Here is a 115343-nt window from a genome sequence, read left to right as displayed (position 1 = left end):
ATTTAAATCGTCCAATTTGCATTTCAGTGACTAATGTGTGGAAAATGGATTCAGTAGGATAATTTATTTCTTACAGACAATCCACTGATTTAACTGAAATGCATTCTGAATCAATCTGTTGAACTTTTTCTTCAAAGGCATCTTATAATGAATAAGATTACTGAATTTTTCTCCCAGATTATGGGTATAGTGATCCTCTATCTTCAGCTCTTTCTCTTCACAAATGCTGCGAAGTAATTTCTTCGGGAATATAAAGGTATGCTCAAGCCCATCTATCACGTCAGGAACATTCATTTTAAGCATTTTAGACCATCGATGAAAGCGATATAGATAACTCGATATATTAGGTGTCCCAATCGCAATATATCCTCCAGGTTTTACTATCCTCTTCATCTCTGCTATATAGGCTTTTGGATCCAGCACGTGCTCAATCACATGAGAGATGTGGATAAAGTCAAAATGATTGTCAGGGTATTTTGCCTCCCAAATATCTCCTTGAAATGTCTCTACAGGAAAATGACACTTTACGAATTCCAGTGCTCCGGTGTCAAATTCGGTCGCATATAATTCACAGTTCAATTGATTTGCATAAGCCAGCCCCAAACCAAGTCCACATCCAATGTCCAAAAACTTGGATCCACATTCAAGTCTGGCCAGAAATTTAGCTTCTTTCTTTATTTCAATTTCTTTCAAATTGGATATTCTTTGAAAGTGACTTTTTATTAGATTTTTATAGTCAAACGCCTCATAATGATCTTTGTCATAATAGTTGATGTAGTATTCTGCTAGTTCCTTACTATCTGCCATAGGATTGGCAAATACCAACTTGCAATTCAGACATTCTACCCTGGAAATATGAGGGCCTTTTCGTTGAGTGTCAATAGCAAATCCCTTTAAGCGTTCGGAACCACAGATCGGACACTTTCTGTATAAAATCATACAACTAAATTACTATTTTATTGCTATAACTTTCTACCTGTATTCTGGAATATTCCCTTACGCTTATCCCTACCATCCACCAAGATACCCAAGAGACGTAAGTATAGATTTCCACATTTGCAGTAAATAAGGGTAGCAATAATCCAGCTTTCAATGTGCCTGCCACAAAAGCCAGTCGAGCTAAATTCAGATTTTCGGAATTTTTAAAGACGTAAATTGAGGTCCAAATAGCTGAGAATAGAGTTGCTATGTAAAGTAACATACCAGCCCAGCCTAGTTGTACCCCATAAATCAAAAATTGATTTTCTCCACCAACACGAAGCTCTTCATTCACACTACCAAAGTTCCCGCTCATAGCCAGTCCAATTCCAAGCGGTTTTGTAATCATGGATTCCAATGCCAAAGCCCATTCTACCACATGCCCTATACTTGAAGTGTCGGACATAGTAAGCGTATCTACTACATAGTAATAGAAATCCTCCGTCGCAAAAAAGATTACATAGCACGCAAAAATAATTAAAGTAAGGAATCCAAAGCCAATCAGCTTATAAAGCTTAAAAACTAAGGCAATAAAAAATATCATCAGGAAAAATGCTGCAAATGATGCTCTGGAAGATGCAAAAACAAGGCTTCCAATACAGCAAAGCATCACCAATAAGTATTTCCATTGATGAGACCTTTCAGAGGTCAAAAACCAAATCAATCCTGCTGCAAAACCCATTAATACTGAACTCGCCAACTCTAGTGGGTCAGAGAAGAAACTTCCCAGGCGCTTCATCGCATTAGTTGTTTCGAAGGTCCAGGTCAGGTTATAATTTCCTTCCGGCTCAATATCATTAATTACTTCATTAAATAGGGCATAGCCAGTGAATTGTTGTAAATGGGCATTGAGAAAGAAGTTCTCTACCAAATTCACTAAGAATGCGCCAATGGCTATTACAAATATGATTTGAAACAATCGCAGCAATTCAAAATCTTCAAATCTGGTGTTGCGTCCAAGTAGATAAACCAGACTGGGAATTAATATGCTTTTAAAGTATAGTGCTTTATTAATAAAACCTGCTTGACCTATGGGTAGAAAAAGAAATAAGATAGCCAAACTGACAAAGGCAAGCATAAACCAATCAGTGGATTGTAATCTAAAGGGATATTCAACAGGTTTCCTTTGGTAAATAACAAATACTAACCCGGAGATAAGAACTATAAATTCCTTGCTCATCTGGAAAAAACTGACAAGCAGTGGAGATCCTGTGGCTAAAAAAACTACACTTAAAGAAGTAATATAAAAAGGTAAATAGGCTGCTAGGAAGAAAATGAAATAAGTCCATTTACCCTTGAAAACCATTTGCTGTACTGTCCACAGAAAACCTGTAGCAACCGCAAATGTGATTAGTAAGAAGAATATCACCTCCATAATTCTGCTTTTTGAAGGGGGAGTGCCCATCCATCTTTGATTCCATTCCGAACTGCTTTAAGCTTTTGAAATCTTCCCCTGATACTAAAATAGCCCATCCAAAGCAAAAATCTGGCAAGATGATAAGATGCAGCGAGGACGACTGAAGCACCTTTCGACTGTTTTCTTATCAGGAAGAATTGATTGCGGACATGGTAATAAAATACACTTGCACTCAAAGTGCCCTCAGCATGTTTTTTCTTAGAAGATGCACCTGCTTCATGGTAGATCACAGCATCAGTTGCCAATTCTATAGTGTAGCCTTCTGACTTAAAGCGTAGCGACCATTCCACATCTTCAAAGTAAGCAAAATATGCTTCATTAAGTAAGCCTGTTTTCAAGAGAGCATTTCTTGAGATAAGCATACAGCAGCCAGTTGCCCATCCCAGCTCTTTATCCTTTACTGGATATTCCTCTTTGCTCTTGCGGTCTCCCATAGTGATGGACCTACAGAATAACTGATTCCACTTTCCCCCAGCACTCCATATTTTATTTTGATCATGAAGGAAGTAAATGAGTGGCTGGACAACGCCGAGGGTAGGGTTAGCTTTAAATTTATTAATCATATGACCCAAAAAACCGGGCTCGACTACCGTGTCATTGTTTAACAACATCACATGGGAATACCCATCCTCCAAAGCTCGCCTGATTCCAGTATTGTTGCCTCCGGCAAAACCTAAATTGGAGCTGTTTCCTATTAATATTATTTCTGGAAATTCAGCTTTCAGTTTTTGTCCTTCCTGATTATTCGAATTATTATCTGCTACAATGATTTTAAAATCCGGGAATTCTACCTTTCTAAGTGACCTTAGGCATTCTGCGGTAAAAGCATACCCGTTCCAATTCACCAGGATAATTGCTACAGACGGATCAGGAGTAAAAGCCATTGAAAAGTTTACGATTACGGGTGCGTAATAGTACCATGCAGATAATATAGGCAACGATTTCTGTAGACAAAATACCAAAACAAAGTCCAATCCCTCCAAAATAGTAAGTCAAAATTGACGCTACAATTATCATGTATAGACACATCATCCAACTAGCTTTAAAGAGTAATTGCTTTAAATCCGCCACTAACATCATGGTAATGTTAGGTATGTTTAAACAGGAAAGAAACAAAAGAGGTGATAGAAGTTGAAGGTATAGGACCGATTCACTTAATTCTGATCGCGATAGAACAAGTATAATCCAAGGTGCAGAAAGATAGGCTAGGGTGGCTATCACTGCACCAAATAATAATACTCTTTTGTACACCAATCCTAAAAATCGGTAAAATGATTTCTCATCCTTCTTATAAAGTTTGGATGCATTGGGGAATATTGCTTGAATAATCATTGATGGAAAAAGACGTAAGACCATCACCACGCGCTCTGCCAGGCTATACATACCCAAGGTTTCGGCTCCTGCAAAAAAACTGAATATTATCAACCCACCATTTACAGAAATATATCCAGTTAGATTACTGAAAAAGAACAGAACGTTCTCCTTCAAACTAGCCCAGATCGCAGATAACTGCGGTCTGTAGAATCGGATTTCCAACAAAGTATGTATGTAGGCAAGCAAGAATAAATTGATCAACAGCCCAGAGAAACCCATCATAAAATTTACCCACTTACTTAGCCCTGGACTATGGATAAATAGAACTATACCCATTAAGAAAAGTAACTTGCTAAAAATATTAGCGATGCTTACCAGCTTCATTTTTTCCATTCCCTGAAAAAACCATAGGGGTAAGGTGGCTTCAGAAAATAGAAGCAAAACAGAGTATACCAAAATAAGCTGATATTCTTTAAAAAGATCGAATCCAAAAACCCCTAACAGGATCAATAGCGTAGCAAATGCAGCCAGTAGAATTTTTGCGGAAAAGATATTTGAAAGAAGGTGGGAGAGCGCTGTCTTATCATTTTGATTGACTGCGACTTCCCGAGGAGCACTCAGATTGTAGCCAAACCCTACTAATATGTTCAAAAGTACGATGACCGATAGAGAAAGATTTACTAAGCCAAATTGATCGACGCCAATACCCTGAATCAATAAGGGCATGGATATAATTGAAATCAAGACATTGGATGACTGAATAATTGCCAGAAACAAAAAATTCTGAATCGATTTATTCTTGATGATATCGCCAATAGGTATAAAGCCTAATTTTTCTAGCATGCTAGCTTAAAGTTTAGCTTTTCTGCACATGCTTATGAAATAAACGTCGGAAATAAAGCCAAATGATAGCAAATATTCCCAGAATCGCACATCCATAGACCATTCCTTTTACCAAACGTATCTCTGATCTTTCTAAAGGAAATCTTGGGGAATCGATAATTTGAATGAGTGGTGAATTATTCCGATGGTTGACTTTAGCGATTTCCAGGTTTTTGACCACTTCTTCATATACAGCACCTGTAGCCTGCACATCTATCTGCCGCTTTTTGGTCTCTATCGTTGCTGACAAAAGTAGCGGGTTGGCATTTGGCACCCGGTCTGTAGCTGATGCAAAGGCTCCGATGCTCTCATCCAAAATTTTACGTACGCTATCTGCTTGGGACTGGAGAATTTCCAGGTTTTCACTTGTCTTTTTAGTCTTGGTTTCTCTATAGAATTCATTGACATTTTCCACCAGTCGCTCATTAAAAGCCTTCGCGTAAGCCTCATCTTTTGAAGAAACGCTGACTTGAATAATTGTCAGTTTCCGGTCTGGTTTTGCTACGGAGAGTTGATTTTCGCGTACAAGTTTCGCCACTTCCTGGACTACAGAATCCTGGGATACAGTAAACTGATCTCTTGGAATAGAGAAGTCCATTGCAGGGATGTCTACCTTGGAAGCCCACTTTTTATCAATCTTTTCAAATGTGATAAACCTATCAATCAGCAGTTGGTTCTCGTCAAATGGGCTTAATAAAGCTTCGTCCAGCATCCGCTCCGAGCGGTAAAGCTCCATAATATTGTCACCTTGGAAAAGTCCACTGGTTCCACTCATGGAGCCTAGGTTTACACCCATAAGTGAAGCTAATCCTGACATCTGTCCTATGCCTCCGGAATCCCCATCTTCCAGCACAAAGGAAGTAGTGGCTATAAATACAGGTTTCTTAAAAATAGAAACCAATGCTCCTAATCCTATCCCAAGTATGCCTGCTAGTATTAGAATTTTCCATTGGGAAAGAAAATAAGCAGACCAGCCCGAGAAATTTTGAACAACCTCTTTGAAGGTAAATTGATTATCTGAAAAATGGTTAGATCCAGCCATTACTGCCAGTTAATTTGTGAAATGACTAATCCTAGCGTAGCCAATCCGGTGGTAATTCCAACGATCTCCCCTAATCTTAGCGGAACTTTTGGACCTTTCGTAGGCACAATGACTTCAGCGCCAGGTTCTACAGGTGGATAATTTCTGATTCCAAGAAATCCTTTAGTACGTTTTACTGCACCGTTGGCATAGACTACATAGGTTTGCTTTCTATTCGCACGACGTTCAAATCCCCCAGAGGCATTTATGTAATGTTTTAAACTTCGTCCAGATTCATGTCTGAGAGTGGTTGGATAAACTACGTCTCCTCGCATTCTCACTGTTTGAAATAATTTGGGAACTGAAAGAATATCACCTTCTTCCAAAAGAATATCATTTTCAGAGTCAGGATTTTTAAGGATTTCTTCCAAGTTTATCGCCACCGCTTCAGTTTCTTTTAGCTTTACCGCGAAACCTGGCGTTTCGGAAGCGATTTGATCCAAAGATTCTTTTTTAGTTTGCGCTAGCTGATTATCCACGGGAGAAGCAGCCTTAGGTGAGTCATTCAATAAGCGCTGTAACAACTCTGCCTGAGCTTCGGAGTTGCTGGGATCTTCGGCTAGTTTCATCTGTAGACCTTCCAGATTACGCTGACGACGGATTTGCTCAGATTCAGTATTAAAAAATTCAGTTCTGCGGATCAATGTTGCCCCTTTTGCATAAGCAAATTGATTCAGACCTCCAGCCCTCTTGATTAGGTCGGAGATTCTATCACCACTGCTTTGAATAGCAAATATTCCTGGAGAATTCACCTGCCCTTCCACAGCTACCAATCTTTGCATCGTAAAACTGGCTCTTTTTCTTACAATTACCTGATCAAATGGTTCAAGTGAAGGAGAGCTTGGATTATATCCTAAGTCCGGATTTACCTGAGCGGGAATTATATCTGCTAGGGTTCCCAAGTCTGAATCTTCCAATCTTCTGGCAATTTCTATATCCTGAGAATTCGCAGATTCCTGAAATCCACCAGCCATCACAATCAAATCTTCCACCTTCATGTCTGAGGAATAGGGATAAACTCCGGGTTTTTTCACTTCTCCGAGTATCTGCACGTACTGCTCATTATTAATGTCATAAATACTGGCAATGCGAACTACATCTTCACGCTGGAGTGGTACATCAGGCACAGTTCCATCAATTACGCCACGGAGATTCACCTGAATCATTTCTGTGCTTAGGTCCTGTTTGGTCCGTAAAATGCTGGCTTGGGTAGTGTAAGCATCACCGCGAAGTCCCTCGGCATTCTTGACCAATTCGGATAGGGTGAGACCTTCAGTCAAAGCAAATGTACCCTCCCGATACACGGCTCCTTTGATTTGCACCCGATTGGAATAGCGCTCAAGAATTTTTTGTACAGTAATCTCATCTCCTCCTTTGAGGATAAACATGTCAAACTGACTATGGTAAACGTCAGAAACCGAACGCTGATTTCCTGTGATTCTTGAAATTGCCACTCGATCTTTAAATGCCTGATCGGTAAAGCCTCCAGCATAGTTCAAGAGGTCAGAAAAATTGTCCTCTTCCACAACTTCAAATTTCATAGGTCGCTTTACTTCTCCCTGTAGTTTCACATGAGCAACATAAGGAGGTACCAAAATGACATCCTGATCCTGGAGTTTCAGATCTAGCTGTGCAGTGCCATTTATTAAGAGGTCATAAACATCGATTTCTGAGATCTGCTTATTATTTCTTACCAGCTTGATTTTTCGCAACGAACCATTTTCATTAGGACCACCTGCGGCATACAGGGCATTGAATACGGTTGAGAATGCACTTAGAGTAAATGTACCTGGAAGGCGGACTTCGCCTAAAATGTTAACTTGTATGGAGCCAACATTCCCTAAAGTTATTTGAAGAAAGGTATTTGGGTTGCTTCCGAGCAGACCAGGGTAATATTTTCCAATCCTATTTTTTAAGATGCCTGACGCTTCTTCTATTGATTTTCCTGACACGAAAACAGGACCTATATTGTCCAGTAACACGAAACCGTCGGGATTTACTGTAGCCTCATAGTACTGTTCTGATTGGCCATAAATATCTACATATATTAAATCCCCAGAGCTGAGAATGTAGCTTTTTGGGGTAGCCTGATTTAAGCTCGGCTCAAAACTAAGTCGTCTACTGGCTTGATAAAAAAGGGATGAACCGAAAATTTCATTCCCATCCGGCTTAGCAGGTGGGGTGTCAGAGAACTGATATATTCCAAGGGCTATCTTATCCAAATCTACCTGCTCCCTAGCATCCCGCTTAGAAAGTTTGGTGCTTCGCCCTGTCTCTGTTTTGTCCTCCTCGATTCTCTTTCTCATCTTGGATACTTCGCTAAGAGGCATTCCCTGTAGCTCAAGAGCCTTAAGAAACTCAGCATTAGTCAGGCCTGCTTCATGGGCCCTATCCAGCAGATCCTGGACTTGTTCATCCGATAGTTCATCAACTTTTATCTTATCAGCCTCATTCATTTCCTGTGCAGATGCTTGAGGCAGACTTAGCCCTAAATAAGCTAAAACCATGAAAAAGTAAGAGAATCGTTTAATTGAAATCATATAGAAAAGGTAGTCCCAGGTGAATCAAGAACAAATATGGAGATTAAAAATCCATGAATTTCTTAATTCTACCAAATATAGTTCCAAAATCCTAAGTTCTCAATCAGGTATGTCTTCACTCACTCTGTGCAATTCCTGCATATATCGATCTTTGAGCGGTCTGTGAGCAGTTGCTTTCTGAAGTGTTGATAGGGCTGTGATGACCAAATGGACGCCATAGATTGTACTCCTAATTGTCCCATTACATATTTGGCGTCTTTATCAAAACAACAGGGAACGATCTTTCCATCCCAAGTGGAAATAGCTCCTTGCCACATTCGCCAGCATTTATTTTCCATTTTCTTCTTGAGCTTCCATTTTCCGTTTCCAACCGGAACATACCGGGAATATCCCTGATCAGAAGGGATCAAATCAGATCCATTTTCAAAGTTGTAAATCTGAGTGCTCTTCAGCTGCAGCTCATCAACTTGCATTTCTCTTGCCCATTGCTTCAGTTTTGGTAGCTGATGTTCATTTTGTCCGGTGACCAAAAACTGCAATACTATCCTTGGAAAGTCTTGATTGGATTTCTTTCGCTCAGATGTAAGTAGTTTTATTCCTTGCTGTACTTTTTCGAGTTGACCACCTATCCGGTATTTTTCATAAACTTCCTGAGTGATCCCGTCCATAGAAATGATCAGTTGCTTGAGTCCGCTGGATAAGATATCACTTACTTGTTTTTCCTGTAAATAATGAGCATTGGTTGAGGTAGAGGTGAATATCCTTTTAAAATTAGCATAAGAGACCATTTCTTGAAATCTGGGATTTAGAAAAGGCTCTCCTTGAAAATATAAATGCAACCAAGTGAGGTGCCGATGTGTCTGATCTATAGTTTGCTTAAAAAGTTGCTCCTGAAGCATACCGGTAGGGCGGGAGAATGAGCGCAAACCTGAGGGACACTCCGGGCATCGTAGATTACAACTGGTGGTTGGCTCAATGGATAGAGTAGTAGGCTTTCCCCAAATAATAGTTTTACCTAATAGTCTGGAGATTTGAAATGAAACTGCGAGCAAGCCATAATTATAGATTTTCTGAAAAGTCAGGAGTCTTAGGAATGCTACGGCCGTAATTAGATTAGTTTTCACAAAGCAAGTAAGTTTTAAAAATGTGAAAATTTGACCACGGTTAATTTATAACTTCCAATACTGAAACAGGTTTTGCCTTGTTTTTTAAAGTAATCTCACCCAATTTTTTGAAATTAAATAATTGGGTAATCCCAGATGCACATTTTTCAAGCATCAAAATTTGTCCAGGACTGGCGGCACTTTGAAGTCTGGATGCCACATTTACCGCATCTCCGATTACTGTATAATCAAGTCTTTTCAAAGATTGGGAGCCTATATTTCCTGACACCATTTCACCGGAGTTTAGTCCGATAGATACTTTTGGGCTAAAGTTGGATTTTTTGGAATAGACAGGCAAGGCATTCATTTTATCCCGAATTGCCAGACAAGCACGCACTGCCCTTTCGACCTGATCAGGACCTTTGAAGACAGCCATCACAGCATCCCCGATAAATTTGTCCACCGCTCCTTTTTCGTCGATAATCTCCCGGACCATAAGGTCAAAATATTCATTTAGCAGCGGGACTACTACATTAGGCTCTTCATTTTCAGAGATCTTTGTAAATCCGACTAGGTCCACAAAAGCCACTGTGGCTTCCACCGTCTCATTTTCCATCAAAGAATTCTCTGATTCTTTTCCCACCATAAAGTTGAGAACGGTTTCATCCACATACATTTTCAGGATGTTATTTTCCCTCATCGCAATAAGAGTCGACTTAATCTGATTGATATGCTGAAGCGTTTTTTCTATAGTGATTTCCAAATCCTGAAAATCTACAGGCTTGGTAATAAAATCAAATGCGCCCCGATTCATCGCCGTTCTGATGTTTTCCAAGTCGCCGTAAGCAGAAATGATCACGGCCTTTAGTAAAGGGTTTTGCTCCTTCACTTTAGTCAATAGTGTGAGACCGTCCATTTCTGGCATATTGATATCACTCAGGATCATGTCTATATCAGGATTTGCATGCAGGATTTCCAATGCTTCGCGCCCATTCAGGGCGAAAACAAAATCATACTCCCCAGCCCGAATCTTACGCCTGAACTTCTGCGTGATAAGGGTTTCCAAATCCGCCTCGTCATCCACTACAAGTATCTTAGCCATAGCTCAAAGATCTACTATTGATTGATTATTCTTCCGATTTCTTTCCTAAGGGAATCAAAATCTATCGGTTTTGTGAAAAATTCTTTTGCACCCGAATCCATCGCTTTCTTGTAATTTTCGGTGTCACCATATGCTGAAATCATACTAACACTGATTAATGGGTACTGGCTTTTAACTTTCTCTAAAAGTTCCAAACCCGTCATTCCAGGCATATTAATATCCGAAAAAACGTACACTACTTCCGGTGGATTCTTACTGTCAAGTACTTTGAGTGCATCGTCTCCTGAAAATGCAAATACGAGCTCCAGAAGACCGCTTCTTACTTCCTTTCTGAACTTCTGGCGGAAAAGTAACTCTACATCTCGCTCGTCATCGACGATTAATATCTTAGTCATTGTGTTGGTGATATGGATGGTAACGTAATTTCAAATCTTGTAAACTCTCCCTCTTTGGAAAAGATTGCTAAAGAGCCTTGATGCGCCTTAAGTATATCAGAAGAAATGGAAAGGCCGAGTCCGGTACCTTCTTTTGCCTTTTTTGTGGTAAAAAAGGGCTCTAAAACTTTATTTAATAAAGGTTCTGGTATACCCAGTCCATTGTCTTCAATCTCTATAAAGATAATGTTCTCTTCTTTTCTGGTTTTCACAGAAAGATTAGGCTGGTAATGCAGCTGTTCATCTTCCGAAAGTGATTCAAACTTACTTCGCATTGCGTCGAACGCATTGTTGCATAAGTTTACAATCACTCTGCTGAAATCTTCAGGAATGATGGAAGCCAATCCTATCTCAGCATCTAAGTCCCAATCAAAACTTACATTGATGGGTTTTTTTCCTGCCCGCATTCCATGAAATGCCAAATTAACAAATTCCTTAAGCAAGCTATTTAAGTTAGTCGGCTGGAATTCTCCCTGCCCACCTCTCGAATGCATCAGCATGGACTTTACTATTCCATCCGCCCGCTTTCCATGTTGTAGAATTTTCTGAAGATTTGCCGTAATATCCTTCAGTAAGGAGTCTATTTCAGACAATGTTTCATTATGCTCAATTTTTTTAAGCTCCTCTACTATTTCTTCCACATACTCAATGCTCAGCTCCGAGAAATTATTGATAAAATTGATAGGGTTCTTAATCTCATGAGCTATGCCGGCAGCTAGCTGACCGAGACTTGCTAGCTTTTCTTGTAAAAGTAACTGCTCCTGGAGCTGCTGATAATCCTTTCTAACTTTCTCAAGTTCTAAGGTCTTTTCTGCAAGTATACTCCTAAGCTCATCTTCCATATCCATAGTAATCGGCGTCTATCAGTGAACGAATTCAAAATTCTGGGCCTTCCCCTTAGAGTTTTACCAAACTTTTATTTCAGCCTAAAATATAATTCATATGACTCTCAGGAAGGAATGAAAATTATAAATTCTGTCCAGGATTCCTCTCCATTTTTAAGGTTTCCCTGTTGACTTTTAACCGTCAAATTTCCCCCGTGTAGTTTCACTATATCATAGCTCAGCGACAATCCTAAGCCAGTTCCTAGTCCGGTTGGTTTAGTGGTAAAAAATGGCTGGAAAATCTTCTCCTTTAGGGCATCTGGCATCCCCGTCCCATTATCCTTCACATGTATTTCAATTCCTGTTTTGCTTCTACTTGTACTAATCCAAACAGTAGGTTTATATCTTGACAGCAGTTCAGGATCACCAATTTCTTCCAATTGCTTTTTCTTTTCAGAAACAGCATAAAAGGCATTATTGACCAAATTCAGTATCACTCTGCCTATCTCTTGGGATACCACATTTACAACGCCTACAGCCTTATCAAAATCAGTTTGCATGCTGGCATTAAATGACTTGTCCTTGGCTCTCAGTCCATGGTATGAAAGGCGGAGATATTCACCAGCGAGGTCATTAATGTGCGTAGGTTCTTTCACTCCGCTACTGCTGCGGCTATGCTGAAGCATACCTTTTACTATGGCATCAGCTCGCTTACCGTGATGAATTATTTTTTCTTCATTTCCTTCGATATCACTGACGATCAATCTGATTTCATCCAGATCTCCTTTTTCCAGTTCTATCTTCAATTCCTCCAAGAGTTCTTTGTTCAACTCAGAAAAATTGGTCACAAAATTCAAAGGGTTTTGAATTTCATGGGCTATTCCTGCAGTCAACTCTCCCAATGAGGCCATTTTCTCGGATTGGATTAGCTGTGATTGCGTTGCCTTGAGTTCATCGAGTGTTTTCTCCAATGCTTCTTTTTGGGCAGTGATTTCTGCTGTACGTTCTGCAACTTGGACTTCCAATGCGTCTTTTAACTTTTGGGAATTCTTAAATTCTATTTCCCTCTGAACGGCCTTGATACGCTCTACCTCTAGGGCTTTTCTTTGCTTTCTACTTATGATAAACTGAGCCACTAGCCAGATCCAAGCAAATACGGCAGCAGTATCAAATAAGCTTTCCCAGTTATCATAAAACTCCGGAGCGACTAATTTGCTCAGATCCTTTAGCACATTGACCAGCACCACTGGAAAAAATGCATATACAAAAGGCTTTAGTGGCTCAAATACTTTCCTATTGTAAGCTGCAAAAACTAGGTACAGGTTAATGCAATGTGCTACCCAGCGCATGATTAACTCTGTGCTGTCAAAAACTACCTGAATTACCAAAAACCCACAAGCCGCTATAAGTGCTTTAAGAAATAGGTCTTGCCATTCCGGGAAAAGCTCCTTTGTCTGGGCATGCGTTTGAAGAAACCTAAATGCAATAATCAGAAGTATAAAATCCATATAGACGGGGCTTGTATCAAAAATAGAGATTAAGCTGCAGGCAAAATATAAACAGTAGGCAAAATAAGGATTATTTCAGTTTGTGAATTCTCACAGCTAGTAGTAGCAATATCTTTTAGGCAATAATCCCTACGAAAACTTTAACCGTACTGATGCGAAGTTCATAAGGTCCCAATGCTATTTAAAGAAAAAGGGAAAATTTTTCCTTGAGTTAATTTCCAGAAGTTTTCCCTTTTGAAAGAAGTTTGATCACGAAGTAAATCAAAGTAAGCACAGCCATGAAAATTGAAATTCCAGTCTTCTCATATCCGGTAAGATTGGAGAGAAAGAAAAGAATAATTCCGGCAGATAGAATTGGAACCAGATATCCGAAAGGGATTTTGAAATTTCCAGAATCTGAATATTCCATTTTCCGGAGTTTGATAACTGATAGGGATACTCCGAAATAAACCAGGAGCATGCTTGCTGAAGCGATGACTGCCAGCTGCCGAAAACCACCCACTGCAGCCAGCGTAAACCCAATTCCTGCATAGAGCAAAATTGACAAATAAGGAGTTTTAAACTTAGGATGGATAGTGGCTAATTTGTCCAAAGGAATTACCCGGTCACTTGCCAAGCCAAAAAGAACTCTTGGCAGATTTAATATTTCCCCGCTCAACATTCCAAACATCGAAACTCCAGCAGTGATCAATAAAAGTGTGTAGCCTATCGGGCCAAAAACAACATTGGCAACGGATGCCAACGGAGCTTCATTGAACCCTGGCAGTTGATCTCCCAGCACTCCTTGGGCAACGGTCTGAATGAGTACGTAAAGGATCAGAACGAATGTTATTCCTATGAAAATAGCTTTAGGAACAGTCTTCTGTGGGTTTTTGATTTCTCCTCCCACAGTCAAACCTGCATCTCCACCTTGAAAGGCAAAAAACAAAATCAGGGAAGCCGCACCGAAATTTTCGAATGAAGGAGCTGTTTCTATGGATAGATTAATTAGCGATACATCTTTCCAACCAAACAAAATCAAGAGTAGGATGGGCGTTAATTTGGCCACGGTGTTGATCTTCACTAAGCCAATTCCTTGCTTTACTCCAATTACATTTAGGTAAGCCAAGCCTCCAAAAATCATGAATAAGAGTAATACCCGGATGATTTGATTTGTGAAAACTGGAAAAGCTAAACCTATCAATTCTACCAATGCATTGGCTACTGCGGCGTCTGAAAAAGCGCTCCCCATCACCATAAATACCGCTGCCAAAAAGCCTGTATATGGTCCGAAGGCTGTTTCCACATAGGCATAAGCTCCCCCTGAGCGGGTCACTTTACTTCCTGCCTCGGCAAAACATAGCATTACCAAAGCAATTAGAAACCCACAAAACAGATAAACAAAGATTCCCGAGGAGCCCATGATTTCTGCTACGATAGCCGGCAAAACGAAAATTCCTGCCCCGACAATTATATTTACAATATTGGCTGAGAGACCCCAAACATCTATTTCTCTTTGTAAATCTGGTTTATTTTCCATAATCAATAGCCTCTGGCTCCTCCATCTTCACTTGATGAGTCCGATGCTCCTGTATATAATTTGGTTGAGGCATCGTAGGTAATTCCCATCAGGACGCCAATATTAGTTGTAGCTCGGAGCGTGTGCCCCATTTTCTCAAGCGCATCTCTTGTATCCGGAGAAAGTAAATTCCGCTCATACAAAATCTGATCTGGAAGCCACTGGTGATGGATTTTCATCGCCTCGATAGCCCGATCAATTCTCATATCGTAAGCTAGCACATTCAGAACCGTCTGAAAAACAGTGTTGATAATCGTTCTTCCTCCTGGGCTACCAATCACTAAGTAAGGTTTTCCATCCTTTGCCACAATCGTGGGAGTCATACTCGACAACATTCTTTTTTCAGGTGCTACCAAATTGGGATCAGACCCGATTTGTCCAGTAGTAGTCGTCACTCCAGGTACAGGGTTAAAGTCTCCCATTTCATTGTTGAAAATGAAACCAAGTTTGGAAGAACCCATTTTTACGCCATAAGAATTTTCTAAGGTATAAGTCATTGAAATGGCACTGCCATCTTTGTCCACCACAGAAAAATGCGTGGTATTATCTCCACCATAAGGATGTCCAAACTGAGCTGGATCTGAGATCGAAGCTTTGGACATATCGAGATTTTCGAATCGCTTTTTTGCAAATTCCTTTGAAAGCAATTTATCCAAGGGCATATCCAAATTGAAATCTGGATCACCTAGAAATTCAGCGCGGTCGGCAAAGGCTCTTCTCATTGCTTCTGCAACCAAATGAACATAAGCTGTAGAGTTGAACTCCACCTCTGAGATGTTTGCTTGCTCCATGAGGTTCATCATTTCTATCAAAGCAACTCCTCCAGAACTTGGTGGAGGCATGGAGTAAATGTCGTAGCCGTTGAAAGTCCCTTTGATAGGTTCACGCTCCACGGCTTCATATTTTTCCAAATCTTCCTTTGTGATAATCCCCCCATTTGCCTTCATGTAGTCTTCAATTTCCTGAGCGACTTCACCTTTGTAAAAGCCATCTCGGCCATGCTTCTGAATAGCTTTTAAAGTTTTTGCCAAAGCAGGTTGCTTCCAGGTTTCTCCAGGCTTAACGATTTCCCCATTTTTATTACGGAAATAGTCCTTCATAATATCTTCAGAAGGATCTCGATCTGACATTCTTACTGCCGCATTGTATAAACCCCATGGCATGGTAAATCCTTTCTTGGCTAAATCCACCGAAGGTTTTACCAAATCAGCCCAAGGTAATTTTCCATATTTTTGATGAGCTTGATACAGGCCAGCGACTGTCCCAGGAACTCCTACAGCCAATAAACCTTGGTGGTTGGAGTTATTTTTGATCTTTCCATTTTCATCCAAAAACATGGTTGGACTTGCAGCCAAAGGCGCTTTTTCACGAAAATCAAATGTGGTTACCTCGCCTTCAGAATTTAAATAAACAATAAACCCACCACCGCCGATATTTCCAGCTTCGGGATGTGTCACTTCCAAAGCGAAGGCGGTAGCGACTGCAGCGTCGATGGCATTGCCCCCTTTTTTCAAAATTTCAACTCCTACTTGTGAGGCAATTACATTGTCGGAAACGACCATTCCATTTTCAGCATAAGTCTGAGCCCGGGTGGTACTAATGAAAAATAGAAGGAGTAATGAGTAGCACAATGCTACATTTCGGATGAAGCTTGTTTTCATAGGTTTAAAGGTTTGAAGTGGTGGTTTGAGTAAAAATAAGGGAAAATACCACATCAATACTAAGAGTTCTGATAAGTGGAAAGAAGGAAACTATTTGTATCAGACCCGTTTCTTATTCATTCCCAGACGCTGATTTACGGTAAATCGAAGGATATCACGATTGTAATATCCTCCCGTTTGACGTTGATTGATCCACTTTTGGTACGTTGCTTCCATATTTATAGCCGATGAAAGATTTATACCCAGCCCGGCAATCAGTCGATTTTGGTCGAAGGCATAAATCACTTTTTTGCCAGCCTGAAGCATTATTTCATCTCCAACAACCAATCGTAATGACTTCTCCTCATTTATTTTCCAGATTGGATAGGATGCCAATATTCGATATCGAATTCTAAATCCTCCAAAAAAATAGCCATCTGCTAATTCTGTTTCATCTAAGTTTAGATTATGGAAATAGCGGGCCTCTGCTCTGTATCTATGGTCAAACGTTAGTTTTCCTAGCTTTTGCTTATATGCCAATTCTATGTGCGGTCTCAGCTCAGGCTCCACCAAATCCAATCCAGAATTCGGATTATTAGGACTTTGAAAAAAAGCCGCAAAACCAGCAGATGCTTCCCAACCACTTTCGCCCAATTTTCTGTGAAGGTGGCTTCTTAGAGACCATTGATGCTGCGCAAAAGGGTGAACGAAATGTCGCTCCTGAATCTCCGCTACCACAAACCAATTTTCATCCAATGGTACTGTAAGGAAATATCCATACCAAATGAATTGTTGAGGAGTAACATCCTTTTGGGCTAAAACTAATTTTGGCCAAAAACTTAATAATATGAAAATAGCGGCGAAGGTAAATGCTTTCACGTAGGCTGATTAAGCTGCAATTTTAGGTGAAATAGATCAGAAATAAGTAAATAGTAAAGACTAATACATCGTGTTGCCGTTGGCAGAAGTTTCAGGAATCTGTTGGATGGCATCCCAATGTTCGACGATTTTACCAGCCTCGTCAAATCTGAAAAAGTCCATGGTCACATACTGATCATTTTCAGGCCAAATTTGATGTGTATGTAATGCGACTAAATCGCCTTCAGCTATTGCTCTGACGAATTCGATTGACTTGTCTGGATATTCTCTTTGCATTCCCTCGAAGTATGCGATGAACTCTTCTTTTCCATCACCCACTGCAGGATTGTGTTGAATGTACTCGGCGCCTGCGAATAACTCTACAGCTTTACGTGGATTACCTTCATAGGCAGTCTTATAAAAATCGATTGCGTTCTCTTTATTTTTAGAGGAGTTCATTGTTAAGTTAATTTTCACCGGTCATCCGGCACACTATATCCTACTTTTTCAATCAAACTTCATTTTCTGAATTCTAATCGCATTCAAAATTGCCAATAATGCCACTCCCACATCTGCAAAAACAGCGGCCCACATGGTAGCCATTCCTATGGCCCCGAGAATCAGCACGATAACTTTGATCCCAAAAGCGAATCCTATATTCTGCCAGACAATTCTCTTGGTTTTTTTCCCAATAGAAATTGCCATTGGAATTTTGCTCGGCTTATCATCCTGAATCACCACATCCGCAGTCTCAATTGTAGCATCGCTTCCCAAGCCTCCCATCGCTATTCCTACATCAGAAATGGCAACAACGGGAGCATCATTTACTCCATCTCCAATGAATGCAACAGTTCCTTTTTGAGCTTTGATCTCTTTGACTTTGTCTACTTTATCTTCAGGAAGTAAATCTCCAAATGAATTTGGGATGCCTAATTTGTCTGCGACAAACTTGACCACATTGCTTTTATCCCCACTAAGCATCGTGATTCCGACTCCCATAGATTTCAGTTGAGTTATCGTGTGCTGAGCATCGGCCTTTATACTATCTGCTATGGTCAAATAGCCAGCAAATTTTACATCATAGGCAATTGCCACCAAGGTGTAAACTATACCGGAAGGATGGATGGTATAAGGAATAGAATATTTATCCATCAATTTGAAATTCCCGACTAGTAATTCCTTGCCTTCTACCTGAGCTTTCAACCCATGTCCAGCAATCTCTTCTACATTTTCCAAAATAATGCTGGAATCAATCTCGCCTACGTGTTTTTTAATGGCTGTAGCAATTGGGTGGGTGCTTTTGCCTTCCAAGGCATTGGCAAAATCAAGAATTCTAGAATCAAGGAAATCAGGCTGAAGATGGACTTCTTGCACATCAAAAACACCTTCAGTCATCGTTCCGGTTTTGTCCATCACTACCTGACTGATCTGAGCAATGCTGTCCAGAAAATTACTCCCTTTGAACAGAATGCCATTTTTACTCGCAGCACCGATTCCTCCAAAGTATCCTAGGGGAATACTGATTACTAATCCACAAGGGCAGGAAATTACCAAGAAAATCAGTGCACGATAGAGCCAATCACTGAATTCATAATTGTCCACAAATAGGAAGGGAAGAAAGCAAATTCCAATCGCCAGAAAAACTACAATTGGAGTATAGATTTTGGCGAATTTTCGGATGAAAAGTTCAGTAGGAGCTTTTTGGGCAGTTGCATTTTGCACCAATTCCAGGATTCTCGAAAGCTTGCTATCGGTGTACGCTGTAGTCACTTTGACCTGCGAAACAGTATTCAAATTAACCATCCCGGCTAAGACTTCGGCTCCTTTTTCTTTGGAGGTAGGAATGCTCTCTCCAGTCAAAGCAGAGGTATTAAATGAGGCTTTCTCAGACAGTAGCTCTCCGTCCAAGCCAAGTTTTTCTCCAGCTTTCAATTGGATGATATCGCCAATCTTGGCATTGGCAGCTTTGATTGTTTTGGTAGAATTCCCTTCCAAAATCGTCACCTCATCCGGTCGCTGATCAAGTAGCGTTTTGATGTTGGTCTTTGCCCGGGTGACTGCCATGGCCTGAAATACTTCCCCAACAGAATAAAATAGCATTACCGCCACACCTTCGGGGTATTCTCCTATTGCGAATGCACCTACTGTTGCAATACCCATCAGCAGGAATTCAGAGAAAATATCACCTTTCAGAATACTTCCCCAGGCTTCTTTCAATACTGGTAAACCAACAGGTAAATAGGCTACTAAATACCAACCAAACCGTACCCATCCTTGGAACCAATCCTGTGGAAAAACATAGTCAAAACCTAGACCTAGCATCATGACCACGAAAGAAAAAATCGCAGGGGCAAAGAATCTCAGCATGCTCTCTCCCGCAGGCGCAGAGTGATCGTGATCATGCCCATCATCTTGGGAATGCTCATGATTTACCTGTTCATCCACGGCGCAGCAATCTTTGTGAGTTGCTTCCAAATGGTTTTTCTGATCAATACTCCCCATGTTTTTGGTTTAATTTTCTTTCATCAGCTTCATCACCTGATCGATTGGTAATTGCTCCACGCGATGTCCGTCCTTTCCTTCCATTGTTTCAGCAGCAAATAAGGAGTTTATAATCGCCTCTTCTGTAGCTTCGATCACTGCCATAAATAAGGAACTCATATCGTCATTTCGAATGAATTCGGCATTTTCCAACGTTCCCGATTTAGCTGAATATGGAATCCGAAGTCCCTCAGCGGTGCTAAAAGCTACCACATAATCTCCAGATCCATTGGAAGCGATTCCTCCGGTTTTAGCCAAGCCCATCATGGAACGTTTTGCCATTCGTTCCAAATTTCTATCTAATACAGGAGCGTCAGTAGCCACAACTATCATGCAGCTTCCATCCGATTTTTCCATCGCGTCCCGAAACGGATACTTACCCATTTTTTCGCCGACGGCAACTCCATCTATTTGCAGGTTTCCTCCAAAATTGGTTTGGACTAAAATGCCGACAGTATAGCCCCCTAGGCTTTCAGGTAGTTTTCTCGAGGCAGTTCCAATTCCCCCTTTCCACCCAAAGCAAACATTACCTGTACCAGCCCCCACATTTCCTTCTTCGACTTTGCCAGATTGAGCAGATTTGATAGTTTGGATGACTTCTTCAGGAGAAATATGCATTCCACGAATATCATTCAGGTAGCCATCATTTGTTTCGCCGACGACAGCATTCACCGATTGGGCATTTTCATTTTGCTCCAGAGAATATCGAACTGTTCCCTCGATTCCAGCGGCCACACTTAGTGTGTTTGTGAGAATAATAGGAGTCTCAATATTCCCAAGTTCCTGTACCTGGGTCACTCCAGCAAGCTTGCCAAATCCATTTCCCACGTAAATAGCCGCGGGGACTTTTTGCTGAAAAATATTACCGCTGTGGGGTAAAATAGCAGTAACTCCTGTTCGAATATTGTCGCCTTTATTTTTGGTGAAATGCCCTACTTTTACACCCGGCACGTCGGTGATGGCATTCAATGCACCAGTTGGAAGTACTCCAAATATGATCCCTTTTTCGCGTGGTCTCTCTTGGGAAAAAGCAATAGAAGTCGATAAAAAGAAAAGGACAAATAAGGTTTTGAGGTGTTGCATAGCTAGTGGTTTCCCGAATTTAAACTTTATGTCTTCACCAAAAAATTACCATGGCTATCAATCTGGCTAAAACAGCGATTTATAGCGTATTCTCATTATTTGAGAATATTATTAAACCTATTTCTTTACAAAAATGGGATTGGTCCGAGCATCTTATAAATTAGCATTCCGCTCAGAGGATAGTTGAGAGTTAGACTTCGACATCGCTTATTCTGACTTATAATGTGATCTCAAATTCACTAGTATTGCATCAATTTAGTTTAAAGTTACACTTTATTATAGTGCTCTCCGCGTAAATCTCAGTATTCCTCTGCGGTTAAAAAAAGAATAAAAATGCTGAAAAAAGAACGATACGAAGCCATCATCAATCACTTCCGTGAGAATATGCCCATTGCTGAAACTGAACTTCAGTATGAAAATCCTTTTCAGCTTTTATGTGCTGTAGTTCTTTCTGCTCAATGCACTGATAAGCGGATTAATATGGTGACGCCGGCCTTATTTGAGAAATTCCCAGGGCCGGAGTTTTTGGCAGCTTCCAATTTTGATGAGCTTTTTCCTTACATCAAGACGGTGTCTTACCCGAATAATAAAACCAAGCATTTGTTGGGTTTGGGGAAAATGTTGATGGAGGATTTTGGAGGTGAGGTTCCTTCCACCGTACCGGAGTTGATCAAGTTACCTGGAGTGGGTCGGAAGACGGCCAACGTGATCACTTCAGTTGTTTGGAATCAGCCAAATATGGCTGTGGATACACACGTTTTCCGAGTTTCAAAAAGGCTCGGCTTAGTCTCCCAAACTGCCAAAACTCCATTGGAAGTGGAGAAGCAACTTATCCGGCACATTCCTAAAGAATATGTACATATCGCACATCACTGGCTGATTTTGCATGGTCGATACATTTGTCTGGCGCGTCGTCCAAAGTGTGAAGAATGCACTTTGACTCATTTATGCAGGTATTTTGAGAAAACTCACATGAAGCTCAGTAAGGTAGAAATAGAAAATTAATGTGTGGGATTCATCTGATTTGGGGTAAGGGAGGAAGTGAGGAGTCGATTAATGGCATGCTTCAGCAAAGCCTTCACCGTGGACCTGATCAGCAAGGAAGTTTTAGTCCTTGGCCGGGACTTTGGCTTGGAGTGAATCGGCTGAAAATTCTACACACAGGAGCGGAAGCTGATCAACCTTTTTGGTCTCCTGATGGACGTTTTCTACTGATTTGGAATGGAGAACTCTATAATTATCAGGAAATCCGTAATCTGCTCATCCAGATGGGAATTACTTTTATCACTCATTCAGATACCGAAGTTGTGTTGCATACAATCCGGGTTTTTGCTGAAAAAGGTCTGGAGAAACTCCATGGCATGTTTGCATTGATTTATGTGGATTTGACTGAGAGATCTGTCCTTATCGCACGAGATAAAAATGGGGAAAAGCCTCTTTATTATGCTCAAAATCCAGATACCCTGATTGTTTCCTCCGAATGCCAAAGCATACTAACGTTAAAGAATTCGGAATTTGAAACGAGACAGTTAGCTCCTTATTTCTTCCTGAGGGCACCTCTCCCTGGAAATACATTTTTTAAGGGTATTAATGAATGGAAGCCAAATCAGTATAGCAAGCTTTTGAGTCATTCTGCTTTTCATTGGAATACTATTCCAGATGAGAAAAAAATTGACAACAAATCTACTTATGAAGCTTTCCAAGAGACGCTTACTGACGCAGTTTTGAATCAATTCCATGCTGATGTTCCTGTTGGAATTCAGCTAAGTGGAGGGGCAGATAGCTCTTTATTGTATGCGCTTTGGTATAAGGAAACCGGATTGCCTTTGCCTTCTTATACAATCCAGGTGGAACAGACATATCGAAAGAAATATGCTGATGCCGACTTTGCAAGACGCTTTGTAAAGCAATTCCCTTCTAATCATAAGCTGGTGGAAATTGATCAAAAGATCTTTTGGGAAAATTGGGAGGATTATCTGAAAAGTGTAGATCAGCCAATTGGAGATTCAGCTGGTTTTTTAAATTGGATGATAGGAAAGGAAGCGAAGAAGTCGGTGAAAGTATTGATTTCAGGGGGAGGTGCAGATGAGCTTTGGGGAGGATATCAGCGGCATAGGGCGTTTGATATTTACCAGAAGAGGAAAGAATTGCTGTTAAGATTTAAGGGGATTTTTGGAAAAATCCCTCTAGGAAGAAGCTACCAAAAATTCATATCAGCAATCGATCCAAGTCCACAGAAGACCTTTCTCAATTTCTCAGGTTTAGAAAATATTCCTGAAGAATTAGGAGAGGATTACGATAGGATTTTTGACAAAAATCTCCCTCTTTATCCTCAAATGCTAGATTTTGACAGACAAGTCTATTTAGTGCAGGATGTGCTGAAGATTCAGGATAATGCCTTGATGGCACATAGTATCGAAGGAAGATCTCCTTATTTGGATGCTTCCATGATAGCACTGTGGAGAAACGTAAGTGATGAGAAATTACTTAAAGGGAAGCCTTGGATTCGACAGTTTCTGAATGAGTTGGATTTATCATGGATTTCTGAGCGAAAGAAAATGGGCTTTGGATTGCCTTTGAAAGAGTGGTTTGCAGAAAATGGAGAGTTTGCAAAACGGGTTTTCGATTCCATCAAGTCCTTCGAAAAAACTCATGGCCAGGATTTTCCAGAAAGAATGAGAGCACTGGCTGCCAAACCTGAGCTTGGAACTAAAGCTCATTTTTTAACGCTTTATAATCTGTTTCTTCTCGCAGAATGGGTGAAATTGCATAAGCTATGAGGATAATCTACATCCATCAATATTTCAAAACTCCAGCTGAAGGTGGCGCTGTGCGCTCTTATCATTTGGCTAAAGGATTGGTGGATGCAGGTCATGAGGTAGAAATGATTGCTGGGGGTTGTAATTCTGGCTATGATCAGCGATGGATTGAGGGAATTAAGGTGCACTATTTGCCAGTTACGTACGAACAGAAATTTGGATTTTTTAGGCGTGTTTGGGCTTTCTCAAGCTATGTGCGCCAAGCTAAAAAACTGATAAAGAAACTACCTAGACCGGACCTTCTATATGTTACTTCTACTCCGCTTACAACAGGATTGCTTGGGCTTTGGGCAAAAAAGAGCTTGGCGATTCCATATATTTTTGAAGTTCGTGATCTCTGGCCACAGGCACCGATTGAAGTTGGAGCGATTAAAAATTCATTGTTGAAGAGCAGTTTGAAAAGACTGGAGAAAAAGATTTACCAGCGTGCCATGAGTTTGGTGGCACTTTCTCCGGGAATTGCAGACCATTTGCGGAAAGTCACTCCAAGCCAGAAAATTCACTTAATCTCAAACTTCTCGGATTTGGAGATGTTTTTTCCAATGAAAAAAAATCAAGCTCTACTTCAAAAATACAAACTGACCAATACGCTAACCATTGCCTATACTGGAGCTTTGGGTCAGGTTAATGCGGTGAACGAGCTTTTAGATTTGGCAAAAAAGGCACAGGATAATGGAAAGAATTGGCAGTTTCTAATAATGGGGCAAGGAAGCCATGATCCTCAGCTCAGACAAATAGCAATTCAGAAGTCACTTGCCAATGTTCATTTTATTCCATTTGGGTCAAAAGAAAAAGTAAACGAAGTGTTAAGTCTCGCTGATTTTGCCTGGATTTCTTTTGCACATTTGCCAGTATTGAAAACCAACAGCCCTAATAAATTTTTTGATGCTTTAGCTGCGGGGAAACCAATTTTGGTAAATCACAAAGGCTGGGTTTACGATTTGGTGAAAACCCATCAGCTTGGGATTTCTTGCCTTCCTTCTAAAATTGATTCAGCTTTTGCGAAGCTGGAAGTATTAGAAAATTATCCGGAAAAATTGATAAAAATGGGTGTAAACTCCCGATTGTTGGCCGAGCAGTACTTTACCAAAGCACAGGCAGTTTCTCATTTGATACAGGTGATATCACCCGGAAAGAATCAATTAAATTCTCAAAATGAATTCATTATTTTGACAGGATGACAAAACTTTTTGGAATTGGATTGGTTAAGACTATTCAAAAGTAAAAAATCAGTAAAGCATGATTTAAATCTTTCTCAAATCATGCTAAAATTCATTTGAAACTAGGATTTGTAACTGGTCTTTTTAGTAAAAGAACGATATCAATAGATTAAAATAGTACCATAGTAATAGTATAGGGTTTATTGAAAAAGCGAGTCTAATTCTAGACTCGCTTTTTATTTTATAGGGATATAGAAGCTTTATTCATTTGGCTTTCTTGGTCTGTATCCAGATTCTCTAAAAATTTTCTCTGCATCTGGTTCTGCCATCAATACATCCAAGGGTACATCTTGATTGAACTGATAATCATCTACAATATTCCATCCCAACCATCTTCCCAATCTTCCAGGAGCTTTCGTGCTGATAGCATCTGTGAACGGAGCTTCCCCTACATATTTTCTGATTTCAAAAGGATTTGTCTCGTATAACAATTCATTTTCCACGAAGTGTGACCATATCAACTCCTCGTTTTCAAAACTTTCACGAATCGCTTCTGGTGTATAGCCAATAATATATTGGTCTGAGATACACGGCATAATGGCTTTGGTGAAATGGTAGGATTTTCCATAATAGATCATCTCTGCGAGTAATCGGCTGTCCTGTGGATTTGTCTCATTGAATCTTGCAGAAATCGCCATTACTATCATAGCAACTATGTAAGGCCGATCATAACGCACAGCCATGTATCTTGGCAATTCTGGCTGGAAAGTATGTGTGGGGGGCAGGAAATAATCCAAGCCAATTACGATTAAGTCGTCAGTGACAATTAGGTCAGAATTGAATCCTGAAACGAAAGTATACACTTTCGGCACCTTAAATTGTGGGAAATAGTATTTGATAGCTTTAAAGGCATTTTCCAGATCTTTTTCTACATCGGAGAAATCATTGAATGCTACTTCCACAGAGTCGAAAAGCACCCTCATCGATGAATCTTGATGGATTGCCAATAATTCAAAAGCTAGACTATCACTGCTTCCATATAGATCCATCTGAAGATATTCCTTTGTAAATTCTGGATTTTCTTCAAACAGAAATTTGAACTCTTCAATTGATTCTGCACCAAAAAAGTCCTGTTCCAATCTCTTTATTTTGACCGTGAGATTCTGATCAAGGATTTCCGGAGATAGTTCGCAACTTTCATTTTTTTTGCCGCAGGCGAATGCCAAAATCAGCAGAAAAGGAAGGTATAGAAATCGAGAGCTGGAAATTCGCATGAATGATTTTTTTTCAAAATTAGCAATTGAAACGGTAACAGACTCAACGAAATACTTTTCTGGCTATTATTCCCTGACTGCTTTCAGAATTAAGTTATAGACATCTGTAGGCTGAATGGTTTGGGAATTCAGCAAATTTTTGTCCTGGGAAACTAGCAAAGGCTTATCTGCATCTTCTTCGCTCAATCTACCATGGGCACCTTTCACCAAAGTTGCATCCAAGGGAATCACATCCATCAAATATCGGAACCCAAGCTTTTTTTTCAGGACTTTTGATCCTACAGTAAGCATAGGGATTTTTATATCTGGATTCAAAATCAACTCCACTGGATCATAACCTGGTTTTTTGTGAATATCCACACAGCGGGCATAGTCCGGAGCCTTCGCATCGTCCAACCAAAAATAATAGGTAAACCAAGATTCTTTATCGGCCATCACCACCAAATCCCCGGAGCGCTCGTGGTCTATGTAATGCTGCTTTTTCCCATCTTCATCCAGCACCAATTCTACTCCTGGAATTTCTTCCAGCAGCTTTTTCACTTGCGGCAATAAGCTGAGATCATTTACGTGCACATGGGCCACCTGATGATCAGCCACGGCAAAAACTTTGGAAGTTCCTGCATCTAATGTCTCTAATCCCTGCTCATCTTTTACCTGAATCCATCCCTGCTTCCTAAAAATTCTATTTAAATGAACAGGTTTGCTCACTGTGGTAATCGCATATTCTGAAAGCAAAATCACCTGAGTTCCTTGCTTTTCGAAGTAGGTGATCAGGTCCTCACAAAGCTCATCGACTTCCTTTAAGTACTTCCCGATCTTGTCAAAATCAATCCCATATTTCTGAAGGGAATAATCCAAATGCGGAATATAGATCAGGTTTAAAGTTGGGTTGTGCCATTCATCTACCTTCTTAGAAGCTTCAGAAATCCATTTACTGGAGGCAATATTGGCATTAGGTCCCCAAAAAGAGAATAGGGGAAATTGTCCCAATTCTTTCTGAAGCCGATCGCGCAATTCCATTGGCTGGGAATGACAATCCGGCTCTTTTCTTCCATCCGCGAGGTAAAGCGGCCTTGGAGTCACAGCGTAGTCCACACTGGAGTACATATTATACCACCAAAACATATTGGCAACTGTGAAGTCTGGGTTCTCTTTTTTTAGAACCTCCCAGATTTTTGGTGATTGAACCAATTTATTAGACTGACGCCAAAATTTGATTTCGCACTCGTCTTGAAAGTACCACCCGTTACCTACAATTCCATTCTCATTTGGCATTTTGCCAGTAAGATAAACGGATTGAGCAGAGCAAGTAACGGCTGGCAAAACTGGCTCAACCACTGCTCGTTTACCTTTTTCAATCCACTTTTTTAAAAATGGTGTATGCTCCCCAATAACCCGAGGGGAAAGTGCTACTATATCTAAGACGACTGTCTTCTTCATTTTAATTCAGTTTTTCGATTACCCAAGCGAGCTCTCTTGAGATTGATTCTCCTAAGCTTAGGCGTGTATCCTCTGGCAAAACTTCCCAAGTATAAGTTTCTACCTCCAAGTGATTTGTTAGAGAAGGATCTTTTAAAATTTCATTGAGTACAATTGAAATTTGATCCTGTGTGGAGGCTAGAGCTCCATAATTATCTAAAAAGACGGGAACGTGAAAATGGATTCTCCATTCTTCTTCATTTGTATTATCTAATATTTTCAGTGCTTCAGGTAGATCTGAATAGGACTGCAAACTGCCGTCTTTCTTCCTTGCTACTACTTGATGTAGATAAGTAGATTCCTCAAATGGTAATAGCTTGACCTTGACCAAATCTCTTGCCTGCGGTTCTTCAGGTATTAAAGCTTCTAAAGCGGCTGAAATTTGAATCTTACCGATCTTGATTCCGGCTTTTTCAAATTTGGAAAAAGTATCAGCAGGCTTTTCATATACTATGGCGAAGTGACAGACGTCGTAGCAGACCTGAATGTGGTCTTTCAAAACTTCTTCAGCTTTTTCTTCTGAAATATTCAATTTCTCAGCAAGCCAAGGCTTCCCAATTGGTAGCAACCAATCCGAAAATAGCCAAACCATCTCATCTGAATTCTCTAAAATTCCATCGGGTTCCGGCTCAATATCCAAATGAAGAGACTTTCCTGTTAGATTTTTGATATCAATCAATTCTGCGACAACTTCCAGTAAATGCTGGGTAGCTGTTTCCATTCCAGCCTTCAATGCTGATTCTGACTTGAACCAATGTCTATAGGAAATAGGGGAAGTGGAGATACCTCCATCCATTCCGTCGGGCAATAGCTCTGCTAAAATTTTGAATGATCTTATGGTATAATCTCTTCGATCTGTTGTAGTCCAATCAGGAAAATGAACTTGGTCTTTTACGGTAGTTCTGTGAAAATCTCCGTATGGAAAGCCATTTAAAGTGAAAACATAAGCATTTTCACTTTTCAGCCAATTCTTGAACTCTGTGAGTTGCTTAGCTTTTTCAAGAACAAGACTTGCTTCGTGAGAAAGTCGTAAACCTATTCCAAATGGTTGATCTACATTTAATCGATCTTTTACCTCAGAAATATATTTCTTCAGGTTTTCAAATGTAGCCTCCCAGCTTTCTCCGGGGTGAATATTGCTGCAATATGTGAGGTGAAACCCTTTGACTTCCATGAATAAAGATGATTTTGTATAGAGTTAATTGGTGACCAAATTTTGTGTTTGATTATAGCTCTTGAGTAAATCTATGGCTTGGTAGATTAGATCGTGATCCATTTCATGTACTTCTTCGCCTTTACCCAATGCTTTTAAAAGCATGATTGTGAGTTGGCCGCCTAGATGCTCCTGAAATTCCTGTAAACCTTTGATTAGATTTTCTCCGCCTAATTCCGGAGCAAAAAGCTCGAATCCCAAGGTCTTAAATACTGTGATAATACGGGAAAGATCATCTTCCGAAATCCAACCTTTCAAGTGAGAATAGGTAGAATCCAAGGCAATTCCGATTGCCACTGCTTCACCATGACGAATTCTAAAATCAGTCAAATGCTCTAGCTTGTGAGCTGCCCAATGTCCAAAATCCAATGGACGGGATGAGCCAAACTCAAAAGGATCTTTTCCGGAAATGTGATCCAAATGCATCTGAGCGCACCGAATGATCAGCTCCTTCATAGGCTCCATTTCCCTTGAAGCAAGAGCTGATGAATTATCTTCAATCCAGTTGAAAAAGCTCAAATCCTTGATCAAAGCTACTTTGATGGCTTCAGAAATTCCGGATCTCCAGTCTCTATCGTCGAGCGTTTTTAGGAAATTGAAGTCGTTTAGAACTGCGTAAGGAGGAGTAAATGTCCCTAGATAATTCTTTTTGCCAAATAGATTTACGGAGTTTTTCACACCAACTGCAGAGTCATTCTGCGAAAGAACTGTAGTAGGAATCCGGATCAGGCGAATACCCCGATGTGAAATAGCAGCAGCAAAACCAACCATATCTATCACAGCTCCGCCCCCGATTACGGCAATGTAAGAATGCCTATCAATCCCGTATACGTGAGTAGCTTCGACGATTTCTTTATAATATGCCTCGTCATTTTTAGCTGCCTCTCCGCCAGAAACCACTATGGGCTCTCCGGCAATTGTGAAGAATTCTGAATAAACATGCGCGTAAGCCTTTAGCTGAGATAGCAATTGTGGATGAGCCTGACTCACACCTTCGTCTACTACGAAAAGAACCTTGGCATGTCGCCCGTTCGCAAGTAATTCGGTGAATAGCTTATTATCTAAGGAGAAAATATCCTCTGAAAAACAGACTTGATATTTAAAGGGTACTGAAAATGACTGTTCTATAATCGTATTCATAATCAACAGGGTATGGGCTTAGGCTGTTTGTTGGAATAATACAATTCCGAGCCTTTTTTAGTTCTTTGTCAGGTAACTGCGAATTTTTTGGCTAGCCAAAGGGAAATTGGCAGCAACAATAATACAATTATTCCAATCTGCCATCCTGCGAAAGCAGCAGCAAGAGATGCATTTACAATAATTAAGGAAATAACGGCAGCTTTTACGGATTTGCCTATGAGTTTTGGGTTTTGGCTACGGATAGCTTTGATCAAAGGCGGGAAAATCATATAGCTAAGCAGCGCTAAGAAAGGGAATACTTCCCAAGGTGCAGTTCCGTGGACAAAGGGCATTGCTCCAATAACCAAGATCACAACGATGTACATGGTCAGCCCTCCGTACAACGCATTCCTGTTTTTTCCATGAACTTCACCACGGCTGATCATGGTAATCGCGGCTACAAATATTAGTGGGATCAGACCTAAAGGCCAAAAAGTAGATAATAATTCAGGAGCAATACTGACACCCAAAAGCAAGTTGCCAGTGCGGCAAAGTCCCATATTTATTGGACCCAGGAGATTTTGATGCTTTCCCCAGTAATCGTATAATACAGCTAAGACTGCAACGGTCAAGGCTATTCCCGCAGATACCAAGTTTACTTGTGCTGCGGCTAAAACTCCTATAACAAGTAATATAAATGACATCCATGCAGCGGAGGATTTACTTACTCTTCCACTTGGAATAGGTCTTTCCGGCCTTTCTATGGCATCCAGCTCAGCATCGAAAACGTCATTGAAAGCGACTCCTCCTCCATATAACCCAATGGTACTTATTGAGAGCCAAATAAGATTTAGAAGTATTTCTTGTGAAACTGAATTCTCACCCACAGTAATATATGCCCAGGCCCCAGCTACAGCTACGCCCGCCCAAATATCAGCGATGGCAGTAACTACGTTTGCAGGACGGGTGAGTTGGAGGTAAGCAAAAAGGCGGGAAGAACCCATAATTAATTCTCTACAAAATCAGATGAACCTTCTACTCTTGGCGTTTGTCCACCACGAAGAACGGAATTGCCACTCATTTTTTTGGTTTGATCTAGTGGGGCAGCGTTCAGCCAGTCTTGCTCATCCATTTGTCCACTTTGACCAAAAGCAGTCAAAGCATTTTGATAAGTAACCATCTTGATATGCTCTTCTGGGATACCAGATTTGCGCATCAGATCAGCAGTTTTTGGCACAGCCAAAGGATCTGAAATCCCCCAATCTGCGGCTGAATTGACGATTATTCGCTCAGGACCATATTGCTTCACAATTTCAACCATACGCTCGGAACCCATTTTAGTATGTGGATAAATGGTAAATCCTGCATAATAGCCCCGATCCAAAACTTCCTTTACCGTCTCCTCATTGTTATGATCCACAAGTACCATTTTAGGGTCTAATCCATGCTCTTCGGATACATCCATACTGCGAATTGTACCCTTTCTTTTATCTCGGTGCGGAGTGTGGATAAGTACAGGTAGGTCTACTTCTTTTGCCAGTTCCAACTGAAGTCTATAGAACTTATCCTCAGCTTCTGTCTGGTCATCATATCCGATTTCCCCGATTGCAACCACACCTTCTTTTCCCACATATAGCGGAAGTAATTCCATCACCTGCTCCGCTAGCGGTTCGTTATTTGCCTCCTTAGAGTTCAATCCCATCGTGCAGTAATGCACAATACCGAATTGACTGGCTCGAAAACGCTCCCAGCCTACGAGTGTGCTGAAATAATCTTTGAAACTCCCAACTTCCGTTCTTGGCTGCCCTAACCAGAATGCTGGCTCGATGACTGCAACTATCCCAGCTTTCTGCATGGCTTCATAGTCATCGGTTGTACGGGATACGACGTGGATATGTGGGTCTATATACATGGTGATCGAATTTAAATTAGCGGATTGTAAAATTAGTGATTATACCCGAGTTAGCTGAAACTCCGAGCCGATGCTTTCCCAAGCAAGAGCTTCCATATCGAGCGTAGCAACTTGATCCGGGTAAGATTCTAGCAGTTCTCCTGCCTTTTCGTAAGCAGATTCCCTAAGTGTTAAAAGAGCAGCTTTCACTTGAAGACCATCTCCGGTTGCCAAAGTTTTCTTCAGATCCTCTAAATACATTTCATTGACAAAGGGAGCGACCAGTCTCCATATTTCTGGCATCACATCTCTGCCTGCTGCCCAGCGCTCATGAGCAAAATCCCTGGCAATCGCCGCCAAGGCTAGGTTTCTTCGCTCCTCTAATCCTTGAATTCTATATAGTGGGCGCTGCATGAAAATTGCTTTTAGTACCATTTGATTCCAATTGGCTTCGGGGAAATATTTCGCCGGAAAAGGATTATTCAATGCAATTGCATCAAATACCAAAGAGATATTTGTTCGCAAACCATCAATAGCTCTAGGAATTAAATCTTCCTGAAAAGGCATAAGCGGTAAAGCTGCGTAAAGTGCCTGGTGCTCGTACATATCTGCCGTTTCAAAAAGCTGGTTTATCGCAGCAAACCAAGCGTCTTTCTCCTGTGGATAACTTAGCATCAATACCGTTCTCGCGGTCTGCAACTCATCCCAATGTTCAGGCTGAAAGCCCACTACCAGATCATTTGCATGTGCTACGGAAGCAGATGAAAGCTTGAGTTTATCTTTTTTGAAGAATCGGGAAGCTTGGCTGAAAGAGAGAAAAAACTTGGAAGGACTTCCTTCAGAAGTTATTTTGTCTACTTGGTTATTTAGCCAATCTAATCCTTTCTTACTGGGTGATGATTCAAGCAATTGGGTTAGAAAGCTTGTTAATTGATTTTTCATAATCGAGTTGCCGTTTAGGGCCTTGCGTCAACTTTGCTTTATTCGTTAAAATTCGCTGAAATCTACCAGAATATCCAGTTACATAATGCTCAACGGTAGGAAAAAGTGCCTGATATGACGAAAATCACTTTTCTTTAAAATGACTATTAGAAATTCTGATTTGAATTAATTATTTAAGACTTTTGGGAGGATAAGCTAATTATAGACTTGTTAACGCATCCATTCCCTTGATGATAAATCGTGTATGAATAAATTGGTATGAGCGTAAGTTCCTTTTTTATTGGCCTCTGTGGTCTTGGGTGGATCATAGCATATATTGAGGCACTACGAATTGGATTTCGGGATAAATCTTATGGGATTCCCTTTATCACCCTCGCACTTAATTTTACTTGGGAGATTTATTATACCTATCAAGGTTACCTGGTTTTTGGCTCCCACGTATCCACTTATGTTAATTGCTTTTGGGTGCTTCTTGATACAGGCATATTATACACTTACCTAAAGTATGGCTATGCCGAGGTAAGCGTAAGTAAAACCGTCTTTTTTGCTCAGGCAATTGCGTTTCTTGTAGTGTGTTTTATCATTCAACACTTTGCATTCCTTTACCTTGGAATAGTTAATGGAGCTCTTTATGTAGGTTACTTCATTAACTTTCTAATGTCATTCCTATTTGTGCGAATGTATTTCCGTCGAATGGATTTAAAAGGTCAATCCTTACTTATTGCCATCCCAAAGTGTATCGGTACATTTTCAACTACCATTCTGTTTGGTATAATAGGATCTAAAACTGCAGGGGGAGTGCATGAACTAATTCTCTATATGGGATTACTGATTTTTTTTACAGACCTGACTTACATTTACTTAGTTAGCAAAAAAATAAAGAGTCTGAAGGCCGCAAGTTTGGGAGGTCAAATGGCGCAGAATCATTAAGTGCAAAAACCTATCAGCCCCCGATAGCAATCATACTTCTGTTATCAGAATGAAGTGCTGGGTCAGATAATTTCTCCATACTGTCCATGCCGGCACGGACGTCCTTTTTATTGAGAATAGATTCCAAAATCAGTTTTTCCACATTTTCACCAGCACGCATAGCAGCAAGCAGGTCAGTTTCTTGGTTGGAAAAAAGACAGTTTTTAATGCGGCCATTTGCTGTTAAGCGAATCCTGTTGCAGGTACCGCAGAAGGGATTGGTCACCGAAGAAATAATTCCAAAGTCGCCTTTATATCCTTGAATTTTAAATTTTCTGGCTGTGAAATTAGCTTCGTTGGGAAGAGATAAAATTCTATCTGCTCCGTAATAAGCGCCGAGTTGATCCAGCACTTCTTTCTCAGAAACCATCTTAGACCTGTCCCAGCTATTCCCATCAAAAGGCATAAATTCTATAAAGCGAACTGAAACCTTGTAATCCTTCGTCATATTTACCAAATCCACTAGCTCATCGTCATTGACTCCTTTGATTAGAACAGCGTTGATCTTTAGATCGAAATCATTGTCATGCAATAATTCAAAATTGTCAAGAGTTTTCTGAAAACCAGTTCTTCTTGTCAGCTCCTGAAAGCGGGCCTCTTTCAATGTGTCCAGGCTGAAATTGATTTTTTTGATTCCAAGTCTTTGGAAGTTATCCACATGTCTGTCAACTAGTAAGCCATTGGTAGTGAGGGAAATTTCCACTGGCATTTTTGAAAGGCCTTCGAGAATTACGCCTATATCCTTTCGAAGAAGAGGTTCTCCACCAGTGAGACGAATTTTATTCACTCCCAATCCCACAAAGATCCTGGCAAACTCCAAAATTTCTTCGGCATTCATGAGATGAGCTTTTGGACTCAATGGGATTCCTTCGGCGGGCATACAGTAGCTGCAGCGCAGATTGCACTTCTCGATAAGCGATATCCTCAAGTAATTGTGGACTCGCCCAAATCGATCTTTTAGTTCCTGTATATTACCCGAATGGGTCATGATTTGCTCCTTTTAATATTTTAAATACATGTAGCACATGTGGGAAAATCGCATCCATCGATTCCTTTGCTCCATTAGTTGATCCGGGCAAAGCCAAGACTATACTGTCACCAATAGTTCCTGCTATGGATCTTGAAAGCATTGCAAATGGCATAATCTTCTGTCCATAACTGCGAATGGCTTCTTCCACACCCGGAATTCTACGTTCCAATATCGGCTCCAAGGCTTCGGGTGTGACGTCTCTTTTGGAGAGTCCAGTTCCACCTGTGAAAATCACCAATTGGTTACTTTCTGTAAGCTCAAAAGTTCTCGCTCTAATCAGCTCCAATTCATCAGGAATCACCTCATACGAAGTCACGTTTACCCCATGTGTTTTCAACTTATCCACAACCACTTTTCCAGCTTTATCTTCTTTGATTCCTTTAGAAACAGAATCTGAACAAACAACCACCGCCGCCGAAATGAGTTTGGGGTTTTTGTCTTTGAAACTTGATTTTCCACCAGTCTTCTCTACCAACCCGATCTCGCGGATAACAATTCCCTTATCGATCGGCTTCAGCATATCGTACATCGTCAAAGCAATCACAGAAGCTCCATGCATGGCTTCCACTTCCACTCCGGTTTTATACACAGTCTTCACAGTGATGTAAATCCGGATTTCAAGCCCTTTAATCTCATATTCCACCGCTGTATACTCCACAGGTAGCGGATGACAATCAGGAATAGTGATATGGGTATTTTTCACTGCGAAAAGTCCCGCCACTTTCGCCATTTCAAACACATTGCCTTTTGGTACTCTATTTTCTACTACCGCAGCAATGGTCTCTTCCGAACTCACATGTACTATAGCCTGAGCTTTTGCAGTACGAAGCGTGGTTACTTTATGTGTGATATCTACCATTTCTAATTTTAATCTCTACTAGTATCAAGTAAGAATTTCCTTCGACTTCGCTCAGGATGACACTAGATCTGTTTACTACCAATCTATCCAATCCCTTTTCAGAATTTGGACTTTAGCTGTTTAAATTTTTCAGCTATTTACCTTCCACTGATGATCGGCATTATCAAGAATCTCCTTGCCGAAGATTGGAACATGCTCTTTCACTTGATTCACGAGCCATTCTGTGGCTTCATAGACCTGCTTCCTTCTCGGTGAGGAGACGAACACGAAAATGCAAATTTCTCCTACGTCCACTTTACCCAGACTATGGTAAATGTGTAGGCATGTCAAATTGAATTTCTCGAAAGCCGCTTCTCGGATTTCATGAAGCTTTTCATTTGCCATTTCCTCATATGCGGTATATTCTATAGCTACCACTTTATTATCACCGACTTCATCTGCGCGAACCTGACCCAAGAAAATATTATGGGCACCAATACTATGCTTGCCTTGGTGCTTCGCAATAGAATCTGCTATAAATTCAGGGGAAATGGCTCCCTCAAGAAATACTTTTTTCATGTGTTTTTCAATTATCCTATCAGCCTAAAACGCAGTAGCAATTGCAAAATATTTAAAATGACGCCTTTTCTGCCTTTCGTCTGCGGTATTCATCCAGCAAATCCTTCGCCCCTCCGCGAATTAACTTTAACTTCCCAAATCCCTTTTGCGATAGCAAGTCAGCTGCTTTTCTACTCCTAACTCCAGATTGGCAGAAGATTCGAAATTCCGCACTTCTATCCAAGCTTTCCAATTCCTTTTCCAAAATGGAAAGCGGTAAGTGTTTGACATTATCTAGAATTACCTGGGGCATTTCCCCTTGCTCACGAACATCGAGTAAAACTGCTTTCCCTAATAATGCTTCCTCAGCTGAAATCATTTCAAATGATTCAGAAATATGAGGCTTTTTTGGCTTGGAGACATTACCAAATTCAAATACTTGCTGTGTATTGTTCAGCAAATTGTAAATGAGAAGTTTGCCGGAAAGCACCTCTCCAATTCCCAAAATGATTTTCATGGCTTCATTTGCCTGGAGCATTCCAATCAAACCAACCGTCGTACCTAAAACTCCTGCCTCTGCACAATTCTGTACAGATTTATTTTCCTCCGGAAAAATATCTCTATAACTCGGCCCACCTTCGAAATTGAAAACGGAAACCTGTCCTTGAAATTGATGGATGGAACCATATACGAAAGGTTTTTCACAGGCAATGCAAGTGTCGTCGATGACGTATCGAATAAACAAGTTATCCGTCGCATCGATGACCAGATCAAATCCAGAAAAGATTTCAGCAGCATTTTTGGCAGTCAAAAACTCCTCATAAACTAGAACTTCCAGGCCTGGATTTTTTTTAATAACAGCATCTGCCGCCTCTTTAACTTTGTAAAGACCGATTTGCTCAGCAGCGTATAAGACTTGCCGATGCAGGTTTGACTCTTCAATTCTATCTCCATCGATAATTCCGATCTTGCCTATTCCAGAGGCAGCGAGATAAGGTAAAGCGGCACAACCCAATCCTCCAGCTCCTACCATAAGCACACTACTGGATTTTAACTTTTGCTGCCCGGAAATTCCGATTCCCGGAAGGATCATCTGTCTCTGGAATCTCTCCATCTTAACCTCCTGCAAATGGTGGAAGAAGTGCAACTTCATCTGTATCCGAAATAATCAGTGCCTGATCCTTCGATACAATTTTACGATTAATAGCTATCTGGAACTGGAATTTTCTAATGTCGTACTTGGAATCCAGCAAATTCAATAGCCCCTCCAAACTCATAGACTTCTGGTCTATCGTTTCAGAGTCACCTTGTGCCGCCTCCGCTATATTTCCAAAATAATTTACTGTAATCATATCTTCAAGTTAATACAGATCGCTGGGATTAATTACTAAAGGGCAAGGTATTAAGGTTTTGAAAAATAAATTCATCCTCCAGAACCCAATCTTCTTGCAGTTGTTTTTTCACCCGGGCTAGATGAACCACTTCGCCGATTACGATCACTGCGGGGGCTTTTATACCTTGATTCTGGCTGATTTCCAATATGTTTTGAATGGTGCCCACCACTTCCTTTTGGGCTATTTTTGTTCCATCCTGGATTATTGCGACAGGCAAATCAGCTTTACCCAAACCCGTGTAAATGGCAACGATCTCGGCAAGCTTGCTCATACCCATCAGTACTACGACTGTCGCAGATGATTGTGCTGCTAGAAGAAGATCTTTAGATAGCTCTCTATCGCTTGTGGTGCCCGTGATCACCCAAAAACTTTCTGCCACACCCCGGCTGGTTACAGGTATCCCCACCGAAGCAGGTACTGCCACACTGGAAGAAATACCTGGGATGACTTCGACTTCTATACCTTTTTCCAAAGCATAAATTTCTTCCTCTTTTCCTCTCCCAAAAACAAATGGATCGCCTCCTTTTACACGTACTACATGACCAAATTCCATGGAATAATCAACAATCAGCTCATTGATCTCGTCTTGTGTATGGCTGTGATTCCCTTTTCTTTTCCCTACAAAAACCAGCAAAGCTCGATTGGCATGCGCTAGAATTTCCTCATTCACAAGAGAATCATAGAGTACCACATCTGCATCTTTCAACGCATTTATGCCTTTCAATGTCAGCAACTCAGGGTCGCCCGGACCGGCGCCAAGGAGCGTGAGTTTCGGTGATTTTCCTGTGAGTGTGTTCATTGGTCTAGCAGGTTGAGTGAGAGTAATTCGGCTTTACTGTTTATGTTCTGAACATGGGCCTTTTCGTCGGAATTGATGACGATTTTCTGATGTGAGATCAAATTTACAAGTGAGCAAAGTTTCAATTTGTCAGCTGAAATAGCATCAGAGAAGGTTTTTGAGGCAGTTTTTTTATAAACACCAATTAAAGGATAATCATTCTTTCCATCGCTTAGAAACGTGACGGATGAATCATTTATGCTTGACTCTTCAGTTAGTTTGCTTAGCAGTTCAGTATTGATTTTGGGTATATCGCAGCTGAGAACCAAGTTTAGCTCAGTTTTGCTATGGTTCAACGCCGTAAAAATTCCGCCCACCGGCCCTTTATCTGCATAAACATCCTCGATCATAGGCAAACCCACCAAACTATAATCACCATTACTTGTCACCAAAATGATATTGGAAGTGATTGGCATAATTGCCTCAATAATCCAGCGGATGAATGGCCTGCCTTTGTAGGTTACCAAGCCTTTTTCAGCTTGCATTCGAACGCTTTTCCCTCCGCAGAGGATGTAGGCTGTCAAGTTTTCTGGATTTTTCATATCAATAACATGAGTCAAGGCAATTCTAATTTCTATTGATGGGTAGAAAAAGTACCGTTTCACCCGCTTCAAGGATTTCTTTTTCCGCAGGAACCAGCACGATAGCATTGCCTAGCGCATAAGAGATTAACATGCTGGATGCTTGCTTGGGATAGATTTCCAATTCCCCATTTTTCTCAGTTCCAAGTATGAAAAGAGTCTTCCCAAACTTGTTGAATGTTCGATGTTTTAATACTCCAGTCTGGAAGTTCAACTCAAAATCAGGATTACCCGACATGATCTTTAATGCTGAAAGGGCATAAATCAGAAAGCTGGTAAGTGAGGAAGCTGGATTTCCAGGTAGTGCAAACACAAGCGTATTGCCTGCCTTGCCAAACCAAAGAGGCTTACCTGGCTTTTGATTTACTTTGTAGAAAATCTCTTTTGCTCCATTGTATTCCAGTGCTTCTTTGACAAAATCGTAATCCCCAACAGAAATTCCTCCTGAAATCAACAAAAGATCTGTATGTAGCCCTTCGGCAATTATTTTTTTGGTTGATTCCAAGTCATCCTCGACCTTTAAAATACTCACTGAATCAAAACCTCTTGACCTCAATGCTGACTCAAGCATAATCGCATTGCTTTCATAAATGGCTCCGGGCCTCAGAGGCGTACCTGCTTCCTGAAGTTCATTGCCAGTTACGATAAGCGTAACTTTCGGCTTGTTATAGACCAAAACCTCGGTGATTCCAAAGCCCGCCAAAAAGCCAATAATGGATTCAGTAACCTTTGTGCCAGCAGGTAGAACTTGCTCACCAGCCTGAAGCTGCTCGCCAACTTCTCTCACATTTGTGAATTTTTCGGGGAACTGACGAATGGAGATTTTACCATTATTTGCATCCACATGCTCTTGAATGACGACTGTATCAGCAGAGTCCGGAACTCTGGCTCCAGTAAAGATCCGTACTGCCTGATTGTCTTTTAAGTTAAACTCATTTGCATCACCTGCCTTACATTCCCCGATGACCTCCAGTTCACTGATTGCTCCACTTCTAAAAGCATAGCCATCCATCGCTGATTGCCGAAAAGGCGGCAAACTGATTGGAGCCAAAATCTCATCTGCAAGAAAACAACCATAGGAGTCTCTCAGGGAAATTTTCACTGCAGGCAGTTTGACAGCATGCGTTTTAATTAATTCTAAAGCTTCCTCAACTGAAATCATTTTAATTCAAATTCTAAGTTAAAAGTAAGAATATATACGTAGAAATACGTAATTTACTACGTATTTATTTAAAATTTCTGAATCCTAAATAATTACACGTTCAAGTTCTTGGAATTATAGCGCAAAAAAAAACGCTAATGAAAGCGTCTTTTCTATAATCAGGAATATAGTTTACCAGCTTCCGCCAGCTCCACCACCACCGAAGCTTCCGCCGCCGAAGCCGCCAAATCCACCGCCTCCGCCGCCACCAAATCCTCCTCCACCGAAGCCACCACCGCGACTTCCTCTTCCGCCTCCGAGCATATTCGCTAACATGATAGTAGTCCATAGATCGACTCCACCACCTTTGCCTCCCATGTGGTTATTGTTATCATTTCTATTTCGCAACAGAGGGAGAACGACAAATATGACTATGAAGAAAAGAATCATAAAGATAGCTCCACCACTATTTCCATCAGACTCTATGTCTTCCGCTTTATATTCTCCTGAAGCAAGTTTGATAATCATTTCAGTTGCCTCATTTAGCCCTTGATAATAGGCTTCCCTTCGAAAATTCGGCACAATTAGATCTTCAACAATTCGTTTCGCCAAAGCATCTGGTACAGCTCCTTCCAGACCATAACCCGTCGCAATAAACACCTTATGGTCATCCATTGCTGCAAGAATCAAAATTCCATTATCATTTTCTGCACCGCCGATTCCCCAGGATTCTGCAAGCCGAAAAGAATAATCCGAAATGTCATATTGTCCTACAGATCGCATCATCACAATCGCAATCTGAGTGGAGGTACTGTCATTGTAAGCGACCAATTTGCTTTCCAACTGAGCCACCTCTCCACTGGAAAGGGTATTTGTGAAATCATTAACAAGCTTTGGAGGATTCGGAGCAGGAGGAAAATCCTGAGCCTGAAGTCCCAAACTGATAAATAGTAAAAGAAAAAGGAATGGTGGAATCTTAAGATCCAAAAGAAATCTCATCAGGAAGTTCGTTTATGTCTGAATCACCCTGATACGGGAAATGCTGTCCAAGTTGCTCGCCGGCCATTTGTATTCCGTCGATCAGACCTTGTGTAAATTGGCCATTTTTAAATAAGCTGGCCATGTGTTCTTTAATATTTTCCCAGAAATGGTCAGCCACCACATCGTTGATACCCTTGTCACCTAGGATTGCAAAACGCTTATCAACAACAGCCAGATAGAAAAGCACTCCATTTCTGTCTTTTGTCTGATGCATTTTAAGTGTATCAAAAACCACAATGGCCCGATTTAACACGTCGCCTTTGCATCGGCTTTCGATATGAACTTGAATTTCTCCGGATGTAGATACTTCAGCAGACCGAATGGCCTCAATAATTGCCTCCCGGTCTGCCGTTGAGAATAATTTCTCAGCCATAATTAGTAGGATTAAAACTGTACAGTAGGGGCATTCTCTGCTCCTTCGGAAGCTTCGAAATAACCTTTTTGCTCAAATCCGTACCAGCCCGCAAAGATGTTGTTCGGGAAAGTTCGGAGATTGGAGTTGTAATCCTGTACCGATTGATTGAAATTTCTTCTGGCCACAGCAATTCTGTTTTCAGTACCTTCTAATTGCGCCTGTAGTTCCAGGAAGTTTTGATTGGCTTTCAACTCAGGATAGCGCTCCACACTCACCAATAATCTTCCTAAAGCTCCTGAAAGTTGATCTTGGGCACCTTGGAATTCTGCTAATTTCTCAGGGGTAAGAGTTGAAGCATCTACATTTACTGAAGTAGCTTTAGCTCGGGCCTCAATCACCTGGGTTAAGGTTTCCTGTTCAAAATCCGCGTAGCCTTTTACTGTGTTTACCAAGTTAGGGATGAGATCAGATCTTCTTTGATACTGAGTCTCCACTTCAGCCCACTGGCCATTTATAACTTCTTCTTTTTGGACAAAAGTGTTGTAAGTCCCAACTGCTTTCGTATAAATAAAAATACCAAGCACCAGAAGGATACCAATAGGGATTAAGAATTTTTTCATTTTTTATAAATTGATTTTTTGCAACTTGATTACTGACGTATTTAAGTTTAAGAGGTTTGGTTATCCTCCTTCCTTTACTCAAAATTACCGCTTTTATCTTAATTCAACCCAAAAGACCGCTAAATCTGCTTTTTCAGTGTAAAGGTGAATTGGAGGTCTTTATATTTGGTGAGATCATCACCTTCATATCTTCGGATCTCTAAGTTAATCTCCTTTCCAGGATCAGATCGAAGTAATTTGTTAAGTTCACCTAGTTCCCAAATGAATGTAGGAATCTTATTGATAGTCAATATTTCATCAAAGGCCATTACGCCCGCACGATGAGCTGGAGATCCCACCCGAATATCTGAGATGTAGATCCTGTTGTCATCATTTGGTATTTTCTTAAGTGACATTCCGCTCATATCAAATTGGAAAGGAGTATAAAAATTATCAGCCTTCCTTACTAATAAACGATTTCTAGGATAGTCAAATACAAGCCTTGTTCTTCCCAGCACCTCTGCACCTAGACTCCCAAATCTACCGGAATTTTGGATGACATAGCTGAAAGGTGTCTCGTCTGGATAGGAAGTCAGCACTTCATCCATTTTGAAATTGGCAATTTTCATATAATCTACTCTTCCTATATATCCATACAACACTCCACCAAGACTCTGACCCAGCTCCGACGCTATAAAAAGCGGGGGCATCGTGATCTTTTCCGTAGTCTCTCTATTAAGTAGTAATCCATGATTGGCGCCTGTATCGATCAGCAATTTTGGGTTAATGATTGACCCGTCTTTCTGCTTTACTGTGGCATTGATGTAAGGTTTGTTATCTTCTACAGCCATCTCCAGTTTTCTGTAAAAAAGTGGTTTCCACTTCATGGCTGAAGTTCTATAAAATTCTATTTCACCGACGTCGTAGTTGATTTTTACTGGATTGTATTTGAAAAATTCATAGCCCAATATTCCATAGATAGGAGTTCCGATCACAGATTCAAGCTCCAGAAATTCATCCTCCAATACCAATAAGCTTTGGAATATTCCTTCTACCGGTCCCAAATCAAAGTGATTTATCGGCGAGACAGAGGCCATGAGGTCGTCATTTCCATCTGCTCCTACCAATTTTATTCTTCGTGTATATTCAAGTCCCAAAGCATCTCCCAGCACTTTGCTAAACAAAATATTTGAGCGAACTCCCGTATCCACTAAGAAATTCAAAGGAGTGTTTCCATTGATAGAAACGGTGATAATTATTAGGCTGTTTGTGGCATAAAATGGAATGGTGACTTTTCTTTTTTCTTCTTTCATAAAAAATCCAGGCACTTGAGCTATGCACAAAAATTGCGACCCAAGCAGAAATACAAGAAAAACACATAAGCGTTTTAACATAGATTTATGATAAAGAAGGTGATACAAATAAGTTACTTTCTTTTTTGAAAAAAAGTAGGATGTCTGGTAAAAACTAGCCTTTTCACCCGCTTGTTTGAAAAATTATTTTATTTGGTTTAATTAGATTGAAACCAAATTACTGAGATTAGGCACTCAGGTTTGTCAAAAAATGGAGAATGACTCATCTTTATTTTTAATTATCTTGAACACATGGCAGACAAAGCCCTCATTGAAAAGGCTAAAAAAATCTTTGAAAACTTCCTAACGAAGCAGGGAAGCAGGAAAACCCCTGAAAGATTTTCAGTAATTGACGAACTATACTCACTTCCGGAAGATGAACACATGGATGTGGAGGGGCTTTTTCTTAGTATGAGAAATAAAGGTTACACCATCAGCCGAGCGACAATCTACAATACATTGGATCTTTTGGTGGAAAGCGGGCTGGCTGTGAAGCATCAGTTCAAGGACAAAGTGGCCCTATATGAACAGGCCCTGACATACAAGCACCACGATCATCATGTATGTAACCAATGCCGAAAAATCAGGGAATTTTCAGATCCAAAGATCAACGAAATTAAAGAAGAAATAGGAAAGTCATTCAGATCTTCCATCACCAGCCACTCGCTTGTCTTGTACGGAGATTGCCAGATTGAGAATTGTGAAAACCTGCAGGAATTTTAAGCAAATATCTTTTTGTAAATAGGCTTTCTAAAAGCAAACTGTGCATAGAGAGCCGGATAAAGCACGGACGTTAATAATCCAAAAGATCCCTCAAATTCGATCTCGTCCCTTATAATTGAGTGATCTCCATCTTTGATAATCCGGTGCTTGTGCCGCCATTTTTTTAGGAAAAACGGTAAGTTCACACCTTCATCCACGAAGTAAAATTCCTTCTCATCTGTGTGATTTTCTGAGATTTGACTCACCCATTTTTCCTTAAAAAAGAGGAAATTTAATTCGAGAGAAACTATATCTCCGATTTCTGATCCGTCAAACTGAATCAGCTTCACAGGGGGAAAAGGAGGGCTGAGTTTGGTGAAAAGCGTTTCATCAAATCCTCTTTTTACTGATAAGTAATTTTGTTTGACCTTAGTAGATAGGGTGATTTTCATTTTTCTAGAAGCTAAGGACAAATAGGAGAAAGAGAATAAGCCAAATTCCATCCATAAAATGCCAGTAAAAGGTAAATAGGCGGACACGCATCTTCTCAAATGGATTGGTGTGAATTATAAGCTTTTGCACTTCGTCTTTTCTGCTTTTAGCTAGCTGAAAATAAAGAATCAGCCCAAAGATCATGGCGCCTGAAAGGTGAAAAATGTGAATTCCACTCAGCACGTAAAGAAAACTTCCACTTGGAATGCCGGTGAATTCTATGCCTTTTGCTTTCAATTCATACCATCCTACCACTTGCAAAATAGTAAAAATCATTCCTAGAATGACCGTGGTTCTTAGCGAACCTAGAAGCTTATTGGTATTTTCTTCCTGGTATGCCAGCCGGATGGAAGTAGCTGAAAAGCCGCTAATGACCAGCAAAAATGTGGAAATCAGAAACGCAATAGGTACATTCTGGTTCATGCCAGCCAAGAGAGCACGGGAAGAAAAAAGAAAGGCAGAAGCCATGAAAAGGAATATTAATCCACTCCCAAGCATGCCGAGATAGAGCATTGTCTCATAGGGATGAAGGTTTTCTATACGCTGTAGCAGGGTAGGATTTTCCTTGAACTTTACCATTATTCTGAAAACAGGGAATCGGTGTGAAGGTTCAGAAAAATTACGGAACAATTTCACTTTTCACTTAGAAATGGCTTTTAATTGATCTGTTTATCAAACAGTTTTGGTGCTAATCTTTTTATGCTTTACTAATATGCTTTGAGTTATGATTATAGAAAATACCCACTAATTACTTTCAAAACTTGGCTTCAGCCGTACGAAGGCGAGCTCATTTTCTTTTTTCAAATAAGAATAGATTGATCCTTTGTGGACAAAACTCTTACCCTCAAAGTACTTACCCATAATTGGGATACTGTTATTCAGTCTATGTTCAGAGATCTGCTCGAGTGTTTCGTCGAATACTGTTAATACATAAACGTAGAAAGGTTTTTGAGGATCATTGGTGTTCAGCTCGCGGCTATATCGGTAGAACCTCTGGGCTGTATGGTCCTTGATCAGAGGACCAAAAGTCACTTCATCATTTTTGCGTTTGACCCAGTACATGTACAGCTGTTGGTTGTTAATATCTTCCCTGTATTTGCCGGACTTTTGGTCTGAAGTAATCTGGCTGTGGAATTCTTTGTGGATCACAGATTCACTTTCTGAGTCATAATACCATAATTCATTGCTTGCAGAAGTGGAAAGAATAATGTCGGGACCGTTCAGTAATAGGAATTTCATTTCCGGAGAACTGTTTCTTTTCCCAATATCGTAATCCACCGTCACCGTGTATTTTTTCAGTTGATCCCAAAAGTCAATTGGAACCAGCTTCAGTGATCTGTCAATTAAATTTACTTTTGCTATTCCCAGTACATTCCCGCCGATTTTAAAATTGCCATAAAAGCTGGCTAAGAAGGAACCGTCGCTGGATATTTCTCCAAGACCGTCTATTTCTGTGTCAAAGGGAAGCTTGTCTCCCGTCAGCTCCCTGTTGATCAATTCATAAGAGTCAATTTTTTTTCCGGAAGAATTAAGCTTGTGGATTATTCGATACTCTTTAAAAAAGGTGTCCCCAAAAAGCGTCTTTTTAATTCCGAAAGGGAAATATTGCTTGACACTGTTAGGACCTTGAATCTTATAATTTATCAGACTATCAAGTCTCAGGCTGTCGATATTTATGACTTCTACACGTCCGGTCTCAGGTTTGAGGTTATATAAAAGTCCTTCATTTACTGAATAGTCTGACATGTTCAGCTCCATATCCAGATAAATCTGCTCGTCTCCTGCGTCTATAAAAACGGTATCAAGCACATAATTAAAATTAGGAGAGACATTGGCAGCGGGCAGCCGTACATCCACGGTATTATCTCCGCAGGAGGAAAGAATGAATAAAAGTATTAAAACACGGATATTCTTCATTCCTTAAAAATTAAAGTCAAAAATCCATAAAGCCAACTTATTGGTCAATTTCGTTGGTTTTAACTACTCATTAAAAGTTGGTTTGAGTCTTACAAAGGCCATCTCATCTTCGATATTGAGAAACTGATAGAAATCTCCATCCTTGATAAATGACTTACCGGTTAACTCCCAATTTTCCAATGGGAACTCACCAAGTTGGTTGAGATCCATATCAAAAAAAGTTAGGTAATAGTTTCTTACTACCGTTTCTTCTTTCATACGATTAAAGTCAGAAGAAACCCTCCAGATCATATCTCTTCCTTCATCGAGTATTAACTTACCAAAACTAACCTCTTGGTCTCTGGCATTTCTTGCGTCTCTGAACTCGTCTTGTGTAGTGACTTTAGTGGAATATTTTACTGGTTTTACATCCTCAGACACTTTTATTCCCAATTCTCTCATTCGCCTCCAGTTTGATTTGATCAAATTCAATGGTCTTGACGAGTTTTGCCGCCTCAGTTACTATGTTAACTTTTAATTGGCCGAATAAGCAGATGTTACCATTTTTCAGAATTTGAATTTTTTGATAATAATCGTTACCTATACCATTAGGACCTTCTTTTTCCAGCTGCACAGTCTTTTGTAATTTGAGATTGTCCAAATCCACTATTTCCAGTAAATAGCTATCGGGATTAAGGTTATACAGATATTTCCTATCCGGGGAGACGTCTGATAAACCCAGACCCCAGTTGAGGAAAAAGAAATGATCTCCGGCATCCACCATCACGGTGTCTAGCTGATACGAAAATTGGAAATCTGCATTCTCATTTTGGGAGAATTCCTTTGCGGAACAGCCCGCCAAAGCAATTGTCAGGATAAAAAATATATTCTTAGTCATATGCGATAGTCGGTTTTAGTCTGACAAAAGCTAGCTCGTCTTCGACATTCAAAAAGGTATAAATCATTCCCTTTCGGGCGAAGTACTTATAGGGAAGGACGAAATCTGATGGCAGCAGCTCTTCGTGTACTTGGTTGAACTCTGGATCAAAGGCAGTAAGAACGGTTTTGTATTGGATTGTGTCTCCTTTCATATGATCCATTTCTTTTGCAAAACGCCAATAGACGTCATTATGCTTATCAAAAAATAAATTTCCATAGCTGACTTCTTTGCTTTTCTCATTGAAAATCTCTTGAAATTCCTCCTCTGAGTCAGAGCGAGGTGGGTAATTTCCCTTAGCTTCCTGGCTGGTGAATTTACTGGAGTAAGTTTTAGAAGAAATGGAATCTGTAGCGAGGTTGTAGAAATAAATCTTGTTTTGAGCGGAATTTGAAAACAACAAACTATCGTTTTTCATCAGAAGGCTGATGTCAGCCCTAAGCATATTCATCGGGTGTACTTTCTCATAATAGAAAATAGTTTGATACTTATCCAATTCCTTAAATAAGCCCAACTTCTTGTACTTGACACGCTTATTTTCCAGATCAAACAGCGCCAGCCCGTCTGCAGAATCTTCCATTTTCTCACCACCATACAATGTCGCAATGGTTTTTTCATCCTTAGAAAGCGTTTCATTTAACTGGATCCTTTTGCCTTCCGGAAGTCTCTCACCTTCAAACTCCTGTTTTGAATAGACCATAGTAGAAAGCTTGTTTCCCTCCTGATCGAAATGATAAACTTCATAATTGTCCGATAGGTAAAAAGTCCCATCAGCAAGCATATAAATATTGGACATGTAGGGAGATTGAATGGCATTGGGTCCATCCACACTCATAGGAATGACCCGTTCTAGTTTCAGGTTGTCCAGATCAATAACTTCTATGCCGGTAGGGTTTGCGCCAGTTTTGAAATTGTATAGATATTTTCCGTCTTGAGATATTCCGGAGTTAATTAGGGAACTAATCATAAAAATAAACTCATCCCCTGCATCCACCATAACGGTATCTAACTCATAGGAGAAATCAATTGAGGTAGCCTCTGTATTTTCTACACTTTCTTTGGTGCCACAGCTGGCTAGAACTGCCAGAATAATCGGAGTAAGTAGTTTGATTTTATTCATAGGTAATAATAGGTTTTAAGCGGACGAAGGCTAGTTCGTCTTCGATGTTTAGAAAACTATAAATCACTCTATTCTTGACAAAAGACTGGCTCGATAGATAGAAATTGATCAGTTCTTTTTCTTTAAGCATAGTAAAATCCTCATCAAATAAGGTAATGACCTGCTTGTAAACTACTGAGTCTCCGATCATGCGATCTAATTCTGAACTGATCCTCCAAAACATTTCAAAGTTTGTTAATTCTCTGAATTGCGTAAAATGCACCTGTTTATATGCTTCAGTGGACACTTCATAGAATTGCTCTTCAGAGTCTACTTCATTTGGAAAATTGGCTATTCTTTCATTTGCCGTAAGTGTAGAATTAAAAGTTCGGTGCACCAGAATGTCGTTTTTTATCTGGTATCGGTAAACGTCATTAAAGGCCGAAGAGGAAATAATCAGGTCATTCTCAATGAAATTGAGATAGAAACTATCCCCAGTAGCGATAGAAGTTACACTTCCGTTATCAAATTTAATTTCGAATTCTTTCAGCTTACGAAACAAATCCATCTCTATAACTTTCACCGAGTCGGTTTCCATATCAATAATAGCAATTCCACTCGGGGCTTTTTTTAGGTCCCTATTTTCCAATACACACACATAGAATTTACCGTCCTCAGTAAATTTCCCGGTATAGTTTATTCGCTGGTCCTCTTTTAGTTTTATATGCTCAAAGTCTAGTGTCTTTATTAATTCCCCAGAGGGTGAGACGAAATTGATCTTATTGGACCCCATCAAGCAGATAGTTCCATCATCTAAAACCTGAAGATCCTGGTAAAAAGTATTCCCCACTCCATTTACACCTTCTTTTTCCAAGTGTATCAATTCTTTTAATTTAAGACTATCTAAATCAATTACTTCTAGTAGAAGTGCTATAGGATTTAAGTTATAAATGAGACTAAGGTCTTCAGATTGGTCTGAGAGACTCAGGCCCCAATTGAGAAAAAGAAATTGATCGCCGGCATCTACCATCACCGTATCCACCTCATAGGATAAATCAACAGTATTAGTGGCGGTATTTTCAGCGCCTTCTACGATACTTTCCGCACTTTCTTTAGAGCTGCAACTGGCTACAACTGACAGAATAATTGGAGTTAGATACTTGATTCTATTCATCATAGGTAGGGTTGATTCTGATGAAGCCAAGCTCGTCTTCCAGATTGATGTAAGAATATAGTGAGCCGTCTTTGAAGAAGGTAAGTGAACTCATCGCAGTAAAGTCCACCTTTTCCTCATGAAGTTGAGTGAGATCTTTGTCAAAAATGGTAAGTACTGATTGGTAAGCTACGGAGTCTCCTATGGTACGATCTAATGATCTACTGAACCTCCAGAATTTCTCTTCTTTATTGTCAAAATAGAGGTTGCCAAAAGTTACTTCTTTTATTTTTTCTTTGTTGAGTTCAAAAAGCTCTTCCCGAGAACTTGCGGTTTTCTGATAATTACCTTTCTTCTCATCATCTGTTAGTTGGGAATGAAAAGACTTTTTGTCTAGTTCTCCATCGGCTAGGCTTAAAACGTAAATCTCATTGAAAGTAGAAGTTGAAATAATCAATTGATCATCCATCGGCAAAAAGTAAACAGACTCTCCTATAGACATTTTTCCTCCACCATCTGTACTAAAAACAATAAAGAATTTATCAATTTTCTCAAAGAGATCCAGAGGTACTTTTTTCAATTCTTTGGTATTGAGATTTACAATTGCCAGCCCACTTTTCGGATTTGAATTGTCTAGTAGTCCGTAACTGCCGTAGTAAAATTGTCCATCATCAGAGATTTGCCCTTCAGGAAATATTTTTTCCTTCTCAGTCATTGGATCACCTTTTAGAGAATCCGCAGTAAACCAAAACTTACTTGATTGATCTTTGTCCGGGTTTAGCCTCACCATATAGTTCCAAGTATTCAGAAAGAGCTCTCCACTATCTGAAATATCCATCATAGGTATGTAGGAGTTAGCCGCTCCTATTCCAGCAGGGCCTTCATTTTCAAGTTTGATTACCTCCTTGAGTGAGAGATCATCAAGATCAATTATTTCCAGCTCGGGTACTGTAGGGTTAAAATTGTAAAGTGTTTTCTTGTCCGAACTAAGCGACGCAGTATTTAGATAGTTAGATAGATAAATAAAATGGTCATCGCCTGGATCTACTTGAACGGTGTCTATTTCTACCGTGAAGTTTAAGGTATTTGAATTAGTAGATTCGGTTTCATTTTTGCCTGAGCAGGAAGCGATTAGGATTAGGATAGTGGCAAAATACAGTGGTTTTTTCATTCTAGGAATATAGGATTAAATAGGCAATAGTTTTAGAACTAAAGTCAGATGTATTTAAAAATTAAAAGTATAAACTACATATCCTGGATTTTCATCCACAGGAATGTAGCAATACAGCTTTACTTCCTTAAAAAAGCTCATCACTTGGTTGGGACTATAGCTTTTGAATTCCCCTTCTGCAGTTAGTTTGAAGTCTTTGGAATAGGTAAACACGTAAAAATCACCACCGATCATCTTCCCTTCTAAGTCATATTTATTCTTTTGGGCAAAGCGTAAGTATCGCTCATTTTTTTCATCCCAAAAGAATCTCCCAAAGCGGATTTCCTTTCCCATTTCTTTTCTAATCACACTAATCAGTTCCTGAGAGTCCACTTCTGTTTGGTAATTTCCCTGTTTGGATTTAGGAACTATCTCATGTGGAAAAGTGAGTAGTGACAAAGAATCGAGTGAAGGATCATATAAGTAGATATCAGAAGTAGCGCCACTGTAAACTATAAATTTGCCATTTACCTCTTGAAGATCTTCAAAATCCCCTCCGCTGCTAGAGCCATTACCTTGCCTGAAAGTCACTCTATATTTCTCGGTAATCTTCATCGCGGGAAGCTCCATGTTTATTCCTTTTTTGCTTTCTATATCAATAATTCCTAATCCAGAAATACCACTATGGAAAGCTTTAGGAAGAGTAATGGCCTTGCTTTTATCCTCAGTAATAAGAATGCTATTGGTGACAAAGGAACTGGCTTCTTCATCAAACCCGCTAACTGATTCGGTGGTAAGATTTAGCTTTTGCACGAGTTCTCCTGAGAGAGAGTAAATCCCTGAACTGTTTGAATTTGCAAGCAAAAACTCTTCACCAGGAAGGGCTTGGAAATAGTTGACATATGAAGGAATTTTATTAGGCCCGTCTTTTTCGAATGGATGTCTCGCAACAAGAGTCATTGAGTTAATATCTATCTCATGGATTTCAGATTCTTGTTCATTGAATAGATAGACTTTATTTCCGTCTTGGCTCAAACCATCTCCATAGTATCCATAAGCGTTGAAGATATCATCTCCAATATTCACTGCTAGCGTATCCGTAGTATAAGAAGGGTTTTCTAAAGTAAGGACTTTAGCCTCTTTCGTGGCTTCTTTCCCACCACAGGAAGCCAATATTGCGCAGAGTGAAATTGTGAGTCGTTTTTTCATAATTGTTAAAAATGAAAAGTGAAAACTGCGAAGCCAAGCTCGTCTTCGACATTGACGTAGGACCAAAGCTTGCCGTCTTTGAAGAAGTAACTTTTAGGAACTTGTTTGAAGTCAGGAATTAGCGTTTCTCCCATTAATTCCAAATCCTCGGAATAAGCCAGTAAAAAAGCCTGGTAAGATATGGGCTCAAGTTGTTGGTCTCCCAACACACCTTTGTATGCAAGTCGGTAAAATCTGGAAGTTTCTTCATCCCACATCAATTTAAGATAGGAGACTTGACTGGCTACTTTTCTATATTCTGCATTGAATTCCTTTTGAGAATACACTTCATTGATGATTTCACCGGTTTTTTCATTTGAAATTAATTGATGGTTGAATTCAATGTATTCCAGATCATCTGTGGCGGGGTTGTAGCGGTAAACTCCACTAGTGACGGTGCAAGTGATATAGATTTTATCATATAATAGGGAAAGAGAGTACTCCTCCACTTCAATGGCTTTTTCATTTTCAGTATTGAAGAACACTCTAAAATTTCCTGCTTTTTCCATTGCAGGAAGTTTGATTGCTTTCCCATTGTTGGTAGTAGCGTTTATTATTGCTAGTTCACGAACACCGGAAGTGTAATTCCCAGGTAAAGAATAAAAAACTCCAGATTTTGGATCGAGGTGGATTTCATTCAAGAGTGTAAATTCATCGATGTCGCTCATATGATCCAGCTCATCGGTTATTAGTTTTAAGTTGGAAATTAATTCTCCTTGCAGATTATATATGGCAGTTTTTGTAACACTAGGGATCATTAAATTTCGATCAGGTAAAAGTTGAAAGATCCCGCCCTTTCCGATTCCGTTAGGCCCTTCCATTTCAAATGGATATGTTCCTAGAAGTTTCATTTGATCCAGATCTACTTCTTGAAAAGTAAGGCGTCCTCTATCAAAAATGAAAAGTGACTTTTTGTCTTCTGAGACATCTGAAAAATTTAAACCTATGGACAGATTAATGAACTCTTCTCCGGAATCCACTACCAACGTGTCGATAGCGTATGTTAGATTCTCAAAGATGTTCAAGGAAGAGTCTTTTTTGTCTTTTTAAGAACAAGAAAACAGAAGGGCAATCAAAAAAAAGATAAGTAGTTTTTTCATTGAGGAATTTTAAAAATCAAAAGTGAAAACCGCGAAGCCGAGCTCGTCTTCGACATTTACTTGGGAATAGAGCTTTCCATCTTTGAAATAGCCAAATGGGGTTTTAGATAATCCTTCCAATCGAGTCTCACCGATTAGCTCCAAGTCTTTGGAATAAGCCATAAAGAATATTTCATAATCCTTTGCCCAGCCTTCTTGATCAAACCCAATAGCTCTACTTGCAAACCTGAAATAGCGCTGAGACTTTTCATCCCAGATGAAACTCCAGTAGCTGATTTTTTGGGTTAGCTTTTTTAATTCTTCCTCAAACTCGGCTCTGCTCCCCACCTTGTTTTTTACCTCTCCTGTTTTTTCTAAGGGAACAAGCTCATGTGGAAATTCCCTATAAAAAAGGCTGTCTAGACTAGGGTTGTAGATGTAGGTGCCATTTCCTACAATACAGGAAATAAGCACAAGCTCATCAAACTGTTGTAGGTTTAGTAATTCACCTATTTGCTCGCTATCGCTTCTAACCAGGTATTTGTTAGCCCATTTAAACTCTGTGAGCTCTACCATCTTTTTCCTGTTTTCCAGTGAATCAATTACAGCAAAATTATGGTCTCTTGTTTCAAAGTTCATCGGCAAAGAATATAAGTTGAGACGCTTTGAGTCCAGAATTACTCTATTTCCAAGGGAAAAAGGATCCACAGGAAATCCTTCTACCAATTTGTCTTGATCAAGATTCCAATTTTTGATTTTCAAGCCTTGGTCAGAAATAATAGAAGGTCGATGTAAGGTTGGGAAAAAGAAGCCACCGTCAGAAAGTGCATAAAAACTAAAGGTATGACCAGGACTGTTTGGACCATCTTTCTCTAGATAAAAAGAATCTATTAGATTCAGATGGTTCAAATCAATTTTCTGCAATTTTAAGTTTTTGTAGAAATAGAAAAAGTGGTGGTCTGGCGTTGGAGAGGTACTAAAACCGAAGGAAAAATCTAAAATTTCATCTCCAGTATCCACCATCACTGTATCGACCAAATAGGTCATGTTTTCAAGAATATTCTTGGGCTCCTCTACGACAGAAACTTCCTCAGATTTAGGCTTTTCATCACAGGCTAAAAATAGGGCAAGAACTGAAATTGTAAGAAGCGTTCTCATGTCCCTAAAAATCAAAAGTGAAAACCGCGAAGCCGAGCTCATCTTCTACATTGACATAGGACCAGAGCTTGCCGTCTTTCCAGAAATAATTAGAAAGCCGTTGATCAAGTCCTTCTATTTTAGATTCTCCAAGAAGCTTTAGATCCTTATCGTAAGCCAATAGATAAGTTTCATAAGTTGTGGGGTCACCTTTCTTTTCAGCAACAAAAGATTTGATGGCAAGCCGGTAGAATCTGGAGGAGTGTTCATCCCAGATCAATTCTTGGAATGAAACCTGCGATAGTACCTTTCGAAGCTCTTGGAAAAAATCTTCCTCAGTACTTACTTCATTTTGTATTTCTCCTGTTTTCTCGCGGGGGATTAGTTGATGAGGGAAATCCACATAACTTAAACTATCAGTCTTGGTCTCAAAGACATAAATTCCACTTCCTACTGTACAAGTGATTAATAACTTGTCATCAATCTGCTCTAAAGTATAGTTCTCAGTCTGAATTGATCCACCGGTATCTGAATTCCAGAAAATTTTAAAATTTTCCGCTTTTTCCATCTTGGGGAGTTTGACAATTTTCCCTTTTTGGGTTTTTGAGTCGATTACTGCAAGATCTCTTACGCCATTGATGAAGTCACCGGGCAAGGAATAAAGGATCTCTGTTTTTGGATCATATAGGACCTCATAGATCAAAGCAAAAGGATTGGGAGCATCAACTCCCTCTATATCCTCGGGCTTTAAATTTATCCTTGAAAGTATTTCCCCTTGTAGATTGTAAATTCCTGAATTTGGAAAAGTAGGTATCATCAGGGTGCCATCTGGCAAAACCTGGAAATTAGAACTTCTTCCTAGGCCATTGGGACCTTCCTTTTCAAATGGATATGTGTTACTTAGCACCATCTTATCCAGATCAATTTCTTGAAAAAGTGTTTGATTATAATCATAAATGAAGAGTGATCTAGAATCTGGTGATAGATCAAACCAGTTCATCCCATATTTTAGGTTGATAATTTCACCTTTAGAATCAACAACCACTGTATCCACGGAATAGCTTAGGTTTTCCAGGATGTTTTTCGGTTCTGAGTTTTCGGATTCTTTGCCTGCGCAAGCTGAGAGAAGTCCTAGAATGCAAATAGTGAGTACTTTTCTCATTCTCATTTAAAAATTAAAAGTGAATACTGCGAATCCTAGTTCATCTTCTACATTGACATAGGACCATAGCTTGCCGTCTTTGAAGAAGGAGAAATTGGGTCTATTGAAATCCACAACTTCTTCATGAAGTTGATTTAAGTCTGAATCGAAAATGGTAATTACGTTTTTGAACGTCGCCGTGTCCCCAATCATTCGGTCTAGATCCGTGGTAAACCTAAAGAGTTTATCGCTTTTCCCGTCATATAGGAAGTTTCCGAATTCAACTTGCTTGTGAGCCTCTTCTGTGATTTCCATCATTTCTTCAAAGCTGTTTCCTGTATTCCTTTCACTTACTTTTTTAGCATTCGGGGTTAGCTTAGAGGTAAAGACTTTGTGGGTCAAAGAATCAGTGGTTAGGTCGTAAAGGAATGCTTCGTTGAAATTATGTGATGAAATAATCAGCTTGTCTTTTAACTGATAATAGCTCAGCGTTTCCCTACTCTGAGATTGAATATTGCCATTTTCTATCCAAGTGCGTACATATTCATTGCTTCGTTCAAATAAATCCAAGGGGACTTTTTTTATGTCCATCCTGCTTAGTTCTATGATTGCGAATCCTTTTCTAGCTTTTTGAAAATCCCCTGGTCCATATGGAACAAACAAGAACTTCCCGTCTGTAGTAACATGGAAATCAGCATCCAAGGATTCATCAGCATCTAACCCTTTAAATTTCTCTTTCGGGATAGAATAGATCTTCATAGAATCCAACTGAGCATTGAATTCTCTGACATCTACGAAACTTGTAAAAAAGATTTTCCCATCTGTAGAAATCAAAATACTTCTTGGATCTCCTGTACCTAGTGGCCCCTCCTTTTCCATTTTGATTCTTTGATCAAGCATAAGGTTTTCCAGATCAATGACTTCAAACTCAGGAATATCTGGATTGAAGTTGAAAAGCATTTTCTTGTCTGGAGAAAGTGCAGCAGTGTTTAGCCCTCTTTTCAGATAAATAATGCCATCTCCAGAATCCACCATCACGGTATCTACAGTGTAGGAGAAGTCAATATTTGTATCCTTTACCTCCTCGACAGACTTGCCACAAGAGAAACACAAAAACACAAAAATGATAAGTGTTACTTTTTGCATGGTCACTAAAAATCAAAGGTGAATACTGCGAAGCCTAACTCGTCTTCGACGTTGACATAGGAGTAGAGTTTGCCGTCTTTGAAGAATTTCTTTGAGAATGGATCGATAGGTACCAGTTTTTCTCCTAGCTGATTTAAGTTTTCATCAAAGACCGTCATTACATTCTTGAAGACCAGAGAATCCCCAATCTCCCTATCCATCTCCTGGGAAAATCTTACAAGCTTCCGATGAGTTTTGTCGAAATAGAATCTGCCAAAGGTTACACCTTTCTTTCCTTCCTTCATGAGGTCATCAATTTCATTGATTGTCCCAGCTGCTGTTTTGTTCGGAATGTTCTTTTTGTCAGATGTCAATTCAGAGTGAAAGGTTTTCACAGTGACTGAGTCACTTTCCAAGTCCAGTATTAACGCTTCGTTGGCATATGCCGTGGATAGGATAAGCGACTTATCAGCTAGCTCCAAGTTGATCATTTCAAAAATTTTTCTCTCTGAACCTAATGTATAGGTATATGGAGCTATTCTACCCGCTAAATCTAGCGAAACCTTTTTTACAAGCATTTCTTCCAATGAAACAATCGCTAGGCCTTGAGGCACTTGCTCATAATCTTCGTAGATGGAAAAAAGAAAATCTCCATCAGCTATCTTCGGATTAAACATTGATAACTTCTCTGGTTCTAGCCCTGATAAAGCTTCCCCAGTAAGCGGATAGCGTTTCATGGATCTCAAGTCGGAACTAAAAAATCTTACTTCATCAACTCCATAAAAAACCAAATTTCCAGTTTGATCGACTTGGATGGCGTACGGCCAGCCAGTACCAAGTGGTCCTTCTTTATTAGTGGCAATCTTTTCAACCAATTTCAAGCTATCCAAGTCAATGACTTCCAGCTCACTTTTGGGAGTAAAATTGAATAATCGTTTTTGATCGTCAGAAAGATCTGAATGGCTCAACCCTATTTGATGAAAGATAAGTTCATCCCCTGCATCTATGAAGACAGTGTCTATCGTAAAGCTAAAGTCAGCCTCTTTATCATTTTCTACCTCTTTAGATCCGTCACAGGATAAACATACTATTGCTAAAATGAAGAATGATAATTTTTTCATTGGAGTTAAAAATCAAAGGTGAATACTGCGAAGCCTAACTCGTCTTCGACGTTGACGTAGGAGTAGAGCTTGCCGTCTTTGAAGAAGGGAGATTCCAGTCTGGATTCTAAATCATCCAGTCGTGTCTCACCGAGAAGGTTTAAGTCTTTGTCATAGGTGAAAAGGAAAACTTCAGATTCTTTTTCCAATTCAGGCGTTTCCTGTGGTATTAAATTGTAGCCTAATCGGAAATATTGCTGTCGCTTCTTATCCCATAAGAACTTATCAAAGCTTGTTTGATATTTGAATTTTGCCCATTCGGAAAAAAACTCATTTTCATCCTCAACCTCATTTTTTACTTTTGCTGATTTTCTTAGAGAAACTAGTTGGTGAGGAAATTCATATAAATGAAGGGAGTCTTTATGATAGTCATACACATAACTGTCTGAATTTGCACTGCTAGTGATGAAAAGCTTATCATTCAAAATCTTTAAATTAATGGCCTCCTTTACTCCCATATAATTTCCCCCTTGCTGCATATCTATCTTAAACCTTAAAGTTGAAAGCATATTAGGCATGGAAATGCTTTTTCCTGTTTTGGTTTCTGGATCTATAATAATTAGTCTTACATCTTTACTTGTTTTGTGAGGATTAGTCAAGGCAAAGAGTTGCTTTTCGTCAGATGAGATGTGGGCTTTATAAGTGATCAAGCTTTTTTCATCTATGTCGAGGCCCTCTATTTCCCTAAAATTGTATTTTAAACTTGTCAACTTTTCTCCACCCTTGGAATAGGTTCCGACGTTTATACCAGAGGAAACAAATAAAAACCTGTCATCGCTCAATGGCTGGATAGTGGGAGGGTTAAAACCGATAGAATTTGGGCCTTCTTTTGAGAATTGATACCTATCTGTCAATTTCAATTTTTGTAGATCAACCTCGTTTATAGCTGTTTTATTATAGTCAAAATGGTAGAATTTCTGTTCGTCTAATGAAACTGAAGAAAACCTCGAACCATGCGATAGGTCAATAATATTGTCTCCCTGATCCACCACCACGGTATCCACAGAGTAGGTGAGGTTTTCCAGAATGTTTTTCTTTTCTATGGAATCGGATTCTTTGCCGCCACAAGCGGCAAGTAAGGCGATGAGGGATATTGTTAAGAGTTTTTTCATAGTTGCTTAAAAATTAAAGGTGAATACAGCGAAGCCGAGCTCGTCTTCGACATTGACATAAGAGTAAAGCTTGCCGTCTTTGAAGAAAGGGAATGAGGGAACTGATTCCATTTCTTCAAGTTCTTTCTCTCCCAAGAGATTGAGTCCTTCATCAAAGACCAATAAAAAAACTTGTCTTCTGGATAGGACGTCGTCAATCATACTTGGGATCAATACACTGGCGAGCCTAAAAAAATACCCTCTGCTCTCATCCCATAGAAGACGCTCATATTTGACTTGGGCGTTCACTTTTTCCATTTCTTTCTTCCACGTATCCCGATCTGTTACTTCCATCTGGGTAGGAGGGTCTGTTTTCTCTTTTGGTAGATTTTCTGGATTAATGACATGTAGTGAGAGAGAATCACTAGCCGGATCAAAGGAATAAATATCGCTCGTGACTGAGGATGAGATCAGAAATTTCTCTTTATGCTCTGACAAAAACAATTCTTCAGCATACACTTGAATCATATCATCAGTTCTCAGCATTAAGCGAAAAAGCTGTGTGTTGTCTAAAGCCGGCATGTTGAAGAGTTTTCCTTCCAAAGACTCTCGATCTATCACTGCGAGCTCTACTTTTGTTTTTTCTTGATCGAAGGCTGAACCCGGTATCCCAAAATACCATTTCAGATCTTTGCTGATCATTAGGTTATTGTTTTGTAGGTTCTTTTCCTCTATTCCAGTTATTTTCTCTTTGCTCAAGTCGATAGACTCATGTTTTTTCCCTTGGTAATCAAATATTCCTGCTGAATTAAATGTTTTTAATAAAAGTCTATCATTTGAAAAGGCATCAATAGTCCAGATATAACTTCCAACGCCATTGGGTCCTTCCTTTTCATAGGGTGTTTTCTCTTGGAGTTTAAGTTCGTCAAGATTAACTTTTACCAATTTGGCATCGCTATCCTGGAATAGATACAGATATTTACGATCTGTGCTTACGTCACCTAGCCTGAGTTCATTGGATAAATCAATAATATCCTCTCCAGGATCCACCACCACCGTATCCACACCGTATGTTAAACCTTCAAGGATATTATCGGATTCAGCTTTTTCAGAGTTTCCCTTTTCTCCGCATGAAACGAGGAGAGCAAGTGAAAGAAATGGGAGGGAGAGTTTTTTCATTGGTTAAAAATTAAAGGAGTAGACAATAAATGCTGGGTTTTCATCGACTACCCATTGCATATAGAGCTTATTGTCTTTAGCAAATCCGTTCAAAGGCAAAAAGTCCATGCCTTCTATTTCGGTTTCGCCTGTCAGAATAAAATCTTTGTCGTAGGTAAAAAGGTAGATATCTGCTGTATATTTTTTGGCCTCTTCATTCAATATTCTATTCATTTCACCCATTCTGTAATAAATCTGATGGTTTTCGTTCCAGTAAAATTGAGAAAAGCTGATTTGCTTGGCTATCTCGTCAGTGATCTCTCTGCGTCTTTCATTGGAATCTACTTCAGATGGAAATTCTCCTGTCTTTGCTTTTGGAACCAGCTTATGAGGGAACGTCACGAGGCGCAAAGAATCGCCGGCTTGATCGTAGATATAGATATCCGATGTGGCTCCACTATCGACAATAAATTGCCCATTGATCCATTTAAGACCCTGATTTTCACCGGTGGATACAGCTCCATTGCCTTGTTTGAAAAGCACCCGGAAATTTTTGGTCATTTCTAAGGCTGGAAGCTTGAGGAATTTGCCAGTCATTTCTTCTAAATTCAGAATTGCCAAACCATCAGCTACGCCCAATCCTTGATTTGGGAGTGTTAACGCTGTTTTTTGGTCTGGGCAGATTAAAATGGCATTCCCTAGGTTGAAAGGAAAATCCGGATCAAGGCCAGTGTAATCTTCAGGTTTCAGAGAGACGGATTTTACTTTTTCTCCAGTCTTTTTGAATATTCCTGCTTGAATAGAATTTGCGAAGAATAATTCTGACTCATTCAGATTCTGCATATAGTTAATATACATGGGAATCATGTTGGGACCGTCTTTTTCAAATTTGTGACGCTTAACTAGTTTTAGCGTATTAAGGTCGATCTCGTGAACTTCAAGTTCAGGCTCAAAGTAGGTAAAAACTTGATTGCCGTCTTCGCTCAACTCAAATCGGTAATATGCTCCCGGCATAAAAATTTCCTCACCTACATCCACCACCACCGTATCCACGGAGTAGGTGAGATTTTCCAAAATATTGACCGAGGAGGAATCGGTGGATCTACCACAGGAAAAAAAAAGTACATAACTAAAAAACATTAACAGCTTCCGCATTCTAAATAGTTTAGAAGGGAAAATAGTTAATTAACTGTAGAATAATTAGTTAATAAATCTAAAAATTTAATTTTAATGTCAACAAATCATCATTACTAATCTTTTTGCAAGGTTGCGAAACGATGCCCACATTCTGCTAGTTCTTCTTTTTATGTAAAATTCTGATTAATCCACCGATTCCATCAAGGTGCGGAATGGCATCGCTTTTTCGCCATATCTGGCTTGAGTTTCATACCGCAGTTGATGTGCAAACCGGCTTTCGTACTCAATCAGCTTTTTGGTGTTTTCCGCAAAAAACTGTACTGCATAGTTGGTAACATTATCATCTGGGCTATTGAGCAAGCGAAAAAATTTGTGTTCCGTAAATAAGCCTGTGGCAAAAATATCAGGTATGTGTGTGCCTTTCATCCACTGGACAAAATCCTCTTCGATGTCATTTGAAACAGTGAATGTGATGTTGTAAAGAATCATATCAGGGGATTTTGGCTGGAATTTCGTTTTTTTGCAAACAGATTTAAGATTTCAAAGTTAGGAATCCAAACCTGAAAATTGAATTTACTTCACCCAAAGCTTCGTAAAAAATGCATAAGATAGCCCAGACACCTCCGCAGGCTCAGAATAGGCGATTGATTATCGTACAAATTGTGGTGGTTGTTTTGTATGCAGTGGGAGTTGTAGGCTTGAGTTTACCGGAGTACAGGGAGTTGTTTCTAAAGCTTACCCCTGCACAGTTATTAGTATCATTACTGATTCTCTTGGGCTACCATCGAGGTTGGAATGATGCCTTTCCTATCTTTGCGACTGCAGCCTTTTGGATTGGATTTGGCGCGGAGGCTATTGGGATTCACACAGGTTATCTATTTGGAGATTATGTGTATGGGACTACCTTGGGGCCCAAACTCTGGGAGGTGCCCATTGTCATCGGAGTGAATTGGTTTCTTTTAGTTTATCTGACGGGGACGGTTTTTTACAAAATGACAGACAATGATTATTATGCAGCTCTACTTGGAGCTACAGCGATGACTGTGATCGATTATATCATGGAACCGGTGGCAGTGGCCTTGGATATGTGGTATTGGAAGTTTGATATCATCCCGGCGGGGAATTACTTCTCTTGGTTTGCAGTTGCGTTTCTAATACACTTGATTTATAGAAAGGCCAATTTCGAGCGGGATAATCCAGTGGCAGCCTGGATGCTGGTAGCGATGATCCTTTTCTTTGCGATATTGAATTTCACCTTGGAGCTGTAATACAAGAGAATTTGTCCGCAAGGAAATGGAATGCGTTGGACTAATGTTTGGAGAAAAAGAAGTACACTATTTCTGGATAATACTTAGTTAAAACTTCTGAACGCTTATTTAAAATCGTATTGACTGCGGCTAAATAGGTAGATTTATAATATTACTAAAACAAAAATGACCCGCTGTGGTTGTTACTCTGATGATTGAAGCGATCGGTTTTACCATACTAGGATTCGTTTTGATGGAATTGTCCGGTTGGGCCATTCATAAATATCTCATGCATGGTCCTTTGTGGATGATCCACAAGACACATCATGAGCATTCAACATCGTTTTTTGAGCTGAATGATCTGTTTTCTCTCTTATTTGGAAGTATCTCTATAGTCTTGATATTCCTAGGAGTGGCAGAATTGGATTATAGGTTTTGGCTAGGAATAGGAATCAGCAGCTATGGCATGTTGTATTTCTTTCTACACGATGTGTTGATTCATCGGAGAGTAAAGTGGCTGGATCGACCTAGAAAAGGTTTTTTAAAAGGGATTTTCAAAGCTCATCAAGCTCATCATCATAGTAAAGAAAAGGATGGGGCTGTATCATTTGGGCTCTTTTTGGTTCCAAAGAAATATTTTAAGAAGTAATATATAAAGGTGAGCAACTACTCAATAAAAGATCTGGAACAGCTGTCCGGGATCAAAGCGCATACGCTTAGGATCTGGGAGCAGAGGTATAATCTCCTCAGTCCCAAAAGGACGGATACCAATATCCGGTATTATGATGACGCAGATCTGAAGCTGATCTTAAATGTAGCTATGCTAAATACCCATGGTATAAAAATCAGTAAGATTGCTGCGATGAGCCGCATGGATATATCTGAAGAAATAATTAAGCTAACCGATCGCTCCGTAGATCATAACGATCAGATTCAGGCACTTACCATTTGCATGATTGAGATGGATGAGGACCGATTTGAAAAAATCCTTTCAACTAATATTCTGAAATTGGGTTTTGAAGAGACTGTCCTAGAAATCATCTATCCATTCTTATCCAAAATAGGGGTGCTTTGGCAAACAGGCGCGATCAACCCCGCTCAAGAGCACTTTATTTCAAACCTGATACGGCAGAAGCTGATCGTAGCAATCGATGGACAAGTGGCTAAGGCCACGGGCAAGACTTTTATGCTTTTTCTTCCTGAGGGAGAGCTGCACGAAATATCCTTACTTTTCAGTTGTTATCTGATCAAAAAACACGGACACAAAGTGATCTACTTGGGACAAAGCACGCCCGAAGCTGATTTGGTCTCTATTTATAAAATTCAGCAGCCAAATTATCTTCTGACTATTATTACTTCAGCTCCATCTGGCGACAACGTTCAGGACTATATAAATATGCTAGGACAGGAATTTTCGAAATCAGAAATATTTGTGACTGGATTACAGACTTTCGAACAGCAGATTCAGATCCCAATAAATGTACGATTGCTCAGCTATGCCAAGGAGATTAAGCAAATTTTGCTTGAATTAGACAAGGAGACTGTTTAGTTATTTATAAAAATTATTAAACATAGCATTTTCTAGGAGAATGCTTTTTTTATGCCCTATGCTAATTTAAATGGACGTTTTGTTGATGTATTCATAATATGATGGAAAAAATGTTTAATAAAAACAATTTTTTGTTAAACAAAAACTTGCTCGTTTGTTTAACAATACTTATGTTTGGTTAAACAAAAGCCAAAACACCATGACCACTATTGAATTCAGCTACTCACTAAATAAACTTACCGGAGTACTCAAGCCATTTGCTCTTAAACTGACAAGAGATCAAGACGATGCAAATGACCTACTACAGGACACGATGGTAAAAGCTTATACCAATCAGGATAAATTTGCAGAAGGCACCAACCTAAAAGCTTGGCTTTACACCATAATGAAGAATACCTTCATCACCAACTATCAAAAAATGGTTCGTCGCGCCACCTTTGTGGATACCACCGATAACCTGCATTACATTAATTCCAGCGGAGCATTAATAGAAAATTCCGCATATGGGGACTTCGCAATGGAGGATATTTTTGAAGCCATCAATAAATTAGATGAGGTCTTCAGTACACCTTTTTTGCTATATTATAGAGGATATAAATATCATGAGATTGCAGAACGCCTGGCTGTGCCCATTGGAACTGTGAAAAATAGAATTCATATTGCCCGTAAGTATCTCAAGGAGGACTTGACAATTTATAAGCACGTAAACTAAGTAAATGAAGCAAAAACATGCGGTAGTAATAGGTTCTGGGTTTGCCGGGCTTTCTGCCGCCACACACCTTGCTGCCGAAAACTTTTCTGTCACACTATTGGAGAAAAATGATTCTCCGGGAGGCAGGGCACGAAAATTTGAAAGTCAGGGATTTACGTTCGACATGGGGCCAAGTTGGTATTGGATGCCCGATGTTTTCGAAGATTACTTTTCGCATTTTGGCAAAAAGCCATCTGATTACTATGACCTAATTCGCCTAGATCCATCGTATTCGGTGATTTATGGCAAAGATGATGTCTTGGAAATTCCTGCAGATTTGGATCAATTCAAGGCTACTTTGGAGGAAATAGAACCAGGAGCCTCAGCACAATTAGATCTTTTTTTGGCGCAAGCCAAGTATAAATACCAAGTAGGAATTCATGATCTGGTGAAAAGACCAAGTCGTTCACTTATGGAATTTGCTTCTTTGGGACTGATGAAAGATATGATGAGGATGGACATTTTTCAGTCCATGTCCAGCCACGTTCGCAAATTCTTTAAGTCTGAAAAAATCATTCGACTGATGGAATTCCCGGTGCTATTTCTAGGAGAGACATCAGAGAATATCCCAGCTCTTTACAGCCTGATGAACTATGCAGATATTGCGTTGGGAACTTGGTATCCCAAAGGCGGAATGCATGAAATCATAAAAGGAATGGTGGCTTTGGCAGAAGAAAAGGGAGTGAAAATCCGATATAATGCTGAGGTAGAAGAAATAGAGATCGAACGGGGAGATGCTAGAAGAGTAAGGCTTACGACTGGTGAAAAAATCTCCGCTGACGTGGTCATTGCCGGGGCAGATTATCATCATGTAGATAAGCATTTGGTGAACCCAAAGTACAGCAATTACAGCGAAGAGTACTGGAATACCAGAGTATTGGCGCCATCGAGTTTGCTCTTTTATCTGGGAGTCAATAAAAAGCTGAAGAATTTACTGCATCATAATTTATTTTTTGACGAACCGCTTGGCCCACACGCAGATGCGATCTACACCAATCCAAGATGGCCAGAAGCTCCGTTATTTTATGCTTGTGTTCCATCTGTGACGGATGATACTGTAGCGCCAGAGAATATGGAAAACCTGTTTTTGCTGATTCCACTCGCTCCCGATTTGGAAGATTCTGAGGAGACTAGAGCAAAATATTATGACATCATCTTGGACAGGCTTGAGAAAATAAGCGGTCAGGAAATACGCTCTCACGTAATATTCAAGCGGTCGTATGCACACTCGGATTTTAAGTCCGATTATCATGCCTATAAAGGCAATGCCTACGGACTAGCAAATACATTGAAGCAAACGGCGCTGCTCAAGCCTTCGCTCAAAAACAAAAAGGTGAGTAATTTGTTTTACACAGGTCAACTTACGGTACCAGGTCCAGGAGTTCCCCCATCTCTAATTTCCGGTTATGTGGTAGCTAATGAGGTGATTAGGGAAAATTCATAGGAATAGGTAAATTCAATATCATGGACGCAAAGGAGTTATTCAATCAGTCTAGTTTAGAATGCGGAAAGCTGATCACACAACGATACAGTACGAGCTTCACTCTGGGGATCCAAACATTGGACAAGAAATTCCATGCGCCGATATATGCGATATATGGTTTTGTTCGATTTGCGGATGAGATTGTGGATACCTTTCACGAACATGACAAAGCTGGGTTATTGGCTGAATTCAGGCAGGAAACTTACAAGGCTATAAAGACTGGACTTTCTCTAAACCCAGTTTTACATGGATTTCAATTGATTGTGAATAAGTACGAAATTGATGTTGATCTCATTGAGGCCTTTTTTAAAAGTATGGCCATGGATTTGGATTTCCATACCTATAATGACAGTAAATACCTAGAGTATATCTATGGCTCCGCTGAAGTAGTTGGGCTAATGTGTCTGAAAGTTTTTGTGGAAGGAGATTCGGAAATGTATGACCGTCTAAAAGGCCCCGCAAAAAAGCTTGGCTCAGCTTTCCAAAAAGTAAACTTCCTACGTGATATCAAAAGCGATTTTGATGAGAGAGGAAGAGTATATTTCCCGGGAGTATCTTTTGAATTGTTTGATAAGATAGCCAAAGGAGAGATTGAAGAGGATATCCAAAAGGATTTTGATGAGGCGATGGTTGGTATAGCAAACTTACCTGACGGAGCAAAATTGGGAGTGAAGGTAGCTTACCTCTATTATCAAAAGCTATTTGATAAAATTAAAGGTCTTTCTGCTGATACGATAACCCATCAGCGAATCCGCATCCCGAATTCTCAAAAGTTTACTTTATTAATTGGGACATACTTTGGAAGTAAACTGGGTTTGAGCTGAATATGGGCAACTATCTCTATCTGGCGGTAAATCTCTTTGCAATTTCTTTTCCTCTCTTACGATCTTTCGAACCCAAAATTAAGTATGCCAGTAAATGGTATGCTTTATTTCCGGCATTAGTGATTACAGCGACATTTTTCCTGATTTGGGATCATTGGTTTACGGTTGCCGGAGTTTGGGAATTCAACCGTACTTATCTGTTAGGAGTTTTTCTTTTTAAGTTGCCAATTGAAGAATGGCTCTTTTTCTTCACGGTGCCTTTTTCCTGCGTTTTCATTTATGAGGTGCTGATCTATTTTTTTCCTGAAGACATTTTCAAACCAGCTGCAAAACCATTCGTCTTTATAGTTATTCCGGTTTTGGTGCTATTAGCATTTCTGAATCTTGATAAACTTTATACCTGTGTCAATTTCTTTGTCGGAGCTTTGGCTCTCGGGATTCACTGGTTGATTTTCAAGGACAAATATTTGGGTAGATTTATCTTCGCTTATTTGGTACACCTGATTCCTTTTATCATTTGCAATGGCATCTTGACAGGAGGCCTTACAGAAGAACCTGTCGTGATCTATAATAATGCGGAAAATCTGGGAATCCGGATCTGGACTGTTCCCATAGAAGACACGGTCTATTCGATGACTTTACTCCTCATGAATATTTCTTTATTTGAATATTTCAGAAGTAGAAAAACAATTCAAACTACTTGAAGTTATTACGTTATGAAGAATCTCCAAGTACAAATTGATGCGCATTCTGGCTTTTGCTTTGGTGTAGTGTATGCCATCGAAATGGCTGAGGAAATTTTAAATGATGAAGGAGTTCTGTATTGCCTCGGAGATATTGTGCACAATGACGAAGAGGTAAAACGGCTTAAAAATAAAGGACTGATCATCATAGATCACCAAGTCTTGAGTGAACTTCGAAACGAAAAGGTGCTCATCAGAGCACATGGCGAGCCACCTTCCACCTATGAGCTAGCCATTAAAAATAACCTGACACTCATTGATGCCAGCTGTCCAGTGGTATTGAAACTCCAGCATAGAATTAAGAATTCATTCGACAAGGGAGATTCAATTTACATTTATGGAAAGCATGCACATGCAGAAGTGATTGGGCTTTTGGGACAGACGAATAATGAGGCTGTGGTATTCCAGGACATTTCTGAATTGGATCTTGCTACAGTTCCCAAGAATATCACGCTCTACAGTCAGACTACCAAGAGTACGGATAAATTCTATGAGATCAATGATATGCTAAAAGGATCGGGCATTGAAGTAAATACGAATGATACCATCTGTCGTCAGGTCTCTAATAGAGACAGGGAGCTTCGTGATTTCGCCGGAAAATTCGATAGTATTGTTTTCGTAAGCGGGACGAAATCTTCCAATGGAAAAGTCTTGTTTAATGTATGTAAAGAAACCAACCCAAACACCTACTTCATATCCAATTCAGATCAAATTGATTCTTCCTGGTTTTCCGAAAATGATCGTGTTGGAATTTGCGGAGCCACCTCCACTCCAATGTGGCTAATGGAGGAAGTGAAGGAAAGGATTCTGACTTTTTGAGAAAACATTCCCAAATTGCTGGTATGAAGTCCGAAATCACACGTGTGTCTGTCGATCCTAAAGGAATTTTGATTGCTATAGCGATTATATCCTTTTGGTTTTGTAGCCTGATTTTTCTACTGAATTATGGGATTTCTTATACTGATCCGATTATTTACTTAGGTATTTTAATACAAATGCATTTGTATACCGGGCTATTCATTACATCACACGATGCCATGCACGGCTTAGTGTCATCCAATAAAAAATTGAATAAAGCAGTAGGGTGGATTTCCGCTTTACTATTCTCATACAATTTCTATGGTAGACTTTTCCCAAAACACCACGAGCATCATCGCTTTGTAGCCACAGATCAAGATCCGGATTATCATGATTCCGATAACTTCTTTGCATGGTACTTCAGCTTCATCAAGCAGTACGTCACGATATGGCAAATTATCCTAATGGCCATTACCTTTAATCTTCTTAAGCTTTTTATCCCTGTGGATAACTTAATATTGTTCTGGATGCTTCCTGCTGTATTATCCACATTTCAGCTTTTTTACTTTGGAACCTATTTGCCGCACAAAGGAGAAAATGAGAATAAGCATCATTCTAATACCCAAGCAAAAAATCACCTTTGGGCTTTTTTAACCTGTTATTTCTTTGGCTATCATTACGAGCATCATGATTCCCCAGGGACGCCTTGGTGGAGGCTTTGGCAGGTGAAAGAATCTCAATCTCACTAACCGCTGGATTTTAATGAAATCAGTTTTACTTTTTATATTACTTGCGTTCTGTTCATTACATGTTTTTTCGCAAGGTATAATTCGTGGTAAAATCACAAATCCTGTGAATAATGAGCCTATAGCTTTTGCCAATGTACTGATTCTGAATACCGAGCTAGGGGCAATTTCAGATGAAAATGGCTTCTACGAAATCCTCGATGTTCCCCCCGGTTTGTACAACGTCCGGGCAAGTTTTGTAGGATTCAAATCAAAAACTGCTTTTGAAGTGCAGGTGACATTGGCCCGTGCGCTACAGTTGGATTTTGAGTTGTCCGAAGACGCTTCGGAGCTTTCGGAAGTAGTGGTCAGCTCGGAATTTTCCAGATCTGAGGAAACACCTCTTTCTGTAAGGAAACTTAATTCAAATGAGATAGAGCGCTATCCTGGAGGGAATCGGGATATTTCCAGAGTGATTCAGGCCTTGCCAGGAGTAGCCAGTACTCCTAGTTTCCGTAATGATATTTTGATCCGTGGAGGAGCACCGAATGAAAACAAGTTTTTCATTGATGAAATCGAAGTTCCTGTGATCAATCACTTTGCTACCCAAGGTTCGTCAGGTGGTCCAGTCGGGTTACTAAATGTAAATCTGATCAAGAATGTGGATCTCATCGCCGGTGGATTTCCCGCAAATCGCATGAATGCGCTTAGCTCTTTCTTTGAGTTTCAGCTAAAAGAAGGTCGCAGAGACAAGATGGCGACCCAGCTCACTGTCGGAGCCTCTGAATTGACAGTGTCTAATGAAGGTCCGATAGGTGAGAAGACCACTTATTTACTATCTGCCCGTCGCTCGTATTTACAAGGCTTGTTCCAACTCTTAGGTTTGCCATTTCTTCCTACTTTCAATGATTTTCAACTGAAGACTACCACCAAAATTAATGACAAGACCGAACTTACTTTTATCGGTGTCGGAGCGGTTGACAAGTTTGTGCTGAATGAAGCTGTGCCTGACGATGAGTCTGAGGAGGATAGGGAGAATCGCCTCTATCTTCTGGATGTACTTCCTGTCCAAGATCAATGGAATTACGCCACGGGTGTGAAGCTCAAACGTTTTAGGGAGAACGGCTTTTGGACTTTTGTTTTGAGTAGAAACATGTTGAATAATCATTCCGTGAAGTATGTAGGCAATGACGGCAGTTCTCAGGATAATTTACTGTATGATTACCTTTCACAAGAATCTGAAAATAAATTCCGTGCTGAAAACAGTGTTTTTAAGGATGGTTTTACAGTAAAATATGGTGTCAATTACGAGTATTCGAGATACTATATCAAGGATATTGATCGATCTATTTTGGCCAATTCAGGCGAAATCATCGATGTGGAATCTACTTCAAACTTTAATCTCTACGGTGGCTTTGTCTCGGCAAGTAAGTATTTTAACGACGAGCGATTCCTGATCACAGGTGGAATCCGTATGGATGGAGCCGATTTTGGAGAGACCGCAAAAAATCCATTAAAACAACTGAGTCCAAGAGTTTCCCTATCTTATCAGTTGAGGCCAAATCTGTTTGCGACAGCTAATGCGGGAATTTATTATCAAAAACCTTCCTATACCGTTTTGGGATACAAGGACAATGAAGGGAATCTGATCAACCAGTTAAATGATGTAAGGTTTATCCGGAATTCACAGCTCATCGCAGGCATAGAATGGCTGGTCCCAGAGAAGAACCGTCGATTCACTGCAGAGGCATTTTATAAGAAATATAACAACTATCCATCCTCTGTCAGAAATGGGATTTCTTTGGCAAACTTGGGTGCTGACTTTGGAGTAATCGGAAATGAGCCTGTGGAATCAAATTCAGAGGGAAGGGCATATGGCTTGGAAATGCTTGCTCAGCAACGGCTATTTAATGATTTTTATGGTATAGCTGCAGTGACTTTGGTTCGCAGTGAATTCACCAACCCCAACACTGCAGGCTACATCCCATCCTCGTGGGATAATAGATTTATAGTGAGTTTGACTGCTGGAAAGCGATTTGGAAATAACTGGGAAGTGGGTGCAAGATGGCGATTCTTAGGAGGAACACCTTACACGCCTTACGACTATGAAAATTCAAGTTTGATAAGTAACTGGGATCTGAGAAGTAAACCGGTATTGGATTACACTCAAATCAATGCGGTGAGATTAAAAGGTTTTCACCAGCTCGATCTAAGATTGGATAAGAAATATTATTTCCGGAAATGGAATTTGAATTGGTATGTGGACATACAGAATATCTACAATTTCCAGGCTGAGCAGCCTCCTCTTCTGGTTCCGGAGCGAGACGGCGAAGGAAATATACTGATAGATCCCACCTATCCTTCCAGATACAAATTGAAATATCTGAGTAATCCTGCAGGAACGATTTTACCCACAGTTGGATTGATCGTAGAGTTCTAAATTTGACTTAGAGAATCAAGTAATTTGATAATACGATTGGTCCTTTCTTCTATATTGTCATTGGTGTAGATGTACTCTATCCAGTTCGTTTGTTCCGATTTGGAGAGCTTTTCAAAAACCTCAAACTTCCCCGGGTCATCTTTTAGGCAGTCAATTAATTCCTGAGGAATGTGATTTGGGATTTCCTGCTTTAACAGGCGAACGTAAACAATATCCCCTTCTTCCTTTCCAATTTTAGTTCTGATAGGTTTTGCGACAGGTAGCAAAATATAGCCATTTCCCATTGGCATAAGATGCTTTTCTCCGAAAGTGAAGTCATCAAGAGATCCTGAAACTTTCATCATTCCAAAAGCTTTTGAGGTAGAGATGATTTCCTTTGGAAATTTAATGAAAGTCCAGCCTCCTTTGGTTTGCATTCGCTCCAAAATATATTCTCCTTCGACTAAAAGTTGCATAAAAAAGAGCGGGTGTCAAGTCCGCTCTTCTAATTTAGGAATTTCTAATTTCTAATTTCCTGTAACTCTTCCGAAAACATATCTAACATTCAGACCAAAGACATCAACAAAGAAGTCTGTTTCTTCAACAATCCGGAAAGTAGGCCTCCAGTCAAATCCAATTGCAATCGGGACATCAGGAAAAGCATATTCAACACCGATTTCACCGGCAGCACTAAGACCAAATGGATCTCCCAAAAATAAAGAAGGCCCAGCTCCGATATAGTAATCAAAGTCACTGGTTCCTATTGGCCGATATAAGAAGTCCCATAGTGCATCAATACCAACTCCGTCATTTCCAAAACTAACATCAGCGTGTATTCTGCTAAATTGCCCAAGTTCGAAAACTCCATCCACGGCTACATTGTTACCGGAGAAGTTACCAAAACGAATACCTAATTCTTGTGCATTTGCTTGAGATAAGCCGGCCATAGCTAAAAACAGCGCTAAGCCTAGGAGTTTAATTTTTTTCATAACAGTGATGATTAGTGTTGAATATGGTGTTTAATTACTTGAGCGAGATAAAAAGTTCTTGTGAATTACGCCTGCAAGTATTGCGCCAACCAATGGAGCTAACCAGAAAAGCCAGAGTTGCTGAAGATAGATTCCCCCAGCAAAAATAGCTTGGGAAGTACTTCTGGCAGGATTTACCGATGTGTTTGTCACCGGAATGCTGATTAAGTGAATTAATACCAAGCCAAGGCCTATGGCAATTCCGGCAAAACCAGCTGGGGCTTCAGGATAGGTGGAACCAAGAATAATCATCAAAAACATAAAGGTCATCACAACCTCGGTGACTAAAGCAGAGGTAAGTTTGTAGCCATCAGGAGAAGCTTCTCCATACCCATTTGCAGCAAAGCCTCCTAGCTCCACACCAACTTTTCCTGTGGCTATACTATACAGAATTGCTGCGCCTGCTAGGCCGCCAAGCACCTGCGCAATAATGTATCCTATTACATCTTTACTTTCAAACCTTCCACCAATCCAAAGTCCAACTGTAACAGCTGGATTAAGATGGCAGCCAGAGATATGACCGATTGCATAGGCCATAGTTAAAACAGTCAGACCAAAGGCAAATGAAACTCCGACAAATCCGATTCCCAGCTCAGGGAAACCTGCCGCCAATACGGCACTTCCGCACCCACCTAGCACCAGCCAGAGGGTCCCAATAAATTCTGCTACAAGTTTTTTCATAAAAAATGGGGGTTAGTTAAAAGTTCTAGGAATTTAAAAATATTATTTTTAATAAGCTACTTTATACATGTTAATATTTTGTATTGAATGGTTTATCAAGGGAATATTTGGTAGAATGGGTTTGTAAATAATTTTAGATCAATACATGAAGCATTTATTTTCTCTTTAAACAGCTCTTTTGTTACCCGCCAATTTTTAAGAAATTAGAGCATATATGGGAAATCTTGACACATGCTGTGGCTATAACTTCTCCATAATTTTTGAGGGTTTTTCTTTTATAGGTGAAAATTTTCACTGGAAGAATGTGCTAAATAGGATTGCAGGAAACGTAGGCTGAGCAGTGTTTACGACTATTCCTCAAAACCTTTTTTAGTGGCTTGATTAATGAATTGATCTTCTCACTATCTTACATCAACTAGTCAAATTCCTATGAAAATTTTTGAATGTGGTAATTGTTTTCACCCTTTGTATTTTGAAAACGATAGCTGTGAAAAATGTGGTCATCTAACTGGTTATTCCAGTGCAAGTGCTACTATGCTCACTTTTGATCCCAGTAAATTCCCCCTTATTTCTGATAGAAAGGGGAAGGCATATAAATACTGCAAAAACAAAGATCTTGGAGTATGTAATTGGCTGATTCCTGAAGAGGGAGACCATGAGTTTTGTGTTGCATGTGAGCTTAATCGTACTATTCCCGATTTATCTGATGCAGAAAACTTCCCTAAATGGCAGAAGCTTGAGGTTGCAAAACACCGCCTTGTTTATCAATTGTTAAAACTAGGGCTAGCCATTCCGCCTCAGGAAACTAATCCTGAGATTGGGCTAGCCTTTGATTTTATTTCCCGTCAGGGAGATGATAAGATCATGACTGGCCATGCAAATGGTTTGATTACGATCTTACTTTCTGAAGCGGACTCAGTGCATAGGGAACAGATGAGGAAGCAAATGTCCGAACCTTATCGCACATTAATCGGACATTTTCGACATGAAGTTGGTCATTATTTCTGGGATAGATTGGTGGCTAACAATGAGAAGCGCTTAGCGGAATTCAGAAATCTATTTGGTGATGACAGTTTAGATTATGGAGAGGCTTTGAAGAATTATTATCAAACAGGAGCTCCCGCAAACTGGCAACAATCCTATATCAGCCAATATGCCAGCTCACATGCCTGGGAAGACTGGGCAGAGACTTGGGCTCACTATTTACACATTATGGACATGTCTGAGACTGCCTATTACTATGGAATATCAGTGAAGCCTAATGTGAGAGAAAAAAGCCTAAAAGGTTCAATCACTTTTGATCCGTATGAAAAGAGAGATTTTGAGAAAATCTATCAAAGTTGGGCGCCGATTTCATTTGCTATCAATAGCCTGAACAGAAGTATGGGTGTACCCGATGCATATCCTTTTGTGGTCAGCTCTGCGGTGGTAACTAAAATGAAATTTATCCATACTCTTATTTATAATCTTTGAGCGGAGATGCTTACTTCTTGAAAAAAAAGTAAACTGCTAAAATCAAGAAGATTGATCCGATAAGATGATTGAGGCGAAAAGTCTCGGTTTTAAATGCGATTAAGGAAAAGATCATAAAGATTACCAGCGTGATCACTTCCTGGATGACTTTCAGTTGTACCAATGAAAAAGGACCGCCATTCCCATCAAATCCAATTTTATTGGCGGGCACCTGAAAGCAATATTCAAATAGAGCAATTCCCCACGAGATCAGGATTATTGAAACCAAGCCAAGCTTGCTAAACCATTTCCACTCGGCAAACTTCAGATGGCCATACCAAGCCAAAGTCATGAAGGTATTAGAAAGAATAAGTAGTGCAATAGTGAGAAGTGCCTTCATTTGAGAGGTATTTTGAACCGCGCAAATTTCAGCATTTTAGTGATTGCTTGTATGCGGTGATTAATCCAATTTTTTACCGTTTACCACTACATTTTTCACTTCAAAATCTTTTACAAAGTCTGGTTCGAAATCAGGTTTTCCCGTACTTATGTTCAGATTTTCAAAGGTAAAATCAGATAGTCTATCGTGTTCTGTAATCGCCACATCAAAAAATATGTCACATTCCAAATCGATATTTTTCATCGTTATATGATCAGAAAAGGAAAGAGGAACTTCTTCTTTCCCTTTGAGATCAAAAAATTGAGTCCATGGCTTTACATAAATGAAACTGTGGACCTGTCCCGTAATATTTTCAACCGTAATATACTCGTAATGCTGTGGGGTGTCTGGGCGCATTTTCAGCCAAAGAAGCCGTACGGCATCCCGCACTTTAATATTGCGCATGATCACATTTTTGTTGTGAATTGATTCGCTGCCATTAGTAAGAGCTCCATGGCAGAACCCAAATTCACTATCCTCAATGATGATATTCGTGTTCTCCCCATTATTTGGGTCTTCATCTGCCCATGGTCCTTTTCCTCCTTTGAGTGCTATCGCATCGTCATTTACCGCGAGGTAGCAGCCTTTAATCAGCACATTTGATACTACATCCAGATCAATTGCATCGGTGCTCGGCGCTTTAACAGGTTCATGTGGCGAAGTGATTGTAAGATCGAGAAGTTTAATGTTTTTGCATTGGTAATAATGGCTACTCCAGAATCCCGCATTGATCAAACTAACATCCTGCACCTGAACATCATTGCTTTTCCAGATGAACACCAATCGAGGCCTTGAAACTTCCAAGTTGGTGCAGTTGGGATCTTCTTTTCTTCGCTGCCAAAAAGCCTCCCAAAATTTCAATCCATTTCCGTTGATCGTTCCATGCCCAGAAATGGTAAATCCATCTACTCCATAGGCATTCACCAGTGCGGCGTAGTAATCCAAGTTTTGACCCTCCATACGGGAAGGAATCAAAGGATAATCCGCAATGTCATCTGAGCCTTTCAGTACTGCTCCTTCTACTATATGCAAATGGGTTTTAGGTTTGAAAAAAAGTGCACCACTTAGAAATGTTCCTTTTGGAACGACAATAACGCCACCACCATTTTTTTCTGCATGATCAATTAAAGCCTGTATTTGCTTCGTTTGGATGATACTGCTATCATTTTTTACTCCATAATCAGTCAGCACGTACTGCTTCCCCAAGTCTTCCAATTTCTTTTTGGAATAATCATGAAACCAGGACGAGATGGGCGTTCCATCTGGCCAGGTATCGTTGGCTTGCTGCTTGGAATAAGATGGCTGAAGGATTAGACTGGCCAAAAAAAGTGCCGTTAACAGGTATTTCATTTGGGTGTTTTTGAAAATTGATTGGGTATTTTAAGAAATCTTAGTACCCTGAATCAGGATGGATGCTGTAATCGATTTTTCTTTAAGATGAAGGAATTTCTTGCGCTCTTCGTCAAGTTTGAAGTTATCAAAATCTTCCTGAGAGTGAAATGAAACTAAATGAACTTCATAGGGTTGATCTATGCTGCTTTCTATAAAACTCTCAGTATCCGGGCGGATTCTCAAAAGAAGGGTTCCATTATATTTGGCTATGAGTGGGATGGCAATGTCCTCAAACTGATGAAAGATATTTTCCTGCCCTTGCTTGATGTAGATTAGTTGGGTGATGTAGATCATGCTGATTTTAAGAGAATAAAACCTAAAAGAATAATTTTATTAATTCAAATACTAGTTACTCCATCTTCCAAAAGATAATTCCACCAGCTTGCTTCCCCATATCCACGGAAGCTACTTTTTCTGCCTTTTTGATATCGATTACGTCCATTGTCCCAGGTTCTCCACCGATTCCTTCTACTGAGATGAAAGCATATTTGCTATCTGAAGAAATCGAAACACCGTGTGTCACTTTTCTTGTATTCTTAATCCTACGCAATTCTTCCCCTTTTTCTAAATCCCAAATGCCGGTCTCCGCACTTCCTTTGTAAGTAACGACTAGATAGCGTCCATCAGGCGATACATCACAGTTGTATGGTGCTTTACCCGTTTTGAAGCGATTTGTAATTTCCCATTTTTCTAAGTCTACTTCCAATACTTCATCTGTCCCATTTCCAGCCACGTAAACTTTTCCGTTCGTTGGATGCGGGATTGCCCAAGTGGGCTTCGTAGGACTGTGATACATTGGTGCAGACTCCGTCATCATACTATGTCCCATTTTAGAGTGATCCATATTACTGTGATCCATTCCCTCCATAGCAGGCTTTTCTTCGGCTTTTCCGTCCAAATTTAATGTACGGGTTACCTTTAATTTCGCAGTAGAAATCTCAAAAAGTTCACCTGACATCATTCCAACTGAATAGTGATACATTCCATCTGATGAGATTCTTGATCCATGCGGCATGACGCCAGTTTCGATTTGATCAATCTCAATCATTTCCTCTGGGTCAACTACCGAAACGGTGCTTGGCACCATGTCTCCATGTAGATTGAAATTCACGCAGTACAATAACCCGGTTGCTTGTGATACTTGTAATGAGGCTGGGAAAAGCCCCAATTTTACTGTCTTCACCACTTCGTTAGTTTCTGTGGAAAATTTGTATAAAGTTCCATATGGATTTCCATGCGCAAGAGAGAGATACCAATACTTTCCATCGGGGCTAATATTTATCCCATGCGGACCTTCTATCTCTGCAGGCCAAACTCCCACAGGGATTGTTTTTTCTATAGTAGCCTCTTTTCCGTCAAATTTGATCAAAGCAACTTCGTCCTCCGACTCAGCAGTCACATATACATAGTAATTTTGTGCTTTTGCCGCAAAGCTGAATGAGAAGAATACGATCAAAATAATTGACCTGATTGTGTTAATTCTTAAAATCAAATGATCCATAAAATCTTACTTAGCGTCTTCTAAAGTTGCTTTTTCCGGAATTACTGGTTGAAGCTTGGCTGACCATAAACCACTGTTCCAATCGGAATAGAAAATGTGACCTTTGTGTGGTTGTGCTCCCCAGGTAAATGGAGCATTTGAAATGTAGCCATCGGGATCTTCAGGGACGATCCAGGCGATTTCACGGCCTTGACGATTAAGATCGCCCAGCAATTCGCCACTGATATCTACTACCCGGACACCTCCATTGTAGAATGCAGCATATAGTATATCGTCCTCAATCCAGAAATTGTGAGACCCTGCAAATGGAACTTGGAACCAAGCTACTTCCTTCGGGTTTTTGAGATCAGTAAAATCAATCACGTGCAGAAAGCCTGCCGCTCTACCTGGCTTGCGACCATCAGGATCTAAGCCATAAGGGAATTCTTCGTCTCCAAGAATCACATAGAACTTGCCTGTTTTCTCATCTTTGTAAGGGAATGCAGCATGGTTAGAGCCGCTTGGATATGCATAGCTAGCAAACTGAACTGGGTTGGCTGGAGTGCCGCCTGCTATTCCATTTCCCACATCAACTAACTGTACACCATCAGACCAGTTCGAGGAATAAGCAATTCCATCGTGAACCCATACATCGTGAATGGCATGACCAGGTGTATCCAATTCAAACTCTCCTACTATTCGTGGATTTTTAGGATCTTCAATATTGATAGAATAGTATTTTCTGCCATCACTTAGGGCATAGACGTGGTCTTTATAAATGAATACGTTATGAACGCCCCCAGTTAGATTTTTAGAAAATTCTGAAATCACTTTTGTATCACGCGGATTGCTGACGTCTATGATTACTAAGCCGTTTTTACGATTGGAAGCGCCTTCTCGGGAAATCACGGCCACTTTCCCATCTTCAGACACTTTCACATCGTTTACGGTTCTAGCATCCACTTTCACAGAATCAATCAATTCAATTCCAGCAGGATTGGTTACGTCCCAGAAATAGGCTGTTCCATCAGCTCCCCATGTTCCGGTAACGGCATAATCTCTTCCATCTACACCTTCCCAAACCCATAGGTCAGAAGTATGTTTATTATTCACAGAGCCTTGACCTATCAAATCAATTTTCCGTGTGATATTTCTCGAATTAGCTTGGACAGTTATAGAAGATGCAGCAGGGCCACAGGTTGCATTTAGGACATAAAGTCCTGGCTCGTCAGCAACAAACTTACCTTCTTGGGTAATCAAGCCAGAAGGCGCAGCTGACACATTAAATGACTCTCCAATGAATGAGTAGCTAATAGGAGCATCTTTAATTTCATTTCCATTTTTGTCAAGGGCCAAAGCAGTTAGCGTAAACACATCTCCGGATCTGCCTTCTACTTTATCCGACTTCAGACGGATCTCTGCAATTGGATTTTCCGATACATTAATCTCAAGTTTTTCCTCAACGCCGTCTACTGAGGCTGTGATGGTTGATTTTCCTTTTTCTTTGACAATCAATTTATCGAAAGGAGCAATGCCTACTTTGCTTTCATCAGATGATGTAAGTTTGACTATTTTCTCTGGCCTCTCAAATCCCGCTTCATCGGTTACCGAGATTTTCAACGGCAAACTCACACCAGCATAGATATGCTCTGGAATCGGAGCGATTTCTATTTTTGCGATCGCCGCTGGGACAACCGAAACCTTAATAGTTGACCTCAACTGAGGTGAGCCTGGACTGATCACAATCACATCAAACTCTCCATGCCTAATGGCAGTAGCAATGCCGGTGCTATCGACCACGGATAATGATCGAGAATCAGTAGAATAAAAAATAAAATCTCTTTTATTTATCTTTTTACCGTCAGCATCAATTACTGCTGCGCCGAGCTGTTTGGTTTCACCAATTTTCATGGAAACATTCTCTGCGCTTACCTTGATGGAAAAATTTTGGGCATGAAGTAGTCCTGCTGTTAATAGCAGACTAAAAGAAAATAGTAAAAACTTTTTCATGGGTTGGGCTTTAGATGGATTCTGAATTTAGGGAATCTTCAAAGTCAAACCATATGTTAAGTGACATTAAGTAAAAAAATGCATGAAATTCCTTTAAATCAATAAAGCGGCTGATAAGTTACTCCCAGCCGCTTTATTGATTTCTGACTTTTTATCAATTTTTCAACGAAGCCATATCGATTACAAATCTGTAATGAACATCACCCGCGACGGTTCGTTCATACGCTTCATTAATCTTATCAATGGAGATTACTTCTACATCTGAAACGATATCATGCTCAGCACAGAAATCCAGCATTTCCTGAGTTTCTTTTATCCCGCCAACTAGAGATCCTACCAGACTTCTTCTTCCAAAAATCAGGGATCCAGCGTGGATTTGCTCCATCTCAGGCGGAACACCTAGAAGTACCATTGTGCCGTCCGTTTTCAATAAGCCCAGATACGAGTTATAATCATGCTGGCCCGAAACTGTATCGATAATCAAGTCGAAGGAACTTGCCATCCTTTTCATGTTTTCCGGATCAGTGGTCAGCTCAAAGTGGTGCGCACCAAGTGCATCTGCGTCTTTTTCTTTCTCTGGAGATCTGCTCAGCATGGTGACTTCAGCTCCCATTGCAGCTGCGATTTTAACTGCCATATGGCCTAATCCTCCAAGTCCTACAACAGCTACTTTGTCGCCTTCTTTCACCTTCCAATGCTTCAAAGGAGAATAAGTAGTAATCCCAGCACAAAGAAGTGGTGCGACAGCTTCAAGAGGTAATTTGTCTGATACGCTCAAAACAAACTTCTCAGTTACTACAATATGAGTAGAATATCCTCCGTACGTGACGGTTTTTTTGTCTTGAAGCAATGAGTTATAAGTTTGGGAATTGCCGTTTTCACAGTATTGCTCCAGATCCTCAGCACAATTAGTACAATGACCGCAGGAATCTACGAAACAACCCACGCCAACAGTATCTCCAACTTTATATTTGGTTACTTCTGAGCCAACAGCCGAGACTTTTCCTACAATTTCATGACCTGGTACTACCGGATACATTGTTCCGCCCCATTCATTTCGGGCAGTGTGAATATCTGAGTGACAAACTCCGCAATACAGTATTTCAATTTCTACATCTGTAGCTCCTGGAGTTCTTCTTTCCAGATCAAAAGGAACTAGCGGTTGGTCAGCTTTTTTAGCTGCGTATGCTTTTACTTGACTCATATAAAAATGTTGATTAATGGTTTTATTTAAATCAACAACCCACTGAACTCGTATTAAGTTTTAAAACCGGAATTATTCAAGGCAGAAATGGTGACTGTCTTACAACTTTACTATCACATCACAATATAGTGCTACTGGGATTCTGGCTAATTCCTTTCGCCGCATCTTTATCCATAAACCAAATCAGCTCACCGTGAGATGGCTGTACCAAATTTGCTGGGTATAAAGCAAAGTCATTTTCCTTTTTGATGATTTCCTGCACTTTCTGGGCTTTGCCTGCGCCAGTTACCAAAAATGCTACTGCTTTAGCGTTGTTTACGATTTTTCCTGTAATCGTCACACGCTTTTGGCCAGAATCGGGATGTGTGGCTACCACGCAGTTTTCGCTAGCGTCCCATAGTGATATGGAATCTGGGAAAATAGAAACCGTATGACCATCATCGCCCATTCCAAGCATAACAAGATCAAACTGAGGTATTTCATTCAATTTAGGCAACTCAGTATCCAAGACTTGGCTATAACGCTCCGCTTCACCTTCGGGGTCATTTTCTCCCAATACCCTGAAAATATTGAATGAAGAAATTTCAATTTTTGACAGTAGGTGATCCACCGTCATTTTGTAGTTACTTTCAGAGTCAGTTGGCGGCACACAGCGTTCATCGCCCCAATAAAACTTGATTTTGGACCAGTCAATTTCATTTCCAAAGTGAGCGGCCATGTAATCGAATACGATTTTCGGCGTGCTGCCTCCGGAAAGTGCGACATGGATACTTTTATCTCCAGTTGCTATTTCTTTAAAGTATTCAGAAAACTCCTTCGCAACTTGCTCTTTGGAATCAGATATTTTTAGTTTCATTGAATTTTGTTTTTACAATTACAAGGATATGCAAGTGGTAAATTACTCATGTAATTCAGTACTAAATCTTCGCATAAGCTCTCAGCCTTTTACTTGCTATCTCTACGGTTTTTCACAAAATACAGAAACCTGTTTCGTCAGTAAGGCGATTACCGGGATTTCTCCAGCCGAAGTGACCTTCAAATAGTTCATCAGAATTTCGAGGTCCCCAGGTTCCAGCTGCATAGCCAAAGGTAGGTACGTCCTCATTTTCCCAATATTTCAGAATTGGATCAACAAATTTCCAGGCAGCTTCCACCTCATCCGCACGAGCATAAAGCGTCGCATCTCCCTGCATGGCATCCAATAGCAATCTCTCATAAGCATCCATGATCTCTGCTGAATCAAGATCCGAATAATAAAAATCCATATTTGCCTGCTCTACTTGGAAGCCCAGCCCAGGAACTTTCACTCCAAACTTGATCAGGATTCCTTCATCAGGCTGAATGCGGATAATTATTTTATTATCCTTCTTATAAGCATCCTGGCTTTTGAAAACCTCGTGCGCTGGTGACTTAAAGTGGATCACGACCTCAGTCACTTTTGTCGGCATGTACTTAGCCGTACGGACGTAGAATGGGACATCTTTCCAGCGCCAATTATCCACAAAGAACTTAACTGCTGCAAAAGTTTCAGTTTTAGAATCAGGATCAACTCCTTCCTCTTCTCTATATCCTTTCACTTTTTTGCCATCGATGGTAGACGCAACATATTGGCCTTTCATGGTGTGTTTAGACAGTTCTTCAGCACTTGTCATTACGCGAAGTGACTTCAAGGCTTTGACTTTCTCATCGCGGATCTCTTCCGCACTCGAATTGATCGGTGGCTCCATCACGATAAGTGATACGACCTGAAGTAAATGACTTTGGAACATGTCGCGAAGGGCGCCGGACTTATCGTAATAACCTCCGCGTTTTTCCACACCCACAGTTTCTGCATTGGTGATTTCCACATGGTGAATGTATCTGCGGTTCCAAGTAGGCTCGAAAAGAGAATTTGAAAACCGGGTTACCAGCAGGTTTTGAACAGTTTCCTTACCTAAATAATGATCTATTCTATAGACCTGAGGTTCGTTGAAATACTTATGCAAACCAGCATTCAATTCTTGGGCGGTAGCCAAACTATAACCAAATGGCTTCTCCACAATAATGCGCTTCCAGCCATTTTCCTCTCTAGTTAAATCTGCTTCGCAAAGATTTTTGGCTATTATCTCATATAAGCTGGGAGGCGTGGAGAGGTAAAATATATAATTTTCATCGCAACCTTTTTCCGTATTAAGTTTTTCGATCCGCTTGGCCAAGGCACTGTAGTTACTGTCGTAATTTTCTCCCAAATCTTCGTAAAACATTTTGTCAGCGAAGGAAGAGATAAAGTCTTTGTCCTCCTTACTTATTTTATCCTTCAAAAAGTCACTTTCCTGAACTACTTTGTTACGAAATTCTTCGTCAGTCATAGTACTTCTACTAGCTCCTAATACCACAAAATTCTCTGGTAAATGGTTGCCCTTGTATAAATTATAAAGTGCAGGAACCAATTTTCTGGCTGTTAGATCACCTGATGCACCAAAAATGATTAGCATCTGGTTTTGTGTTTTTTTCATGGGGTTATGGTCTGTCTATTATTTCGAGAAATAAGCTGGAGTGGCTGAGTTCTCCTTATTATTTATAGTTTATTCAATTTTATGGTTTTCAGATCTTTATGATAAAAAGCCTAAGAGCTTAGAAAACCTTAAAAACTATTTAGAAAATCCTTGATTTTATTGACAATGAAATATTTTGCCAAATAGTTTCTGATAAAATCATCAAAGGTCAAGGGTATAACTATTTTTGCCCTGTGATTCTCAAAAATAAGGCTTATTTAGCTTAAACATATCAAGGAGCCGCCGGAATCATGCTCAAGTGATTGATACAAAAACATTAATTATGGAAAATACATCATATGATTTTGGACTGATAGGCCTTGGAGTGATGGGCCGCAATTTTATTCTTAATGTCGCTGACAATAATTTCAGCGCTTATGGATATGATTTGAGTGAGGCTCAGGTGAAGGCATTGAAGGTAGAAGCTGGGGAAATGAAAAACGTGAATGCAACAACTGATGTCAATACGTTTATTCAGGCTTTGGCTAAGCCAAGAAAAATTATGCTTCTTGTCCCGGCTGGAAAAATAGTAGATCATGCGATAGAAAATATTCTTCCACTTTTGGACGAGGGCGATATCATTATTGATGGCGGCAACTCATTTTTTACTGATACAGATAGAAGAGAGGCGTACTTAAAAGATAGAGGAATTCACTTTTTCGGATCAGGTGTCTCCGGTGGAGCAGAAGGAGCAAGAAAAGGCCCGAGCATCATGCCGGGAGGTGATAAGGAAGCTTACGAACATGTGAAACCAATTTTCGAAGCTGTATCTGCGAAATATAAAGGAGAACCTTGTGTCGCTTACCTAGGTCCAAAATCAGCAGGTAACTATGTGAAGATGGTTCATAATGGCATTGAGTACGCCATGATGCAGCTGACTTCTGAGATTTATGATTTGTTGAAAAAATCATGTGATCTAAGTAATGAGGAACTTCACCAAGTTTACGACACATGGAATAAAGGCCGTTTACAGTCATTTTTGGTAGAAATCACGGCAGAGATCTTCACCCAAAAGGATGAGTTGACTTCAGCGGATCTGGTAGATATGATTCTGGATAAAGCTAAGCAAAAGGGAACTGGTAAATGGACTTCTCAGAATGCGATGGATCTAGGTATTCCGGTTCCAACAATTGATATGGCGGTAAGTATGCGTGAAATTTCTGCTTTGAAAGACGAGCGAGTTCAAGCGGACGAATTGTATAGCAGACCAGAAGTAGCTCACATCAAGAAAGAGGATTTAATCGCTCAAGCAGAGCAAGCCTTATACTTTTCTTTTATCATCGCTTATGCACAAGGCTTACATCAGTTGATGTATGCTTCCAAAGACTATGGTTACGACCTGGACATGTCCACTATTGCGAAGATCTGGAGAGCAGGCTGTATCATACGTGCAGGATTGTTGGCTGATATCGCAGAAGCTTATACTGCGGATAACTCCATTCCAAACTTGTTGCTTTCACCGTCTTTCGTTCCTAAAGTACAAGGTACTTTGCCAGCAGTTCGTGAAGTAGTTGCTTTTGCTGCGACAAATGGAATTCCTGTTCCGGGACTTTCTTCTGCATTAAGTTACTTTGATGCCTATACCTCTACAAAACTTCCTTTAAACTTGATCCAAGCACAGCGTGATCATTTTGGATCACACACTTATGAGCGAACTGATCGTGAGGGGATCTTCCATACGGAGTGGGGGAAATAGTAGTTTGTAGTACACAGTCTTAGTATTCAGAATTTAAGAAGGCAAAAGCTCGTCATAATTTATGACGAGCTTTTGTTTTCAGAGTATTTCGTATTTTTAAGGATGGGAATTATCCAAGCCAATATTGAGAAGATCATTCAACTATGCGTTAGCCATAAAGTTGATAAACTCTATGTTTTCGGATCAATAGCATCTGATTCGTTTAATTCCAAAAGTGACGTTGATTTACTAGTGTCCTTCCAAAAGATTGACTTGTTCAATTATTTTGACAATTATCAGGCTCTTAAAAATAAATTAGAAAAGCTACTTAAGCGAAAAGTAGATTTGGTCGAAGAACAGACACTCAAAAATCCTGTATTAATTAGGTCGATAGACCGACATAAGCAGCATATTTATGGATGAGCGAATCGAGAAATGGCTTTATGATATCCATTTTTGAATAAAGGAAATAGAGAGCTATTTCCCATTTGAGGAAAAAAACTTTTTTGACTATAAGAAAAACTCTATGCGAAAATGAGCTATAGAGAGGCACCTTGAAATAATTGGCGAAGCATTAAATCGTATTCTAAAAAGAGAGCCTTCTTTTGAAGACAGAGTCAAAAATGCAAAATCAATTATTGGACTTAGAAATCAGATCATTCATGCTTATGACAATATCTCGGATGAAAATATCTGGTCGATTCTGATCAATCACTTACCCAAACTCAAAAATGAAATTAATAGGTTATTAGAATTATGAGTTAATAATCAAAAAACCTCCCGATCGCTCAGGAGGTTTTTGCATTTATATACCGGACTATAATTCTTAATAGATCACTTTTACCAAGCTCGTGATGACAGAAGCCATACGGATAGATTCAAAGATTCTTTCCTCGCTTGTTCCCAATTCGATCAGGTGATTCTCGTGGGAAGCCACGCACATTTGGCAGCCATTCACAGCAGAAACTGCCGTTGAAATCAATTCGAAGAACTCTTTTCCTAACACAGGATTCATCATAATATTCATGCGAAGTCTGGCTGGAATTTGACCGTACTTTTCCTTTTCCACGAAGTGGCGGAATCTGTACAACACATTATTGCTGCTCAGCAAAGAAGCACAAGCTACAGCTTCGCCGATTTCGGCTACAGTTGCTTCGTTTTGCTCTGCCAATTTTCTAAAAAACACTTGAAGGGGGTTGTTAGCCGCATTAGCAGCTAGAGCCAAGCCCATTAAAGCCACTTCTTTTTGGTTTAGCTTATCACCTTTAAGAATTGTCTTAAAGTTAAGTTTCAAATCTTTCACATATCTGGAATCAGCGTCGCCCAGATTTCTCAAAGATTCATTGGTAAATTCTTCATTCAATCCTACCACTTCCAAAAGCTCGGCTACGGATTGATTTACATTTAGTACTTCCATGGTGTTAGGTTTAGGTTTGAAAACAAGCAAAGGAGATCATAAGACCTCCTTTGATACAGATAATTTTAAATCTGAATTAATTCAGATTCAAAGTAGCTTCTCCTTTTTCCCAGTTACATGGGCAAAGCTCGTCAGTCTGAAGCGCGTCAAGCACTCTCAATACTTCTTCAACATTTCTTCCTACTGAAAGATCGTAAGCAGAAACCCAACGAACGATTCCCTGAGGATCGATGATAAAAGTAGCTCTGTAAGCGATTTTCTCGTTTGCCTCAAGGATACCAAGTTCTTCTGCAAGTGACTTAGAAGTATCTGCAAGCATTGGGAATTTAAGGTCACGAAGATCTTCGTGGTTGTTTCTCCAAGCCAAGTGAACGAATTCAGAATCAGTAGAAGCTCCTACCAATACTGCATCTCTGTCTGCAAATTCACCTGCATTCTTGTTGAATTCAGCGATTTCAGTTGGGCAAACAAAAGTAAAATCCTTTGGCCACCAGAACATCACCATCCATTTGCCATCGGCAGTGTGGATATTGTTGCTGATCGTCTGGAATTCTTGTCCTTTTTCTCTTGAAACTACGGCGGTTTTTTCGAAAGCTGGGAATTCAGCACCCAAGCCAAGCATTCTGCTGCTCATAAAATTGTAAGATTTAGTTTTCAAAATTGTTATACAAAGTTGTCCATGTAATTTTCATTAATCAAATTAATATTTCTTATGTCTTTATAACTTTGAATTATATGACACTGTATCAATTGGAGTATATCGTAGCCTTAGATAATCATAGACATTTTGTGAAAGCTGCAGAAAGCTGCCATGTTTCACAGCCAAACTTAACTACACAGATAAAAAAGCTGGAGGATGAGATAGGAGTCAGAATTTTCGATCGTGACTCGAAGCCAGTAAAACCCACGTTGGCAGGTGAACAAATCCTGCTCAAGGCCCGGCAAATTCTTCGTGAAGTTGCCGATTTAAATGAATTTGTCCTAGATGAGAAAGAATCTTTGGAGGGAACATTTACAATTGGAGTGATTCCCACTATTGCTCCGTACTTACTTTCGATGTTTTTGCCTGAATTTGTACGGGCCAATCCCAAGACGAAATTGAAGATTAGGGAACTTCAAACCATGGAAATCATCTCTGAACTTCAGAAAGGAACATTGGATATCGGAATCTTAGTGACTCCTGTTGAAGAGAAATCCATTCGGGAGATATCACTGTTCAATGAGCCTTTTCTTCTCTATTTGCCCGAAAATCATCCTTTAACCAAAAAATGGCACATAATTCCTGCAGTTTTAGACCCTAACCAAATGCTGGTGTTGGACGAAGGACACTGCTTTCGGGAACAGACATTGGCAATCTGTGAAAGCGAAAGGACCAGAAATAACTTTGGATTTGAATATCAAAGTGGTTCTATCGAATCCTTGATTCGGCTGGTGGACAAAGGAGTAGGTTACACACTTGTACCTGAGATGGCAGTACTTTCAGAAATTGGAAACGAAAGGATCCGAAGATTTGACTCTCCGGAGCCTGTGCGTGAAATCAGTCTGGTCGTTCAAAGTAGCTTCACCAAGGAAGCTTTGATCGAAGTGTTGCGTGCAAGTATTCTCAAATCAATTCCTGAAAGATTTCAGAAAATTGACAATTACATTAAAGTAAAATGGAGATGACGCTCATTCTGATCTGAGTGAATCCACAGGATTTGCCACAGCCGCGCTGAATGATCTAAATCCAACCGTGATAAATGCAATGATAAATGTGATCCCAAGCCCTGCAAGAAATAGAATTGGCCCGAGGGAAATCTGGTAGGCAAATTCTTTTAACACCATATTCATCACAAACCAAGCTATCGGCACCGCCAGTACGAAGCCGAAAAGAATCAGCTTCAAAAACTCTTTGGAGAATAGCATCACAATGCTTTCTGAAGATGCACCCAGCACTTTTCGGATGCCAACTTCTTTCGTTTTGTTATTTGCCATAAAAGTTACCAAGCCATATAAGCCGAGGCAGCCGATGAAAATTGCTATTGATGAGAACAAAGCAAGTGTAGTGGATGTTTTTCTTTCACCGTTATACAGATTGTACACCTGATCGTCTAAAAAACTATAACTGAAAATGTATTCTGGATAGGCGGACTCCCATTTTTCCTGGATCTGAGCAAGGTTCTGCTCAAAAGCATTTCCTTCTATTTTGAGTGAAATACTGTGAAATCCGCTCAGGTTGTTGAGTAAGATCACTGGCTCCATAGGTTTGGAAAGTGAAGTGGTGCTGAAATCTTTTACCACTCCTTTTACCGGAAGCAGATTTCCCCAGAGGTCAATTTGCTCACCTACTAAGTTGCTGTAATCCTCGTATCCTGCAGCTTTCGCTAAAGTCTCATTCACCACAAAGCCAGACATAGTATCCATATCAGAAAGTCCAGTTCCGGCCAGTAACTCTAACTCAAATAGGTCTATGTAATCGCCATCTACTTCCTTGATTTGGGTACTAATAGGATCATCGCTTCCCGGCAAAGTGAAACTGGTGCCCAGAACGCCACTTGATGATGGTGGAGCATTGTTTAGACTCACCATTGAAATACCGGATAATCGCTGCAATTCGCTTTTGAGCGTTCGCATTACACTTTGATTTTGGACGGTATCCACTTGCTCATTCACTGGAATTGGTAACGTTACTATCGCATCCTTCTGAAAACCGAGATCTATATTTTGCATGTATTGAAATTGGGAATACATGGCTAATGTGGCGATGATAAAAAACTGGGAAATGAAAAACTGGACTACCACCAATGAACTTCGGACGGAAAAACCTGTCTTTCTTTCAGGGATATTTGAAGAGTAGACTTTTCCTCCTTTGCCTGAAGAAATTATCCACGCGGGATACAAACCTGAAAGTATGGTGACGATAATCATCACTCCAAACAGGTAAAGCCAAACTGTAAGACGGGAAGATAGATGAAGTGAAATATTTAGTCCTAGGTAAGGATTGATAAATTTCAGTAGAAAATCTCCTAGAAGTAAAGAGATTCCGGTTGCGATAAGTGTGACTAAGAATGTTTCACTCAGCAGTTGGAAAACTAGCTGGGATCTTGAGCTTCCAAGGATTTTTCTGATTCCGATTTCCTTGCTTCGTTTTACAGCGGCAGCCGTGGTTAAGTTTATAAAATTGATACAGCAACTTACAAGGAGGACTAACCCAATCACAATGAAAGTGATTTTGGCAATGAATGGCATTTTAGTATTGTAATTGCCAAATCTCATATCGCTGTGAAGTGTATTGAGTGGCTGGATAATGAAACTCTTGCCAAATCCTGTATTATCCTTTTCACCGTAGTATTTATCAGTAAATCCGGGCAGTTGTGCTTCCAGATTTCCAACTGAAGCATTTTCCTTTAGTAAAAAGTAGCAGTTGTCTGTATCAGAAATTCCTCCCCATTCGCTCGCTTCTTTTTGTTGTTTAATTGTCGCATAGGAAAGCATTAAGTCAAAAGGCAAATCAGTCTTTGAAGGGTAGTCTTCGATTACTCCACTAATTTTATAGAGTTCATCTTCATACTTTATTACTTCACCAATCGGGTCTTCATTCTGGAAATATTTCTTAGCCCAATCTATAGAAATCAAGGCAGTATTTGGACTTTCTATACTGGAAGGATTCCCAATCAAAAATTCTCTGTCAAAAATCTCAAAAAACGAGGGTTCTGCGTACGCTACGCCTGTTGGCTCATTTACTTTGGTGAACGAGCCATCAGGTTTTGAAAACCCGATGATTGAATTACGGCGATAAGAGGTGAATGTGGCCACTTCTACCTGCGATTCAAAATCATCCTCTAATGCGCTGACTAGTATCGGAGGGATGCCCTGCGTAAAAGATTCTCCGTTGCTTGTCTTTTCTGAAGTGACTACCCGGAAAATTCTGTCTTTGTTTTTATGATAACTATCAAAACTAGAACCGTTCTCTACAAGCATAAATAACAGTAAGCTGCCCGTAATCCCAAGCGTGAGACCTGCTATGTTTATAATAGAATTGCTTTTCTCACGCCGGAGAATTCTGAGGGCAGTTTTAAAGTAATTGTTGATGATCATATGACTTGCAGACTAGTTGGATCTATAGTTTTGCAAACAGAAAGCCAAGTGAAATCTATGTCAATTGCGTCAAATCAAGGATTTTCAAAGAGTCGACGTTCGTACATGAAATCCTTTGTCCACTCACGGACAAAAAATAAATTAGAGAAATCGAACGAGGTATTATTAGTAATAATATAAAAATGATCAACCTTAGCCGACCTTCAGGTGAAGCTCACCTTGTCGCTTTACCACTTTGCATTCGAAATGTTGATTAATAAATGCCTTGCAATGATTTTCTGCCCATTCGGCACGAGACTCGGTATCAAAAAGTATAGTCATTCTAAGCATAGTTTTCACGTATTGCTCATAGCAACCCAGCTCGCCTACATATACCAAAAAAGCTGCACACCAATCCTCCTGGAATTTTTCCAAATGAGTTCTTCCGTCAAAAAGCATTTCCAGTTGATTATCCCCATGCTTATAGCGATAAATGCCACACAGCTGGCGGTAGATTAATCGTACACGATCACGCGGAAAATCAAAAGTGTCAAGAATCTGTGCGTAAGTTGTATCCATCAATTGAAGTGGATTATACAGGGAAGTATAAGAGCGCTTCAATTCAAAAACCATCCGATCAAGCAACTCTTCTTCAAGCATAGATTGAGCTTGGCGAAGAATGTAGTTTTTATCTAATGGAAAGAGTTTCTGGATCATTGCTTCGCAAAAATAATAAATTATCTTATTATGATGTTTTAAATTATATTTTATGTCGGATGAAAGGCAATACTTTTTTATCCATTCGGTGCTGATATAGTTTGCATAGATTTAGAAAGCGCGTCTGGCGTATTACACCGAACAACAAAGATTTCTACCAATCTGCCGGCCTTCTCGCTTCATAAGCTTCGATTTGATCTAGTAAATCCACAGGATTCTCAGAGACAATTAATAATTCTTCCTGCTCTGGATACATAAATCCTTCTTCCATCGCATGATTTAAGAAAGCTATCAATTTATCAAAATACCCATTTACATTATAGAGCGCCAGAGGTTTTTGTATATAATGCAATTGATTAAGTGTCATGATTTCAAAAAGTTCTTCCAATGTTCCTATTCCTCCAGGCATGGCGATAAATGCGTCACCACGCTCTGCCATCAGCCATTTTCTGTCACGCATCGTCTCCACGATGATGAGTTCTGTGCAGCCTCTATGGGCGACTTCTCTATCCACCAGTTTTTGGGGTATGATGCCCAGCACTTCTTTTCCGGCAGAGAGCATTTCATCCGCTATCACTCCCATCAGCCCTACTCTTCCAGCCCCATATACTAATGAATGGTCTCGCTTGATCATTTCCTGAGCTAAAGCTTTTGCACCCTCTTCATAGGCAGAACTTTCTCCTTTTCGCGAGCCACAATAAATGGTAATTTTCTTCATGAGTTATTTCAAAAGATAAATTCGAAATTAAGTGATTCAATTTTTAATGCACAGCCAAGGGAAAGGTTTTACAAAAGCTTAACCAAGCGAGGAATAAACAATAGGATATTTTTCTTCCCTACTAGTACCGAAAAACATTAACCTCTATTTTTGAAATATGAAATTGAGCATGGCCGGAGTGTCCCACAGTAGAATTTTTACAATGAATGTGGGATTCCATGTGATTTATAAAAATAAAATTAGAAACACATGAAAATTTGCTTTGCCACCAACAACCAAAAAAAAGTAGAAGAAGTAAAAGCCGCGCTTGGTGACAACTTCGAAATTGTTTCCTTGAAAGATATAGGATGCATAGATGAGCTTCCTGAAACGGGTGACACATTGGAGCACAATGCTTTCCAAAAAGCACGATATGTTAAGGAGCATTTTGGAGTGGATTGCTTTGCAGATGATACAGGATTAGAAGTAGATGCACTGGAAGGAGAGCCAGGGGTCTACTCTGGAAGATATGCTGGCGAACCTAGAAGCGATGACAGAAACATCGATCTTTTGCTGAAAAACCTTGAAAAATCCTCACTACGAAAGGCTCGCTTTAAAACAGTGATTGCATTGTTGCTAGGTGATGAAGAATACAAATTTGAAGGAGTAGCCGAAGGGGAGATTTTGAAGGAAAGAAAGGGCGACGGTGGATTTGGTTACGATTCTGTGTTTGTACCTAACGGATATGTTCAGTCTTTTGCGCAGCTTACAATGGCAGAAAAGAACGCAATTTCACATCGTGGCAAAGCTGTCAGAGCGCTCATTTCCTTTTTAAGCAATATATAATTCTGTTTAAAGAAGAAAATCACCTTAACTTTGCCCCATGAAAAAACCATTCATCGTCGGTATTACCGGGGGCTCTGCTTCAGGAAAAACACTTTTTTTGGAACGACTACTAAATTCTTTTGAGGACGGTGAGGTTTGTCTTATTTCTCAGGATAATTACTACAAGCCTAGGGAAATGCAGCCAATCGATGAGCATGGTGTACATAATTTTGATCGGCCGGAAAGTATTGATTTTGAGGAGTACGCAGCAGATATCCGCAAGATCCAGGCAGGCGAGACCGTACTAAGAGAGGAATATACCTTCAATAACGCGGCGAAGAAGCCTAAAATGCTGACTTTCAAATCTTCTCCTGTAGTTGTTGTGGAGGGAATTTTTGTGTTGTATTATCCGGAATTGGCAAATCTGCTGGATCTGAAAGTTTTTATAGATGCTAAAGACCACATAAAGCTTAAACGTAGAATCATCCGTGACAAGGTAGAAAGAGGCTATGATCTAGATGATGTGCTTTATCGCTATGAGCAGCATGTTATGCCCACTTATGAGAAATATATCAAGCCGTTCATGAATGATGCAGATCTCATCGTGCCTAATAACCATAATTTTGACAAGGCGCTGGAAGTTATTCGTAGTTATTTACGAATGCGGATTGTTTAATAAACAGGAAGTAATTTTGTTAACCATCTGATTTTTAACATATTATTTCGATTTCATTCTCTTGAAACAGAATTTTTCCCATGAGAATTTCTCATTTTAAATAATTGGCTATATTTGCGCCGCATGAAAGCAACTAAAAGAAATAGCAACTTATTCCAGCAACGCCTCACGGTGATGCTCGCTTTGCTGTTTTGTTTGTTTATTTCGAGCGTAGAATATGTACCTGAAAATGGAGAAGTTGTCAAAGTTGAAAAACAAGACAAGAAAGCTTCCAATGAGCAGGACCAGACTTTTTTGAATGTAGCAGTCGATGCAGTAGTACCCTTTGTAGTCCATGTATCGCATAGCATTCTTTACCTTATTCATGATATAGTAAGATTCGAAGGATCTTCATTTGTTACTGAATCAACCTCGGTTATTCAACCTAACCAGCTCGTAGAAATACTTTTTGAGCGTATCATATCCACCAAAGGACCCTAAGTTCTTTTTTGTTTTCTGGTGAAAAACCGCTTCCTGAGATTCAGGCAAGCCAAAACTCTGTATTTACAATCAATTAATAATTTCAATTTCTCATGCAAAACAAAGGTGTCATTGTGTTTTTGACAGTGATCGTTACAGCATTATGCTTGTACTATCTGTCATTCACATTTGTATCAAACAATATCCAGCAAAAGGCCCAGGATTACGCAACGGATGCGTCTGGAAATGTGGATTTTTCGAAAAGACAAAGCTATCTCGATTCTATCTGGAGAGCTCCGGTATATAATTTCCTAGGTGCTGATTTCACTTTTCAGGAAGTAAAAGAAACGGAACTTGGATTGGGTCTTGACCTTCAAGGGGGTATGCATGTTACTTTGGCAGTTTCTCCTGTAGAAATCGTCAAAGGACTTGCCGGTAATCCTAAGGATGCAGCATTCAATAAATCTGTAGAGGAAGCCCGTGAAGAGGCAAAGACTTCTACTGATAAGTATGTGGACCTGTTCTATGCAGCATGGAAGAGAAACAGCCCAAATAAAAATCTGAGCAGCATCTTCGCTACAGCAGCAAACAGAGGTCGTATTTCTTTGGAGTCTTCTGATTCAGAAATCCTGGAAATCATCGATAACGAAGTAGAAAATGCGATAGAGCGTTCTTTTAATATCCTTAGAACCCGTATTGATAGATTTGGTACTTCGCAGCCTAACATCCAAAGAATTCAAGGTTCTGGTCGTATCCAGATCGAATTGCCAGGAGTGGACAATCAGGAAAGAGTAAGAAATCTACTTCAAGGAGTAGCTAAATTACAATTCTGGGAAGTAGCTGAGACTAATGAGATCGGAGCTGCATTGGAGTCTGTGAACAGTGCTTGGGTAGCTGCCAATAAATCAGCTCAACCTGCGGAAGCAGATACAGTAGCCACTGAGAATCTTTCAGAAGAGGATTCTTTAAGAAATGCTTTAGAGAAACAACTTGCAGAAATAGACCCTACCAAAGCAGGAGACAATACGATTTCACCATTGTTCAGTTTATTGAAGCCTAATTACGGATTGGCTTATGAGCTTCGTGACACAATGGCTATAAACCGCATTATTAAAAATGATGATTACAAAGCTTTATTGCCTAGAGACATCAAATTACTTTGGGGAGTAAAACCATTCGAAGCAGAAGATGGTACCGAGACGCTTGAACTTTATGCGATTAAAGCTGTAAGGGGAACAGACGAAGCTCCTCTTGAGGGCGATGTGGTAACAGATGCCCGTCAGACTTTAGATCAGTCTTCAAGACCTGCAGTATCCATGCAGATGAATGCGGACGGCGCTAGAAAATGGCGAAAACTGACCGCTGAAAATATGGGTAGAAGAATCGCGGTTGTTTTGGATGATTATGTATACACTGCTCCAGTGGTAAACGGAGAAATCCCTACTGGTCAGTCTGAAATATCCGGAAACTTCACCTTACAAGAGGCCCAAGATTTGGCAAACATCCTAAAGTCAGGTTCTCTTCCAGCTCCAACTCAAATCGTAGAAGAAAGCATCATCGGTCCAACATTGGGTAGAGAAGCTTTAAATCAAGGTTTGATCTCTATGGTGGCAGGTCTTGCTATTGTGATCCTATTCATGGTGGCGTATTACGCTAAAGGCGGCCTTATCGCTATTTCAGCATTGGTTTTCAACATCTTCTTTATTCTTGGAATCCTTGCTCAGCTAGGTACTGCCCTGACATTGCCGGGCATCGCAGGTATTGTGTTGACGATAGGTATGTCCATAGATGCAAACGTGCTGATCTTTGAGCGTATCAAGGAAGAACTCCGTAATGGTGTCAGCCTGATGGCAGCGATCAATGCTGGTTATAGTAAAGCATTCTCTGCGATTCTCGATTCAAACGTAACGACTTTCCTTACCGGTGCGATTCTATTTGCTTTGGGACAAGGTCCTGTAAAAGGATTTGCGATTGTATTGATGATTGGTATTGCGTCATCTTTCTTCTCTGCTGTATTCATCACCAGAGTTATCGTATCATGGATGAGCAAAAAAGGAGATAAGAGCTCCATTAGTTTTGCTACTCCTTTTGCAAAGAATGCATTAAGCGGATTGAACTTTGACTTTTTGGGTAAAAGAAAAATTGCCTACCTAATTTCTTCTGCAATTATCGTGATTGGATTAGGTATCGCCGCTGTCAATGGATTGAAATTCGGCGTTGACTTCACAGGTGGTCGTTCATACATTGTAGAATTTAATGATGCCATCCCGGCTTCTGAATTGAAATCCGGGTTGGATAGTGAATTTGACGGATCTGTAGAAGTGAAGACTTACGGTTCAAACAACGTACTGAAAGTGACTACTTCGTATTTGGTCACTGAAGATGACGCTGCTTCCAATGAGGAAGTAGAGACTAAAGTTAGGGAAGGTATTGCTTCTGTGACTGGTTTGAATTTTACCGAAGATGCTGCTACGCTAACAGATGGACAGTTTGCCATCACAGGATCTTCTAAAGTAGGGGCTACTGTGGCAGATGATATTAAGGCATCTTCAGCAGAAGCTATGATCGTTGCACTTGTTGCCATCTTCCTTTATATTTTACTTAGATTCCGTAAGTGGCAATTCTCTTTGGCATCCATTATAGCCTTGATTCACGATACGTTGTTTGTGATTGCAGCATTTGCGATCGCGAGTGCTTTTGGTGCTACGTTTGAGATTGACCAAGTCTTTATCGCAGCAGTATTGACAGTGATTGGTTATTCGATTAACGATACTGTAATTGTATTTGACCGTATTCGTGAGAATATCGAGACCAGAGGTACAAACAAGCTGGTGAAGGTATTCAATGATGCCATCAACCAGACTTTGGGTCGTACCTTGATTACTTCATTTACTACATTGATTGTGGTGATTGTACTATTGATATTCGGTGGTGAGGTATTGAGAGGCTTCTCATTTGCGCTATTCATCGGTATATTGGTAGGTACTTATTCATCGATCTATATCGCTACTCCTATTGTAGTGGATTTGATGAAAAGAGAAATAGAACAGGAAAGTGCTGCTAAAGAAGCTAAAAAGCTTGCATAAGCTATTATTAACCTAATTTAGAAAGGAGTGGGAGACGATCTCACTCCTTTTTTATTGCCCTCTAAGTGGGAAAGTTTGTATCTTTTGAGGTGAATTTTATTAATACCTAACCTGTTTCAAACTTTTAAAACACTTTTAAATGAAAATTTCGAAAGAAGACTTCGAAAGCATGCAATCAAAGTATGACAAAGAAGTAAAAAAAGGTAAGCCTGCCAAAGGGACAAAAGACCAAGATAAAACCAATCAAACTAAGTGGATATTTTTTGATCGGGAGACTTTAGAGGGATTATTGGCTCAAGCAGACAAAGATCCCAAAGTGGGTGGGATTCAATTTTATTTCACTGAACACACTGATGAAACTGCTGAGAAAGCCTATCCAAAAGAGGGTGCTGCCTATACCGGACAGATGACTTTGGTAATGCGTGCAGCCAATCTCAATGAAAATAAGCTACACACCTTAGGCGGAACCGAAGATGAATATCAGGGTGGAAGATTAATGTGCCCTTACAATTGTGAACCAGAACCTACAAGTAATTAAGTATGGAAAGTAGGTTCATCCAGTCATTCTTCATTTCGAATGGTGAACTATTAATACCCCTTGATCTACTATTGATTATTGGGGTTGCTTGCTTTATCAAATTGCCAAAAGAAAAGAGAGCCGATATTCAGTATTGGCTTCCTTTTTTGATTTTAGTATTCACTGTTTTTTATCAGAATTTTGGAGCTTATACGAATTACAACTACGAATTTAAAAAATCAGTAAATGCCTATTTGGGAAATACTGAATATCCTAAGTTTAACATCTGGGTCTATAATATTGCAGAAAACCAGATCGGGGTAATACTCTATTTAGTTTTAATTAAGTCTTGGCTGGCGACGTCCAAAAAGAAATACATTAATTGGATGATTTATATTTACATACCCATAGTATGCGTGATTACATTTTTAGGTATAGAACCACTTTATTTTAATCAGCCTATTTTATTTACCATTGGAGCCAATTTGATATTGATTGGTAGTGGATTATATTTTATAGGATTGATCAGCCAGGAAGACTATTTGGCTAGCAATCCATTGAAGCTAATATCATTTTGGCAGATGACTTTAATTATGTTCACTTTTACCCTGACTTATATCTTTTGGGTATCCCTATTATATCTCTATTCGGTTAATCCTGTTTTGGGAAAGGCTTTACAGCAAATGGGCAATGTAATCTTAATTACCAATTTGGCTGTGCTTACATTGACCGTAGCGTCACCGCTATTGCCGGGGATTTTTGAAAAAGAGCCTACTTATGGATTCAAATAAAGGTTATCTTTACGTTTTTTTTTGGTGCATACCATCTTTATTACTGTATGCTTTGTTTCCAAATAAAACGTATCCTTTACATAAAAATGGATACTAAATTTTTCCAGACATTTGGAGATTGGTATCTAATCTCCATAGATATAATATTGACAATTGGTATTATATATTTTTTAAAGTTGTCAGGGAGTGAAAGATCAAATAGTAGGTACTGGCTCCCATTTTTAATTTTGGCTTTCACTGTGTGTTATGAAAATATGGGAGCCTATACCAACTACAATTATGAGTTCAAAAAGTCAGTGAATGCATTTCTTGGCAATACGGAATTTCCCAGATATAATTTATGGTTATTTAACATCGCTAATATGCAAGTTTTGACAATTCTCTACCTCTTTTTAATTAAGTCCTGGCTCGTGCCCTCCAATAAGAAGTACATCAACTGGATGTTGATTGCGTTTGTGGTAAGCAGTCAGATTATACAGTTTTCAGGAATAGAGCCTATTTATTGGTTTCAGCCTATTATATTTACCATAGGGGCAAATATGATTTTGGTGGGAAGTTGGCTCTATTTCGTGGGATTGATGAAAAACGATGCGTACCTCAATTCAAATCCCCTAAGACTAACTTCCTTTTGGCAAATGACATTTATTCTCTTTACCTACTCTTTAACCTACATCAATGATGTAAGTAAGCCTTACTTGGTCACTTATAATTATGGGCTTGGTATATCACTTTCTCAAACAGAAACAGTAATGGGCTGTTTTAATTTGGCCATACTTGTTCTGACAATCGCTTCTCCTAAGCTGCCAAAACTATTTGAAAAAGAACCATTCTATGGAACCGACTGAAGATCAAGTATATGTAATCATTTTTGCTACGATATTTCTGGGAGGGATCATGTCCACTTTCGTTATTTCCATGGTGTTTATCCATAGACAACGTCAGGCCCAAAACCGTCAGAAGGTAGATCAGATCAAATCTGAACATGAGATGACTTTACTGAATATTGAAAACGAGATACAGCAAGAGACACTCACACATATAGGTAGAGAGCTTCATGATAATATTGGACAGTTGCTTTCCCTGGCAAAGTTGAATTTTGGCTCTATCAAACCTGAAAAACACGCAGAGGGAAGAGAGATTCTCGCACAGGCAATAAGGGAAGTGCGGGGATTATCCAAGCAACTGAATCTAGATTGGGTGGAGTCTATCAGTATCAGTGAATTTATCGGACAGCAACTTGATCGGATAGAAGCTACTGGTTTTTGTGCGACTACATTGCAGGCAGATTTTGACTTGGTCGATTTACCAAAGGAGTCAAAGCTTGTTTTGATCCGGGTAATCCAAGAATCTCTAAACAATGCCATCAAGCACGCTTTGCCGGATAAAATCCTGATTAGGATCGAGGAAAATGGAAATAGAAAACAGATAAGAATTAAGGATGACGGCAAAGGTTTTGATAGTTCCCAACCCTCAAAGGGAAGTGGAATGACTAATCTTAAGATGAGAATGGAGACTATTGGCGGTGAATTTCACCTGACTTCATCTGTCGGCATAGGAACAGAAATCACTTTAACCTTGCCTAATTAGATAATACATTCTAATTTGGGTTATAATCTCCTTTAATAATATAATCCCCCCACTCATGATCAGGATTGCCCTGGCTGATGACCACACATTATTTGCAAAAGGAATAGAAGGAATTCTAGATGATGTAGATGAATTCATTGTTGTTGGTGTCTTTCCAAATGGTAAAGAACTCTGTGATTATATTGCAAAAAACCCAGTGGACGTGGTACTTACAGACCTCAATATGCCCCTCTTGGATGGTTTTGGAGTATTGGATCATTGTAAAAGAGAACTTTCCCATGTGAAGGTGGTAGTTCTATCCATGTACGATGAGGAAAAGATTTACAAAAAGTGCATTGATAAAGAGGCAGATGCATTTATTCTCAAAGATGCTGATCCCGATGAATTAATTTTTACCATAAACGAAGTTCATGAAGGTAGGCATATTTTAAATTTTGACCGTGTCAAGAAACAGGCACTGCTGGGAGAATATTATGATGCCTTCCGACTGAAGTATAAGCTTAGCCGAAGGGAGACTGAAATCATACATCTGATCAAGGAAGGAATTCAAAACCGCGAAATAGCCCAGATACTAAATCTAAGCAAGCAAACTGTGGAGACGCATCGGAAAAACATCCATCTGAAACTACAGGTGAGCTCCAGAGTTGAGCTGGTGAATAAGGCCCACGAAATGAATATTTAATGATGAGTAATCCTATAAAAACGGCTATAGTCGGTTTCGGCTCTGTAGCTGAAAAAATGCATGCGCCTTTGATAAATGCCTGCCCTGATCTAGAACTAGTAGCATCAGTGGAGCGTAAGACTAACCGATGCGAAGAGCTTTATACTACCACAACTTACCGAAGTTTGGATGATTTGTTGTCAGCTGATGGTGCAGATTTAATTGTGATTACCACGCCAAATGAATATCACTTTCCAATGGCTATGCAGTGCCTCCAAGCAGGAAAACATGTGGTGGTAGATAAGCCGGTGACGATTTTTTCCCACGAAGCTGAGGAGCTTAATAAGTTAGCTGAGGAGAAGGGACTGATCTGTTCTGTGTTTCATAATCGCCGGTATGATGGGGATTTCATGACGCTACAGAAGCTGGTAAGGGAAGGAGAACTTGGAGATTTGGTTTACCTGGAATCCCACTTTGATCGTTTCAGGCCCGACGTTTCGGAGAATTGGAGGGAAAAGGAAGTGCCTGGTAATGGAATCACTTATGACCTTGGTGCTCATTTGATTGATCAGGTAGTCTTGCTTTTTGGTTTGCCAAACTGGATACAGGCAGATATCCGTAAACAAAGAACCGGAGCGATTGCCGATGATTACTTTGATATTATTCTGGACTACGGTTCTCTCAAAGCCAGAGTTACAGCCGGAGCTTTGGTAAATGTGGCTACTCCAAAATTTTTGCTGCTGGGCAAAAATGGTTCTTACCAGAAATTCGGGTTGGATGTGCAGGAAGCGGCATTCAAAGCTGGAGAAAAGCCCGAAGGTACTTTCTGGGGACTAGAAACTGAGGAAAAGTGGGGGAATATTTTCCTCAATGGGGAGACAAAAGCTTATAAAACCATTCCAGGAGATTATAGAATACTTTATCAAAATGTCGCAGATGCCATTTTAAAAGGTGCAACGCTGGATGTCACCATTCCACAGACCATCAATGTATTGAAGATAATAGAGTCATCTTTTGAAAGTGCTAAATCAGGAAAAAGGATTTCAAAATTAGAAGGAGGATGGTGATTTTTTAAGTTTGGCTCTTTCTTGGGGAGAGTGATTAGAAATAATCTTAAATCACCATGAAAAAAGTATTCTTATTAGCATTTTCGCTTTTTGCTTTTATTTCAATTTCCAAAGCCCAAGTTTCTGTAGGTATAAATTTCCAGACTTCGGACACCTTCATTACTGTAGGTACAGATACAGATAAGGAATTCTTTGGAGAAGCAAGATTGGGAATCGGCCACGATATCGGATTAGAGTTGATGGGAGGCTATAACTTTGTACGAAAAAGTGAAGTGAATGCATACGTAGGCGCCGGGCTAGGTTTGCTGGGAGATCATCATCATAAGCATCACGATGACCACAATGATATTTATGTCGCTATTCCTGTTGGTGTGTTGATCAAACCTTTCAACACTAAGGACCTAGGATTTCTTATAGAAGCAGCACCGGTTATCGCAAATCATAACGATACATATCTCAGAGGAGGAATAGGAGTGAAATACACTTTTAGATAAAACAATAAGCCACCCATAGCCAAAAAAGGTCAACTCAGCAATTGAGTTGACCTTTTTAAGTTTTAGAGCAAAATGGATCGGTTCCAATATCCCTGAGATTTCAATTAGTTTCCCTATTTTTGCGCCTATGGCAAAAACAGAAACTCCTGCGGAAAACGCGCAATTGAAAGATATTATTTCCCATGCCAAAGAGTATGGATTTGTTTACCCTAGTTCTGAGATCTACGACGGCCTTCAGGCAGTGTATGATTATGGTGCTTATGGTGTTGAATTAAAAAATAACCTGAAGCGTCTGTGGTGGGAGACCATGACACGGGTTCAGGATAATATCGTAGGGATCGATGCAGCGATTTTTATGCATCCTACTACGTGGAAAGCTTCAGGTCATGTAGACAGCTTTAACGATCCTATGATTGATAACAAGGATTCTAAGAAACGCTACCGTGCGGATGTTTTGGTGGAGGAGCATGCAGCTGTATTTGAAAGAGCTGGAGATATAGAAAAGGCAAATGCTTTGACAGGAGCTTTGGCGAAATTACTGGAAGCAGAAGATCTAGATGGAGTACGGGATTTGATCACCAATGAAAACATCAAATGTCCTATCTCTGGTACTTCCAACTGGACGGACGTTCGTCAATTCAACCTGATGTTCTCTACGCAAGTAGGTTCCGTGGCTGAAGATTCCACTACGATTTACCTAAGACCTGAAACTGCTCAGGGTATCTTCGTGAACTTCCTGAATGTGCAGAAAACTGCCAGAATGAAGGTTCCTTTTGGAATTGCACAAATTGGTAAAGCTTTCAGAAATGAAATCGTTGCCCGTCAGTTTATCTTCCGTATGAGGGAATTTGAACAAATGGAGATGCAATTCTTCGTCCGTCCTGGAACTGAACTAGAATGGTACCAGAAATGGGCTGATATGCGTATGAAATGGCATTTGGCACTAGGAACTCCTGCGGAAAAACTGAGAAAGCATGATCATGAAAAGCTAGCTCACTACGCCAATGCAGCGATGGATATTGAGTTTGACTTCCCATTTGGATTCAAAGAAGTGGAAGGTATTCACTCCAGAACCGATTTTGATCTAAAATCACATCAGGATTTCTCTAGAAAGAAACAGCAGTACTTTGATCCTGAGGTGAATCAGAATTACATCCCTTATGTAATCGAGACTTCCATTGGAGCGGATCGTTTGTTCTTATTGACCCTTTGCAATGCTTATACGGAAGAAAATAAAGAAGAGAAAAGCAGAACGTTCTTAAAGCTTCATCCAGCCATTGCTCCAGTAAAAGCAGCAATTCTTCCCATCACGAAGAAAGACGGCTTGCCTGAAAAAGGGAAAGAGATTGTGGAATTGCTGAAATACGATTTCAATATCATTTATGAAGATGCCGCTTCAATCGGTAAGCGTTATGCGCGTCAGGATCTGATTGGTACGCCATTCTGTATCGCTGTAGATCATCAGACTTTAGAAGACAATACTGTAACGATTCGTCATCGTGATACCACAGAGCAGGAAAGAGTTCCTATCTCTGAGCTTCATGGCAGAATAGCTGAAGCTACTAGCTTTAGAAGGGTTTTCGAGAAGTTGTAAGAAACGGAAAGGCATAAAAAAACCTCTGAGAGTGATCTTAGAGGTTTTTTATATTTTAAACTTTTTCTTCAAGTGAGTCTAAGAGGATAGATTTTACTGCAGAATTTAAATAATTAAAGGCCTCTCTTTTAGACTCTGGTACGTCTTCATCACTTATTGAAAGGAAAAGAAGATAAGAAACTGGAACATTAAGTACATCACTGATTTTTTGAAGTGTACCTTTTTGAGGGAAAGATAGATTTGTTTCTATCTGACTTAAGGCGTTTACAGAGATATTACATTTTTCAGCAACATCCTTTTGACCAAGACCTTTTTCCTTTCTAACTTGCTTTATAGCTGCCCCGATGTTCATATATTTAAGATTTACGGACCGAAATCTAGAAATTTTGAGAATTCGTGTCCTAATTTGAGAATTGATATAAATACTTTCAAAAAATCGTCATAATTCGAATTTTCGTCATTAAGTATATCTAGTAATTGTTTTTTATCTTCTTTAGATAAGTTACAGGATTGTATTTTTCGTATTAATTCTTGATGTTTTTTCATGATTGAAACTAAAATTTATTGCAGAAATAATTTTAGCTTCTCGTATAGATTTTACCATAAATGAGAAGCTGTTAAAAGGGAAAGCTTCATGTTTATGGTCTTCTTCCGAAGAAAAAGTGTGGTAATTTCCAAAGTTGATTAATGCAGAAATTTGATCTCTTTTATTCAAATCAAATATTTTGCCTATTGATTTTAACCTTAGTCTTAATCTTAAAAGTTTACTCGTATTAAAATATTTCTTATGCACTGGAGAATATTCCTGATAAACGGATATATAAAAATGGCTTCTAATTAGAGTTTCATCTAATTCAAATTCTAAAACCCTTTCAAGGGTAAATTCATTAATAACTTTATCCCAACTCTCATAATCAAAACCATTGTCTAAATGACTAAAAGGTGAGAATTCGGGTATGAATTGCGAATAGAATTTTTTATGAAGATCCTCTCGGTTAGAGGAGAATATATGTCTATTTTTTTTAGTGTAGCTAAATGAATCTTTGACTGATCTAACATAAAAATCAGATATTATGTCAATATGTGAACTATCGAGGATAAAGTTTGGCGAATTATAAGCTTCAACTCCGGATTCTCGAAGAGCCTTAATTAAATCCTGAATTAGAATACCGATTCTGCTTGATACTTCAAATATCCGTAATGGCTTATTGTTTTCCATTCCATTTTAATTTATGATCAAATATAAGAGCATAAATTAAAAAATACAAGTGAAAGATGTAATTAATTTTAATAATGTGATTTATACTTCGTTTTTAAGGCGATTCAAATTCCGAGAATTGCACAGTGGTGAACTTATATATTTCACTTAACCCACAAAGTTCCATCCCTTTCATTTTTCAAAGTGGAATTATCCAAATAGCGGAAAACGTATTGGTCGATCACCTCATCCGCTTTGGCCACTATGATTTTTTCGCCTCTAACCTTAAAAGTAGTTCTATACATAATATCTCCACTTGGTAGAATGTCTGCAACTCCGTCAGTAGAAAGTGTTAATGTATTAGAACAACCAAATTCAGGGTCCGCTCCAGGATCGCAAGCTTCAGGGATATAGGTATAGGTTCCCAAAATCTCCGGTTCTTCTAGTTTTTCACAGGAAAAGAAAATTATTCCTAAAAAAGAAAGTAGTAGTAAGTTTTTCATAAAAAAGCAATTAGGTGTATAATCTCTACGGAACTTATAGACTCCCCGCTACAATCGGCCTAACTTTTTTAAAAATTCCTAGTTTAGGGTTTGAATAGAGTTTCATGACCAAGAAAGCAATAATCATAGGTTCAGGAATAGCTGGTATTGCAGCTTCAATAAGATTAGCGATAAAAGGCTACCACGTTGAAGTATTTGAAGCTAACGCTTATCCTGGCGGAAAGCTTTCTGAAATTGAAATAGAAGGGTATCGATTCGATGCCGGGCCTTCCCTTTTTACACTTCCTGAGCAGGTGGATGAGCTTTTTCGGTTGGCAGGCAAAAGACCAGAGGATTACTTTGTCTATGAAAAATTGGATGTGACCTGCCAATACTTTTGGGAAGATGGAACAAACCTGAAAGCTTATGCTGATCTGGATCAATTTGCAGAGGAAGTACAATCCAACCTTGGCGAGCCGGCATCAAGTATTCGTGATGCACTCAGACAATCGGCCTTTATTTACGACAGCTTAGCTCCACTATTTATGAATCGCTCACTTCATAAGATGGATACCTGGACAAATCCCCAAGCATTGAAATCCTATTTGAAAATGGGAAAGTTGGGAATTTTCTCCAGCATGAATGAGGCGAATAGAAAGCAATTTTCACATCCGAAATTGGTGCAACTATTCAATCGCTATGCGACGTACAATGGATCGAATCCTTTTGAGACACCGGCGACGCTGAATATTATTCCGCACCTGGAATTTAATATTGGAGCATTTTTCCCAAAAAAAGGCATGCATGACATCACCCAGAGCTTATTCAAACTATCAGAGGAGCTTGGGGTAGGATATCATTTTGGCGATAAAGTGGAAAAGGTCTTAGTAGAAAATGGAGAGGCAATAGGAATTAAAGTAAATGGGGAAAATCGAATAGCGGATTTGGTGGTTAACAATATGGATATGGTCAACGCTTATAAGACCATTCTAAAAGATCAAAGACAACCCAAACTTTTACTTAAGCAACCGAAATCTAGTTCTGCTCTTATTTTCTATTGGGGGATTAAGAGGGATTTTCCTGAGTTGGATCTCCACAATATTTTTTTCTCGGATAATTACCCTTTGGAATTTGAGCATATTTTCAAGCGTTGGACGATCTACGACGATCCTACGATCTATGTGAACATCACTTCTACACATAAATCAGACGATGCTCCAGAAGGATGCATGAATTGGTTCACGATGATTAATGTCCCTAATAACCAAGGACAGGATTGGGATAAAATGATTGCAGAGGCTAAAAGGAATATTATTCATAAGCTCAATCGCATCTTAAAGACAGATGTCGAGTCTTTGATCGAAGTGGAGGAAATCCTTGATCCAAGAACCATAGAATCTAAAACTTCCTCAGCTCAAGGTGCGCTTTATGGAAATAGCTCTAATAATAAGTTTGCGGCATTTCTACGACATGCGAATTACTCTTCCTCGATTAAAAACCTATACTTCTGTGGAGGATCTGTGCATCCTGGAGGAGGGATTCCGCTTTGCTTGCTTTCTGCGAAAATTATGAGTGAGATGATAGAATAGCAGTAGGCAGTTTTCAGTCGCAGTCTCCGTTTGTTAATTTCAAAAATGTGCGGACGTCATTGCGAGGAGGAAGGACGTGGCAATCTCTATTTTTTCCAGCCCATGAACCCTTCGTTTTCGCTCAGGGTGACTACCCCAAGGACTGATCACTGCGACTGATCACTGCGACTGATCACTGATCAAACTTTCAATCGCTTCCTTCACCAAGTCCATTTCAAAGCCCTTGCCCATTAAATACTGCGTGACTTTGAATTTCTTTTTGTAAGCCTCGGGTTCTCGTGTGGTTTCCCATTTTTTTTCTGTCTGGGATAAAAGTGTGTCGTAATACTCTTCAGGATCGATTTCAGTCATGCCTTTTCGGATGAGGTCTTCTGAGATTTCGCGCATTTTCAGTTCTATCCGAATTCTGTTCCTGCCCCATTTTTTCAGCCTGAATTTGCCCCGTGCAAAAGATCTCGCATAACGCTCCTCATTCACAAATTCGGCTGCTATCAATTCCGAAATTATTTTCTCCGCAGGTTCATCATTGATACCTTTTTCATAAAGTTTCCGACGAACTTCCCAGGGACAACGCTCCTGATAAGCACAGAAAGTTGTCAGCTTTTCAAAAGCTTCTTCCTGCGACCAGGAGTTTTTTCCTGACTCATTTGGCTTATATTTTCCCCAACTGGACATTTTCCGTAATTTTAAACCAAATTATAGCGAATCCCTTTTTTATCAAACCTTATTAAATTTTCAAAACTCATTATGCGTAAGAAAATCGTAGCCGGCAACTGGAAAATGAACATGACTTTCGAAGAAGGTCAGACCCTTACTTCCGAAATTTTAAACATGATGAAGGACGAGCATTCTGGCGAAGCTATCGCTGTGCTTAACCCTCCTTTTCCACATATTTTCCCAGTCAAAAAACTAATAGGGCAAGCAAAAGGTGTTTTCATCGGAGCTCAGAACTGTTCTGATAAAGAAGCTGGAGCATTTACAGGTGAAGTTTCTGCCAAGATCCTAGCATCTTTTGGAGCACAATATGTAATCATCGGTCATAGCGAGCGCCGTGAATATTTCAAAGAAAGCAATGAGATGCTTGCTACCAAAGTAAAGCTTGCGCTTGCCAATGGTTTGACTCCAATCTTCTGCTGTGGGGAATCTCTTGAGATAAGAACTGCAGGTACCCATGAGCCAAATGTGAAATTCCAGTTGACAGAAGGTCTTTTTGACTTGAGCCCTGAGGATTTCTCCAAGATCGTAATTGCTTATGAGCCGATCTGGGCGATTGGTACGGGCAAAACAGCAAGCTCTGAGGAAGCGCAAGACATGCATGCGGCCTTGAGAAGACACATAGCTTCTAAATACGGAAAAGACATCGCTGATAACACTTCTATCCTTTACGGAGGTAGTTGTAATCCAAAGAATGCACAGGAGCTTTTCGCGAAGCCTGATGTGGATGGCGGATTGATCGGTGGCGCATCGTTGAAGTCCCGTGACTTCGTAGATATTATCAAATCATTCTAAGAAAAAATGGATTACCTGGAGTTTAAAATCAAGTGCCTGGAGCAATTCCGGGAAATCCTTATCGCTGAACTATCCATGATAGGCTTTGATTCCTTCCTCGAAACTGAGGAGGGAATCGATGCTTATACACTGGAGTCAGATTTTGATCGAGTGGCCTTCGATGAAGTGATAGCTCAATATAAAGTTGATGCTGAAATCACTTTGGAAGAAGGCCTGATGCCAAAAATCAACTGGAATGAGGAATGGGAAAAGAATTACGACCCCATTGCCGTCGATGATCTGGTTTACGTGAGAGCGTCTTTTCACCCAAGCAAGCCTGAGTTCAAACACGAGATTGTAATCAATCCCAAAATGTCTTTTGGGACAGGTCATCATGCGACTACTTTCCAGATGCTTCGTCATCAAGGTCAGATAGACCACCAAGGAAAGCGCGTGTTGGATGTGGGCTCAGGAACTGGAATTCTTGCCGTAATGGCGCATTTACTCGGAGCTAGTGAAATCGAAGCTTTTGATATCGATGATTGGTGTGTGGATAATGGAAATGAGAATTTTGACCTAAATGGATTAACCACCCGAATGGAGTTGGGAACGATCAGAGAAGTAAATCCGCAGGGTGAATTCGACATAGTTCTAGCTAACATCAATAAGAATGTATTACTTGATGAAATGGGGATTTATACTGGTTTGTTGAAGCCAGAAGGGTTTTTGTTACTCAGTGGGTTTTACACAGAGGATGTTGAGGATTTGGATGCTTGCGCAAAGCCACTTGGTTTAGAGTTGATTTCACAGCAAAGCAAGGATAATTGGGCCGCGTTGATTTTACAGAAGAACGCTTGAAGACAGCAGACCGAAGTGGGAAGTAAAAAAAGTAAGTTGTAACATTTGTGAGTTGTATGGTTTAGATTATCCCATTCTTCAATTCTGCTTTGCCGCCGTAAATCGTAAATCAAAAATCTTAAATAAAGGGTAAAAGTCTTAATTAACCTTAGTATTTGACACACTTTACCACTTTAAAACTTTACAACCCTTTTCCCCAAATGACCGAACTGATTATATACGCTGTCGTTTTTGTTTTGCTAATTGGACATTGTCTTTTTGCAGGAAAAATGTATCGTGCTGTGCATGAGGATTCCAGCCTGACATTGTCTGAGAAAAACGACTGGAAGCTTAAAGCACTTATTTTCCCGGTATATTTTTGGGGAAAATATAAAAAAGCAAAAAGCTAGTATTTTTTGCTTTCAAGTAAACTTTTAGGCTGCTATAGCCGATTATAGAACCAGTACTTTTAATTATAAAATCACAAGAAACTTAGTTTACTAAATTAGCTTCATGGAGTACCTCTGGAAACAAAAGCCCAAAACCTCACAACCAGCGATAGATCAGCTGAGCAAGGAGATCAATGTCAATCCGACATTGGCCAATATGCTGATAAACCGAGGGGTGGAGAGTTTTGAGCAGGCGAAGAGTTACTTCCGCCCTTCCTTAGTGATGCTTCACGATCCTTTTCTAATGAAGGATATGACGGAGGCTGTCGATAGAATTCAGGAAGCCATTGCTAAGGAGCAAAAGATTATGGTCTATGGTGACTATGATGTAGATGGCACGACTGCAGTTGCGCTGATGTATGGATTTTTAAAAACCTTCTATCCTGATGTGGTATTTTATATTCCAGATCGCTACAAAGAGGGCTACGGTATTTCTGAGAAGGGAGTAAGGTTCGCTGCCGATAATGATATTAAGTTGATTATCGCGCTCGATTGCGGGATCAAGGCAATAGAAAAGGTGGCTTTGGCTACTAAATTAGGCGTTGATTTTATTATCTGTGATCACCACACGCCTGGCGAGGAGCTTCCAGCTGCTATTGCAGTTTTGGATGCCAAGCGTAAGGATTGCGATTACCCATATAAGGAATTGAGTGGTGCAGGTGTTGGATTCAAACTGATCCAAGCTATTGCCATGAAGCGCGGAATGGACAGTTCCCAGTTGGACGCTTATTTGGACCTTGTGGCTGTGAGTATCGCCGCCGATATCGTTCCAATTACAGGAGAAAACAGAATTCTTGCCTATTACGGACTTGATCGATTGAATAACACGCCCCGTCCAGGATTGAAGGCATTAATGCTAAGTAGTAATTTGGAAAAGGACATTGGAATCTCTGATGTGGTTTTTAAAATCGGTCCGAGAATTAACGCTTCCGGAAGACTCGAGCATGCAAAAGCTTCGGTAGAATTACTGATTTCTTCAGACTTAGAAGGCGCGATGGAGCGAGCCAAAGTCGTGGATGAAGTGAACGCAACCCGAAGGAATTTTGACGAAAATATCACCAAGGAAGCTTTTGAAATGATTGCTTCTAGGGAGGAATTAGTAGAGTGGAATTCCACAGTCCTCTTCAAAGAAGATTGGCACAAAGGCGTAATCGGAATCGTAGCCAGTCGCTGTATTGAGAAATATTACAGACCGACAATTATTTTGACCGAGTCAAATGGCAAAGCTACTGGAAGTGCCAGGTCGGTTGTGGACTTCAATATTTACGAAGCAATAGAGGAATGTTCGGATTTACTTGACCAGTTTGGCGGACATATGTACGCTGCTGGTTTAACGCTTCCTGTGGAGAATGTTGTTGCATTTCAGGAGAAATTTGAGGCAGTAGTGAAAAGCAGAATCGAGGAAGTTCATCGCAAGCCAGTGATAGAAGTTGACGATGAATTGCTCTTAGATCAGATTAATTACAAGTTTTATAATATCTTGAAGCAAATGGCGCCATTTGGTCCAGGAAATACAGAGCCGATATTCCGAATTGCGAATGTATATGCTGAGGATGTGACTGTTCTCAAGGATAAGCATCTCAGGTTCAAGATCGTACAGGATGGTCAAGTTACCACGCCCGTATGCCTTGGATTTGGAATGGCAGATCGGACTAAGGATCCGGATTTAACTACAGTAAATATGCTTCGCGGAAAAATGCGATTTGATATAGTTGCAGAAATGAGAGAAAATGTATTTCGCGATAAGAGTAGTTTGCAACTCTACGTGAAAGACATAAAATTTGATTGATATGATTCTTCGTGCGGAACATTTAGTAAAAATCTATAAAGGTCGCCGAGTGGTGAACGACATCTCTGTGGAAGTTAGCCAAGGGGAGATTGTAGGTCTTTTAGGACCGAATGGAGCTGGAAAAACAACTTCCTTTTACATGATCGTGGGTTTGATCCAACCAAATGAAGGCAAAATTTTTCTCGAAGATAATGATATCACGAGTCTTCCTATGTACCGGAGGGCAAAGCTGGGAATTGGGTATTTGGCTCAGGAAGCATCTGTTTTCCGCAAGCTTTCTGTAGAAGAAAATATCATGGCTGTCTTGGAAATGACCAAAATGTCAAAGCAGGAACGCAAAGAAAAAGTTGAGAGCCTTCTTGAGGAATTTAGCTTAACTCACGTCCGTAAAAATCTAGGAATGGTACTTTCCGGAGGTGAACGTAGAAGAACTGAAATAGCTAGGGCTTTAGCTGTAGATCCTAAATTTGTGTTATTGGATGAGCCTTTTGCAGGCGTGGATCCCATCGCTGTGGAGGAAATTCAGACTATTGTTGCGAAGCTAAAAACAAAAAATATTGGCATTTTGATCACCGATCACAATGTGAACGAAACCCTTTCCATCACTGACAGAGCATACTTGATGTTCGAAGGAAAACTGCTCAAAGCAGGAACTGCCGAGGAACTTGCTGCGGATGAACAAGTAAGAAAAGTGTATTTAGGATCTAATTTTGAGTTGAAACGAAAAGTTTTTAAATAATGGCGGTTCTGAATTCCTTTATGACCTGGATTTTTAGGAGTCGCCTTGGTCAAATTGATAATTTTAAGCATAATCCAATTGCTGTTCAGGAAACAATTTTTAAAGAGCTTTTAGATGCTGGTATGCATACTGAATTCGGCATTGAGCATGGTTTCTCTGACATAAAAAGTTATGAGGATTTTGCACGAAAAATTCCGATCCGAAATTATGACAACTTCAAATCTTACATCGACAAAGCGATGGAAGGGAATGATAATGTGATCTGGAACCGTGATATAGAATGGTTTGCAAAATCATCCGGAACTACTGCCAGCCGCAGTAAATACATTCCGGTGACTCGGGAAAGTTTGGAAGAATGTCATTATAAAGGCGGAAAGGATATGGTCGCGCTTTATATGGCTAATTATCCGGATTCCAGAATGTTTGCCGGAAAGACCTTGACAATCGGAGGAACGCTTGAAAATAATCCGCTGAATCCCCAAGGAACCGCCAGAGCTGGAGATATCTCTGCAGTAATCATGGAGAACCTGCCGTTTTGGTCATACTTCGTCCGAACTCCTTCCAAGGAAACTGCATTGATGGGAGAGTGGGAAGCCAAGATTGAAAAAATGGCTTTCGAAACGATGGACGAGGACGTGACTTGCATGGCTGGAGTGCCTACCTGGACTATAGTTCTTTTGCAAAAAGTACTGGAACTGAAGAAAGCTAAGAACATTACAGAAGTTTGGCCAAATCTTGAGATTTTCTTCCACGGTGCTGTTGCTTTTGGACCTTACAGAAGTCTATTCAAGGAGCTTATTCCATCAGAGAAGATGCGTTATATGGAAACCTACAATGCTTCGGAGGGATTTTTTGGGATTCAGGATCAGAAGGATTCTGATGAGTTGCTTCTGCTTTTGGATTACGGGATTTTCTATGAATTCATTTCCATGGAAGAGTGGGATAATGAAAATCCAGAAGTAATTCCTTTATCTCAAGTTGAAATAGGTAAAAATTACGCCTTGGTGATTACTACAAATGGTGGACTTTGGAGATATAAAATCGGTGATACGGTAAAATTCACTTCTACTTCACCATATAGATTTAGAATTACCGGAAGGACACGTCATTTCCTGAATGCTTTTGGAGAGGAAGTTATTGTGGAAAATGCAGAAAAAGCAATTCAATTTGCTGCTGAGCATACTGAAGCTATGATTTCAAATTTCACTGCTGCTCCTGTATATTTTGATGGTTCTGGCTCAAAAGGAGCACATGAATGGATCGTGGAATTTCAGAAAAGCCCATCAGACCCGGATAGCTTTAATCGACTTTTGGATGAGCATTTGAGAGAAATCAATTCTGATTATGATGCCAAGCGTCATAAGGGACTGGCATTGATAGAGCCGCTAATTCACCATGCTCCACATGGCTTATTTGAAAACTGGATGCGTAAAAGAGGTAAGTTGGGCGGACAGCATAAAGTACCGAGATTGTCAAATTCTAGGGAATACCTTGATGAGTTATTGGCAATGATTCAAGGCACAGAAGCTCAATAAAACTTTTCTAGATGTACATAAACAATGAAGCCCGACGATTATTCGCCGGGCTTCATTTTTATATTATTTCAGCTTTCAGCCTTTAGCTTTTAAACTTCCATTCCTTTATCTCTCATCTTTTTGAACTCATCAAATCTTCTGAAGATCGCGACTGAGAAGCCTGCAAGCATAATTAGTGTTCCTATCCAAAGGATGTTGATATAAGGCTTTACTATAGCCTTCATTACCACGTAGTCCTTTTGGTACTGATTCACTTTGAAGACGAACTTGTTTTCATCAGGCAGGATATTTTCTAGACTCACTTTTATACCCAACTCATTATCGATGACAGGAAGTTTGCCGACTTGATTGTTTCTGATAATGAACGTTGGCTGAATCAATTTCTCTACGTCGTAGTCAAGGATCCGAAGATTCGCTCGAACTGCTACGTCGCCTTCTTGAAGGACATATCCATCCAATTCTTTTAGCACATCTGCTCCATCAAAGTAGGTCACATAATCTGCAATGTGGAACTGCTCGCCCGGCGCGACTTCATAAATTTCATCTTCTTTCCAATCTGGATCCTCAGAATCATTCATGGCAGCTACATAAGTATAAAGATCCTTGTCGATAAATATTCTTGACGCTGGAGAAGAAATTAATCCGCCCATGCCTTCATTAAACTGAGACATTGGGCTAAGCGAAAACTTCAGCACTTCATTTTGATAATATTCGATCTGGAAGTAGTCATTCTCTTCCAAAACGATGTCAACTTTATCGCCTTTCTTAAAGTAATCTTTATAGTCTTCCAGAGCTATGGCTTCATTTACTTTTCCTGTTGGTTCCAAAATCTTAGCAGGAACATATTCAGAAATGCCTTTTACTTTCTTCTGACGACCACGATAAATCACCGTATAGTCTTTCATTTGTGTAGGCTTATTGATCCAAAGCAACACGTGCTCTTTGTTCAGTTCATCTTCCCAGCTATTGCTATAGGTCAAGCCAGACATGTTGATGGA

Annotated in this window: 113 protein-coding genes (1 of these 113 cut by a window edge); 38 read left to right on the top strand and 75 right to left on the bottom strand. The window is 39.9% G+C overall.

Translation table 11 applies throughout. The annotated features are described in order from the left end of the window. Positions 1 to 63: 63 nt before the first annotated feature. The 17 genes from AACZ73_RS02390 to AACZ73_RS02310 form a co-directional block, all read right to left on the bottom strand. Positions 64 to 939 (bottom strand): methyltransferase domain-containing protein, encoded by an 876-nt coding sequence (locus AACZ73_RS02390; protein WP_339875063.1) that lies wholly within the window; start codon positions 937 to 939, stop codon positions 64 to 66. Between the two features lie 4 nt (positions 940 to 943). Further along, complete coding sequence (locus AACZ73_RS02385) at positions 944 to 2353, bottom strand: O-antigen ligase family protein (protein WP_339875061.1); 1410 nt, start codon at positions 2351 to 2353, stop codon at positions 944 to 946. Next, a complete protein-coding gene (locus AACZ73_RS02380; protein ID WP_339875059.1) occupies positions 2344 to 3279 on the bottom strand; it encodes a glycosyltransferase family 2 protein in 936 nt (311 codons plus the stop codon). The genes AACZ73_RS02385 and AACZ73_RS02380 overlap by 10 nt, the downstream gene beginning before the upstream one ends. Continuing rightward, the gene (locus AACZ73_RS02375; RefSeq protein WP_339875056.1) at positions 3263 to 4552 is read right to left on the bottom strand and encodes an oligosaccharide flippase family protein; all 1290 of its coding nucleotides are present in this window, start codon (positions 4550 to 4552) and stop codon (positions 3263 to 3265) included. The genes AACZ73_RS02380 and AACZ73_RS02375 overlap by 17 nt, the downstream gene beginning before the upstream one ends. Positions 4553 to 4565: 13 nt before the next feature. Then, a complete protein-coding gene (locus AACZ73_RS02370; RefSeq protein ID WP_339875054.1) occupies positions 4566 to 5633 on the bottom strand; it encodes an exopolysaccharide biosynthesis protein in 1068 nt (355 codons plus the stop codon). Then, positions 5633 to 8212, bottom strand: coding sequence for an SLBB domain-containing protein (locus AACZ73_RS02365; protein WP_339875053.1), 2580 nt, complete (start codon positions 8210 to 8212; stop codon positions 5633 to 5635). The genes AACZ73_RS02370 and AACZ73_RS02365 overlap by 1 nt, the downstream gene beginning before the upstream one ends. A 119-nt stretch (positions 8213 to 8331) precedes the next feature. Beyond that, complete coding sequence (locus AACZ73_RS02360) at positions 8332 to 9336, bottom strand: radical SAM/SPASM domain-containing protein (RefSeq protein ID WP_339875051.1); 1005 nt, start codon at positions 9334 to 9336, stop codon at positions 8332 to 8334. Positions 9337 to 9376: 40 nt separating this feature from the next. After that, positions 9377 to 10417: an adenylate/guanylate cyclase domain-containing protein gene (locus tag AACZ73_RS02355; protein WP_339875049.1), complete on the bottom strand. Its 1041-nt coding sequence runs from the start codon at positions 10415 to 10417 to the stop codon at positions 9377 to 9379. Positions 10418 to 10431: 14 nt separating this feature from the next. Further along, complete coding sequence (locus AACZ73_RS02350) at positions 10432 to 10812, bottom strand: response regulator (protein ID WP_339875046.1); 381 nt, start codon at positions 10810 to 10812, stop codon at positions 10432 to 10434. Beyond that, on the bottom strand, positions 10809 to 11693 hold the full coding sequence (locus AACZ73_RS02345) for a HAMP domain-containing sensor histidine kinase (RefSeq protein WP_339875044.1): 885 nt from the start codon (positions 11691 to 11693) through the stop codon (positions 10809 to 10811). The genes AACZ73_RS02350 and AACZ73_RS02345 overlap by 4 nt, the downstream gene beginning before the upstream one ends. A gap of 107 nt (positions 11694 to 11800) precedes the next feature. Beyond that, positions 11801 to 13183: an ATP-binding protein gene (locus AACZ73_RS02340; RefSeq protein ID WP_339875042.1), complete on the bottom strand. Its 1383-nt coding sequence runs from the start codon at positions 13181 to 13183 to the stop codon at positions 11801 to 11803. Positions 13184 to 13394: 211 nt separating this feature from the next. Then, a complete protein-coding gene (locus AACZ73_RS02335) occupies positions 13395 to 14702 on the bottom strand; it encodes an amino acid permease (RefSeq protein WP_339875040.1) in 1308 nt (435 codons plus the stop codon). A 2-nt stretch (positions 14703 to 14704) separates the two neighbouring features. After that, positions 14705 to 16402, bottom strand: a complete 1698-nt coding sequence (gene ggt, locus AACZ73_RS02330) for a gamma-glutamyltransferase (protein ID WP_339875038.1) — start codon at positions 16400 to 16402, stop codon at positions 14705 to 14707. A gap of 99 nt (positions 16403 to 16501) precedes the next feature. Beyond that, positions 16502 to 17260, bottom strand: a complete 759-nt coding sequence (locus tag AACZ73_RS02325; protein WP_339875036.1) for a DUF2490 domain-containing protein — start codon at positions 17258 to 17260, stop codon at positions 16502 to 16504. Between the two features lie 60 nt (positions 17261 to 17320). Beyond that, positions 17321 to 17698 (bottom strand): nuclear transport factor 2 family protein, encoded by a 378-nt coding sequence (locus tag AACZ73_RS02320; protein ID WP_339875034.1) that lies wholly within the window; start codon positions 17696 to 17698, stop codon positions 17321 to 17323. 48 nt (positions 17699 to 17746) lie between these two features. Then, on the bottom strand, positions 17747 to 19741 hold the full coding sequence (locus AACZ73_RS02315; protein WP_339875032.1) for a heavy metal translocating P-type ATPase: 1995 nt from the start codon (positions 19739 to 19741) through the stop codon (positions 17747 to 17749). Positions 19742 to 19750: 9 nt separating this feature from the next. Continuing rightward, a complete protein-coding gene (locus AACZ73_RS02310; RefSeq protein WP_339875030.1) occupies positions 19751 to 20863 on the bottom strand; it encodes a P1 family peptidase in 1113 nt (370 codons plus the stop codon). Positions 20864 to 21196: 333 nt separating this feature from the next. Here AACZ73_RS02310 and nth point away from each other — a divergent pair, with 333 nt between their 5' ends. From nth to AACZ73_RS02295, 3 genes are read left to right on the top strand one after another with little or no spacing between them, the layout of a single operon-like run. Next, entirely contained in the window at positions 21197 to 21868 is a 672-nt protein-coding gene (gene nth / locus AACZ73_RS02305; RefSeq protein ID WP_339875028.1) for an endonuclease III, read from the top strand. Next, entirely contained in the window at positions 21868 to 23643 is a 1776-nt protein-coding gene (gene asnB, locus AACZ73_RS02300) for an asparagine synthase (glutamine-hydrolyzing) (protein WP_339875027.1), read from the top strand. Before nth ends, asnB begins: the two co-directional genes overlap by 1 nt. Continuing rightward, positions 23640 to 24863 carry a glycosyltransferase family 4 protein gene (locus tag AACZ73_RS02295; RefSeq protein WP_339875025.1) on the top strand — a complete coding sequence of 408 codons (1224 nt, stop codon included), beginning with the start codon at positions 23640 to 23642 and terminating at the stop codon, positions 24861 to 24863. Before asnB ends, AACZ73_RS02295 begins: the two co-directional genes overlap by 4 nt. A gap of 239 nt (positions 24864 to 25102) precedes the next feature. Here AACZ73_RS02295 and gldB read toward each other — a convergent pair whose 3' ends face one another. The 7 genes from gldB to AACZ73_RS02260 all read right to left on the bottom strand — a co-directional run bounded on the left by gldB (position 25103) and on the right by AACZ73_RS02260 (position 32760). Next, positions 25103 to 26116 carry a gliding motility lipoprotein GldB gene (gldB, locus tag AACZ73_RS02290; protein ID WP_339875023.1) on the bottom strand — a complete coding sequence of 338 codons (1014 nt, stop codon included), beginning with the start codon at positions 26114 to 26116 and terminating at the stop codon, positions 25103 to 25105. A gap of 66 nt (positions 26117 to 26182) precedes the next feature. Then, on the bottom strand, positions 26183 to 27556 hold the full coding sequence (locus AACZ73_RS02285) for a nucleotide pyrophosphatase/phosphodiesterase family protein (RefSeq protein ID WP_339875021.1): 1374 nt from the start codon (positions 27554 to 27556) through the stop codon (positions 26183 to 26185). A gap of 1 nt (position 27557) precedes the next feature. After that, positions 27558 to 28769, bottom strand: a complete 1212-nt coding sequence (eboE, locus tag AACZ73_RS02280; RefSeq protein WP_339875019.1) for a metabolite traffic protein EboE — start codon at positions 28767 to 28769, stop codon at positions 27558 to 27560. A 24-nt stretch (positions 28770 to 28793) separates the two neighbouring features. Beyond that, positions 28794 to 29948: a 3-dehydroquinate synthase gene (locus AACZ73_RS02275; RefSeq protein ID WP_339875017.1), complete on the bottom strand. Its 1155-nt coding sequence runs from the start codon at positions 29946 to 29948 to the stop codon at positions 28794 to 28796. Positions 29949 to 30016: 68 nt separating this feature from the next. Beyond that, complete coding sequence (gene eboC / locus AACZ73_RS02270; RefSeq protein WP_339875015.1) at positions 30017 to 30931, bottom strand: UbiA-like protein EboC; 915 nt, start codon at positions 30929 to 30931, stop codon at positions 30017 to 30019. A 2-nt stretch (positions 30932 to 30933) separates the two neighbouring features. Beyond that, entirely contained in the window at positions 30934 to 31845 is a 912-nt protein-coding gene (locus AACZ73_RS02265) for a TatD family hydrolase (RefSeq protein WP_339876328.1), read from the bottom strand. Between the two features lie 33 nt (positions 31846 to 31878). Next, complete coding sequence (locus AACZ73_RS02260) at positions 31879 to 32760, bottom strand: EboA domain-containing protein (protein ID WP_339875013.1); 882 nt, start codon at positions 32758 to 32760, stop codon at positions 31879 to 31881. 258 nt (positions 32761 to 33018) lie between these two features. Here AACZ73_RS02260 and AACZ73_RS02255 point away from each other — a divergent pair, with 258 nt between their 5' ends. Next, entirely contained in the window at positions 33019 to 33690 is a 672-nt protein-coding gene (locus tag AACZ73_RS02255; protein WP_339875011.1) for a hypothetical protein, read from the top strand. A 13-nt stretch (positions 33691 to 33703) separates the two neighbouring features. Here AACZ73_RS02255 and moaA read toward each other — a convergent pair whose 3' ends face one another. The 12 genes from moaA to AACZ73_RS02195 all read right to left on the bottom strand — a co-directional run bounded on the left by moaA (position 33704) and on the right by AACZ73_RS02195 (position 43417). Then, on the bottom strand, positions 33704 to 34717 hold the full coding sequence (moaA, locus tag AACZ73_RS02250; RefSeq protein ID WP_339875009.1) for a GTP 3',8-cyclase MoaA: 1014 nt from the start codon (positions 34715 to 34717) through the stop codon (positions 33704 to 33706). After that, positions 34701 to 35618 (bottom strand): bifunctional molybdenum cofactor biosynthesis protein MoaC/MoaB, encoded by a 918-nt coding sequence (gene moaCB, locus AACZ73_RS02245; protein ID WP_339875007.1) that lies wholly within the window; start codon positions 35616 to 35618, stop codon positions 34701 to 34703. Before moaCB ends, moaA begins: the two co-directional genes overlap by 17 nt. A gap of 129 nt (positions 35619 to 35747) precedes the next feature. Further along, complete coding sequence (locus AACZ73_RS02240) at positions 35748 to 36176, bottom strand: molybdenum cofactor biosynthesis protein MoaE (RefSeq protein WP_339875006.1); 429 nt, start codon at positions 36174 to 36176, stop codon at positions 35748 to 35750. 52 nt (positions 36177 to 36228) lie between these two features. Next, complete coding sequence (locus AACZ73_RS02235; protein WP_339875004.1) at positions 36229 to 37308, bottom strand: HesA/MoeB/ThiF family protein; 1080 nt, start codon at positions 37306 to 37308, stop codon at positions 36229 to 36231. Further along, a complete protein-coding gene (locus AACZ73_RS02230; RefSeq protein ID WP_339875002.1) occupies positions 37271 to 37507 on the bottom strand; it encodes a MoaD/ThiS family protein in 237 nt (78 codons plus the stop codon). Before AACZ73_RS02230 ends, AACZ73_RS02235 begins: the two co-directional genes overlap by 38 nt. A 28-nt stretch (positions 37508 to 37535) precedes the next feature. Beyond that, positions 37536 to 38348: a uroporphyrinogen-III C-methyltransferase gene (gene cobA / locus AACZ73_RS02225; protein ID WP_339875000.1), complete on the bottom strand. Its 813-nt coding sequence runs from the start codon at positions 38346 to 38348 to the stop codon at positions 37536 to 37538. Beyond that, the gene (locus tag AACZ73_RS02220; protein ID WP_339874998.1) at positions 38345 to 38929 is read right to left on the bottom strand and encodes a molybdenum cofactor guanylyltransferase; all 585 of its coding nucleotides are present in this window, start codon (positions 38927 to 38929) and stop codon (positions 38345 to 38347) included. Before AACZ73_RS02220 ends, cobA begins: the two co-directional genes overlap by 4 nt. Before the next feature lie 25 nt (positions 38930 to 38954). Further along, positions 38955 to 40130, bottom strand: a complete 1176-nt coding sequence (gene glp, locus AACZ73_RS02215) for a gephyrin-like molybdotransferase Glp (protein ID WP_339874996.1) — start codon at positions 40128 to 40130, stop codon at positions 38955 to 38957. 171 nt (positions 40131 to 40301) lie between these two features. Further along, positions 40302 to 41108 (bottom strand): TPM domain-containing protein, encoded by an 807-nt coding sequence (locus AACZ73_RS02210; RefSeq protein WP_339874994.1) that lies wholly within the window; start codon positions 41106 to 41108, stop codon positions 40302 to 40304. Further along, positions 41086 to 41523, bottom strand: a complete 438-nt coding sequence (locus tag AACZ73_RS02205; protein WP_339874993.1) for a TPM domain-containing protein — start codon at positions 41521 to 41523, stop codon at positions 41086 to 41088. The genes AACZ73_RS02210 and AACZ73_RS02205 overlap by 23 nt, the downstream gene beginning before the upstream one ends. Before the next feature lie 11 nt (positions 41524 to 41534). Beyond that, entirely contained in the window at positions 41535 to 42125 is a 591-nt protein-coding gene (locus AACZ73_RS02200) for a LemA family protein (RefSeq protein ID WP_339874992.1), read from the bottom strand. A gap of 119 nt (positions 42126 to 42244) precedes the next feature. Continuing rightward, a complete protein-coding gene (locus tag AACZ73_RS02195) occupies positions 42245 to 43417 on the bottom strand; it encodes an aspartyl protease family protein (protein ID WP_339874990.1) in 1173 nt (390 codons plus the stop codon). A 291-nt stretch (positions 43418 to 43708) separates the two neighbouring features. On the opposite strand from AACZ73_RS02195, the gene AACZ73_RS02190 reads away from it, so the two are divergent. Continuing rightward, positions 43709 to 44179, top strand: a complete 471-nt coding sequence (locus tag AACZ73_RS02190) for a transcriptional repressor (RefSeq protein ID WP_339874988.1) — start codon at positions 43709 to 43711, stop codon at positions 44177 to 44179. Here the strand turns inward: AACZ73_RS02190 and AACZ73_RS02185 are convergent. The 18 genes from AACZ73_RS02185 to AACZ73_RS02100 form a co-directional block, all read right to left on the bottom strand. Next, positions 44176 to 44610 carry a hypothetical protein gene (locus AACZ73_RS02185; protein WP_339874986.1) on the bottom strand — a complete coding sequence of 145 codons (435 nt, stop codon included), beginning with the start codon at positions 44608 to 44610 and terminating at the stop codon, positions 44176 to 44178. The genes AACZ73_RS02190 and AACZ73_RS02185 overlap by 4 nt on opposite strands. A 4-nt stretch (positions 44611 to 44614) precedes the next feature. Beyond that, on the bottom strand, positions 44615 to 45229 hold the full coding sequence (locus AACZ73_RS02180) for a cytochrome c oxidase subunit 3 (RefSeq protein ID WP_339874985.1): 615 nt from the start codon (positions 45227 to 45229) through the stop codon (positions 44615 to 44617). A gap of 165 nt (positions 45230 to 45394) precedes the next feature. Continuing rightward, complete coding sequence (locus AACZ73_RS02175; protein WP_339874983.1) at positions 45395 to 46567, bottom strand: DUF4221 family protein; 1173 nt, start codon at positions 46565 to 46567, stop codon at positions 45395 to 45397. Positions 46568 to 46630: 63 nt separating this feature from the next. After that, complete coding sequence (locus tag AACZ73_RS02170) at positions 46631 to 47008, bottom strand: DUF4221 family protein (protein ID WP_339874981.1); 378 nt, start codon at positions 47006 to 47008, stop codon at positions 46631 to 46633. Beyond that, on the bottom strand, positions 46980 to 47444 hold the full coding sequence (locus AACZ73_RS02165) for a DUF4221 family protein (RefSeq protein WP_339874979.1): 465 nt from the start codon (positions 47442 to 47444) through the stop codon (positions 46980 to 46982). Before AACZ73_RS02165 ends, AACZ73_RS02170 begins: the two co-directional genes overlap by 29 nt. Continuing rightward, positions 47437 to 48603, bottom strand: coding sequence for a DUF4221 family protein (locus AACZ73_RS02160; RefSeq protein WP_339874978.1), 1167 nt, complete (start codon positions 48601 to 48603; stop codon positions 47437 to 47439). Before AACZ73_RS02160 ends, AACZ73_RS02165 begins: the two co-directional genes overlap by 8 nt. Next, positions 48596 to 49756: a DUF4221 family protein gene (locus tag AACZ73_RS02155; protein WP_339874977.1), complete on the bottom strand. Its 1161-nt coding sequence runs from the start codon at positions 49754 to 49756 to the stop codon at positions 48596 to 48598. The genes AACZ73_RS02160 and AACZ73_RS02155 overlap by 8 nt, the downstream gene beginning before the upstream one ends. Then, positions 49749 to 50906, bottom strand: coding sequence for a DUF4221 family protein (locus AACZ73_RS02150; protein ID WP_339874975.1), 1158 nt, complete (start codon positions 50904 to 50906; stop codon positions 49749 to 49751). Before AACZ73_RS02150 ends, AACZ73_RS02155 begins: the two co-directional genes overlap by 8 nt. Positions 50907 to 50960: 54 nt before the next feature. Then, positions 50961 to 52094 carry a DUF4221 family protein gene (locus AACZ73_RS02145; protein ID WP_339874974.1) on the bottom strand — a complete coding sequence of 378 codons (1134 nt, stop codon included), beginning with the start codon at positions 52092 to 52094 and terminating at the stop codon, positions 50961 to 50963. A gap of 5 nt (positions 52095 to 52099) precedes the next feature. Continuing rightward, positions 52100 to 53158, bottom strand: coding sequence for a DUF4221 family protein (locus AACZ73_RS02140; protein WP_339874972.1), 1059 nt, complete (start codon positions 53156 to 53158; stop codon positions 52100 to 52102). Positions 53159 to 53242: 84 nt separating this feature from the next. After that, positions 53243 to 54370: a DUF4221 family protein gene (locus tag AACZ73_RS02135; RefSeq protein ID WP_339874971.1), complete on the bottom strand. Its 1128-nt coding sequence runs from the start codon at positions 54368 to 54370 to the stop codon at positions 53243 to 53245. A gap of 4 nt (positions 54371 to 54374) precedes the next feature. Continuing rightward, complete coding sequence (locus AACZ73_RS02130) at positions 54375 to 55511, bottom strand: DUF4221 family protein (protein ID WP_339874969.1); 1137 nt, start codon at positions 55509 to 55511, stop codon at positions 54375 to 54377. A 6-nt stretch (positions 55512 to 55517) separates the two neighbouring features. Beyond that, positions 55518 to 56636: a DUF4221 family protein gene (locus AACZ73_RS02125; protein WP_339874968.1), complete on the bottom strand. Its 1119-nt coding sequence runs from the start codon at positions 56634 to 56636 to the stop codon at positions 55518 to 55520. 5 nt (positions 56637 to 56641) lie between these two features. Then, positions 56642 to 57736 carry a DUF4221 family protein gene (locus AACZ73_RS02120; protein ID WP_339874966.1) on the bottom strand — a complete coding sequence of 365 codons (1095 nt, stop codon included), beginning with the start codon at positions 57734 to 57736 and terminating at the stop codon, positions 56642 to 56644. Positions 57737 to 57741: 5 nt separating this feature from the next. Next, entirely contained in the window at positions 57742 to 58887 is a 1146-nt protein-coding gene (locus AACZ73_RS02115; protein ID WP_339874964.1) for a DUF4221 family protein, read from the bottom strand. A 6-nt stretch (positions 58888 to 58893) separates the two neighbouring features. After that, complete coding sequence (locus tag AACZ73_RS02110) at positions 58894 to 60045, bottom strand: DUF4221 family protein (RefSeq protein WP_339874963.1); 1152 nt, start codon at positions 60043 to 60045, stop codon at positions 58894 to 58896. A 3-nt stretch (positions 60046 to 60048) separates the two neighbouring features. Then, a complete protein-coding gene (locus AACZ73_RS02105; RefSeq protein WP_339874961.1) occupies positions 60049 to 61179 on the bottom strand; it encodes a DUF4221 family protein in 1131 nt (376 codons plus the stop codon). 165 nt (positions 61180 to 61344) lie between these two features. Next, positions 61345 to 61650, bottom strand: a complete 306-nt coding sequence (locus tag AACZ73_RS02100; RefSeq protein ID WP_339874959.1) for a DUF4286 family protein — start codon at positions 61648 to 61650, stop codon at positions 61345 to 61347. Positions 61651 to 61760: 110 nt separating this feature from the next. Here AACZ73_RS02100 and AACZ73_RS02095 point away from each other — a divergent pair, with 110 nt between their 5' ends. The 10 genes from AACZ73_RS02095 to AACZ73_RS02050 all read left to right on the top strand — a co-directional run bounded on the left by AACZ73_RS02095 (position 61761) and on the right by AACZ73_RS02050 (position 71721). Beyond that, positions 61761 to 62429: a carotenoid biosynthesis protein gene (locus AACZ73_RS02095; RefSeq protein WP_339874958.1), complete on the top strand. Its 669-nt coding sequence runs from the start codon at positions 61761 to 61763 to the stop codon at positions 62427 to 62429. 190 nt (positions 62430 to 62619) lie between these two features. Further along, entirely contained in the window at positions 62620 to 63057 is a 438-nt protein-coding gene (locus AACZ73_RS02090; protein WP_339876326.1) for a sterol desaturase family protein, read from the top strand. A 9-nt stretch (positions 63058 to 63066) separates the two neighbouring features. After that, positions 63067 to 63957, top strand: coding sequence for a MerR family transcriptional regulator (locus AACZ73_RS02085; RefSeq protein WP_339874956.1), 891 nt, complete (start codon positions 63067 to 63069; stop codon positions 63955 to 63957). Positions 63958 to 64156: 199 nt separating this feature from the next. Next, a complete protein-coding gene (locus tag AACZ73_RS02080) occupies positions 64157 to 64669 on the top strand; it encodes an RNA polymerase sigma factor (RefSeq protein WP_339874954.1) in 513 nt (170 codons plus the stop codon). 4 nt (positions 64670 to 64673) lie between these two features. Continuing rightward, the gene (gene crtI / locus AACZ73_RS02075) at positions 64674 to 66152 is read left to right on the top strand and encodes a phytoene desaturase family protein (protein ID WP_339874952.1); all 1479 of its coding nucleotides are present in this window, start codon (positions 64674 to 64676) and stop codon (positions 66150 to 66152) included. A gap of 20 nt (positions 66153 to 66172) precedes the next feature. Continuing rightward, positions 66173 to 67015 carry a phytoene/squalene synthase family protein gene (locus AACZ73_RS02070; protein WP_339874950.1) on the top strand — a complete coding sequence of 281 codons (843 nt, stop codon included), beginning with the start codon at positions 66173 to 66175 and terminating at the stop codon, positions 67013 to 67015. 2 nt (positions 67016 to 67017) lie between these two features. After that, positions 67018 to 67719 carry a lycopene cyclase domain-containing protein gene (locus AACZ73_RS02065; RefSeq protein WP_339874948.1) on the top strand — a complete coding sequence of 234 codons (702 nt, stop codon included), beginning with the start codon at positions 67018 to 67020 and terminating at the stop codon, positions 67717 to 67719. A 12-nt stretch (positions 67720 to 67731) separates the two neighbouring features. After that, positions 67732 to 68577, top strand: coding sequence for a 4-hydroxy-3-methylbut-2-enyl diphosphate reductase (locus tag AACZ73_RS02060; protein ID WP_339874946.1), 846 nt, complete (start codon positions 67732 to 67734; stop codon positions 68575 to 68577). A 23-nt stretch (positions 68578 to 68600) separates the two neighbouring features. After that, complete coding sequence (locus tag AACZ73_RS02055) at positions 68601 to 69305, top strand: fatty acid desaturase (RefSeq protein WP_339874944.1); 705 nt, start codon at positions 68601 to 68603, stop codon at positions 69303 to 69305. Positions 69306 to 69318: 13 nt separating this feature from the next. Then, complete coding sequence (locus AACZ73_RS02050) at positions 69319 to 71721, top strand: TonB-dependent receptor (RefSeq protein WP_339874942.1); 2403 nt, start codon at positions 69319 to 69321, stop codon at positions 71719 to 71721. On the opposite strand, the gene AACZ73_RS02045 is transcribed toward AACZ73_RS02050, so the two are convergent. Genes AACZ73_RS02045 through aqpZ form a run of 3 tightly spaced genes read right to left on the bottom strand, consistent with a single transcriptional unit; the run spans position 71718 to position 73409 of the window. Continuing rightward, positions 71718 to 72176 (bottom strand): DUF1905 domain-containing protein, encoded by a 459-nt coding sequence (locus AACZ73_RS02045; RefSeq protein ID WP_339874941.1) that lies wholly within the window; start codon positions 72174 to 72176, stop codon positions 71718 to 71720. The two genes, AACZ73_RS02050 and AACZ73_RS02045, sit on opposite strands and share 4 nt — an antisense overlap. Before the next feature lie 51 nt (positions 72177 to 72227). Then, complete coding sequence (locus tag AACZ73_RS02040; protein WP_339874939.1) at positions 72228 to 72689, bottom strand: outer membrane insertion C- signal; 462 nt, start codon at positions 72687 to 72689, stop codon at positions 72228 to 72230. A 30-nt stretch (positions 72690 to 72719) separates the two neighbouring features. Beyond that, entirely contained in the window at positions 72720 to 73409 is a 690-nt protein-coding gene (gene aqpZ, locus AACZ73_RS02035; RefSeq protein WP_339874937.1) for an aquaporin Z, read from the bottom strand. Between the two features lie 429 nt (positions 73410 to 73838). On the opposite strand from aqpZ, the gene AACZ73_RS02030 reads away from it, so the two are divergent. Further along, on the top strand, positions 73839 to 74882 hold the full coding sequence (locus tag AACZ73_RS02030) for a putative zinc-binding peptidase (RefSeq protein WP_339874935.1): 1044 nt from the start codon (positions 73839 to 73841) through the stop codon (positions 74880 to 74882). Positions 74883 to 74892: 10 nt separating this feature from the next. On the opposite strand, the gene AACZ73_RS02025 is transcribed toward AACZ73_RS02030, so the two are convergent. From AACZ73_RS02025 to zwf, 8 genes are all read right to left on the bottom strand, one after another. Further along, positions 74893 to 75261 carry a DMT family protein gene (locus AACZ73_RS02025; protein WP_339874934.1) on the bottom strand — a complete coding sequence of 123 codons (369 nt, stop codon included), beginning with the start codon at positions 75259 to 75261 and terminating at the stop codon, positions 74893 to 74895. A 60-nt stretch (positions 75262 to 75321) separates the two neighbouring features. Next, entirely contained in the window at positions 75322 to 76650 is a 1329-nt protein-coding gene (locus AACZ73_RS02020; RefSeq protein WP_339874932.1) for a glycosyl hydrolase family 28 protein, read from the bottom strand. Positions 76651 to 76680: 30 nt separating this feature from the next. After that, the gene (locus tag AACZ73_RS02015; protein ID WP_339874930.1) at positions 76681 to 76986 is read right to left on the bottom strand and encodes a DUF1330 domain-containing protein; all 306 of its coding nucleotides are present in this window, start codon (positions 76984 to 76986) and stop codon (positions 76681 to 76683) included. A 55-nt stretch (positions 76987 to 77041) separates the two neighbouring features. After that, positions 77042 to 78193 (bottom strand): YncE family protein, encoded by a 1152-nt coding sequence (locus AACZ73_RS02010; RefSeq protein ID WP_339874928.1) that lies wholly within the window; start codon positions 78191 to 78193, stop codon positions 77042 to 77044. 6 nt (positions 78194 to 78199) lie between these two features. Beyond that, the gene (locus tag AACZ73_RS02005; RefSeq protein ID WP_339874927.1) at positions 78200 to 80182 is read right to left on the bottom strand and encodes a hypothetical protein; all 1983 of its coding nucleotides are present in this window, start codon (positions 80180 to 80182) and stop codon (positions 78200 to 78202) included. Between the two features lie 154 nt (positions 80183 to 80336). Further along, on the bottom strand, positions 80337 to 81386 hold the full coding sequence (locus tag AACZ73_RS02000; RefSeq protein WP_339874926.1) for an NAD(P)-dependent alcohol dehydrogenase: 1050 nt from the start codon (positions 81384 to 81386) through the stop codon (positions 80337 to 80339). A gap of 118 nt (positions 81387 to 81504) precedes the next feature. Further along, positions 81505 to 82242: a 6-phosphogluconolactonase gene (gene pgl / locus AACZ73_RS01995; RefSeq protein WP_339874925.1), complete on the bottom strand. Its 738-nt coding sequence runs from the start codon at positions 82240 to 82242 to the stop codon at positions 81505 to 81507. 112 nt (positions 82243 to 82354) lie between these two features. Further along, the gene (gene zwf, locus AACZ73_RS01990; RefSeq protein ID WP_339874924.1) at positions 82355 to 83881 is read right to left on the bottom strand and encodes a glucose-6-phosphate dehydrogenase; all 1527 of its coding nucleotides are present in this window, start codon (positions 83879 to 83881) and stop codon (positions 82355 to 82357) included. Positions 83882 to 84203: 322 nt separating this feature from the next. On the opposite strand from zwf, the gene gndA reads away from it, so the two are divergent. Further along, on the top strand, positions 84204 to 85616 hold the full coding sequence (gene gndA / locus AACZ73_RS01985; protein ID WP_339874922.1) for an NADP-dependent phosphogluconate dehydrogenase: 1413 nt from the start codon (positions 84204 to 84206) through the stop codon (positions 85614 to 85616). Between the two features lie 520 nt (positions 85617 to 86136). Beyond that, positions 86137 to 86355, top strand: a complete 219-nt coding sequence (locus tag AACZ73_RS01980; protein WP_339876324.1) for a HepT-like ribonuclease domain-containing protein — start codon at positions 86137 to 86139, stop codon at positions 86353 to 86355. Positions 86356 to 86421: 66 nt separating this feature from the next. On the opposite strand, the gene AACZ73_RS01975 is transcribed toward AACZ73_RS01980, so the two are convergent. Further along, complete coding sequence (locus AACZ73_RS01975; RefSeq protein ID WP_339874920.1) at positions 86422 to 87012, bottom strand: carboxymuconolactone decarboxylase family protein; 591 nt, start codon at positions 87010 to 87012, stop codon at positions 86422 to 86424. Positions 87013 to 87088: 76 nt separating this feature from the next. Continuing rightward, positions 87089 to 87646 (bottom strand): peroxiredoxin, encoded by a 558-nt coding sequence (locus tag AACZ73_RS01970; protein WP_091692568.1) that lies wholly within the window; start codon positions 87644 to 87646, stop codon positions 87089 to 87091. 101 nt (positions 87647 to 87747) lie between these two features. Between AACZ73_RS01970 and AACZ73_RS01965 the strand changes: the two genes are divergently transcribed. Then, the gene (locus AACZ73_RS01965) at positions 87748 to 88677 is read left to right on the top strand and encodes a LysR substrate-binding domain-containing protein (protein ID WP_339874916.1); all 930 of its coding nucleotides are present in this window, start codon (positions 87748 to 87750) and stop codon (positions 88675 to 88677) included. A gap of 3 nt (positions 88678 to 88680) precedes the next feature. Here the strand turns inward: AACZ73_RS01965 and AACZ73_RS01960 are convergent, their stop codons facing one another. The 3 genes from AACZ73_RS01960 to AACZ73_RS01950 form a co-directional block, all read right to left on the bottom strand. Further along, complete coding sequence (locus AACZ73_RS01960) at positions 88681 to 91089, bottom strand: ABC transporter permease (RefSeq protein WP_339874915.1); 2409 nt, start codon at positions 91087 to 91089, stop codon at positions 88681 to 88683. Between the two features lie 192 nt (positions 91090 to 91281). Continuing rightward, positions 91282 to 91785 (bottom strand): hypothetical protein, encoded by a 504-nt coding sequence (locus tag AACZ73_RS01955; protein ID WP_339874914.1) that lies wholly within the window; start codon positions 91783 to 91785, stop codon positions 91282 to 91284. Positions 91786 to 91939: 154 nt separating this feature from the next. Beyond that, complete coding sequence (locus AACZ73_RS01950) at positions 91940 to 92503, bottom strand: TIGR00730 family Rossman fold protein (protein WP_339874912.1); 564 nt, start codon at positions 92501 to 92503, stop codon at positions 91940 to 91942. 249 nt (positions 92504 to 92752) lie between these two features. Here AACZ73_RS01950 and AACZ73_RS01945 point away from each other — a divergent pair, with 249 nt between their 5' ends. From AACZ73_RS01945 to AACZ73_RS01890, 12 genes are all read left to right on the top strand, one after another. Next, positions 92753 to 93328 carry a non-canonical purine NTP diphosphatase gene (locus AACZ73_RS01945; RefSeq protein ID WP_339874911.1) on the top strand — a complete coding sequence of 192 codons (576 nt, stop codon included), beginning with the start codon at positions 92753 to 92755 and terminating at the stop codon, positions 93326 to 93328. A 37-nt stretch (positions 93329 to 93365) separates the two neighbouring features. Next, on the top strand, positions 93366 to 93983 hold the full coding sequence (locus tag AACZ73_RS01940) for a uridine-cytidine kinase (protein ID WP_339874909.1): 618 nt from the start codon (positions 93366 to 93368) through the stop codon (positions 93981 to 93983). Positions 93984 to 94106: 123 nt separating this feature from the next. After that, complete coding sequence (locus tag AACZ73_RS01935) at positions 94107 to 94463, top strand: hypothetical protein (RefSeq protein ID WP_339874907.1); 357 nt, start codon at positions 94107 to 94109, stop codon at positions 94461 to 94463. Positions 94464 to 94555: 92 nt separating this feature from the next. After that, positions 94556 to 97528 (top strand): protein translocase subunit SecDF, encoded by a 2973-nt coding sequence (gene secDF / locus AACZ73_RS01930; protein WP_339874905.1) that lies wholly within the window; start codon positions 94556 to 94558, stop codon positions 97526 to 97528. Positions 97529 to 97667: 139 nt separating this feature from the next. Beyond that, positions 97668 to 98066 carry a molecular chaperone DnaK gene (locus AACZ73_RS01925; RefSeq protein ID WP_339874903.1) on the top strand — a complete coding sequence of 133 codons (399 nt, stop codon included), beginning with the start codon at positions 97668 to 97670 and terminating at the stop codon, positions 98064 to 98066. Between the two features lie 2 nt (positions 98067 to 98068). Beyond that, positions 98069 to 98836, top strand: a complete 768-nt coding sequence (locus AACZ73_RS01920; RefSeq protein WP_339874902.1) for a histidine kinase — start codon at positions 98069 to 98071, stop codon at positions 98834 to 98836. Between the two features lie 362 nt (positions 98837 to 99198). After that, positions 99199 to 99681 carry a histidine kinase gene (locus AACZ73_RS01915; RefSeq protein WP_339874901.1) on the top strand — a complete coding sequence of 161 codons (483 nt, stop codon included), beginning with the start codon at positions 99199 to 99201 and terminating at the stop codon, positions 99679 to 99681. Beyond that, complete coding sequence (locus AACZ73_RS01910; protein WP_339874899.1) at positions 99668 to 100423, top strand: ATP-binding protein; 756 nt, start codon at positions 99668 to 99670, stop codon at positions 100421 to 100423. Before AACZ73_RS01915 ends, AACZ73_RS01910 begins: the two co-directional genes overlap by 14 nt. Positions 100424 to 100478: 55 nt before the next feature. Further along, entirely contained in the window at positions 100479 to 101105 is a 627-nt protein-coding gene (locus tag AACZ73_RS01905) for a response regulator transcription factor (protein WP_339874897.1), read from the top strand. Next, a complete protein-coding gene (locus tag AACZ73_RS01900; protein ID WP_339874895.1) occupies positions 101105 to 102151 on the top strand; it encodes a Gfo/Idh/MocA family oxidoreductase in 1047 nt (348 codons plus the stop codon). The genes AACZ73_RS01905 and AACZ73_RS01900 overlap by 1 nt, the downstream gene beginning before the upstream one ends. Before the next feature lie 56 nt (positions 102152 to 102207). After that, entirely contained in the window at positions 102208 to 102645 is a 438-nt protein-coding gene (locus tag AACZ73_RS01895; protein ID WP_339874893.1) for an outer membrane insertion C- signal, read from the top strand. A gap of 127 nt (positions 102646 to 102772) precedes the next feature. Further along, positions 102773 to 104239, top strand: coding sequence for a glycine--tRNA ligase (locus AACZ73_RS01890; RefSeq protein WP_339874891.1), 1467 nt, complete (start codon positions 102773 to 102775; stop codon positions 104237 to 104239). Positions 104240 to 104294: 55 nt separating this feature from the next. Here AACZ73_RS01890 and AACZ73_RS01885 read toward each other — a convergent pair whose 3' ends face one another. The 3 genes from AACZ73_RS01885 to AACZ73_RS01875 form a co-directional block, all read right to left on the bottom strand. Then, positions 104295 to 104591 carry a helix-turn-helix transcriptional regulator gene (locus AACZ73_RS01885; RefSeq protein ID WP_339874889.1) on the bottom strand — a complete coding sequence of 99 codons (297 nt, stop codon included), beginning with the start codon at positions 104589 to 104591 and terminating at the stop codon, positions 104295 to 104297. A gap of 150 nt (positions 104592 to 104741) precedes the next feature. Beyond that, positions 104742 to 105458 carry a hypothetical protein gene (locus tag AACZ73_RS01880; protein ID WP_339874887.1) on the bottom strand — a complete coding sequence of 239 codons (717 nt, stop codon included), beginning with the start codon at positions 105456 to 105458 and terminating at the stop codon, positions 104742 to 104744. Between the two features lie 143 nt (positions 105459 to 105601). Then, entirely contained in the window at positions 105602 to 105940 is a 339-nt protein-coding gene (locus tag AACZ73_RS01875; protein ID WP_339874886.1) for a hypothetical protein, read from the bottom strand. 104 nt (positions 105941 to 106044) lie between these two features. On the opposite strand from AACZ73_RS01875, the gene crtD reads away from it, so the two are divergent. After that, positions 106045 to 107508: a 1-hydroxycarotenoid 3,4-desaturase CrtD gene (gene crtD, locus AACZ73_RS01870; protein ID WP_339874884.1), complete on the top strand. Its 1464-nt coding sequence runs from the start codon at positions 106045 to 106047 to the stop codon at positions 107506 to 107508. A 159-nt stretch (positions 107509 to 107667) separates the two neighbouring features. Here the strand turns inward: crtD and AACZ73_RS01865 are convergent, their stop codons facing one another. Further along, a complete protein-coding gene (locus AACZ73_RS01865) occupies positions 107668 to 108183 on the bottom strand; it encodes a regulatory protein RecX (RefSeq protein ID WP_339874883.1) in 516 nt (171 codons plus the stop codon). A gap of 72 nt (positions 108184 to 108255) precedes the next feature. On the opposite strand from AACZ73_RS01865, the gene tpiA reads away from it, so the two are divergent. From tpiA to AACZ73_RS01835, 6 genes are all read left to right on the top strand, one after another. Continuing rightward, the gene (gene tpiA, locus AACZ73_RS01860; RefSeq protein WP_339874882.1) at positions 108256 to 109017 is read left to right on the top strand and encodes a triose-phosphate isomerase; all 762 of its coding nucleotides are present in this window, start codon (positions 108256 to 108258) and stop codon (positions 109015 to 109017) included. Between the two features lie 6 nt (positions 109018 to 109023). Beyond that, on the top strand, positions 109024 to 109854 hold the full coding sequence (gene prmA, locus AACZ73_RS01855) for a 50S ribosomal protein L11 methyltransferase (RefSeq protein WP_339874881.1): 831 nt from the start codon (positions 109024 to 109026) through the stop codon (positions 109852 to 109854). Positions 109855 to 110054: 200 nt separating this feature from the next. Further along, entirely contained in the window at positions 110055 to 110243 is a 189-nt protein-coding gene (locus tag AACZ73_RS01850; RefSeq protein ID WP_339874879.1) for a hypothetical protein, read from the top strand. A gap of 103 nt (positions 110244 to 110346) precedes the next feature. Continuing rightward, a complete protein-coding gene (gene recJ, locus AACZ73_RS01845) occupies positions 110347 to 112071 on the top strand; it encodes a single-stranded-DNA-specific exonuclease RecJ (protein ID WP_339874877.1) in 1725 nt (574 codons plus the stop codon). A 1-nt stretch (position 112072) separates the two neighbouring features. Beyond that, positions 112073 to 112810, top strand: a complete 738-nt coding sequence (gene lptB, locus AACZ73_RS01840) for an LPS export ABC transporter ATP-binding protein (protein ID WP_339874876.1) — start codon at positions 112073 to 112075, stop codon at positions 112808 to 112810. Continuing rightward, positions 112810 to 114345, top strand: coding sequence for a GH3 auxin-responsive promoter family protein (locus AACZ73_RS01835; RefSeq protein WP_339874875.1), 1536 nt, complete (start codon positions 112810 to 112812; stop codon positions 114343 to 114345). Before lptB ends, AACZ73_RS01835 begins: the two co-directional genes overlap by 1 nt. A gap of 89 nt (positions 114346 to 114434) precedes the next feature. Here AACZ73_RS01835 and ccsA read toward each other — a convergent pair whose 3' ends face one another. Further along, positions 114435 to 115343, bottom strand: partial view of a cytochrome c biogenesis protein CcsA gene (gene ccsA / locus AACZ73_RS01830; protein ID WP_339874873.1) — the 3' end only. It continues 1614 nt past the right edge of the window; 909 of the gene's 2523 nt are visible here — the last part of the coding sequence; its start codon lies beyond the right edge, outside the window — the gene reads right to left on this strand; the stop codon is at positions 114435 to 114437.

The sequence above is a fragment of the uncultured Algoriphagus sp. genome (genome assembly GCF_963974835.1).
GTDB lineage: Bacteria > Bacteroidota > Bacteroidia > Cytophagales > Cyclobacteriaceae > Algoriphagus.
Note: the sequence above shows the minus strand (reverse complement) of the source record. Positions and strands in the feature narration are given on the sequence as shown.

Bases quoted from the DNA above. Each gene is read 5' to 3' on its own strand.
- AACZ73_RS02390 (WP_339875063.1), bottom strand. From the start codon at position 939: ATGATTTTATACAGAAAGTGTCCGATCTGTGGTTCCGAACGCTTAAAG.
- AACZ73_RS02385 (WP_339875061.1), bottom strand. From the start codon at position 2,353: ATGGAGGTGATATTCTTCTTACTAATCACATTTGCGGTTGCTACAGGT.
- AACZ73_RS02380 (WP_339875059.1), bottom strand. From the start codon at position 3,279: ATGGCTTTTACTCCTGATCCGTCTGTAGCAATTATCCTGGTGAATTGG.
- AACZ73_RS02375 (WP_339875056.1), bottom strand. From the start codon at position 4,552: ATGCTAGAAAAATTAGGCTTTATACCTATTGGCGATATCATCAAGAAT.
- AACZ73_RS02370 (WP_339875054.1), bottom strand. From the start codon at position 5,633: ATGGCTGGATCTAACCATTTTTCAGATAATCAATTTACCTTCAAAGAG.
- AACZ73_RS02365 (WP_339875053.1), bottom strand. From the start codon at position 8,212: ATGATTTCAATTAAACGATTCTCTTACTTTTTCATGGTTTTAGCTTAT.
- AACZ73_RS02355 (WP_339875049.1), bottom strand. From the start codon at position 10,417: ATGGCTAAGATACTTGTAGTGGATGACGAGGCGGATTTGGAAACCCTT.
- AACZ73_RS02350 (WP_339875046.1), bottom strand. From the start codon at position 10,812: ATGACTAAGATATTAATCGTCGATGACGAGCGAGATGTAGAGTTACTT.
- AACZ73_RS02345 (WP_339875044.1), bottom strand. From the start codon at position 11,693: ATGGAAGATGAGCTTAGGAGTATACTTGCAGAAAAGACCTTAGAACTT.
- AACZ73_RS02340 (WP_339875042.1), bottom strand. From the start codon at position 13,183: ATGGATTTTATACTTCTGATTATTGCATTTAGGTTTCTTCAAACGCAT.
- AACZ73_RS02335 (WP_339875040.1), bottom strand. From the start codon at position 14,702: ATGGAAAATAAACCAGATTTACAAAGAGAAATAGATGTTTGGGGTCTC.
- ggt (WP_339875038.1), bottom strand. From the start codon at position 16,402: ATGAAAACAAGCTTCATCCGAAATGTAGCATTGTGCTACTCATTACTC.
- AACZ73_RS02320 (WP_339875034.1), bottom strand. From the start codon at position 17,698: ATGAACTCCTCTAAAAATAAAGAGAACGCAATCGATTTTTATAAGACT.
- AACZ73_RS02315 (WP_339875032.1), bottom strand. From the start codon at position 19,741: ATGGGGAGTATTGATCAGAAAAACCATTTGGAAGCAACTCACAAAGAT.
- AACZ73_RS02310 (WP_339875030.1), bottom strand. From the start codon at position 20,863: ATGCAACACCTCAAAACCTTATTTGTCCTTTTCTTTTTATCGACTTCT.
- nth (WP_339875028.1), top strand. From the start codon at position 21,197: ATGCTGAAAAAAGAACGATACGAAGCCATCATCAATCACTTCCGTGAG.
- asnB (WP_339875027.1), top strand. From the start codon at position 21,868: ATGTGTGGGATTCATCTGATTTGGGGTAAGGGAGGAAGTGAGGAGTCG.
- AACZ73_RS02295 (WP_339875025.1), top strand. From the start codon at position 23,640: ATGAGGATAATCTACATCCATCAATATTTCAAAACTCCAGCTGAAGGT.
- gldB (WP_339875023.1), bottom strand. From the start codon at position 26,116: ATGCGAATTTCCAGCTCTCGATTTCTATACCTTCCTTTTCTGCTGATT.
- AACZ73_RS02285 (WP_339875021.1), bottom strand. From the start codon at position 27,556: ATGAAGAAGACAGTCGTCTTAGATATAGTAGCACTTTCCCCTCGGGTT.
- eboE (WP_339875019.1), bottom strand. From the start codon at position 28,769: ATGGAAGTCAAAGGGTTTCACCTCACATATTGCAGCAATATTCACCCC.
- AACZ73_RS02275 (WP_339875017.1), bottom strand. From the start codon at position 29,948: ATGAATACGATTATAGAACAGTCATTTTCAGTACCCTTTAAATATCAA.
- eboC (WP_339875015.1), bottom strand. From the start codon at position 30,931: ATGGGTTCTTCCCGCCTTTTTGCTTACCTCCAACTCACCCGTCCTGCA.
- AACZ73_RS02260 (WP_339875013.1), bottom strand. From the start codon at position 32,760: ATGAAAAATCAATTAACAAGCTTTCTAACCCAATTGCTTGAATCATCA.
- AACZ73_RS02255 (WP_339875011.1), top strand. From the start codon at position 33,019: ATGAGCGTAAGTTCCTTTTTTATTGGCCTCTGTGGTCTTGGGTGGATC.
- moaA (WP_339875009.1), bottom strand. From the start codon at position 34,717: ATGACCCATTCGGGTAATATACAGGAACTAAAAGATCGATTTGGGCGA.
- moaCB (WP_339875007.1), bottom strand. From the start codon at position 35,618: ATGGTAGATATCACACATAAAGTAACCACGCTTCGTACTGCAAAAGCT.
- AACZ73_RS02240 (WP_339875006.1), bottom strand. From the start codon at position 36,176: ATGAAAAAAGTATTTCTTGAGGGAGCCATTTCCCCTGAATTTATAGCA.
- AACZ73_RS02235 (WP_339875004.1), bottom strand. From the start codon at position 37,308: ATGAAGTTGCACTTCTTCCACCATTTGCAGGAGGTTAAGATGGAGAGA.
- AACZ73_RS02230 (WP_339875002.1), bottom strand. From the start codon at position 37,507: ATGATTACAGTAAATTATTTTGGAAATATAGCGGAGGCGGCACAAGGT.
- cobA (WP_339875000.1), bottom strand. From the start codon at position 38,348: ATGAACACACTCACAGGAAAATCACCGAAACTCACGCTCCTTGGCGCC.
- AACZ73_RS02220 (WP_339874998.1), bottom strand. From the start codon at position 38,929: ATGAAAAATCCAGAAAACTTGACAGCCTACATCCTCTGCGGAGGGAAA.
- glp (WP_339874996.1), bottom strand. From the start codon at position 40,130: ATGATTTCAGTTGAGGAAGCTTTAGAATTAATTAAAACGCATGCTGTC.
- AACZ73_RS02210 (WP_339874994.1), bottom strand. From the start codon at position 41,108: ATGAGATTTCTTTTGGATCTTAAGATTCCACCATTCCTTTTTCTTTTA.
- AACZ73_RS02205 (WP_339874993.1), bottom strand. From the start codon at position 41,523: ATGGCTGAGAAATTATTCTCAACGGCAGACCGGGAGGCAATTATTGAG.
- AACZ73_RS02200 (WP_339874992.1), bottom strand. From the start codon at position 42,125: ATGAAAAAATTCTTAATCCCTATTGGTATCCTTCTGGTGCTTGGTATT.
- AACZ73_RS02195 (WP_339874990.1), bottom strand. From the start codon at position 43,417: ATGAAAGAAGAAAAAAGAAAAGTCACCATTCCATTTTATGCCACAAAC.
- AACZ73_RS02190 (WP_339874988.1), top strand. From the start codon at position 43,709: ATGGCAGACAAAGCCCTCATTGAAAAGGCTAAAAAAATCTTTGAAAAC.
- AACZ73_RS02185 (WP_339874986.1), bottom strand. From the start codon at position 44,610: ATGAAAATCACCCTATCTACTAAGGTCAAACAAAATTACTTATCAGTA.
- AACZ73_RS02180 (WP_339874985.1), bottom strand. From the start codon at position 45,229: ATGGTAAAGTTCAAGGAAAATCCTACCCTGCTACAGCGTATAGAAAAC.
- AACZ73_RS02175 (WP_339874983.1), bottom strand. From the start codon at position 46,567: ATGAAGAATATCCGTGTTTTAATACTTTTATTCATTCTTTCCTCCTGC.
- AACZ73_RS02170 (WP_339874981.1), bottom strand. From the start codon at position 47,008: ATGAGAGAATTGGGAATAAAAGTGTCTGAGGATGTAAAACCAGTAAAA.
- AACZ73_RS02165 (WP_339874979.1), bottom strand. From the start codon at position 47,444: ATGACTAAGAATATATTTTTTATCCTGACAATTGCTTTGGCGGGCTGT.
- AACZ73_RS02160 (WP_339874978.1), bottom strand. From the start codon at position 48,603: ATGAATAAAATCAAACTACTTACTCCGATTATTCTGGCAGTTCTAGCC.
- AACZ73_RS02155 (WP_339874977.1), bottom strand. From the start codon at position 49,756: ATGAATAGAATCAAGTATCTAACTCCAATTATTCTGTCAGTTGTAGCC.
- AACZ73_RS02150 (WP_339874975.1), bottom strand. From the start codon at position 50,906: ATGAAAAAACCACTGTATTTTGCCACTATCCTAATCCTAATCGCTTCC.
- AACZ73_RS02145 (WP_339874974.1), bottom strand. From the start codon at position 52,094: ATGAAAAAACGACTCACAATTTCACTCTGCGCAATATTGGCTTCCTGT.
- AACZ73_RS02135 (WP_339874971.1), bottom strand. From the start codon at position 54,370: ATGAGAACGCTTCTTACAATTTCAGTTCTTGCCCTATTTTTAGCCTGT.
- AACZ73_RS02130 (WP_339874969.1), bottom strand. From the start codon at position 55,511: ATGAGAAAAGTACTCACTATTTGCATTCTAGGACTTCTCTCAGCTTGC.
- AACZ73_RS02125 (WP_339874968.1), bottom strand. From the start codon at position 56,636: ATGCAAAAAGTAACACTTATCATTTTTGTGTTTTTGTGTTTCTCTTGT.
- AACZ73_RS02120 (WP_339874966.1), bottom strand. From the start codon at position 57,736: ATGAAAAAATTATCATTCTTCATTTTAGCAATAGTATGTTTATCCTGT.
- AACZ73_RS02115 (WP_339874964.1), bottom strand. From the start codon at position 58,887: ATGAAAAAACTCTTAACAATATCCCTCATCGCCTTACTTGCCGCTTGT.
- AACZ73_RS02110 (WP_339874963.1), bottom strand. From the start codon at position 60,045: ATGAAAAAACTCTCCCTCCCATTTCTTTCACTTGCTCTCCTCGTTTCA.
- AACZ73_RS02105 (WP_339874961.1), bottom strand. From the start codon at position 61,179: ATGCGGAAGCTGTTAATGTTTTTTAGTTATGTACTTTTTTTTTCCTGT.
- AACZ73_RS02100 (WP_339874959.1), bottom strand. From the start codon at position 61,650: ATGATTCTTTACAACATCACATTCACTGTTTCAAATGACATCGAAGAG.
- AACZ73_RS02095 (WP_339874958.1), top strand. From the start codon at position 61,761: ATGCATAAGATAGCCCAGACACCTCCGCAGGCTCAGAATAGGCGATTG.
- AACZ73_RS02090 (WP_339876326.1), top strand. From the start codon at position 62,620: ATGATTGAAGCGATCGGTTTTACCATACTAGGATTCGTTTTGATGGAA.
- AACZ73_RS02080 (WP_339874954.1), top strand. From the start codon at position 64,157: ATGACCACTATTGAATTCAGCTACTCACTAAATAAACTTACCGGAGTA.
- crtI (WP_339874952.1), top strand. From the start codon at position 64,674: ATGAAGCAAAAACATGCGGTAGTAATAGGTTCTGGGTTTGCCGGGCTT.
- AACZ73_RS02070 (WP_339874950.1), top strand. From the start codon at position 66,173: ATGGACGCAAAGGAGTTATTCAATCAGTCTAGTTTAGAATGCGGAAAG.
- AACZ73_RS02065 (WP_339874948.1), top strand. From the start codon at position 67,018: ATGGGCAACTATCTCTATCTGGCGGTAAATCTCTTTGCAATTTCTTTT.
- AACZ73_RS02060 (WP_339874946.1), top strand. From the start codon at position 67,732: ATGAAGAATCTCCAAGTACAAATTGATGCGCATTCTGGCTTTTGCTTT.
- AACZ73_RS02055 (WP_339874944.1), top strand. From the start codon at position 68,601: ATGAAGTCCGAAATCACACGTGTGTCTGTCGATCCTAAAGGAATTTTG.
- AACZ73_RS02050 (WP_339874942.1), top strand. From the start codon at position 69,319: ATGAAATCAGTTTTACTTTTTATATTACTTGCGTTCTGTTCATTACAT.
- AACZ73_RS02045 (WP_339874941.1), bottom strand. From the start codon at position 72,176: ATGCAACTTTTAGTCGAAGGAGAATATATTTTGGAGCGAATGCAAACC.
- AACZ73_RS02040 (WP_339874939.1), bottom strand. From the start codon at position 72,689: ATGAAAAAAATTAAACTCCTAGGCTTAGCGCTGTTTTTAGCTATGGCC.
- aqpZ (WP_339874937.1), bottom strand. From the start codon at position 73,409: ATGAAAAAACTTGTAGCAGAATTTATTGGGACCCTCTGGCTGGTGCTA.
- AACZ73_RS02030 (WP_339874935.1), top strand. From the start codon at position 73,839: ATGAAAATTTTTGAATGTGGTAATTGTTTTCACCCTTTGTATTTTGAA.
- AACZ73_RS02025 (WP_339874934.1), bottom strand. From the start codon at position 75,261: ATGAAGGCACTTCTCACTATTGCACTACTTATTCTTTCTAATACCTTC.
- AACZ73_RS02020 (WP_339874932.1), bottom strand. From the start codon at position 76,650: ATGAAATACCTGTTAACGGCACTTTTTTTGGCCAGTCTAATCCTTCAG.
- AACZ73_RS02015 (WP_339874930.1), bottom strand. From the start codon at position 76,986: ATGATCTACATCACCCAACTAATCTACATCAAGCAAGGGCAGGAAAAT.
- AACZ73_RS02010 (WP_339874928.1), bottom strand. From the start codon at position 78,193: ATGGATCATTTGATTTTAAGAATTAACACAATCAGGTCAATTATTTTG.
- AACZ73_RS02005 (WP_339874927.1), bottom strand. From the start codon at position 80,182: ATGAAAAAGTTTTTACTATTTTCTTTTAGTCTGCTATTAACAGCAGGA.
- AACZ73_RS02000 (WP_339874926.1), bottom strand. From the start codon at position 81,386: ATGAGTCAAGTAAAAGCATACGCAGCTAAAAAAGCTGACCAACCGCTA.
- pgl (WP_339874925.1), bottom strand. From the start codon at position 82,242: ATGAAACTAAAAATATCTGATTCCAAAGAGCAAGTTGCGAAGGAGTTT.
- zwf (WP_339874924.1), bottom strand. From the start codon at position 83,881: ATGAAAAAAACACAAAACCAGATGCTAATCATTTTTGGTGCATCAGGT.
- gndA (WP_339874922.1), top strand. From the start codon at position 84,204: ATGGAAAATACATCATATGATTTTGGACTGATAGGCCTTGGAGTGATG.
- AACZ73_RS01975 (WP_339874920.1), bottom strand. From the start codon at position 87,012: ATGGAAGTACTAAATGTAAATCAATCCGTAGCCGAGCTTTTGGAAGTG.
- AACZ73_RS01970 (WP_091692568.1), bottom strand. From the start codon at position 87,646: ATGAGCAGCAGAATGCTTGGCTTGGGTGCTGAATTCCCAGCTTTCGAA.
- AACZ73_RS01965 (WP_339874916.1), top strand. From the start codon at position 87,748: ATGACACTGTATCAATTGGAGTATATCGTAGCCTTAGATAATCATAGA.
- AACZ73_RS01960 (WP_339874915.1), bottom strand. From the start codon at position 91,089: ATGATCATCAACAATTACTTTAAAACTGCCCTCAGAATTCTCCGGCGT.
- AACZ73_RS01955 (WP_339874914.1), bottom strand. From the start codon at position 91,785: ATGATCCAGAAACTCTTTCCATTAGATAAAAACTACATTCTTCGCCAA.
- AACZ73_RS01950 (WP_339874912.1), bottom strand. From the start codon at position 92,503: ATGAAGAAAATTACCATTTATTGTGGCTCGCGAAAAGGAGAAAGTTCT.
- AACZ73_RS01945 (WP_339874911.1), top strand. From the start codon at position 92,753: ATGAAAATTTGCTTTGCCACCAACAACCAAAAAAAAGTAGAAGAAGTA.
- AACZ73_RS01940 (WP_339874909.1), top strand. From the start codon at position 93,366: ATGAAAAAACCATTCATCGTCGGTATTACCGGGGGCTCTGCTTCAGGA.
- AACZ73_RS01935 (WP_339874907.1), top strand. From the start codon at position 94,107: ATGAAAGCAACTAAAAGAAATAGCAACTTATTCCAGCAACGCCTCACG.
- secDF (WP_339874905.1), top strand. From the start codon at position 94,556: ATGCAAAACAAAGGTGTCATTGTGTTTTTGACAGTGATCGTTACAGCA.
- AACZ73_RS01925 (WP_339874903.1), top strand. From the start codon at position 97,668: ATGAAAATTTCGAAAGAAGACTTCGAAAGCATGCAATCAAAGTATGAC.
- AACZ73_RS01920 (WP_339874902.1), top strand. From the start codon at position 98,069: ATGGAAAGTAGGTTCATCCAGTCATTCTTCATTTCGAATGGTGAACTA.
- AACZ73_RS01915 (WP_339874901.1), top strand. From the start codon at position 99,199: ATGCAAGTTTTGACAATTCTCTACCTCTTTTTAATTAAGTCCTGGCTC.
- AACZ73_RS01910 (WP_339874899.1), top strand. From the start codon at position 99,668: ATGGAACCGACTGAAGATCAAGTATATGTAATCATTTTTGCTACGATA.
- AACZ73_RS01905 (WP_339874897.1), top strand. From the start codon at position 100,479: ATGATCAGGATTGCCCTGGCTGATGACCACACATTATTTGCAAAAGGA.
- AACZ73_RS01900 (WP_339874895.1), top strand. From the start codon at position 101,105: ATGATGAGTAATCCTATAAAAACGGCTATAGTCGGTTTCGGCTCTGTA.
- AACZ73_RS01895 (WP_339874893.1), top strand. From the start codon at position 102,208: ATGAAAAAAGTATTCTTATTAGCATTTTCGCTTTTTGCTTTTATTTCA.
- AACZ73_RS01890 (WP_339874891.1), top strand. From the start codon at position 102,773: ATGGCAAAAACAGAAACTCCTGCGGAAAACGCGCAATTGAAAGATATT.
- AACZ73_RS01885 (WP_339874889.1), bottom strand. From the start codon at position 104,591: ATGAACATCGGGGCAGCTATAAAGCAAGTTAGAAAGGAAAAAGGTCTT.
- AACZ73_RS01880 (WP_339874887.1), bottom strand. From the start codon at position 105,458: ATGGAAAACAATAAGCCATTACGGATATTTGAAGTATCAAGCAGAATC.
- AACZ73_RS01875 (WP_339874886.1), bottom strand. From the start codon at position 105,940: ATGAAAAACTTACTACTACTTTCTTTTTTAGGAATAATTTTCTTTTCC.
- crtD (WP_339874884.1), top strand. From the start codon at position 106,045: ATGACCAAGAAAGCAATAATCATAGGTTCAGGAATAGCTGGTATTGCA.
- AACZ73_RS01865 (WP_339874883.1), bottom strand. From the start codon at position 108,183: ATGTCCAGTTGGGGAAAATATAAGCCAAATGAGTCAGGAAAAAACTCC.
- tpiA (WP_339874882.1), top strand. From the start codon at position 108,256: ATGCGTAAGAAAATCGTAGCCGGCAACTGGAAAATGAACATGACTTTC.
- prmA (WP_339874881.1), top strand. From the start codon at position 109,024: ATGGATTACCTGGAGTTTAAAATCAAGTGCCTGGAGCAATTCCGGGAA.
- AACZ73_RS01850 (WP_339874879.1), top strand. From the start codon at position 110,055: ATGACCGAACTGATTATATACGCTGTCGTTTTTGTTTTGCTAATTGGA.
- recJ (WP_339874877.1), top strand. From the start codon at position 110,347: ATGGAGTACCTCTGGAAACAAAAGCCCAAAACCTCACAACCAGCGATA.
- lptB (WP_339874876.1), top strand. From the start codon at position 112,073: ATGATTCTTCGTGCGGAACATTTAGTAAAAATCTATAAAGGTCGCCGA.
- AACZ73_RS01835 (WP_339874875.1), top strand. From the start codon at position 112,810: ATGGCGGTTCTGAATTCCTTTATGACCTGGATTTTTAGGAGTCGCCTT.